At 60.4% G+C, this 115,343-nt stretch carries 100 protein-coding genes and 2 tRNA genes (2 of these 102 running past the window's edge); 66 read left to right on the forward strand and 36 right to left on the reverse strand.

The genetic code is table 11. The features are described 5' to 3' along the window. Positions 1–182, reverse strand: partial view of a DUF2585 domain-containing protein gene (locus tag CLV41_RS09920; protein WP_103222169.1) — the 5' end (the start) only. Its footprint begins 373 nt before the window's first position; 182 of the gene's 555 nt are visible here — the first part of the coding sequence; it begins with the start codon at positions 180–182; its stop codon lies off the left edge, out of view. 183 nt (positions 183–365) lie between these two features. Here CLV41_RS09920 and CLV41_RS09925 point away from each other — a divergent pair, with 183 nt between their 5' ends. Beyond that, positions 366–1,967: a peptide chain release factor 3 gene (locus tag CLV41_RS09925; RefSeq protein ID WP_103222360.1), complete on the forward strand. Its 1,602-nt coding sequence runs from the start codon at positions 366–368 to the stop codon at positions 1,965–1,967. A gap of 124 nt (positions 1,968–2,091) precedes the next feature. Here CLV41_RS09925 and CLV41_RS09930 read toward each other — a convergent pair whose 3' ends face one another. From CLV41_RS09930 to minC, 4 genes are all read right to left on the reverse strand, one after another. Beyond that, positions 2,092–2,424, reverse strand: a complete 333-nt coding sequence (locus CLV41_RS09930) for a hypothetical protein (protein WP_103222170.1) — start codon at positions 2,422–2,424, stop codon at positions 2,092–2,094. Positions 2,425–2,943: 519 nt separating this feature from the next. Then, on the reverse strand, positions 2,944–3,204 hold the full coding sequence (gene minE, locus CLV41_RS09935) for a cell division topological specificity factor MinE (protein ID WP_103222171.1): 261 nt from the start codon (positions 3,202–3,204) through the stop codon (positions 2,944–2,946). After that, entirely contained in the window at positions 3,201–4,022 is an 822-nt protein-coding gene (minD, locus tag CLV41_RS09940; RefSeq protein ID WP_103222172.1) for a septum site-determining protein MinD, read from the reverse strand. Before minD ends, minE begins: the two co-directional genes overlap by 4 nt. 56 nt (positions 4,023–4,078) lie before the next feature. Next, positions 4,079–4,915, reverse strand: a complete 837-nt coding sequence (minC, locus tag CLV41_RS09945; RefSeq protein WP_103222173.1) for a septum site-determining protein MinC — start codon at positions 4,913–4,915, stop codon at positions 4,079–4,081. 346 nt (positions 4,916–5,261) lie between these two features. On the opposite strand from minC, the gene CLV41_RS09950 reads away from it, so the two are divergent. Together CLV41_RS09950 and CLV41_RS09955 are read left to right on the forward strand one after the other, a co-directional pair. Next, positions 5,262–5,594: a hypothetical protein gene (locus CLV41_RS09950; protein ID WP_146048545.1), complete on the forward strand. Its 333-nt coding sequence runs from the start codon at positions 5,262–5,264 to the stop codon at positions 5,592–5,594. Between the two features lie 263 nt (positions 5,595–5,857). Further along, positions 5,858–6,778 (forward strand): DMT family transporter, encoded by a 921-nt coding sequence (locus tag CLV41_RS09955; protein WP_103222175.1) that lies wholly within the window; start codon positions 5,858–5,860, stop codon positions 6,776–6,778. A 27-nt stretch (positions 6,779–6,805) separates the two neighbouring features. Here the strand turns inward: CLV41_RS09955 and CLV41_RS09960 are convergent, their stop codons facing one another. From CLV41_RS09960 to CLV41_RS09975, 4 genes are all read right to left on the reverse strand, one after another. After that, on the reverse strand, positions 6,806–7,951 hold the full coding sequence (locus tag CLV41_RS09960; RefSeq protein WP_103222176.1) for an ABC transporter permease: 1,146 nt from the start codon (positions 7,949–7,951) through the stop codon (positions 6,806–6,808). Then, positions 7,948–8,886: an ABC transporter ATP-binding protein gene (locus tag CLV41_RS09965; protein WP_208987414.1), complete on the reverse strand. Its 939-nt coding sequence runs from the start codon at positions 8,884–8,886 to the stop codon at positions 7,948–7,950. Before CLV41_RS09965 ends, CLV41_RS09960 begins: the two co-directional genes overlap by 4 nt. Next, positions 8,883–9,839, reverse strand: coding sequence for an HlyD family secretion protein (locus tag CLV41_RS09970; protein WP_103222178.1), 957 nt, complete (start codon positions 9,837–9,839; stop codon positions 8,883–8,885). The genes CLV41_RS09965 and CLV41_RS09970 overlap by 4 nt, the downstream gene beginning before the upstream one ends. A 312-nt stretch (positions 9,840–10,151) precedes the next feature. Continuing rightward, positions 10,152–10,856, reverse strand: coding sequence for a ParA family protein (locus CLV41_RS09975; RefSeq protein WP_103222361.1), 705 nt, complete (start codon positions 10,854–10,856; stop codon positions 10,152–10,154). A 426-nt stretch (positions 10,857–11,282) separates the two neighbouring features. Here CLV41_RS09975 and CLV41_RS09980 point away from each other — a divergent pair, with 426 nt between their 5' ends. Then, positions 11,283–12,191 (forward strand): alpha/beta hydrolase, encoded by a 909-nt coding sequence (locus tag CLV41_RS09980; RefSeq protein ID WP_103222179.1) that lies wholly within the window; start codon positions 11,283–11,285, stop codon positions 12,189–12,191. Between the two features lie 107 nt (positions 12,192–12,298). On the opposite strand, the gene CLV41_RS09985 is transcribed toward CLV41_RS09980, so the two are convergent. Next, positions 12,299–13,210, reverse strand: a complete 912-nt coding sequence (locus tag CLV41_RS09985; RefSeq protein ID WP_103222180.1) for a LysR family transcriptional regulator — start codon at positions 13,208–13,210, stop codon at positions 12,299–12,301. A gap of 94 nt (positions 13,211–13,304) precedes the next feature. On the opposite strand from CLV41_RS09985, the gene CLV41_RS09990 reads away from it, so the two are divergent. Further along, on the forward strand, positions 13,305–13,952 hold the full coding sequence (locus tag CLV41_RS09990) for a class I SAM-dependent methyltransferase (protein ID WP_103222181.1): 648 nt from the start codon (positions 13,305–13,307) through the stop codon (positions 13,950–13,952). 151 nt (positions 13,953–14,103) lie between these two features. Continuing rightward, positions 14,104–15,270 carry an MFS transporter gene (locus CLV41_RS09995; RefSeq protein ID WP_208987415.1) on the forward strand — a complete coding sequence of 389 codons (1,167 nt, stop codon included), beginning with the start codon at positions 14,104–14,106 and terminating at the stop codon, positions 15,268–15,270. A gap of 6 nt (positions 15,271–15,276) precedes the next feature. Here CLV41_RS09995 and CLV41_RS10000 read toward each other — a convergent pair whose 3' ends face one another. Further along, positions 15,277–16,221 carry a LysR substrate-binding domain-containing protein gene (locus tag CLV41_RS10000; protein WP_103222183.1) on the reverse strand — a complete coding sequence of 315 codons (945 nt, stop codon included), beginning with the start codon at positions 16,219–16,221 and terminating at the stop codon, positions 15,277–15,279. Positions 16,222–16,502: 281 nt separating this feature from the next. On the opposite strand from CLV41_RS10000, the gene katG reads away from it, so the two are divergent. The 7 genes from katG to CLV41_RS10035 all read left to right on the forward strand — a co-directional run bounded on the left by katG (position 16,503) and on the right by CLV41_RS10035 (position 26,961). Beyond that, a complete protein-coding gene (gene katG, locus CLV41_RS10005; RefSeq protein WP_103222184.1) occupies positions 16,503–18,680 on the forward strand; it encodes a catalase/peroxidase HPI in 2,178 nt (725 codons plus the stop codon). Positions 18,681–19,456: 776 nt separating this feature from the next. Continuing rightward, a complete protein-coding gene (gene fabI, locus CLV41_RS10010; protein WP_103222185.1) occupies positions 19,457–20,221 on the forward strand; it encodes an enoyl-ACP reductase FabI in 765 nt (254 codons plus the stop codon). A 9-nt stretch (positions 20,222–20,230) separates the two neighbouring features. After that, a complete protein-coding gene (locus CLV41_RS10015; RefSeq protein ID WP_103222186.1) occupies positions 20,231–22,903 on the forward strand; it encodes a DUF3141 domain-containing protein in 2,673 nt (890 codons plus the stop codon). A 313-nt stretch (positions 22,904–23,216) separates the two neighbouring features. Continuing rightward, positions 23,217–24,578, forward strand: coding sequence for a DUF2157 domain-containing protein (locus CLV41_RS10020; RefSeq protein ID WP_170107158.1), 1,362 nt, complete (start codon positions 23,217–23,219; stop codon positions 24,576–24,578). Beyond that, positions 24,575–25,153, forward strand: a complete 579-nt coding sequence (locus tag CLV41_RS10025) for a GDYXXLXY domain-containing protein (RefSeq protein ID WP_208987416.1) — start codon at positions 24,575–24,577, stop codon at positions 25,151–25,153. Before CLV41_RS10020 ends, CLV41_RS10025 begins: the two co-directional genes overlap by 4 nt. 58 nt (positions 25,154–25,211) lie before the next feature. Next, positions 25,212–26,255, forward strand: coding sequence for a class I SAM-dependent methyltransferase (locus tag CLV41_RS10030; protein WP_103222187.1), 1,044 nt, complete (start codon positions 25,212–25,214; stop codon positions 26,253–26,255). A gap of 1 nt (position 26,256) precedes the next feature. Further along, positions 26,257–26,961: a pseudouridine synthase gene (locus tag CLV41_RS10035; RefSeq protein ID WP_103222188.1), complete on the forward strand. Its 705-nt coding sequence runs from the start codon at positions 26,257–26,259 to the stop codon at positions 26,959–26,961. Between the two features lie 240 nt (positions 26,962–27,201). Here CLV41_RS10035 and CLV41_RS10040 read toward each other — a convergent pair whose 3' ends face one another. Further along, the gene (locus CLV41_RS10040; RefSeq protein ID WP_208987417.1) at positions 27,202–27,765 is read right to left on the reverse strand and encodes an HdeD family acid-resistance protein; all 564 of its coding nucleotides are present in this window, start codon (positions 27,763–27,765) and stop codon (positions 27,202–27,204) included. Between the two features lie 137 nt (positions 27,766–27,902). Between CLV41_RS10040 and CLV41_RS10045 the strand changes: the two genes are divergently transcribed. From CLV41_RS10045 to CLV41_RS10060, 4 genes are all read left to right on the forward strand, one after another. Continuing rightward, a complete protein-coding gene (locus CLV41_RS10045) occupies positions 27,903–28,322 on the forward strand; it encodes a MarR family winged helix-turn-helix transcriptional regulator (RefSeq protein ID WP_103222189.1) in 420 nt (139 codons plus the stop codon). A 102-nt stretch (positions 28,323–28,424) separates the two neighbouring features. Beyond that, a complete protein-coding gene (gene fabF / locus CLV41_RS10050; RefSeq protein ID WP_103222190.1) occupies positions 28,425–29,687 on the forward strand; it encodes a beta-ketoacyl-ACP synthase II in 1,263 nt (420 codons plus the stop codon). 436 nt (positions 29,688–30,123) lie between these two features. Then, complete coding sequence (locus CLV41_RS10055) at positions 30,124–30,681, forward strand: helix-turn-helix domain-containing protein (RefSeq protein WP_103222365.1); 558 nt, start codon at positions 30,124–30,126, stop codon at positions 30,679–30,681. Then, positions 30,678–31,274: a GNAT family N-acetyltransferase gene (locus CLV41_RS10060; RefSeq protein ID WP_103222191.1), complete on the forward strand. Its 597-nt coding sequence runs from the start codon at positions 30,678–30,680 to the stop codon at positions 31,272–31,274. Before CLV41_RS10055 ends, CLV41_RS10060 begins: the two co-directional genes overlap by 4 nt. A 539-nt stretch (positions 31,275–31,813) precedes the next feature. Here CLV41_RS10060 and CLV41_RS10065 read toward each other — a convergent pair. Both CLV41_RS10065 and CLV41_RS10075 read right to left on the reverse strand, forming a co-directional pair. After that, a complete protein-coding gene (locus tag CLV41_RS10065; protein ID WP_103222192.1) occupies positions 31,814–32,476 on the reverse strand; it encodes an FAD-binding oxidoreductase in 663 nt (220 codons plus the stop codon). A gap of 681 nt (positions 32,477–33,157) precedes the next feature. Beyond that, positions 33,158–34,969, reverse strand: a complete 1,812-nt coding sequence (locus CLV41_RS10075) for an ABC-F family ATP-binding cassette domain-containing protein (RefSeq protein WP_103222194.1) — start codon at positions 34,967–34,969, stop codon at positions 33,158–33,160. Positions 34,970–35,186: 217 nt separating this feature from the next. Between CLV41_RS10075 and CLV41_RS10080 the strand changes: the two genes are divergently transcribed. The 5 genes from CLV41_RS10080 (at position 35,187) to CLV41_RS10100 (ending at position 41,321) form a co-directional block, all read left to right on the forward strand. Beyond that, positions 35,187–35,711 carry a BA14K family protein gene (locus CLV41_RS10080; protein ID WP_208987418.1) on the forward strand — a complete coding sequence of 175 codons (525 nt, stop codon included), beginning with the start codon at positions 35,187–35,189 and terminating at the stop codon, positions 35,709–35,711. 221 nt (positions 35,712–35,932) lie between these two features. Further along, complete coding sequence (locus tag CLV41_RS10085; protein WP_103222195.1) at positions 35,933–37,519, forward strand: peptide ABC transporter substrate-binding protein; 1,587 nt, start codon at positions 35,933–35,935, stop codon at positions 37,517–37,519. Positions 37,520–37,621: 102 nt separating this feature from the next. Beyond that, positions 37,622–38,545, forward strand: coding sequence for an oligopeptide ABC transporter permease OppB (gene oppB, locus CLV41_RS10090; RefSeq protein WP_103222196.1), 924 nt, complete (start codon positions 37,622–37,624; stop codon positions 38,543–38,545). Between the two features lie 21 nt (positions 38,546–38,566). After that, positions 38,567–39,685 carry an ABC transporter permease subunit gene (locus CLV41_RS10095; RefSeq protein ID WP_103222367.1) on the forward strand — a complete coding sequence of 373 codons (1,119 nt, stop codon included), beginning with the start codon at positions 38,567–38,569 and terminating at the stop codon, positions 39,683–39,685. 10 nt (positions 39,686–39,695) lie between these two features. After that, on the forward strand, positions 39,696–41,321 hold the full coding sequence (locus tag CLV41_RS10100) for an ABC transporter ATP-binding protein (RefSeq protein WP_208987419.1): 1,626 nt from the start codon (positions 39,696–39,698) through the stop codon (positions 41,319–41,321). Between the two features lie 32 nt (positions 41,322–41,353). On the opposite strand, the gene CLV41_RS10105 is transcribed toward CLV41_RS10100, so the two are convergent. Both CLV41_RS10105 and CLV41_RS10115 read right to left on the reverse strand, forming a co-directional pair. Next, positions 41,354–42,121: a GntR family transcriptional regulator gene (locus CLV41_RS10105; RefSeq protein WP_146048546.1), complete on the reverse strand. Its 768-nt coding sequence runs from the start codon at positions 42,119–42,121 to the stop codon at positions 41,354–41,356. Positions 42,122–42,706: 585 nt separating this feature from the next. Then, a complete protein-coding gene (locus tag CLV41_RS10115) occupies positions 42,707–43,774 on the reverse strand; it encodes a dipeptidase (RefSeq protein WP_235867103.1) in 1,068 nt (355 codons plus the stop codon). Between the two features lie 311 nt (positions 43,775–44,085). Between CLV41_RS10115 and CLV41_RS10120 the strand changes: the two genes are divergently transcribed. After that, a complete protein-coding gene (locus CLV41_RS10120) occupies positions 44,086–44,817 on the forward strand; it encodes a L,D-transpeptidase (protein ID WP_103222201.1) in 732 nt (243 codons plus the stop codon). A gap of 196 nt (positions 44,818–45,013) precedes the next feature. Here the strand turns inward: CLV41_RS10120 and trhA are convergent, their stop codons facing one another. Together trhA and CLV41_RS10130 are read right to left on the reverse strand one after the other, a co-directional pair. Continuing rightward, positions 45,014–45,661 carry a PAQR family membrane homeostasis protein TrhA gene (gene trhA, locus CLV41_RS10125; protein WP_103222202.1) on the reverse strand — a complete coding sequence of 216 codons (648 nt, stop codon included), beginning with the start codon at positions 45,659–45,661 and terminating at the stop codon, positions 45,014–45,016. 201 nt (positions 45,662–45,862) lie between these two features. Continuing rightward, complete coding sequence (locus CLV41_RS10130; RefSeq protein ID WP_103222203.1) at positions 45,863–46,540, reverse strand: cupin domain-containing protein; 678 nt, start codon at positions 46,538–46,540, stop codon at positions 45,863–45,865. Between the two features lie 276 nt (positions 46,541–46,816). Here CLV41_RS10130 and CLV41_RS10135 point away from each other — a divergent pair, with 276 nt between their 5' ends. Next, entirely contained in the window at positions 46,817–48,292 is a 1,476-nt protein-coding gene (locus CLV41_RS10135; RefSeq protein WP_103222204.1) for an ATP-binding protein, read from the forward strand. A gap of 410 nt (positions 48,293–48,702) precedes the next feature. Here the strand turns inward: CLV41_RS10135 and CLV41_RS10140 are convergent, their stop codons facing one another. Next, positions 48,703–49,008 (reverse strand): hypothetical protein, encoded by a 306-nt coding sequence (locus CLV41_RS10140; protein WP_103222205.1) that lies wholly within the window; start codon positions 49,006–49,008, stop codon positions 48,703–48,705. 269 nt (positions 49,009–49,277) lie between these two features. On the opposite strand from CLV41_RS10140, the gene hmgA reads away from it, so the two are divergent. From hmgA to CLV41_RS10180, 7 genes are all read left to right on the forward strand, one after another. After that, entirely contained in the window at positions 49,278–50,648 is a 1,371-nt protein-coding gene (gene hmgA / locus CLV41_RS10145) for a homogentisate 1,2-dioxygenase (protein WP_103222206.1), read from the forward strand. Positions 50,649–50,703: 55 nt separating this feature from the next. Then, the gene (locus CLV41_RS10150; RefSeq protein ID WP_103222207.1) at positions 50,704–51,732 is read left to right on the forward strand and encodes a fumarylacetoacetate hydrolase family protein; all 1,029 of its coding nucleotides are present in this window, start codon (positions 50,704–50,706) and stop codon (positions 51,730–51,732) included. Between the two features lie 183 nt (positions 51,733–51,915). Beyond that, complete coding sequence (locus CLV41_RS10155) at positions 51,916–52,866, forward strand: MBL fold metallo-hydrolase (protein WP_103222208.1); 951 nt, start codon at positions 51,916–51,918, stop codon at positions 52,864–52,866. 214 nt (positions 52,867–53,080) lie between these two features. Further along, entirely contained in the window at positions 53,081–54,697 is a 1,617-nt protein-coding gene (locus CLV41_RS10165) for an FAD-dependent oxidoreductase (protein ID WP_103222209.1), read from the forward strand. Beyond that, complete coding sequence (locus CLV41_RS10170) at positions 54,697–54,900, forward strand: DUF2783 domain-containing protein (protein ID WP_103222210.1); 204 nt, start codon at positions 54,697–54,699, stop codon at positions 54,898–54,900. Before CLV41_RS10165 ends, CLV41_RS10170 begins: the two co-directional genes overlap by 1 nt. A gap of 159 nt (positions 54,901–55,059) precedes the next feature. Beyond that, complete coding sequence (locus CLV41_RS10175; protein ID WP_103222211.1) at positions 55,060–56,238, forward strand: efflux RND transporter periplasmic adaptor subunit; 1,179 nt, start codon at positions 55,060–55,062, stop codon at positions 56,236–56,238. 17 nt (positions 56,239–56,255) lie between these two features. Then, positions 56,256–59,384, forward strand: coding sequence for an efflux RND transporter permease subunit (locus tag CLV41_RS10180; RefSeq protein WP_103222212.1), 3,129 nt, complete (start codon positions 56,256–56,258; stop codon positions 59,382–59,384). Positions 59,385–59,528: 144 nt separating this feature from the next. On the opposite strand, the gene CLV41_RS10185 is transcribed toward CLV41_RS10180, so the two are convergent. Next, positions 59,529–59,605 (reverse strand) — tRNA-Pro (locus CLV41_RS10185). A 500-nt stretch (positions 59,606–60,105) separates the two neighbouring features. On the opposite strand from CLV41_RS10185, the gene CLV41_RS10190 reads away from it, so the two are divergent. The 5 genes from CLV41_RS10190 to CLV41_RS10210 all read left to right on the forward strand — a co-directional run bounded on the left by CLV41_RS10190 (position 60,106) and on the right by CLV41_RS10210 (position 64,589). After that, positions 60,106–60,180 (forward strand) — tRNA-Gln (locus CLV41_RS10190). Positions 60,181–60,455: 275 nt separating this feature from the next. Then, positions 60,456–61,250, forward strand: coding sequence for a hypothetical protein (locus CLV41_RS10195; protein ID WP_103222213.1), 795 nt, complete (start codon positions 60,456–60,458; stop codon positions 61,248–61,250). A gap of 208 nt (positions 61,251–61,458) precedes the next feature. Further along, positions 61,459–62,583, forward strand: a complete 1,125-nt coding sequence (locus CLV41_RS10200; RefSeq protein WP_103222214.1) for a hypothetical protein — start codon at positions 61,459–61,461, stop codon at positions 62,581–62,583. A 536-nt stretch (positions 62,584–63,119) separates the two neighbouring features. Continuing rightward, the gene (locus tag CLV41_RS10205) at positions 63,120–63,767 is read left to right on the forward strand and encodes a LysE family translocator (protein ID WP_103222215.1); all 648 of its coding nucleotides are present in this window, start codon (positions 63,120–63,122) and stop codon (positions 63,765–63,767) included. A 384-nt stretch (positions 63,768–64,151) separates the two neighbouring features. Next, positions 64,152–64,589: a VOC family protein gene (locus CLV41_RS10210; protein ID WP_103222368.1), complete on the forward strand. Its 438-nt coding sequence runs from the start codon at positions 64,152–64,154 to the stop codon at positions 64,587–64,589. An 871-nt stretch (positions 64,590–65,460) separates the two neighbouring features. On the opposite strand, the gene CLV41_RS10215 is transcribed toward CLV41_RS10210, so the two are convergent. Next, positions 65,461–66,642, reverse strand: a complete 1,182-nt coding sequence (locus tag CLV41_RS10215) for a TCR/Tet family MFS transporter (RefSeq protein ID WP_103222216.1) — start codon at positions 66,640–66,642, stop codon at positions 65,461–65,463. A gap of 842 nt (positions 66,643–67,484) precedes the next feature. On the opposite strand from CLV41_RS10215, the gene CLV41_RS28290 reads away from it, so the two are divergent. From CLV41_RS28290 to CLV41_RS10245, 6 genes are all read left to right on the forward strand, one after another. Then, complete coding sequence (locus tag CLV41_RS28290; RefSeq protein ID WP_268952640.1) at positions 67,485–67,619, forward strand: hypothetical protein; 135 nt, start codon at positions 67,485–67,487, stop codon at positions 67,617–67,619. A gap of 31 nt (positions 67,620–67,650) precedes the next feature. Continuing rightward, positions 67,651–68,577 carry an alpha/beta fold hydrolase gene (locus CLV41_RS10225; protein ID WP_103222218.1) on the forward strand — a complete coding sequence of 309 codons (927 nt, stop codon included), beginning with the start codon at positions 67,651–67,653 and terminating at the stop codon, positions 68,575–68,577. 283 nt (positions 68,578–68,860) lie between these two features. Beyond that, a complete protein-coding gene (locus CLV41_RS10230) occupies positions 68,861–71,587 on the forward strand; it encodes a CHASE domain-containing protein (protein WP_103222219.1) in 2,727 nt (908 codons plus the stop codon). Continuing rightward, complete coding sequence (locus tag CLV41_RS10235; protein WP_103222220.1) at positions 71,580–71,981, forward strand: response regulator; 402 nt, start codon at positions 71,580–71,582, stop codon at positions 71,979–71,981. The genes CLV41_RS10230 and CLV41_RS10235 overlap by 8 nt, the downstream gene beginning before the upstream one ends. Positions 71,982–72,300: 319 nt before the next feature. Next, positions 72,301–72,987, forward strand: a complete 687-nt coding sequence (locus tag CLV41_RS28385; protein WP_103222221.1) for a pentapeptide repeat-containing protein — start codon at positions 72,301–72,303, stop codon at positions 72,985–72,987. Between the two features lie 50 nt (positions 72,988–73,037). Beyond that, positions 73,038–73,676, forward strand: coding sequence for a VOC family protein (locus CLV41_RS10245; RefSeq protein WP_103222222.1), 639 nt, complete (start codon positions 73,038–73,040; stop codon positions 73,674–73,676). 4 nt (positions 73,677–73,680) lie between these two features. Here the strand turns inward: CLV41_RS10245 and CLV41_RS10250 are convergent, their stop codons facing one another. After that, a complete protein-coding gene (locus tag CLV41_RS10250; protein ID WP_103222223.1) occupies positions 73,681–74,703 on the reverse strand; it encodes a permease in 1,023 nt (340 codons plus the stop codon). 90 nt (positions 74,704–74,793) lie between these two features. Between CLV41_RS10250 and CLV41_RS10255 the strand changes: the two genes are divergently transcribed. After that, entirely contained in the window at positions 74,794–75,642 is an 849-nt protein-coding gene (locus CLV41_RS10255) for a LysR family transcriptional regulator (RefSeq protein WP_103222224.1), read from the forward strand. Positions 75,643–75,744: 102 nt separating this feature from the next. Here CLV41_RS10255 and CLV41_RS10260 read toward each other — a convergent pair whose 3' ends face one another. Then, the gene (locus tag CLV41_RS10260) at positions 75,745–76,254 is read right to left on the reverse strand and encodes a PilZ domain-containing protein (protein WP_208987421.1); all 510 of its coding nucleotides are present in this window, start codon (positions 76,252–76,254) and stop codon (positions 75,745–75,747) included. 297 nt (positions 76,255–76,551) lie between these two features. Between CLV41_RS10260 and cysQ the strand changes: the two genes are divergently transcribed. The 4 genes from cysQ (at position 76,552) to CLV41_RS10280 (ending at position 81,554) form a co-directional block, all read left to right on the forward strand. Beyond that, entirely contained in the window at positions 76,552–77,394 is an 843-nt protein-coding gene (gene cysQ, locus CLV41_RS10265; protein WP_103222226.1) for a 3'(2'),5'-bisphosphate nucleotidase CysQ, read from the forward strand. Positions 77,395–77,468: 74 nt separating this feature from the next. After that, the gene (gene cysD, locus CLV41_RS10270) at positions 77,469–78,398 is read left to right on the forward strand and encodes a sulfate adenylyltransferase subunit CysD (RefSeq protein ID WP_103222227.1); all 930 of its coding nucleotides are present in this window, start codon (positions 77,469–77,471) and stop codon (positions 78,396–78,398) included. A gap of 1 nt (position 78,399) precedes the next feature. Then, on the forward strand, positions 78,400–80,334 hold the full coding sequence (cysN, locus tag CLV41_RS10275) for a sulfate adenylyltransferase subunit CysN (protein ID WP_103222228.1): 1,935 nt from the start codon (positions 78,400–78,402) through the stop codon (positions 80,332–80,334). A 206-nt stretch (positions 80,335–80,540) separates the two neighbouring features. Continuing rightward, positions 80,541–81,554 carry an NAD-dependent epimerase/dehydratase family protein gene (locus tag CLV41_RS10280; RefSeq protein WP_103222229.1) on the forward strand — a complete coding sequence of 338 codons (1,014 nt, stop codon included), beginning with the start codon at positions 80,541–80,543 and terminating at the stop codon, positions 81,552–81,554. Positions 81,555–81,619: 65 nt separating this feature from the next. On the opposite strand, the gene CLV41_RS10285 is transcribed toward CLV41_RS10280, so the two are convergent. Together CLV41_RS10285 and CLV41_RS10290 are read right to left on the reverse strand one after the other, a co-directional pair. Continuing rightward, entirely contained in the window at positions 81,620–82,666 is a 1,047-nt protein-coding gene (locus CLV41_RS10285; protein ID WP_103222230.1) for a Fic family protein, read from the reverse strand. Positions 82,667–82,903: 237 nt separating this feature from the next. Next, a complete protein-coding gene (locus CLV41_RS10290) occupies positions 82,904–83,377 on the reverse strand; it encodes a YbaK/EbsC family protein (protein ID WP_103222231.1) in 474 nt (157 codons plus the stop codon). A gap of 248 nt (positions 83,378–83,625) precedes the next feature. Between CLV41_RS10290 and CLV41_RS27740 the strand changes: the two genes are divergently transcribed. Next, complete coding sequence (locus CLV41_RS27740) at positions 83,626–83,802, forward strand: hypothetical protein (RefSeq protein ID WP_170107160.1); 177 nt, start codon at positions 83,626–83,628, stop codon at positions 83,800–83,802. Positions 83,803–83,875: 73 nt separating this feature from the next. Here CLV41_RS27740 and CLV41_RS10295 read toward each other — a convergent pair whose 3' ends face one another. Further along, the gene (locus tag CLV41_RS10295) at positions 83,876–85,036 is read right to left on the reverse strand and encodes an NAD(P)/FAD-dependent oxidoreductase (RefSeq protein ID WP_103222232.1); all 1,161 of its coding nucleotides are present in this window, start codon (positions 85,034–85,036) and stop codon (positions 83,876–83,878) included. Between the two features lie 132 nt (positions 85,037–85,168). Between CLV41_RS10295 and mnmD the strand changes: the two genes are divergently transcribed. Beyond that, positions 85,169–85,891, forward strand: a complete 723-nt coding sequence (gene mnmD / locus CLV41_RS10300) for a tRNA (5-methylaminomethyl-2-thiouridine)(34)-methyltransferase MnmD (RefSeq protein WP_103222233.1) — start codon at positions 85,169–85,171, stop codon at positions 85,889–85,891. A gap of 48 nt (positions 85,892–85,939) precedes the next feature. On the opposite strand, the gene CLV41_RS10305 is transcribed toward mnmD, so the two are convergent. Beyond that, entirely contained in the window at positions 85,940–86,806 is an 867-nt protein-coding gene (locus CLV41_RS10305; protein WP_103222234.1) for a LysR family transcriptional regulator, read from the reverse strand. A gap of 166 nt (positions 86,807–86,972) precedes the next feature. On the opposite strand from CLV41_RS10305, the gene bla reads away from it, so the two are divergent. Continuing rightward, positions 86,973–87,869 carry a class A beta-lactamase gene (gene bla / locus CLV41_RS10310; protein WP_103222235.1) on the forward strand — a complete coding sequence of 299 codons (897 nt, stop codon included), beginning with the start codon at positions 86,973–86,975 and terminating at the stop codon, positions 87,867–87,869. A gap of 68 nt (positions 87,870–87,937) precedes the next feature. Next, on the forward strand, positions 87,938–88,291 hold the full coding sequence (locus CLV41_RS10315) for a hypothetical protein (protein WP_103222236.1): 354 nt from the start codon (positions 87,938–87,940) through the stop codon (positions 88,289–88,291). Positions 88,292–88,376: 85 nt separating this feature from the next. On the opposite strand, the gene CLV41_RS10320 is transcribed toward CLV41_RS10315, so the two are convergent. Continuing rightward, a complete protein-coding gene (locus tag CLV41_RS10320; protein ID WP_103222237.1) occupies positions 88,377–89,330 on the reverse strand; it encodes a 2-hydroxyacid dehydrogenase in 954 nt (317 codons plus the stop codon). Between the two features lie 453 nt (positions 89,331–89,783). On the opposite strand from CLV41_RS10320, the gene CLV41_RS10325 reads away from it, so the two are divergent. From CLV41_RS10325 to CLV41_RS10350, 6 genes are all read left to right on the forward strand, one after another. Further along, positions 89,784–90,941 (forward strand): protein kinase domain-containing protein, encoded by a 1,158-nt coding sequence (locus CLV41_RS10325; RefSeq protein ID WP_103222238.1) that lies wholly within the window; start codon positions 89,784–89,786, stop codon positions 90,939–90,941. Positions 90,942–91,101: 160 nt separating this feature from the next. After that, a complete protein-coding gene (ettA, locus tag CLV41_RS10330; protein ID WP_103222239.1) occupies positions 91,102–92,751 on the forward strand; it encodes an energy-dependent translational throttle protein EttA in 1,650 nt (549 codons plus the stop codon). 360 nt (positions 92,752–93,111) lie between these two features. After that, positions 93,112–95,202 carry an FUSC family protein gene (locus CLV41_RS10335; RefSeq protein ID WP_103222240.1) on the forward strand — a complete coding sequence of 697 codons (2,091 nt, stop codon included), beginning with the start codon at positions 93,112–93,114 and terminating at the stop codon, positions 95,200–95,202. Positions 95,203–95,329: 127 nt separating this feature from the next. Then, on the forward strand, positions 95,330–96,130 hold the full coding sequence (locus CLV41_RS10340; RefSeq protein ID WP_103222241.1) for a hypothetical protein: 801 nt from the start codon (positions 95,330–95,332) through the stop codon (positions 96,128–96,130). A 145-nt stretch (positions 96,131–96,275) separates the two neighbouring features. After that, on the forward strand, positions 96,276–96,899 hold the full coding sequence (locus tag CLV41_RS10345) for an MOSC domain-containing protein (protein WP_103222242.1): 624 nt from the start codon (positions 96,276–96,278) through the stop codon (positions 96,897–96,899). Positions 96,900–97,202: 303 nt separating this feature from the next. After that, positions 97,203–97,595, forward strand: coding sequence for a RidA family protein (locus CLV41_RS10350; RefSeq protein ID WP_103222369.1), 393 nt, complete (start codon positions 97,203–97,205; stop codon positions 97,593–97,595). 10 nt (positions 97,596–97,605) lie between these two features. Here CLV41_RS10350 and CLV41_RS10355 read toward each other — a convergent pair whose 3' ends face one another. Together CLV41_RS10355 and CLV41_RS10360 are read right to left on the reverse strand one after the other, a co-directional pair. Further along, entirely contained in the window at positions 97,606–97,923 is a 318-nt protein-coding gene (locus CLV41_RS10355; RefSeq protein WP_103222243.1) for a DUF2293 domain-containing protein, read from the reverse strand. Positions 97,924–97,945: 22 nt separating this feature from the next. Next, complete coding sequence (locus CLV41_RS10360; protein ID WP_208987422.1) at positions 97,946–99,958, reverse strand: putative bifunctional diguanylate cyclase/phosphodiesterase; 2,013 nt, start codon at positions 99,956–99,958, stop codon at positions 97,946–97,948. Between the two features lie 356 nt (positions 99,959–100,314). Here CLV41_RS10360 and CLV41_RS10365 point away from each other — a divergent pair, with 356 nt between their 5' ends. The 4 genes from CLV41_RS10365 (at position 100,315) to CLV41_RS10380 (ending at position 105,458) form a co-directional block, all read left to right on the forward strand. Next, positions 100,315–100,941 (forward strand): helix-turn-helix transcriptional regulator, encoded by a 627-nt coding sequence (locus CLV41_RS10365; protein WP_103222244.1) that lies wholly within the window; start codon positions 100,315–100,317, stop codon positions 100,939–100,941. A gap of 39 nt (positions 100,942–100,980) precedes the next feature. Beyond that, positions 100,981–102,864: an ABC transporter ATP-binding protein gene (locus CLV41_RS10370; RefSeq protein WP_103222245.1), complete on the forward strand. Its 1,884-nt coding sequence runs from the start codon at positions 100,981–100,983 to the stop codon at positions 102,862–102,864. A 142-nt stretch (positions 102,865–103,006) separates the two neighbouring features. After that, entirely contained in the window at positions 103,007–104,533 is a 1,527-nt protein-coding gene (locus CLV41_RS10375) for a pyruvate kinase (protein WP_103222246.1), read from the forward strand. 79 nt (positions 104,534–104,612) lie between these two features. Continuing rightward, on the forward strand, positions 104,613–105,458 hold the full coding sequence (locus CLV41_RS10380; protein ID WP_103222247.1) for a helix-turn-helix domain-containing protein: 846 nt from the start codon (positions 104,613–104,615) through the stop codon (positions 105,456–105,458). 131 nt (positions 105,459–105,589) lie between these two features. Here CLV41_RS10380 and CLV41_RS10385 read toward each other — a convergent pair whose 3' ends face one another. Next, entirely contained in the window at positions 105,590–107,113 is a 1,524-nt protein-coding gene (locus CLV41_RS10385; protein ID WP_408013743.1) for an FMN-binding glutamate synthase family protein, read from the reverse strand. A 281-nt stretch (positions 107,114–107,394) separates the two neighbouring features. Further along, a complete protein-coding gene (locus CLV41_RS10390; protein WP_103222248.1) occupies positions 107,395–108,681 on the reverse strand; it encodes a glycosyltransferase in 1,287 nt (428 codons plus the stop codon). A 129-nt stretch (positions 108,682–108,810) separates the two neighbouring features. On the opposite strand from CLV41_RS10390, the gene CLV41_RS10395 reads away from it, so the two are divergent. Further along, the gene (locus CLV41_RS10395; protein WP_103222372.1) at positions 108,811–109,245 is read left to right on the forward strand and encodes a secondary thiamine-phosphate synthase enzyme YjbQ; all 435 of its coding nucleotides are present in this window, start codon (positions 108,811–108,813) and stop codon (positions 109,243–109,245) included. Positions 109,246–109,362: 117 nt separating this feature from the next. Here CLV41_RS10395 and CLV41_RS27510 read toward each other — a convergent pair whose 3' ends face one another. The 3 genes from CLV41_RS27510 to CLV41_RS10405 all read right to left on the reverse strand — a co-directional run bounded on the left by CLV41_RS27510 (position 109,363) and on the right by CLV41_RS10405 (position 110,629). Continuing rightward, positions 109,363–109,527: a hypothetical protein gene (locus tag CLV41_RS27510; RefSeq protein ID WP_146048547.1), complete on the reverse strand. Its 165-nt coding sequence runs from the start codon at positions 109,525–109,527 to the stop codon at positions 109,363–109,365. Between the two features lie 61 nt (positions 109,528–109,588). After that, positions 109,589–110,029: a hypothetical protein gene (locus CLV41_RS10400; RefSeq protein WP_103222249.1), complete on the reverse strand. Its 441-nt coding sequence runs from the start codon at positions 110,027–110,029 to the stop codon at positions 109,589–109,591. Positions 110,030–110,374: 345 nt separating this feature from the next. Continuing rightward, entirely contained in the window at positions 110,375–110,629 is a 255-nt protein-coding gene (locus CLV41_RS10405; protein WP_103222250.1) for a YdcH family protein, read from the reverse strand. Positions 110,630–110,932: 303 nt separating this feature from the next. On the opposite strand from CLV41_RS10405, the gene CLV41_RS10410 reads away from it, so the two are divergent. Both CLV41_RS10410 and CLV41_RS10415 read left to right on the forward strand, forming a co-directional pair. Then, the gene (locus CLV41_RS10410) at positions 110,933–111,304 is read left to right on the forward strand and encodes a VOC family protein (protein ID WP_103222251.1); all 372 of its coding nucleotides are present in this window, start codon (positions 110,933–110,935) and stop codon (positions 111,302–111,304) included. Positions 111,305–111,316: 12 nt separating this feature from the next. Continuing rightward, positions 111,317–112,018 (forward strand): helix-turn-helix transcriptional regulator, encoded by a 702-nt coding sequence (locus CLV41_RS10415; RefSeq protein WP_103222252.1) that lies wholly within the window; start codon positions 111,317–111,319, stop codon positions 112,016–112,018. 200 nt (positions 112,019–112,218) lie between these two features. Here the strand turns inward: CLV41_RS10415 and CLV41_RS10420 are convergent, their stop codons facing one another. Beyond that, positions 112,219–112,968 carry a DUF1194 domain-containing protein gene (locus tag CLV41_RS10420; protein ID WP_208987423.1) on the reverse strand — a complete coding sequence of 250 codons (750 nt, stop codon included), beginning with the start codon at positions 112,966–112,968 and terminating at the stop codon, positions 112,219–112,221. Between the two features lie 162 nt (positions 112,969–113,130). On the opposite strand from CLV41_RS10420, the gene CLV41_RS10425 reads away from it, so the two are divergent. Then, entirely contained in the window at positions 113,131–114,669 is a 1,539-nt protein-coding gene (locus tag CLV41_RS10425) for a glycosyl hydrolase (RefSeq protein ID WP_103222254.1), read from the forward strand. Next, positions 114,666–115,343 carry the 5' portion of an HAD-IIB family hydrolase gene (locus tag CLV41_RS10430; protein WP_103222255.1) on the forward strand. The gene runs 72 nt beyond the window's last position, so the window shows 678 of its 750 coding nt (coding positions 1–678); it begins with the start codon at positions 114,666–114,668; its stop codon lies beyond the right edge, outside the window. The genes CLV41_RS10425 and CLV41_RS10430 overlap by 4 nt, the downstream gene beginning before the upstream one ends.

Here is a 115,343-nt window from a genome sequence, read left to right on the forward strand (position 1 = left end):
ATGACATGCGAGAGCGTGTACCAGTCGGCAATATGCTGGGACGAGCCGGCAAGATCGTCCGCCGGGGTCCAGAAAAGCACATAGCCGCATTCGCAGATCGGGATCCGCCCCATTGCCAGCAGTATGGCGGCGGTGGCGGCGATCATCACAAGGCCGATGATCAGGCATTTACGGTGGCTCAAGACAAACTCCTTGCGGCGGAAAGAGACCCCCGGCGATTCAATGCTGGAAATTTCGCCGGATTCTCTCTATGACCTTGCGCCAACGAAACATCAATCCGTCCGGCCATGAAGATTGAAGGTGCGCCCCGGTTTCAACCGTCGCGTTTGCGCAGCTCTGCCGGATCAGCGGACCAGGAGACCTTCATGACCAGCCTCAATGGCGTGGCGCCTTATCAAGCCCGGCGCACCTTCGCGATCATTTCCCACCCCGATGCCGGCAAGACCACGCTGACGGAAAAGCTGCTGCTGTCAGGCGGCGCGATCCGGGCGGCCGGTCAGGTGCGTGCCCGCGGCGAGCGCCGCCGCGCCCGCTCCGACTGGATGAAGATCGAGCAGGAACGCGGCATCTCCGTGTCGTCCTCCGTCATGACCTTCGAGCGCAGGGGCATCGTCTACAATCTGCTCGATACGCCGGGCCACGAGGACTTTTCCGAAGACACCTACCGCACCCTGACCGCCGTCGACGCCGCCATCATGGTGATCGACGCGGCCAAGGGCATCGAGACCCAGACCCGCAAGCTGTTCGAGGTCTGCCGCCTGCGCGACATTCCGCTCATCACCTTCGTCAACAAGATCGACCGCGAAGGCCGCCATGCCCTGGAACTCCTTGACGAGGTGCAGGAGGTCCTGGCGCTGGATGTCAGCCCGCAGACCTGGCCGGTTGGCATGGGATCGGACTTCTTCGGTGTCTATGACTGGCAGAAGAAGAAATTCCACACCTCCGCCGGCGAGCGGGGAGGGGCCTACACCCAGACGAAGGATGTCTCGGGTCTGGACGACGAGATCCTGACCGGCACGGTCTTCGACCGGGTTCTGAACGAACTTGAAGAAAACGTTGAACTCGGTGCGGAAGGTTACGCCGAATTCGACCGGGAAAGCTTCCTGGAAGGCCATCTGACACCGGTCTTTTTCGGCTCTGCGCTGCGCGACTACGGCATTGAGGAACTGCTCGACTTTATCGCCGAATTCGCGCCGCCGCCGCATTCGCAGCCGGCAACCGGCGGCCGCACGATCATGCCGGGCGAGGACAAGGTCACCGGCTTCGTCTTCAAGGTCCAGGCCAACATGGACCCCAAGCACCGCGACCGGATCGCTTTCCTGCGTCTGTGCTCGGGCACCTTCAGACGGGGCATGAAGCTGAAGCACGTGCGCGCCGGCAAGCAGATCGCGGTCACCGCACCGATCTTCTTCTTCGCCGAGGAGCGCGAGATCGCCGATCTCGCCTATCCGGGCGATGTCATCGGCGTGCCCAACCACGGCCAACTCCGCGTCGGCGACACGCTGACGGAGGGCGAGAATATCCACGTCACCGGCCTGCCGGCCTTCGCGCCGGAAATCCTGCGCAGGGTGCGTCTTGCCGACACCATGCGCGTCAAGCAGATGCGTCAGGGGCTTCAGGACCTGGCCGAGGAAGGCCTTGTCCAGATCTTCAAGCCGGATCTGGGCTCGAACTGGATCGTCGGCGTCGTCGGCGCGCTGCAGCTCGATGTGGTGGTTGACCGGCTGAATGCCGAATACGGCACCGAGATCGGCTTTGAAACCGTGCCCTATACCACTGCCCGCTGGATCGAGACCGACAGCCAGACGCTTCAGAAAATGATTGAAGGCCACCGCATGTCGATCGCCAACGACCGCGACGACAAGCCGGTGTTCCTGTTCAAGAACGCCTGGGAAATCGGCCATGTGACCGAGAAATACCCGGATGTGAAATTCCGCGAGACGCGCGAGATCGTCTACGAGGCGTAACCGCGCAACAAAGCGCCGAACAGGGAAGGGCGGAGAACCTGCACGATGCTCTAACGGACCTTGACGTTGATCGGTACCTTTGTGCCGGAGCATCCCGGTTGCGTTTATGCGAACGCCAGAGGCCCTAATGGGAGGGTTGGGTCTGAAGCACTGTTTGATAGGTGTGCTTGCTGCCCGTTGGCCCGATCTGCGCAATGTAGCGGGCACCCCACCCTTGCCCGTAGGGCTTGCCGGTGTCCCAGGACCCGGACTGCTCGGTAGCCCAGGTCTCAGCGACAACGTCGCCGCTCGGAAACTCAAACAGCTGAACCTTGGATTCCTGAGCCCTGAACGGGGCGTTGCTGGACCAACTGATAAGGCAATTCCCGCCGAAGTCGGTCAAGGTCACCGACCATGTCCACTGGCCTGAAGCCGTAATGGACGCTGACGACAGTGTGCCCTTATTTTTTTCTGTCATGAAACGCTCCCCCTGGATAAATATTTTAAATATGTGCAATTTATAACTATGCACCAAATACGTGCATCAACAATGTATGCATGGAGCAATGGTTTTCTGTTTCGATGGAAGCCAGGACAAAGCAATCGTTGACTGTTCCCGGGGTCTCGGCACGGCTTTCCTTCGCGAGGAAGGCAGGCTCTGACATGTCCTTGACGTGTGGCTCCGATCCTTGCAGCGCTGTTTTTCCCCTCGAATGACAGATTGGCCTCTCTCCTGTCCGCCTTTGCCGTGCTTGCGGTCGGTTAAGCAGCGCGGCCTGTCGGCAGCGTGATTTTCGGTCACATTCGGTGACAGGACCGGGCGCAAACCGGCCCTGATGATCTCTGTTCTGCTTATGGGCGCCAGATCACAGGTATTGGAACAAGGGGCGCGGCAATCAGATAATAGATCGGCGCATAGTCGTCTCCGGACCGATCTTCCCGGCATTTATTCGAACGCAGGGCAATCCGGAGGCTTTTGCTTCAGTCCTGCCACTGGCTACGACGCCCGCGCGGCGGGCAATTCGATGTCGATCCCCAGTGTGGTGACATCGCCGGTCCGGTCCATTTCGAGGCGCACGGAATCCGGGTCGATATTGACGCGCTTGGCGACCACGGCGAGAATGTCTTCCCTCAGGCTTGAAATCAGCAACGCGTCGGAACCGTCATCCGCCCGTTCGTGGGCCAGGAGGATCTGCAGCCGGTTTTTGGCAACGGAAGCGCTCTCATCCCTTTTGCCGAAGAAGCTCAGGATATTCATGCGGCTCTCCCCTTGAAGAATTTGCCGAGCAGGCTCCTCTTCTCCTCGGGAATGGTCACCGGGATGTTCTCGCCCAGAAGCCGGCGGGTCGCCTCCGTATAGGCCTTCGCGGCCGGGGAGTTTTCGTCCGACACCGTGACCGGCACGCCGACGTTCGAGGCTTTCAGCACGTCCTTGCTTTCCGGCACGACCCCGATCAGCGGTACGGAGAGAATATCCACCACATCGTCGGTCGCCAGCATGTCGCCGGCCTTCGCCCGTTCGACGTCGTAACGGGTGATCAGCAGATGCTTGGGCATGCGGTTGCCATCTTCCGCGACCTTGGTCTTGGCGTCCAGCAGGCCGATGATCCGGTCGCAGTCGCGTACCGAAGAGACTTCCGGGTTGGAGACGATGATCGCCTCGTCGGCGTAACGCATGGCAAGCGTCGCGCCGCGCTCGATGCCGGCCGGGCTGTCGCAGATCACCCAGTCGAAATACATGCGCAACTCGTTGATGACGCTGGCCACGCCTTCCTCGGTCAGGGCGTCCTTGTCCCTTGTCTGCGACGCGGGCAGCAAGAAGAGATTGTCGAGCTTCTTGTCGCGCACGAGAGCCTGTTTGATGGACGCTTCGCCGCGCACCACATTGACCAGGTCGAAGACGACGCGGCGCTCCGCGCCCATGATCAGGTCGAGATTGCGCAGACCGACGTCGAAATCGACGGCGCAGACCTGATAGCCTTCCTTGGCGAGCGCCGAGGCAATGGCGGCGGTGGAGGTGGTTTTGCCCACGCCGCCCTTGCCTGACGTGACCACGACGACTGTGGCGTTGCTCATGTGTTTGTCCTGTTTTTGTTGTCGGCGCCGGTCCCCTGGGGAAAGCCGGTGCGGTGTTAAATCAGTTCTTCGAAGACCAGCGTCTCGTTCTCGAACCGGATCTGCGCCGGTACGTTGCGAAGTGTTCCGTCAAAATCGTCCGCGACCTTGTAAAGCCCGTTTATGGAAACCAGTTCCGCATCCAGCTTCGAGCAGAAGATGCGGGCGCTGTCCTTGCCCGAGACCCCGGCCAGCGCCCGGCCGCGCAAGGCGCCGTAGATGTGGATGGAACCTCCGGCGATGATCTCCGCACCGGAACTGACGGAGCCGATCACCGTCACATCGCCGTCCGGATGAAGAATGCTCTGCCCCGAACGCACCGGTTCGGTGATGACGATGGACGACCCGTCCGTAAAGCTGGCCGGTCCGGACGGCGTTTCGACGACCGGTTCGCCGCCGTCGCCCTTGGACGTGCCATTGATTTTCGAAGGTTCGGTGGCTTTCGCGGATGCGGATTTAGCCGCCTTTCCGGTGCCCTTCGCCGCTGTCCGGCTGTCCGGGGCGGTTTCTGCAGCGCCGTTGCTTTTCCTGTCCGCTTCGCCCGCAGGCTCGGGAACGTCCACATCAGATGTCAGGCGGCCGCCGGAAAAGCTCGGCGGCATGCCGGGTTTCAGCCGGGTTCCGGCAACCCCGTCGATGCCCATCACCCGGACGGATCTTTGCGTCAGGCCGCCGAGAAGATCTTCAAGCTCGTCGATCGGGATCTTGCTGCCGCGCACGTCCAGAATGATGGGCCGGTCGATGAAAAACCCCGGCGAGCGCGCGATAATGCGATCGATCTCCTTGAACCAGTCCGGGAAGGGCGGTTCAGGTGTCAGAACGATCGCAATGAAGGATTTTCCCTTGAACTTCATTAATGAGGAGGTCCGGCGGCGCACGAAAAGTAGGGTTGATTTGCTCGTCTGAACCTATCATTAACCGAACCGGACAATCGGACCGCCATCCGTTTTCCACCGATATCGATTTTCCTCAGATATTTCAGAGGATTGGTGGAACCAACAGTTCGCTCCAAGTGTTACTCCCGCAGTCACCTGACAGAATTGACGAGTTCATGCGTGAGAATCGCGGGTTCCTGCCTTGCGGGGATCATTTGCCGGTGCAGGAGTTAACTAAATTCTTGTAAAGGGCTGGAATTTTGCCATATTGCAGTGCAATATAGTTTTTTGAATATCAGGGGCGCAACAGCGTCTGGAGAAATTAATGAGTAATTTCAGCGATATAATGAGCTATATCGGTCTCAGTTCCGAAGAAGCCGCAGTGGCTTTGAACGTGTCGGAAGATGAAATTGTTCGCTGGTGCAATACGAGTGAGGCGCCGCCGCTGCACATTTGGCAGGGGCTCGTACGGATGCTCGACGAAATCCGCTTTTCCGCCGAGGAAGCCGCGAAATCCGCGGATCTCGATCACCTGGACGCATCCGATCTCAACCGGGTCATATTGATGGTTCCGGGGCGGACGGCCTCCGAGTTCGCAGGCCCCAAGCGCGCCGCGACCGCCCTGGCCGTGGCGGCACTGGCGCGCGTCTTCGTCTGAATTCCCTGCCCTGAGCCATGCGCCGAGCGATTTGCTGGGTCGGGCCCTCTTTGCTTGGCCTTCTTTGGTCGTCCACCTCTTTGGCCATCCCCTCTTTGGCCATCAATGACTTTCTGATATCAATTTGAAGATGGCCGGATCGAACACGCTGGCGATACGCCTCTGGCGTGACGGCGTGGAGCGTTTCTTTTAATCCGGAACTATTCAAATATCGGCGTTCGGAACCGCGGGCGGTCGACTTCAAACCATAGAAGGCTCATGCGATGAATGCAGCTTTGAAGGGACTGGTTGCCGCGCTCGTGGCTTTCGCCATCTTTTCCAGCCACGACGCTGTCATCAAGTCGCTTGGCGGTTCCTATCCGGTGTTCCAGATCATCTTCTTTTCGATGCTGTTTGCCTTCGTGCCCATGTCGATGCTCATGCTGGCGGACAAGGCGGTCGACAACTTCCGCCCCCGCCATCCCTGGCTCGTTCTGCTGCGCTCCTGCCTGACCATAGTGTCCATGTCCTGCGGTTTCTATGCCTTCACCGCGCTGCCGCTGGCCGAGGTCTATGGACTTCTTTTCACGATGCCTCTCCTGATCACGGCCTTTTCCGTGCCCCTGCTGGGGGAGACCGTGAGGGCGCAGCGGTGGGCTGCGGTTGTTGTCGGTCTGGTCGGCGTGCTGATCGTGCTCAGGCCCGGCATGGTTTCCATGTCGCTTGGGCACCTGGCCGCTCTGACGGCTGCCTGCGCCAATTCCCTGGCGACCATCCTGATCCGCAAGCTCGGGGGGCAGGAACGCTCCGCCGTACTCATCCTGTATCCGATGATATTGTCGATGATCGCGATGTCGCTGACCCTGCCGTTCGTCTATGTCCCGGTCGATCTGCCCGACCTCGGCCTGATGGCGACCATCGGTTTCCTTTCCGTGATCGCCCAGATCTTCATTATCGGCGCCTACCGCGCGGCGCCCGCCGCCGTCGTCGCACCGCTGCAATACAGCCAGATCCTTTGGGCGACTTTGTTCGGAGCGTTGTTTTTCGCCGAAATACCCGACATTTATGTCGCCGTCGGCTCCTCGATAATCATCGCTTCCGGCATCTTCGTCGTCTGGCGGGAAAGCCGGGAGAATGTCTCCATGCAGACACCGGTTCTCAAGACGGCCAACCCGCGCTTCGACACCGGTCCGCAACCGAAATGAGCCTTGCGCCCGCCGGCCGGGGAAGTGTCAGTCCAGCCGCTTCTTGAACCTGAACGCGGCGACGGCCAGGCCGAGCACAAAGAAACCGCACATCCACAGGACGTCGCGGTACATGTCGAGAAGCCCCGCGTCGCGCAGCACGAAGCCGCGCACCATGCGCATGAAATGGGTCGCCGGAAGTGCTTCGGCGATATATTGGGCGATCACCGGCATGCCTTCGTAAGGGAACATGAAGCCGGACAGCAGGATCGACGGCACCAGCAGGAACACCGTCATTTGCGTTGCCTGCAACTGGGTCTGGGCAATGGTCGAGAGCACCAGCCCCAGCGACAGGCTTGCGCCGATGAACAGCAGCGTTCCTGCCAGAAGGTCGAACGGCCTGAAGCCCAGGGGAACATTGAACAAAAGATAGCCGAGCCCCAGAATGATCGCGGTCTGCAGGAGGCCGATGAAGATATAGGGAATGATCTTGCCGATCATCAGTTCCATCGGCCGCACGGGGGTGTTGATCAGCATTTCCATGTTGCCGCGCTCGCGCTCGCGCACGATGGCGGCGGAGGTGAACATGATCATGGTCATGGTTAGAATGATCCCCACCAGCCCGGGCACGATGTTGACGGCCGTCCGCTGCTCCGGATTGAAGAACAGGGCCACCTCGAAGGTCGGTGTCGACCGGTTCGGCGCCTTTCGGAAAAGTTCGGCGAGCGGCATGTTGCGCAGGCCCTTGATCGCCCCGGCAATCATGGTGTCGGAACCGTCGACGATCCATTGCGCCACAGGGCGGCTGGTTTCCTCATCGGTCGAGGGAGGTGTCCCGAAACCCGTCGCGGGAGAGCGCACGATGCGCTGGGAAAGATCGTCGGGCAGGATGAAGGCGGCCCGAACGCGCGCGGACTTGATTGCCGCTTCCGCTTCTTCGACCGAGGTGTAGCGCTCCGTGACCTCGACCACCCGGGTGGCCTCGACCATCTGGATCAGGATCCGGCTGATGGCGGTCTGATCCTGGTCGACGACAGCGATCGGAATGTCGCGGATATTGGTATTGATGGCATAGCCGAACAGGATGAGCTGGATCAGCGGGATCATGATCACCATGCCGAAAGTCATCCGGTCGCGGCGGAGCTGCGCCAGTTCCTTGAAGAAGATCGCGGCAATCCGGGACAGCGGTCTCATTGGCGGCCTTCTCCCGTGGCCGTGACGAAAACGTCTTCCAGGTTGGGCCGGACCCTTTCGATCAGGCTGGCGCCGCCGGTCGCTGCCTTGGCCTTCAGGAAGCCTTCCGGATCGGCGATGTCGTCCTTGACGAGCACCCGCAGACGCGCGCCCAACTGGGCGGCCGCCACGATGCCCTCGGCACCCAGAAGCTCCCGGCGGATATCGCGCAGGTTCGGCCCTTCGATTTCAACCACATTGGCGCCCATGGCGGCCATCAGGTCCTTGGGCGCGCCGTCGGCGCGCTTTTGTCCCGCTTCCATGATCGCGATCCTGTGGCAACGCTCGGCCTCGTCCATGAAATGGGTGGTGACGACAATCGAGGTTCCCCCCTCGACGAGATCGAAAAGCTGTTCCCAGAAATGGCGGCGCGATTCCGGGTCCACTGCCGAGGTCGGCTCATCCAGGAACAGCAACTGCGGTTCGTGCAGGACGGCGGCCGCAAGGGCCAGTCGCTGGCGCTGGCCACCGCTCATCTTGCCGGCGAAACGGTCCTTGAGATCGGTCAGTTCATAGCGCTCCATCACCTCGCCGATCCGCTGTTTCCGCTTCTTGCCGGAAAGCCCGTAGATCGTCGCCATGAAACGGAGGTTTTCCAGCACCGTCAGATCGCCGTAGAGCGAGAAGGTCTGGGTCATGTAGCCGATCTTGTATTTCAGCGTTTCCGCGTCCTTTGGCACGGAGAGGCCGAGAACCTCGACCTTGCCCTCGGTCGGGGTCAAAAGACCGGTCAGCATGCGCATCGCGGTGGTCTTGCCGCTGCCGTTGGGGCCGAGGAAACCGTAGATCATGCCGCGCTCGATGGTCAGGTCGAGACCGTCTACAGCACTGAAGTCCTTGAATTTCTTGACGAGACCTTCAGCCCGGACGACGATTTCCGGCATCTCCGCACTCACGGCAGCAGAACCTGTGCCGGTACGCCGTTCGGCAGATCCGAGGCGCTGTCGGGCAGCAGAACCTCGGCGACATACATCAGCCGGGCGCGTTCGGTCTGGTTGAGCGCGTAGTAGGGCGTGAAGGAAGGCTCGGAACTGATCCAGCGGACGGAGCCTTCGATGGGCTCGTCCAGGCCATCGACACGCACCTGCAGCCTGTCGCCTTCCTTGACCTTCACACGATAGGGCTCGGGCACATAAACGCGCGCATAGGGCGCTGTGCCCGCAAGCAGGACCGCCACCGGGCTGCCCAGGGTCACCCGTTCGCCGAGATTCCACGGCAGATTGTCGAGCATCCCGTCGCGCGATGCGGTGATCGTCAGCTCGGCCAGGATCGTCTCCTGTGTCTGACGACTGGCTTCCGCCGCGGCGAGTTCCGCCCTGGCGATGTCGAGGTCCTCCGGCCGCGTGCCGGCGATCAATTCCTTCAGCTGCTCCTCGGCGCTTTGCAGCGTGGCTTCCGCGGCGTCGCGGGTGGCGCGGGCGCTGTCGAGCTGGGCCTGACTGGTGGTGCCGCGCCCGGTCAGGTCCTTGACCCGGTCGAAGGTGCTTTGCGCGTCAAGCAACCCCGCCCTGGCGCCGGCGACATCCGCCCGGGCCTTGGCGATCACTTCTATGCGGGCGCCGTTCTCCAGCTTTGCAAGATTGGCCTTCGCCTTCTGCACTTCCGCGCGGGCCTGATTGACGATGGCCTGCTGCTCCGCCGGATCGAGCCGGGCCAGAACGGTTCCCTTTTTGACGAAGGTTCCCTGGGCGACGGGCAGGTCGATCAGAACCTGGTTCGCGGTCGCCGTCAGCGCCACCCGGTCCCGCTCCAGCGTGCCCAGCGCGACGTTGCCGTCTTCGCCATTGCACGCCGCCAGCAAGAAGCAGATGGAAACGGCGAGGGCAGGGCGCAAAAGGAGTGACGGCATGAAGACCTCCCTGAGGGCTGGCGCGTTGGCGGGAGCAAAAGAGTCGCACCGACTTTAGCGTGCCTGAGGAGCCTGCACCATGTCTGAAAATGCAAAAGGCGGGGGGAGAAAACAGAGCAGGGTCATGCCAGGGCTTGCCCAGCCATCAACGCCCTGCAACTGACATGCGCGGCATTCGATTTTTCAGGGTAGCCACGCGTGCATTGCAGGGTCACGCCCTGCAATGCTGTAAATGTCTGAAACGTGTCAGATCCGCGATCTCGTGCCGGCTATTCACCGGACGGCGGATAAGAAGAACGGTCTTGAGCGTCCTCAGCTGGCGCGCTTGAAGACGTTGTACCAGCGCTTCTGCGGCACCGCGATTGCCCGCTCCAGCAGCTCGGCGGTGTAAAGCGAGGCGTTTTCCTTCGCCTTGGCGACACCGGACACTTGCGAGGGGTTGAGATTCGACAGGCCGCCGCCGAATTCGAACAGATCGCGGAAAGCCGCGCGTTCGACGATCGGTGTCATCAGCACATCGATATTCTGGGCGCACAGGAAGTCCTGCACGGCTTTCATCGCCCGCGTCGTCACGGCGGCATTGGTGCGGGTAAGAACCACGCAATGCTTGATGTCGTGGCGAACGATTTTTTCCAGTTTCTTGATCAATGAGAGGATCTTGGCACCGCCGCGGGCGTCCATGGACGAGCCCTGGATCGGCACCACCACCAGGTCGGAAACCGAAAGCGCGTTGGCGACGATCAGGTTTTCGGTGCCCTCCAGATCGACGATGACGTAGTCGGAGTGCGTGGCGGCAAAGGTGATCTGCTCGGTGATCGAAGCCGGGGAGATCTGGTTGACCACCGAGATGCCCGGGCATTTCAGGGGCAGCTCGTGCCACCTGGAGATCCATTTCTGCGGATCGGCGTCGAAAATGGTCACGCGCTTTCCCCGGGCCGCGACTTCTGTCGCCAGCAGCAATGCGGCCGTGGTTTTTCCGGCGCCGCCCTTTGCGTTTGCGAAGGAAATGACTGGCATTTTGGTTCTCCTGAACTTGCCGAGCATCGTCTTGCGATCTGATCAGTATCGGACCTGTCTGACTGGCAGTCTTGGAAGTTTATGGTTACCAAATCCTTAAATTGGCATATTGAGGATCGCATATTCAGAAAGTCTTAGGATTTTCGGCAAATACGGCGCAATACCCTGGCGATAAATCGCGAGGTTCGGCGGTTGGCGATTGATCTTGTTCATGTTTATGAAGTCGGGACTTTCGAAGAAATGCCGCCTGAATGGTCTGGAATTGAATCGGCGGGCGTGGCCTCCGGTGCCGGCGCCCGAAGTCTTTGCCGGTAACAGAATGTGCGTGGATTACACCCCGGCTTCCGATTGCATGAACAAGGGACGCCGCGTACCCTAAGGCCGAACAGGATCGATCCCGTGATTTGCTTCGACAAAGGATGTTTCATGTCGCACCGGTTTCCGGTTGCCCGCCCCGTCCGTCTCGCCCGGAACCTTCTGCTGGCAGCCGCGGTCCTGCTTGCCGGAGCCCTTGGGCCAGCCGGGGCCGAAACCCTGAAGCCCTACAAGGACAGGCTGTTCCGCTACAAGAAGGTGACCGAAAGCCTCTATGACGGCGCCTTCATCGTCGTGGAATATTCCAAGCAGCGCGACCTGCGTGACCGGGACGAGGTCGACGAGCGCAAGGTGTTCGGCAACTACGTCTCCTATCATCCCAAGCGCGGCCGGGGCAGCGCCGAGCTGAACGCCAACGGGCGGACGGTAAGCTATATGGGCAGCGGCAAGTGGAAGGGCGGGGCGAATACCATCGTCATCTACGTGCATGGCCAGGGCGGCAACCGCTTCCAGGGCATGAACGATGTCTCCTTCGGCGGAAATTTCAACCGGATCCAGAACCTGATGGCCCGCAACGGCGGCGCCTATCTGACCGTCGACGTCAAGGACTTCGACGGCCGGGGCACGGGCGATGTGGCCGCGCTGATCCAGCACCAGAAACAGCTGTCGCCCCGGGCTAAGGTCGTGGTCGCCTGCGGCTCCATGGGCGGCATCATCTGCTGGAACCTGCTGAAGAACGGCAATACCGCCCGGATGCTGAACGGCGTCCTGCTGCTCGGCTCTCCAAAGGATCCGGGGTTCCTCTCCTCCGGGGCGCTTTCGCGCAACGTGCCGATCTATATGGGCTACGGCACCCTGGACAGCGTCTATAATTGGGAAACCCAGGCGAATTTCTTCAAGCAGATAAAGTCCGCCGCACCGAACTACCCGATCTGGTTCACCCTCTTCGACACCGGCACCCACGGCACCCCCATCCGCATGACCGACTGGCGGCTGGTGCTCAACTGGATGCTGGGGTGAGTTCCTGAGCAGCTTTGCACCACACTGCGCTGTCCCGGCCTTGAGCCGGAACCTGCCTTCGGCTCAAGGCTGTTCGTTGAGGGTCCAGTGATCCGGAGGAGGACGGGTTATCGAGCGCGTCTCTCCGGTCTCACCCGCAACAACCCCTCCGCCAGATGATCGAACACGGTCCTGATCCGCCGGCTGGTGTGCAGTTCCCGGTGGGTTACCAGCCAGATCGGGAAAGTGATCGGGTCGACATCCTCGAAGGCGGGTACGATGCCGGGAAACCGCGCGGCGATCTCGTCGGCCATGATGGACAGACCGAAGCCCTGTCGCACCAATTCCCAGGCGACCACGCCATTGGGGGAACTCAGCCGGATATTGGCCTCGCTGACATCAAGGCCGAAGGCCCGCAGGTAAACAACCAGTTCCTCGTTGTTGTCGAAGCCGATGAAATCCAGTGTCGGGGCGTCGGCTCTGGTGAGCTTCCGGCCGTGGCCTTCCACAAATGAGCGGGCGCCGAAGATACGGGCGGGGGCCTCGCGTATCTTGCGGGCGTAAAGGTCCGGATGGTCCGGTTGAACGTGGCGGACCGCGATGTCCGCCTCGCGCCGGCGCAGATCGCTGAGACTGTTGGTGCACAGGAGCCTGATCTCCACGCCGGGCGCCTTCTGGCGCAGTTCGGCCAGGATATCGGGAAGCACGTGCGCGGCCATGAGATCGGTTGCCGAAATCGTCACCAGCCCCTCGATCTGCTGCGACTGGCCGGAGGCGGATAGCGAAACCCGGCTGGCCGCATCGCCCATGGTGCGCACGTGCTCGACCAGTTCCAGGCCGGCTTCGGTCAGCACAAGCGATTTGGCGACCCGCTCGAACAGCGTCACGCCAAGCGCTTGCTCCAGCGCGGCGACCTGTCGGCTGAGGGTCGGCTGGGTCAGTCCGAGCGCGCGGGCCGCCGCCGACAGCGTTCCCTCTTCAGCGGTCACGAGAAAGGCGCGGGCCTGATTCCAGTCGAAGGTGATACTCTGCCAATTCATGCGTATATGTATATCACTCAGGCAAATTTCCGCAATTTACCTTCGAAAAACGTATCGATATGAAGTGCCATCAGCTTTTGATCTGCAGGACACAATGAACAAAAACGCAAAATTCTGGACCCGGCTATCCCGCAAATATGCCAGCCACCCGATCAAGGATCAGGCGGCCTATGAAAAGACGCTTGCCCGCACCGTCGAACATCTCGGTCCCGAAGATGCGGTTCTGGAACTGGGATGCGGCACGGGAACCACCGCCATGCGTCTGGCCGGCAAGGTCAGATCCTACCTGGCAACCGATTTCGCCGGCGGCATGATCGAGATTGCCGAGGAAAGACTGGCCGATGAACGCCGGCAGGAAACAGCGCATGAAGGTCTGGGGTTTCTCGTGGCCGACGCTTTCGACGCGCGGGTCGCGCCGACAGGCGGGCACGCAGGCTATGATGCCGTGCTGGCCTACAACTTCTTCCATCTCGTCGATGAGCCGGAGGAATTGCTGGCCCGGGTCCGGTCCCTGCTCAAACCCGGCGGGCTTTATATTTCCAAGACCGTTTGCCTGAAGGACCGGGCCTGGCTGTTCGCCCCGCTCATCGGCTTCATGCGGCTGATCGGCAAGGCGCCTTACGTCAACCTGCTGTCGATCCGGTCTCTGGAAGAGACGATCCGGCAGGCCGGGTTCGAAATCATCGAGACGGGCAATTACCCGGAGCCGCGCAGCCGGTTCGTGGTGGCCCGGAAACTGTGATCGGCTGACCGCCGCCGGTTTACGGCGGCGGCCTTGCTTGCGGGCTGGTGCCCAAGCCGATTGAAATGACCTGAATGGGGCGCTTGTTGCATCGCAGGACGGATGCTACGAATGCGGCACCTTCCGCTGTCATGTCTCCGAAAGCCTGTGCATGCTGGTTCGCGACCGCGCGTTTTTCGCGTCCATGTTCCTGACGATCCTGGCGGACCAGATCCTGCTTTTCCTGGTGCCGCTGGTCATCTTCCAGATTACCGGCAACGTCGCCTGGTCCGGGCTGGCGTTCTTTTTCGAGACGCTGCCGCGCTATCTCACCTTTCCCGTCGCCGGCATCCTGTGCGACCGGTTCCCGCCGGTCCAACTGCTGCGCTTCAGCCGTCTTCTGAGAGCCGCCGCCTGCGTCATCGGCATATCCGGGCAGGTGGTGTTCGGCGGGGTCTGGTGGCTGATCGGTCTTTCGGCGGTGGTGGGCATCCTGACGACGCAAGGCATGCTCGCCCTGGAATTGGTGCTGGTGCGGGCCTTTTCCGACCAGCGGTTCGAAAAGGTGGCAAGCTACGGCCAACTGGCCTCGCAGATGGGCGTGATGCTCGCCCCGCTGGTTGCCGCCTATCTGATGATCTTCTGGCCGTGGGAGGCGGTAGTGGTCGTTGCGACGGCGCTCTTCGTTCTCGCCGACGTCGCGTTTATGTTCTGGCCGGGGCAGGCCCGCATGGAAACGCTGCCTCCGGCGCGCAAACAGCGCCATCCCGTAGCGGATCTCAAACACGCGCTGCTGCTTGTCTGGCGTCTGCCGGGCCTGATGCGGGCCATCCTGCAGGCGTCCGGCGTCAACCTGATCATCGGCGCCACGCTGGCCACGGCGGCGGCGATGATGACCGGGTTCTTTGCGCAGAGCGAACAGACCTACGCATGGCTGCAGGTCGGCGGGGCCGTGGCGACGCTCGCGGTCCTGAGCCTGACCGCTCATGTGCATCTCGGTCTCGCGACGCTTGGCCGGACCTCCTATGCCCTGATCTGCTTCGGCGCGGTTCTGACCGGCCTTGGCGCTCATCCGCTCATTTACGCGGCCGGGTTCCTGCTGATTGCCGGCTTTGACAAGATGTTCAACATCTATGTGCGCACGCTGCGCAAGGAAATCATCCCGCCGGAGGACTTCGGCAAGACAACCGGTGTCATCATCTGTCTCAACAATCTCTCCCAGCCGCTGGCCGGACTGGTCGTTGCGATGTTCGCCGCCGGCGATGATGCCAGGGGCGTGCTTTTGGGACTGGCCGCGGTCATGGCGGTTCTGGGCGTTGTCACCTATCGGCGGCGGTAGGTCTTTTCAGGACCGCAGGTTGTCGTTGGTCTCCGTTCCCAGGCGCAGTGGCTCGTTCGCAAGGCTGTCGGCCGCCTCGCGGACAATATCGGCGATTTCCGACAGCTGTCCCGCCAGCGGGCTGGATTTGCGCCAGACCATGCCGACGGTGCGCCGCGGTTCCGGGTCCTCGAAGCGGGAAATGGAAACGGACGCCGAGCGCGTTTCCACCGGCACGGCCATTTCCGGGATCAGGGTGACGCCGATCCCGGCGCTGACCATCTGCACCAGTGTGGACAGCGAACTGGCGTCAAGCACCTCCCGTGGGGGTCCGGAGGAAAGGCTGCAGAACGACAGGGCCTGATCGCGGAAACAATGGCCTTCCTCCAGCAGCAGCAGCCGCATCTCACGCAAGGTCTCGGCGTTGGGCAGCGGCGCGTTCGCTTCCCGGGCCGAGCGGACGAGGACGAACGCTTCCTCGAACAGCGGCGTTTCCTCCAGGGAGGTTTCTGAAACGGGCAGGGCGACGATTGCCGTGTCCAGCCGGCCGTCTCGGAGTTCCTGGATAAGCTTCGGCGTGACCGTTTCGCGTATGTGGATGTCCAGGCCGGGAAAGCGTTCGGTCAACTCGCCGATCACTTTCGGCAGCAGATATGGAGCCACTGTCGGAATGACGCCGATGCGCAGACGGCCGACAAGCCGCTCGCGCGAGGCGCGGGCAAGGTCACCCAGCTCGTCGGCGGCCCGCAGGATGTCGCGGGCCCGCTCCGCGGCGACCTCGCCGAAATGGGTCAGCCGCACCTGCCGGGCGCCGCGTTCGAACAGGGTGGCCCCAAGCGCATCCTCCATCTCCTTGATCTGCATTGAGAGGGCAGGTTGGGAGATCGCACAGGCTTCCGCGGCCCGGCCGAAATGCCTGTGGCGGGCGAGTGCCTCGAAATAGCGCAGTTGTTTGAGGGTGATATTGATCATAAGTATATCTTATCAAAGTGATCAGTAAATTCAACTTCCTCTGATGGTCTGGGTTTGGTAGTCTGAAATCAGAAAAGGCTGAAAGGACGCGGTCACCGGTTCGCCGGTGGCAGAAATTTTGGCTTCTTCCATCCGAAATTCGCCACTCTTTTGACTTTCGTCAGTGCCGAAACCGGCGAAGCGCCTCATTTGAGGTTCGCCGCCATGTTGTCAAACGGCTGAGGTCAGATCAGGGCTGCATAGATTGGTGCCAGGCACCGTAAATTGAATTGGAGAGGAAAATGGACGCTAAAGTGGAAAAGACAGGTGGCTGTCCTGTCATGCACGGCGGTAACACGGCGATGGACAAGTCGGTCACCAAATGGTGGCCGAACGCGCTGAACCTTGACATCCTCCACCAGGGCGGTGCGCGCACCAACCCGATGGATCCTGACTTCGACTATCAGGAAGCCGTCAAGGGGCTGGACCATGAAGCGGTCAAGGCCGACGTCCGTGCCCTGATGACCGAAAGCCAGGACTGGTGGCCGGCCGACTGGGGTCACTACGGCGGTCTCATGATCCGTCTGGCGTGGCATTCCGCCGGGTCGTACCGCATGCAGGACGGCCGCGGTGGCGCGGGCTCAGGCAATATTCGTTTTGCACCGCTGAATTCCTGGCCGGACAATGCCAGCCTCGACAAGGCTCGCCGTCTGCTCTGGCCGGTGAAAAAGAAATACGGCAACGCGCTTTCCTGGGCGGACCTCATCATTCTCGCCGGCAACATGGCTTATGATTCCATGGGGCTCAAGCCCTTCGGCTTCGGCTTCGGCCGCGAGGATATCTGGGGCCCGGAGACCGACGTCTATTGGGGCTCCGAGAAGGAATGGCTCGCCCCGTCCGAAAACCGCTACGGCAACGCAGAAGATGCGGCAAGCCTGGAGAACCCGCTGGCCGCGGTGCACATGGGGCTGATCTACGTCAACCCGGAAGGTGTCGACGGCAAGTCGGACCCGGCCCGGACGGCAAAGCATGTCCGCGAAACCTTCCGTCGCATGGCCATGAACGATGAGGAAACCGCTGCTCTGACATGCGGTGGCCACACGGTTGGCAAATGTCACGGCGGTGGCCAGGGAGCGTTTGAGAACATCGGTGTCGAGCCGGAATCCGGCGGTGTTGAGGGGCAGGGCTTCGGCTGGGCCAACCCGGGTCAGGAAGGCAAGGCAGCGAACGCCTTCACTTCGGGCATCGAGGGGGCCTGGACGCAACATCCCATCCAGTTCGACATGGGCTATTTCGACTATCTGTTCAACTACGACTGGGAGCTGAAGAAGTCTCCGGCCGGTGCCTCTCAGTGGGAACCGGTGAATATGCCGGAAGACAAGAAGCCGGTCGATGCGACCGATCCTTCGGTCCGCCGCAACCCGATCATGACCGATGCCGACATGGGCATGAAGGTGGATCCGGTCTACAACGAGATCTGCCGGAAATTCATGGCCGACGAGGCCTATTTCCGCGATGCGTTCGCCCGCGCATGGTTCAAGCTGACTCACCGCGACATGGGACCGAGGGTCAACTACATCGGCCCGGATGTCCCGGCGGAGGACCTGATCTGGCAGGACCCGATTCCGGCGGGCTCCACGTCTTTTGACGTCGATGCCGTCAAAGCGAAGATCGCCGCAAGCGGTCTCTCCGCTTCGGAAATGATCGCAACGGCCTGGGACAGTGCCCGAACCTTCCGCGGCTCCGACAAGCGCGGTGGCGCCAACGGTGCGCGGATCCGTCTGGCTCCGCAAAAGGACTGGGAAGGCAATGAGCCGGAGCGCCTGGCTAAAGTTCTGGACAAACTCGTGCAGATCGCAGCGGAAACCGGCGCATCCGTTGCCGACGTGATCGTTCTGGCGGGCAATGTCGGTCTGGAACAGGGTATCAAGGCGGCCGGCTTCGACGTGGCTGTTCCCTTCGCTCCGGGGCGCGGCGATGCCACGGTCGAACAGACCGACGCGGAATCCTTTGATGTCATGGAGCCTCTCGCCGACGGCTTCCGCAACTGGCAGAAGGAAAAATACGCTGTCAGCGCCGAAGAGATGATGCTCGACCGGGCACAGCTTCTGGGCCTGACCGCGCGGGAAATGACGGCTCTGGTCGGGGGTCTGCGCGTTCTGGGCACCAACTACGGTGGCAGCAAGCACGGCGTCTTCACGGATCGGGAAGGGGCCCTGACCACGGACTTCTTCGTCAACCTGACCGACATGAAGTACAGCTGGCTTCCTGTCGCGGATGGCATCTATGAAATCCGTGACCGCAAGCTGAACACCCTGGAGTGGACGGCGACAAGCGCGGATCTCGTGTTCGGCTCGAACTCGATCCTGCGGGCCTATGCCGAGGTTTATGCCCAGGACGACAACAAGGAGAAGTTCGTCAAGGACTTCGTCGCCGCCTGGACGAAAGTCATGAACGCGGACCGGTTCGACCTGAACTGACACCGGCCATACCGGTAAAACCCATTACGGCGCTCCGGATCTCCGGAGCGCCGTTTTTTTGACAAACCTTCAATCCGTCTACAAATCTGATCGACGCAAAGGTGTCAAACCCTCGGGATTGCTCAGTCACTGCAGCACTGGTTCCACGGTTGTGCCAAGCGCGCGGTCGAGTCAAAGCCCGCGGTCTTTGGACCAACCCGGCCCGGACTTTCAGGTTTGTGTCTGGCGGACGCCTGCTTTGTCTGACCGCTTGCCCAAAGCCCCGCTATGGACTTCGCACCCCTGCGCGCGGCGCGCCTCCCCAGACATCAAACAGAATGGGCCAATATTGCCGGGACTAAACATCTAGGCACTGTCACGCGGTTCCCGAGGCGGTCATCCCCGGCCCGACCGGGGATCCAATCCACCTTGCTGCTGGGCCGAACGGGGCTTGGTCATCTCGGTAACGCCGTTCCCTTTTCCCACTTCTCTGGAAATGATTGGATCCCCGGTCACGCTGCGTTTGCCGGGGATGACCACGGAGGGGGAGACGCCATCTCGTCTTGAGCTCCGGTTTCACCGTCGCGCTTCGCTTTGCCAAACCATCACTGGCGCGGTGGGTGTTTTTCGCGTCGCAACACAGGTTTGACATCAGGATTATTCCGTATTTCCCAATAAGGTCATTGTTCCGACATAAGGATCATGTTGCACTGCAAACTGGCTTCAGGTTTCGCTTGTAATCGCCTGAGGCAGGGCTGGCCGGAAGGCCTGCCGAGCGGTTTTGGAGCAGAACGCGCATGTTCGATTTGACGGGCCAAAAAGCCCTGGTTGTCGGGATCGCCAACGATCAGTCCGTTGCCTATGGCTGCGCGAGGGCTTTCAGGGCCCAGGGCGCCGATCTCGCCGTGACCTATCTGAACGAAAAGGCGGAACCTCATGTTCGTCCGCTGGCAGAGGCGCTGGGTGCGCAGATCATCGCCCCGCTGGATGTGCGCGATGAAACACAGCTCAACGCGCTTTTCGCTCAAATCGCGGAACAATGGGGCAGGCTGGATACGCTGCTGCATTCCGTGGCCTTCTCCAGGAAGGAAGACCTCCACGGGCGGGTGATCGATTGCTCCGCCGATGGGTTCGGTGAAGCGATGGACATTTCCGTGCATTCCTTTCTGCGTCTGATCCGCAGGGCGGAGCCTCTGATGAGCCGGGGTGGCACCTGTATGACGGTCTCCTTCATGGGGGCGCAGAAGGTGGTCGACAATTACGGCGTGATGGGTCCGGTCAAGGCCGCGCTGGAAGCCGTGACCCGCTACGCCGCAGCGGAACTGGGACCCAGGGGCATTTCCGTTCATGCACTGTCGCCGGGCCCGCTGAAGACACGCGCGGCCTCGGGAATCGCGGCGTTCGACGCGTTGCTCAACGATGCCGCCGAACGCGCTCCGACCCATCAACTCGCAACGATTGACGATGTCGGCGCCTATGCGGCGTTTCTTGCCAGCCGGGAGGCTTTCAACGTTACCGGCGTCGTTCATCCGATCGACGGCGGCTACAGCATTCTTGGATAGGAGGTCCTGATGAAGGACATTTTTGACGCTTTCGAAAAAGGCCACAACGAATTCCTGAATTCGCTCAACGACGCCACCGCCTGGACACCGTCCGAGCGGTTCACTGCCCTGCAGGCCCAGTCCACGGAACTCTCCAATCTTGCCGAACTGATGGGCCGCGGACTCAGCAAAAGTCTGACCAAGATCACCGAAACCCACAAGGAACGCTGGCAGAAAAGCCTGTCGAACTTCAACCAGTCCATGGAAAACATGGGCCGGACCCAGAAAACCGGCGGGCTTTTCAGCGCCTGGGAAGACTACTGGAAGGATGCTTCCCAGCGCATGGTCCTGACAATGGACACCCTGCGCCAGCGCGGCGACAATTTTCTCGAGCATGAGGAAGCAGGCTGTCCGCCGGTTCTCAACTACGACTATGAAGTGGTCCTGGACGGAGCCGATCTGCCGCATCCGAGCTGCTATATGCTGCTGAGGATCGTGCCTCCCAGGGACGCGCACTGCCGGGAGCACAAACCCTGGAAACGACCCTACATCATCATCGATCCGCGCGCGGGCCACGGAGCCGGTATCGGCGGGTTCAAGCCGGACAGCCAGGTTGGAGTCGCTCTCCATGACGGCCATCCGGCCTATTTCGTCGCGTTCAGGCGTATGCCGGAAAAGGGGCAGACGCTGGCCGATGTCACCCGTGCGGAAGCGGCTTTCGTCCGGAAGGTGATGGAACTTCATCCGCAAGCACCGCACCCGGTTGTTACCGGCAACTGCCAGGGCGGCTGGGCGACGCTGCTTCTGGCGGCCACGAACCCGGATCTGACAGGGCCGGTCGTACTGAATGGCGCTCCCGTTTCCACATGGTCCGGGCGGGTGGGGGAGAACCCAATGCGCTATAATGCCGGCGTTCTGGGCGGGACCTGGAACGCGATGTATTATTCCGACCTCGGTCATGGGGTTTTCGACGGGGCGGACCTTGTCCAGAATTTCGAACTGCTCAACCCGTCGCGGAATTATTTCGGCAAGTATTACGACCTCTACGCCAAGGTCGACACCGAGCCGGAGCGCTTCCTGGAATTCGAACGCTGGTGGGGCGGCTATTTCCTCTTGAACGAAGCGGAAATGAGGTGGATCGTCGAGCAGCTCTTCGTCGGCAACCGGCTGTCCAAGAATGAGGCCCAGCTTGAGCCGGGCCGCAATGTCGATATCAAGCAGATCCGCGCGCCGATTATCGTTTTCGCAAGCTGGGGCGACAACATCACCCCGCCTCAGCAGGCGATCAACTGGATCATGGATACCTATACGGACGAGCGGGAAATCGCCATCCGTGGCCAGCGGATCATCTACATGATCCACGACCAGGTCGGACACCTCGGCATTTTCGTTTCCTCGAAGATCGCCAAAAAGGAACATACCGAAGTCACATCGACCCTGAAGACCATCGAGGCGCTGGCTCCCGGCCTCTATGAAATGACCATCGACGATTACGAGGGCGACCTTTTGGAGCGCGAATTCACGGTCAGCTTCCATGAACGCACGATCGACGACCTGAAGCTGATCGACGATGGCCGGGACGATGAAATCCCTTTTGCCGCCGTCGCCCGGGCATCCGAGCAGCAGGCCGAATTCTACGATGTCTGCATGCGTCCGCTCGTTCAGGCAGGTGTTACCGAACAAAGCGCGGATCTGCGCCGCAAGACGCATCCGCTCAGAGTTCAGCGGGCGTCGTTTTCAAGTCTCAATCCCTTCCTGGGCGCGCTGCCCGGTCGGGCGGAACGTGTGCGCGAGGAAAGATCTCCGGCCGCGCCGGACAATCCGTTCGTCGAACTCCAGCATGTCAATGCCGCCCTGATCGAGCAGTCGATGGATCTCTGCCGGGATCTGCGCGACACGATGTACGAGAGCCTTTTCTTCTCGATCTGGGGTTCGCCCTATATGCGCTGGTTCGGCCGCACCAGGCAGCCGGGCCGGACACTGAAACGCAAGGACGAACTGCGCAACCTGCCGCCGGTGCAGGCCGCGCTGATGCATATCGAGGAAGGCGGGTTCTGCGAAGCGGTGATCCGCATGTTGATCCTTCTGGCGGAAAGCCGCGGCAACGTCCGCCGCGACCGGCTAGAACGGTCCGCCCGCGTGCTCACACAGGACGAGCCGTTCAAATCGTTGAAGGCGGAAGAGCGCAGCTTCATGCTGCACGAGCAGACCCTGATTGTGGAATTTGCCCGCGATCAGGCAATCGAAACCCTGCCCAAACTCCTCAAGACCAAAGAAGACCGTGAGCTGGCTTCCAACGTCGTGCGCTACGTGCCGGGGACCATCGACGAGATGGCGCCCCATACGCTGGAAATGCTGCGGACTTTCAATCGTGTTCTGGGCCTTCCGTCGGTATCGGGAGATATTACCGACGATCCGCTCCTGTCAGCCAGTCCGCTTGGTACTGCGCAAACGGTGCGCCTGCCGGAACAGTTCGAGGATACCTATGGCAAGTTTGTGGACGAGGCGGTTGACAAGACAGAGGTAAAAGCGGCTTCCGCCTCTCCTGCGCCCAAAAAAGCCTCCCCCCGCAAATCGCCAGAACGCAAACCGGCAGAACGCAAGGCCCCCGCGCGCAAGGCCGCCAGGCCTGCGGCCACTAAATCCGCAGGCCCTTCCAAGCCGCGCGGTACGGCGAAGACGTCGGAAGAGCCTGCCGAATGAGAAATGCCGAAATAAGGAAAATTGGGGCGTCCGGGCCTCTCGGACGCCCCCAGAGCCCCTCTGGATTTTTTTGGAGTTAGGCTCTGAACTGCAAAGTATTTCGTTTGTCCGGCTCATTTGGAGGAGCGCGGCTTGCGTATCCGCCAGGCCCGTCCAGGATCCGGTAAAATTACCTATGTCAGAATAGCAAGAACGGCGGGCACGGCAAGTCCGTCCCGGTCGGAAACCCGTAAAATCGGTATTGCGCCGCACGCAACATTTGGCCAAAGGTGGAGACCGACCGAAGTGCCAACACGAGGCGGAACCCTTCTGCATGTTTGACTGGGCCTACAAGAAACGTCTGAAAGACGATCTGGAGATTTGGGCCGCGAAAGGCTGGGTAACCTCCGACGGTGCCGCCGCCATTCTCAGGGATCAGGACCTTGACGACGGCCGCTCGCGCCTGCCCATGGCTCTTGCCGGCATCGGCATGGTGTGCGTCGCGCTTGCGGTGTTTGCCTTTGTCGCGGCGAATTGGGAAGCGATCCCGAAATCCGTGAAGCTTGCGGGAATTGCCGTTCTCGTCGCGGGCAGCCACTGGCTGGCGGCCGCGGCAGCCGCGACAGGCCGCAAGGGAATTTCGGACCTGGCAACCGGGTTTGCGACGCTTGTGTTCGTCGGTGGCATGGCGCTGGTCGGCCAGATCTTCCATCTGCCGTCCGATTGGGCAGGCGGGGCTTTTCTGGTCGTTATCGGCGGCCTTGCCGCCGCCGGGCTGACCGGCTCGAAAACTTCGCTTGTGGTGGCTTGCGCCGCGGCCATCACCTGGCAGGTGACCCGGTCGGATATCGGAGCGTCCGACCCGCTTCAGGATCTCATCGGGCTTGTGTTTCTGGTAGCCGTCGCTGCCCATGCGGTAGTTTACCCCGCCCGCCTGTCGCGCTGGGCGGCAATCAGCCTGCTCTGGGTAACCTATGGCCGCTGGTTCGCCGATACGGCGGACTTGCTGGGCGGCGGTGACGATGCCGTATCGGCCATGGCGCTGGCCGGCGCGGGCGGCCTTGCCGCCGTCCTGTTGCAGCTCGACCCGGTCGCGGATCTGTTCGTCAAGTGGTCCAGCGGCAGGCCTTTGCGGCGCCACGGCCACTGGCTGATGACACGTTCGCTGCAGGACGCCGGACTTCTGGTCCTGTGCGCTCTGATCGTGCTCGCCCTGGTGCTCCAGCCCGAATTCCACGGCAACCACTATGCGCGCGGCTTGCTGGCCATGCCGGGCCTGCTGCCTCTGGGGCTGGCGGTTCTCCTGTGCGCCACGGGGCTGCTGCTGTCCTTCAAATCCGCGAAATCCATGGCGCTGTTCGCGGTGACCGGGCTCGTTCTCCTGGCGCTTCTGGCGCCGCTCGCAACGGCCAATATCCCGGTCCGGGCCGCAATGTGCCTGGCGGCGCTGACCGCGCTGTGCGCGCTGGGGACATGGTACAACAACCGTTACTGGATGCTGTGCGCCTATCTGGGCCTGACGGCGGTTGCGCTCTGGCTGTTGCAGGTCACGATCGGATCGTTGCTGGGCCAGTCGCTGTTCTTCCTGGTCGCCGGTATTGTTCTGCTCGCCATGGCGCTCTGGCTTGCCAGGATTTTCCGCAAGAAACAGACCGTTGCCGATAGTCCGGCGGATGCGAAGGAGGCAAGCTCATGACGCAGTCCGCGGATGCAATCCCTTCAGCTATGTCTGCCCGCGTTCGCGCACCCTTTCTGATCTGGGGGCTGCTTGCGCTCATTCAGCTTGCCCTGATTTCCATTCCTCTTGTCGACCGGCTCCAGGTCCAGATGACGGGAGAGGCCGTTCAACTGGAAATCGTTCCTGTCGATCCACGGGACCTCCTGCGCGGCGACTATGTCGTGATCAATCTCGCAATCGCCAATGTTTCAAAGGACATACCGGGAAGCGATACTTTGCGATCCGGCGATGTGGTCTTTGTCGGGCTCTCTGCCGAAGGCGGTGGGCCGGCCGGACCCGTCATCCTTGCAAAGGCGCGGGAAGAGGCGGGACCTCTCGCGATCTCGGGGACAGTCCTCTCCGTGTCCGATGACAGTCTTCGCATCGATTACGGCATCGATGCCTTCTTCCTGCCGGAAGGCGAGGGCCGGATTATCGAACGGCTGGACAGGAAGCGCGTGCTTCTGGAGGTCTCCATCGCCGGAGACGGGCGATCCCTGCCGCTGGCCCTGCTTGTCGACGGAAAAACCTTCCGCTCGGACAGCATATTTTGACGGATGCCTCGTCTGGCGTTATGAGCGCAGCACCTCTTTCCTCCGTCCAGGGTTTGAAATGTCCGATCCAGCGCTCGAAACGCTTTTGCTGCCTTTAGAAACCGAAGCCGTTGAGCTTGCCCCCGGAGCGAAGGTCCTGTTTCTGCGCGCCCGCGCGGGCCGGGAGCTCGCAGCGCTCCAGGACCAGGAGACCCTGTGCGTGCAAAGTTTCGCGCCGGACCGGGATGCCCTGGTGAAAGCGGGTTTCCGTGTGGAAGCTGAAACGGACGAGGACGGCTTCGACGCGGTGCTGCTTTTGCCCGGACGCCAACGCCAGGAGGCGCGGGCGCAACTTGCTAAGGCTGTTTCCAGCGCAAGGGAAGGCGGGCTCGTCATCGCCTGCGCGCCGAATACCGAAGGCGCGAAAACCCTGGAAAGCGATCTGGCCGACCTCATGGGCGGATCGGAAAAGCTTTCCAAGAACAAATGCCGCGTTGTCTGGCATCGTGTCGCGGCGGATGCCCTGAACAGGGAGCTGCTGGAAGACTGGCGGGCGCTCGATGCGCCGCGGCCGGTTCTGGAAGGCAGCTATATCAGCCGTCCCGGCATTTTCGCCTGGGACCGGATCGATCCGGCGTCGAAACTGCTGGCCGGCCTGTTGCCGGAAACGCTGAAAGGGCGCGGCGCCGATCTGGGTACAGGCTTCGGCTATCTGGCCCGCGCCGTTCTCCAAAAGGCGCCGAAATTGACCACCCTGGATCTTTATGAAGCCGAAAAGCGCGCGCTCGATCTGGCGGAACAGAACCTTGCCGCCTTCAAGGGCCAAAAGCCGCTGACCGGCATCTGGTCCGACGTGACCAAAGGCATTGATGGACCCTATGATTTCATCGTCTCCAACCCGCCGTTCCACCAGGCGGGCAGGGCCGAGCGCTCCGATGTAGGCCAGGGTTTCATCCGCGCCGCGGCTGCTGGTCTCAGACCCGGCGGCGATTTCTACATGGTCGCCAACCGGCACCTGCCCTACGAGAAGACGCTCGGTGAAGTCTTCGCCACCGTCATCCAGCTGGCCGACGAAGGCGGCTACAAGGTGATCCGCGCGGTCAAGGCGAAGGGAGGGCGCTGAGATGCGGCTGGTGAAGCTTCTTGCCAATCTCGGTTACGGCAGCCGCAAGGAAGTCCAGACGGCGATCCGTCACGGCTGGGTGACCGACCGGGACGGCAAAGCACTGAAGGCGGACAGCCCGACCGCGCATGAGAATATTCTCTTCGACGACGAGCCGCTCGACCCGGCGCAAGGCGTGGTTGTGCTGATGAACAAGCCGCTCGGCTATACCTGCTCCATCAAGGACAAGGGACGGCTGGTCTATGATCTTCTGCCGGACCGGTTCCGGATGCGCAAGCCGGTGCTGTCGACCATCGGCCGGCTCGACAAGGAAACCTCCGGCGCGCTGCTTTTCACCGATGACGGCACGTTCCTGCACAAGGTGATTTCTCCCAAGGCGGAAGTCCCGAAAGTCTATGAGGTGACGCTGGATCGCCCCATGAAAGGCGACGAAGCCGCGCTGTTTGCCTCGGGCGGGATGATGCTGGAAAGCGAGGTCAAGCCGTTGAAACCGGCGGGGCTCGAGGTTCTGGACGAAACCCATGCCCGCCTGATCCTGCACGAGGGCCGCTATCATCAGGCCCGGCGCATGTTCGCCGCAACCGGCAATCATGTCACCGCATTGACCCGCAGCCGCATCGGCGCGCTCGGCCTCGACGGTCTGGAAGAGGGCGGCTGGAAGGCTCTTTCGGAAGATGAGAAAGCGCTGATTTTCGCCGCCGAATGAGCTTTTTTAAATTTCCCTGAATTCAACTCCGCGCCGCCCCGGCCTTGAGCCGGGGCCTCGGAACAGGTCCCGCTCAAGGCCGGGACGGTCAGGAGTTTGCTGTATTGGGCATTCTTCCTGGCGAAGGGTTACTGTTGACGCCGTGCGTCTCTACCCCGCCTTTTGCGGCTGAGTATGTGGATGCGGCTGACGAATTCGCCGCGGTCCACATATCGGCTGCGCGGTTGGCGAAAATCGACCTCAGGCTTTTGCCGCCCGCGCCGCCAGGGCGATCGCGATATAGCTCCAGCCGTTGACGAGCACGGAGATCCCGGCGATCAGGCCCAGCGCCCAGGCGGCGGAGCCCGGCAGGTCGAGCCAGATCATGACACCGGCGGCCAGCGAGACGATCCCGGCGATCAGCACCCAGACCCAGCCTTCATGGGGCTTCAGCTTGAAGGCGAACAGGATCTGGCTGACACCCTGGGCAATGAAGATCGCCGCGATGACAAGGGTCAGCGCGAAGGTGCCTGCCAGCGGGTTCATGTAGATCACGATACCGCCGATCACCGCGATGATGCCGGTAATCAGGTTCCAGATGAAACTGGAAGTGCCCTTGGTCTTGAAGGCATTGTAGATCTGCACCAGCCCGCCGACGAACAGGACGACGGCGATCAGGATCGTCACGGCGATGGATGTCGCGAGCGGCGCCGCGATCAGGATGAGGCCACCAATGACGAGCGCGATCCCGAGCACCAGAAACCAGCCCCAGTTCTCCTGGATCTTCGCCCTCATATCTTCAATTGCCTGTACCGCATCTGACATATCGATCTCCTCATTTCGGTTGTTTTGCGCAAATGTAACCGAATCGGGGACGACGCTAAATGGACTTGGCAGTTCCTGCAAGGTTCGCTTTCGAAACAGCGGGTTGACATATGGTGTGTATATGCACACAAGAGATCATGGAAAAAGACGACCTGTCGCTCTGTGTGCTGGACAATGCCCGCAAGGCCGCCCGCGCGGTCAGCCGTCACTATGACCGGCTGGCGCGCAGGAGCGGCATAACGGCGGCGCAGTTTTCGGTTCTCTCGGCGATTGCGCGAACGGACCGCAGGACCACCGGTGAACTGGCGGACCGGCTCTCGATGGAGCGGACCACGCTGGTGCGCAATGTCGCGCTTCTGGAGAGGAAAGGCCTCGTGAGGTCGTCGGTCTCCGGGGAGGCCAGAGGCAAGTGCCACCGGTTGACGGAGCGCGGCGCGGCATTGCTGGAAGAAGCCATGCCGCTTTGGAGACAGGCGCAAAACGATGTGAGGGAACATCTTGGCAGTGAGGAATTCATCAAGACGATCAATGCCTTGAAAAGACTTTCACAAATCTGATTGAGGGTTTTCATGCATTGGCTGAGCACCCTGGCAATTCGCCTGAAGAAACATTATCTGCCGGACGAGTGAGGGCCGGACGCTAACTTGATGAGGTTGAAAATGCGGCGTGTAGTAGTGACGGGAATGGGGATCGTTTCACCGGTCGGGACCGGTGTGGACGCCTTCTGGCACAGGGTCACCGAGGGGGCCAACGGCATTCGTGCGATCACCCGTTTCGACGCCGGTGAGCTCGCCTGCCGGATCGCGGGCGAAGTGCCGTCCAGGGCGGAAGACGAACACGGCTTCGATGTCGACGCGGTGATGGACCCGCGCGAACAGCGCCGCTCCGACCGTTTCATTCACCTCGCCATGGGCGCGGCGCAGGAAGCGCTGGAAAACGCCGGCTGGGCCCCGAAAACCGACCGGGAAAAGGAACGCACGGGCACCATCATCGGAACCGGTGTCGGTGGATTTCCGGCCATGACCGCCGGAACGCGCCTTGTGGACGAAAAGGGCCCGCGCCGGGCCTCACCGTTCCTCGTGCCGTCTTTTCTCGCCAATCTGGCAGCCGGCCAGGTCTCTATCCGTCACGGCCTCAAGGGCCCGCTCGGCGCGCCGGTGACCGCCTGCGCCGCCAGCCTGCAGGCCCTTGGCGACGCCGCCCGGATCATCCGCGCGGGCGAAGCCGAAGTCATGGTGGCCGGCGGGGCGGAAGCCTGCATCGACAAGGTTTCCTATGCAGGGTTCTGCGCCGCCAAGGCGATGTCCTCCAAACGCAATGACGATCCGGCCCATGCCTCGCGGCCCTTCGATCAGGACCGCGACGGCTTCATCATGGGCGAGGGCGCCGGAATTCTCGTTCTGGAAGAACTCGAACACGCCAGGGCCCGCGGCGCGACCATTCTGGCGGAGCTGGCCGGCTACGGCACCAGCGCCGACGCCTATCACGTCACCGCCTCGCCTGCGGACGGGGAGGGCGGCCTGCGTGCCATACGCCAGGCACTCGCGACATCCGGCCTCTCTCCGGCCGATATCGGCTATGTCAACGCCCATTCCACCTCGACACCGGTGGGGGACGCCGCCGAAATCGCGGCCCTGACGACGGTGTTCGCGGAGCGCGGCAAGGATCTGGCCGTTTCCTCGTCCAAATCCATGTTCGGCCATCTGCTCGGCGCCGCCGGCGCGGTCGAGGCGATTGCCTGCGTCAAGGCGCTGACAAGCGGCCTGCTGCCGCCCTCGCGCAACCTGGAGAACCCGGACGAGGCAATGGCGCGCTTCGAGATGATCCTCGGCAAGGCCATCGCCCGCGATGTCTCCCACGTCCTCACCAACGGCTTCGGCTTCGGCGGCGTCAACGCCAGCGCGGTGTTCTCGAAGATCTAACGGGGCTGATCTCGTCATCCCTTGTGTCCGGAACAGCCTTGTCGGAATGCTGTTAGGGGCAGAAAAGCAAAGAAAATCTGCCCTTCTCGGCGTTTGATGTTTAAGGCAGAACCTCGTCTTCCACCCCTCTCCCCCCTTGAGGGGGAGATGTCAGCTTTGCTGACAGAGGGGGGTGACGCGGCGCTGCGAATTTCGGAAATGCCGAACTGTTCCGAGACATTTGTACCCCCCTCTGTCTCCTGACGGAGACATCTCCCCCTCAAGGGGGGAGAGGGGGTGCAAGCCGCAGGTTTTCAAACAACAACAATATCCAAACCGGACATCAGTGCGACAAGCCTGTAGCGACGCGGCAGGCGGCTGCGTTTCACATCAAAAACAAATCTTGGCAACATGGCGATTCCCGTATATGAGATAATTCTCTGATATGGGAAATTATATGGCGAACCTGGAACAGGATCTTGCCCGCCGGCTGACGGAGCTGCGCCGGGTGCGGGGCTGGCCGCTGGAAGAGCTGGCGGAGAAAACCGGCATCAGCCGGGCAACGCTGTCGCGGATCGAACGCGGCGACACCAGTCCGACGGCAAACGTGCTCGGCAGGCTCGCCGGCGCCTTCGGCCTGTCCATGGCCGAGCTCTTCGGCGCGGCGTCCGGATCGGCCGAACGTCACATTCCCAAAGCGTCGCAACCTGTCTGGAAAGATCCGGAGAGCGGATTTCAGCGCCGGGCGCTGACGCCGGCCGCCAGCGGTTACAGGGGCTCGGTCATCGAGGGCTGTCTGCCGGTGGGCGCGACGGTCGCCTATGCCGCGCCGCCCATTCCAGATCTTGAACACCACCTCGTGCTTCTTGAAGGCAGTCTGCGCTTCACCCTCGGCCCGGATATCTATGACCTTGCCGCCGGCGACGCACTCCGCTTTCGCCTCAATGCCCCCAACAGCTATCACGCCTCCGGCGATGCGCCGGCGCGCTATATCCTGACGGTGATTACCCCATGAAACCTTCCGCGCCCGCGACCCAGGCCGAATTCCGTCCCGATCCTCCCGTCTGCCTGCTGACTCCCGAAGAGGCCCGCGCCGCGCTGCCGCAGCTCGGAAGCCTCCTGAGGGTCTGTGTGGAGGACGGGGCGGGCATCGGCTTCATCCTTCCCTTGCCGCAGGAAAAGGCCGTGGCCTTCTGGCAAAGCCGCCTGCCGCTTCTGGAAAGCGGCGAGGCTTTTCTGATGGCCGCGAAGGAAGGGGAGGAGATCGCCGGTGTCGTCATGCTGATGCTGGCCGGTCAGGACAACGGCCGCCACCGGGCGGAAGTCGCCAAGCTGATGGTCCATCCCCGCCACCGCAGAAAAGGCCTCGCCCGCAACCTCATGACCGCGATTGACACCCTTGCCCGCGCGCAGGGGCGCTGGCTGCTGGTGCTCGACACGGTCACCGGCGACCGGGCGGAAAAGCTTTACCCCGCTTGCGGCTACCACAAGGTCGGCGTCATCCCCGACTACGCCTTCAACAGCCACGGTCATCTCGACGCGACAACTGTATTCTACAAGGACCTGCGCGGAGAAATCCCCGATACCTCCATGCCGTCCCGGACTTGATCCGGGACCTTTTCCCGAGATTCCATCTCCAAAGGCCCCGGTTCAAGACCGGGGCGGCGCCGTATCTGTAGCGGGCGGACGCCGGCCGCATGACGGACGGGCGGGTTTCTCCGCATATGACTAAGCCATACCCCCGCCGTCGTCATCCCGGTCAAGCACAGCGCGAGCCGGGACCGGTGAGCTACGTGCCCTTGCCGTAGCGGCACTATTCTATCGATGGACCCGGGCTCACCGGTCCCGGATCTTCGCTACGCTGCGTCCGGGACGACGCGCTGGTGGGGCGTCGGCAAACTGCTACCTCGGTTGGAAACCGCCAAACCCGGTTTCGTCATTCCGGACCAGTGAGACGTAAGTCGAGCGCCGATCCGGAATCCAGACATATTCTGCGCCGCAGGCGCACGTTACATCTGACCAGGTCACGATTTGGCGGGTAGTGCTCGCATGCGTCCTCGCTGGCCACTGGATTCCGGATCACGCTTCGCGTCACGCTGCCCGGAATGACTTGAGAGGTTGTCGGCAGTGTGGAGTTTCTTTGGAACTCAATCGCTGAAATCGACCGAGTCCGCCTTAACACCGAGTTCCTCCAGCACCTCTTCCAGAGCCTTCATCATTGGCGGCGGGCCGCACAGGTAGAAGCGCTTGTCGAGGTCCGGCACCAGGTCCTTCAGAAGATCCGCGTCGATCTCGCCATGGTGGGTGCCGGCGGTGTCCTTGTCTGACAGAATATGATCGACCTTCAGGCCGTCCATCGCTTCCAGCTCCTCCTTGTAGATGATGTCGGCGGTGGACTTGTTGGCGAAAATCAGCTGATTGCCGGCCAGCTTGCCCGTCTTGTCGAGGTGGCGGAAGATCGCCATGAAAGGCGTGATGCCCGCGCCGCCGGCGATAAACACACCCGGTTCCTCGTAGCGGAATGTCTCGAAGGGATCGGCGATCAGCACCGTGTCGCCTTCCTTGAGCCTGTGCAGCTTCTCGGTGACGCCGTCACGTTCCGGATAGCCCTTGATGGTGAACTCAAGCGACTTTTCCTCCGGCAGGGAGGTCATCGTGAACGGCCGCGTTTCGTCCCGCCAGCCATCCTCGTCCAGCGCGATTTCCGTCGCATCGCCGACATTGAACGCAAAATCCTCCGGCTCCGCGATCCGGAACCGCTTCACGTCATGGGTCACCTGGTCGATCTTCAAAATGCTTGTCTTGTGCATGGCAGTCTCCTTCGTGTCTCTCAAGGAGAACGCGAGGGCGGGGACGGTGGTTCCGGCTGGACACCTGCTGCGGGCGGGAACAGCGTTCAGAGTGCAAGGCAGCCTCCTGCACCCGACGACCTTAGCCTTCTTGGCACAAGCGCCGCCCCACCCACGGTGTAGTCCCGTCCTCCGAGCCGGTGGGCTTGAGCACGAGTGTGCGGCTTACAGAAGGATCGGCAGCAAGGTCGTGCACGCGCGGATAGGCCAATGGATCCCGGGTCAAGCCCGGGATGACCTGATAGAATGGCTGTGGTTGAACACTGAGTTGGAGCTCGCAGTTGAATCAGAAAGAGAAGCGGAGGGCTCGTGCCCGTCGCTTTTTATCCGCCGATGCGTTTGAGGCCGGCTCCGAGCGTCGCGGGTTCGGAGGATAGCAAAGATTTCCCGCTCATGAGCTCACCTCACCCTCCGAGGTCATCCCGGGCCTGACCCGGGATCCACTCATTATCCAGAGCATCGGTAACGCGAATGCGGGCGGGCGGACCGGGAAGACATAACCGAAAGTTGTTCCAAGGCGGATAGGCCAATGGATCCCGGATCAGGTCCGGGATGACTCCGTTGAGAGGCTTTTTCAGCGGCTCGCGGCAGTGTTGGCAGTTGAATCAGAATGTGAAGAGAGGCGTGCCTGGTGTTTGACTGTCACGCCTCGTTCAGCATTTCCAGCTCCAGCCACTGCTCTTCGGCGGAATCCTTTTCTGTCGTCAAATCAGTGATTTGCTGCGAAAGCCTGGCAAATTTATCAGGGTGCTTCACGTAAAGCTGCGGGTCGTTCATGTCGGCGCGAAGGGCTTCAAGCTTTGCTTCAATTTTTTCGATCTGGCCGGGCAAAGTCTTCAAAAGATGCTGCTGCGTGAAGCTGAGTTTGGATTTCTGCTGTGGTTTTTGCGCCGAAGCACTTGAATTCGCGGGCTTTTCCTTCTTTGCCGGGCCCGCGGCCTTGTCGATCTTGCGGGCGGTGACGCCTTCGCCGCGCTGGGCGAGCATGTCGGTATAGCCGCCGGCGTATTCGCGCCACAGGCCGTCGTCTTCGGAGACGATGACGGATGTCGCCACCCGGTCGAGGAAGTCGCGGTCGTGCGAGACGATCAGCGCGGTGCCGGGATAATCGGCCAGCAGTTCCTGCAGGAGGTCGAGGGTCTCCAGGTCGAGATCGTTGGTCGGTTCGTCGAGCACCATCAGGTTGGAGGTGTTGGCGAGCGCCCGGGCGAGCATGGCGCGGGCGCGCTCGCCACCGGACAGCGCGCTGACCGGGGTGCGCGCCTGTTCCGGCGAAAACAGGAAGTCCTTCATGTAGGACATCACGTGTTTGGTTTCATCGCCGATGACGACGGTGTCGCCGCGCCCACCGGTCAGAACGGAAGCGAGAGTGTCGTTGAGGTCGAGATTCTCGCGCTTCTGGTCGAGCGTGACCATCTCCAGGTTGGTGCCTAGCCGCACGGACCCGGTGTCCGGGGCAAGCTCCCCGGTCAGCATTTTCAACAGCGTGGTCTTGCCCGCGCCGTTCGGGCCGACGAAGCCGACCCGGTCACCGCGCTGGATGCGGGTGGAAAAATCCTTGACGATCTCGCGCGCGCCATAGGTCTTGGAAATTCCCTTGGCCTCGATCACCAGCTTGCCGGAGACTTCGGCCTCCGTGGCGCTGAGTTTGGCGGTGCCTTGCGGGCCGCGATGCTCGCGCTTCTGTTTGCGCAGGTCCGCCAGTTCGCGCACCCGGCGCATGTTGCGTTTGCGGCGCGCGGTCACGCCGTAGGTCATCCAGTGTTCTTCGCGCTTGATCTTCTGGGCGAGCTTCTGCTGGTCGATCTCTTCCTGCTCGAAGACTTCGTCGCGCCAGGTCTCGAAATGGGCGAACCCCTTGTCCATGCGCCGGCACGTTCCCCTGTCGATCCAGACCGTGGCCCGCGACAGGTTTTCCAGGAAACGCCGGTCGTGGGAAATCAGCACCAGGGCGGATTTCATGCTCTTCAGCTCTTCTTCCAGCCATTCGATGGCCGGCAGGTCCAGATGGTTGGTCGGCTCGTCGAGCAGCAGGATATCCGGTTCCGGCGCAAGGCAGCGGGCGAGCGCCGCGCGGCGCGCTTCGCCACCCGACAGTGAATTCGGGTCTTCCTGGCCTGTCAGGCCGAGCACGTCCAGCAGATAGGCGCCCCGGTAGGGGTCGTCGCCTTCCGTCAGGCCCTCGTTGACATAGTCGAGAGTGGTCGCATAGGCGGAAAGGTCCGGATCCTGCGGCAGATAGCGCAGGGTGCGGCCCGGCTGAAGGAAGCGCTCGCCGCTATCCATCTCCACCATGCCGGCGGCGATTTTCAAAAGCGTCGATTTGCCGGAGCCGTTGCGGCCCACCAGGCCCAGGCGATCGCCCTCGGAGACGGAAAGCTCCGCCCCGGTCAGGAGCGGCGTGCCGCCGAAGGTCAGGTGAATGTCGCGCAGGATGAGAAGGGGCGGGGCCATGAGTGCCTTGTTGGTGGCTTGGACAGCGGTTCGGATCGGCGCCCGGTTTACTGGCCGGACCGGAGCCGCGCAAGCGTGTTGGTGAGGAGCGCCTGTTTTTTTGATCGGGGCCGTCGAGATTTTCGCAAATTATTCGGTTATGATCTTGCGACGTGGACAGGGGCCGATCACCACAGCGCAGTCTAAGGGCAAGCCCCGGCTGTCAGGAGGAAGCACCATGCCTGATCAGATGAAACGGATCGAAACGGCCGCAGTCAAGGAACTGCGCCCGGCCGGAGCAGCGACCCTGTTCCGGATATTGAAATCCTTCGCGGCCGTCGCGCTGCTGTGCGCCGTATCGGTCGGCGCCACTGTCCTGACATCTCCGGGGCAGGCCCGCGCCGACGGCATCTACTTCAGCGGCAACGGCTTCAGCGTCGGCATCGGAACCCGAGGGTTTCGCGGGGCCTACTTCAACGGGCCGGTCGGTTTCTACGGCCCGCCCTACCGGCCTTACGGCGCGCCCTATTATTATCACCCCTATGACTCGCGCGCCTATCCCTACCGGTCCCGCGTCTATGTCAATCCACCCCGTCACAGAGGGTATCAGGGAGGGCAGCCCAGGCGTGTTCCCTATTCCAAGACCGGCCTGGCTCCGTTCACACCCGCCTGGACGGCTTATTGCGCGCGCAAGTTCAAATCCTTCAATCCCAACACCGGGACGTATCTGGCCTATAGCGGAAAATATCGATTTTGCCGTTAAAATTGAAATAAAATTCCCTGCAATCTCGGAAAGAAAACGGGATGCAGGGCAAAGTCTGGGAAAATTATTCTCGCAAATCCGAGAAATCGGCAATAACATCGCCTTTTTAAAGACGTGAACGGAATGTGTCGTTGGGGAACGCTTGATTACACGTAAAGAGCGTGAAATCTTCTGACCCGTCGTTTCTGGATGTCAACAATAACCCTCGAGGGGAGAGCGATATGTCCAAATCCATGCGCGTCACCGCGCTTGCGGCCGTTCTGATGGCCGCCACCACGCTTACCGCGACCGCGGAGGTGGTCTACCACCGCGGCAACACCGCCGATCCGGAAACCCTGGACCAGCACAAGACCTCCACGGTCTATGAGGCGCATATCCTGCGTGACCTTTACGAGGGTCTCGTCGCCTATAGCGCCGCCGGCAAGATCGTTCCCGGCGTCGCCAGCGACTGGGCCGTCTCCGACGACGGCAAGGTCTACACCTTCACGTTGCGTGACGATGCCAAATGGTCCAACGGCGACCCGGTGGTCGCGGGCGATTTCGAGTATTCCCTGCATCGCATCATGGCACCGGAAACAGGCGCCAAATACGCCAATGTGCTGTACCCGATCCTCAATGCCGAAGCCGTCAACAAGGGCGAAATGAAGCCGGAAGATCTGGGCGTCAAGGCACTCGACGATCACACTCTGGAAATCACGCTCGCGTCGCCGACACCTTATTTCATCGATCTGCTCGGCCACCAGACCGGCCTGCCGGTGCACCCGGCTTCCGTTGAGAAATTCGGGTCCGACTTCGTCAAGGCGGAAAACATCGTCACAAACGGGCCGTTCACCCTGACCGAGTTCGTGCCGAACGCGCATGTGAAGGCGGTCAAGAACCCCTATTACCACGACGCCGATAATGTGAAGATCGATACGGTCTATTTCCATCCGACCGAGGATCGCGGCGCGGCGCTGCGCCGCTTCCAGGCGGGCGAACTGCACACCAACAACGATGCGCCGACCGAGCAGGTCGCCTTCATGCGTGAAAACCTGGGCGAGCAGTTCCGTGTCGCACCGTATCTGGGCACCTACTACTACGCCTTGAACCATGAAGACGAGGCGCTGAGCAATCCGGACGTCCGTCAGGCCCTGTCCATGTCCATCGACAGGGAATTCCTGGCCGACGAAATCTGGGGCTCGACCATGGTCGCCGGCTATTCCTTCGTGCCGCCGGGGATCGGCAACTACGGCGATCCTGCCTTCGCCGACTACAAGGACATGTCCCAGATCGACCGCGAGGAAAAGGCGCTCGAGCTGCTTGAGAAGGCCGGTTACGGTCCGGACCATCCCTTCAAGCTGACGATCAACTACAACACCTCCGAAAACCACAAGAACACGGCCGTTGCCATTGCCGACATGTGGAAGCCGCTGGGTGTCGATGTCTCGCTGATCAATACCGACACGAAAACGCACTACGCCATGCTGCGCGACCGTCAGGATTTCGATGTCGCCCGTGCAGGCTGGATCGGCGATTATTCCGATCCGCAGAACTTCCTGTTCATGGTCGAAAGCGACAATGACGGCTTCAACTACGCCCGCTACAACAATCCGGAATATGACGCGCTGATGGATGAGGCCGCCGTGACGGTCGATCTGGAAAAACGCGCCGACATCCTGAAGAAGGCCGAAGAGATCTTCATGCGGGACCTGCCCTTCATTCCGATGATGTACTACGGCTCCATGAACCTTGTCTCAGACAAGGTCGCCGGATTTGAGGACAACCTCCTCAACATCCACCCGAGCCGTTGGCTGACTATCTCCGAATGACCTGACACCACCGGACCGGCGGGCTAGGGGCCGTACCCTGGACCTGCCGGTTCTGGCAAGGCGGCGTTGCAAGACCGCCGTTGAACGACAGGGGCAAAGCCTATGCACCGCTATGTGCTCGGTCGATTGCTTGGCGCAATTCCGACCATCTTTCTGATTGTAACCATCTCCTTCTTCCTGATCCGTATCGCCCCGGGCGGTCCCTTCGATCTGGAACGGCCTCTTGAGGCCAAGGTGATGGAGAACCTGAACAAGATCTACCATCTCAATGAACCGCTCTGGAACCAGTACCTGCTCTATCTGAAGAGCGTCGCGCAGCTGGATTTCGGCCCGAGTTTCTATTTCCGCGACTTCACCATCAACGAACTGTTCGCGCAAAGCCTGCCGATCTCGATCCAGCTGGGACTGTCGGCCCTTTGCCTGGCGCTGGTCGCCGGTGGAACGATGGGCGTCTTCGCCGCGCTGCGCCAGAACAAGACGGCCGATTACACGGTCATGGCGGCGGCGACCCTCGGCGTGACCGTTCCGAATTTCGTCGTTGCACCGATCCTCACCCTGATCCTCGGCGTCTGGCTCGGCTGGCTGCCGGTCGGCGGATGGGACGGCGGCAAGTTCGTCAACGTCATCCTGCCTGTCGTCACACTGGCGCTGCCGCAGATCGCCGTGGTCGCGCGTCTGACGCGCGGCTCGATGATCGAGGCTCTGCGCTCCAACCACGTGCGCACCGCCAGGGCCTACGGCCTGACAGGCTTCATGGTCGTTGTGGTGCATGCGCTCAGGGGCGCGATCCTGCCCGTGGTCTCCTATCTTGGCCCCGCGGCCGCGGCTCTCCTGACGGGCTCCGTGGTGATCGAGACCATTTTCGGCATTCCGGGCATCGGCCGCTACTTCGTGCAAGGCGCCCTCAACCGCGACTATACGCTGGTGATGGGGACCGTCGTGGTCGTCGCCTGTTTCGTCATCCTGTTCAACCTCATCGTGGATCTGCTTTATGCGCTGCTCGATCCGCGTGTGCGCTACGATTGAGGAGGAGCCCGACCCGTGACCCTGACCGTGACAAACACTGAAGCGCCTGCAAAGGGACGCTCCCTGTGGGACGATGCCCGCGACAGGCTGCTGGCGAACCGCGCCGCGGTCGCCAGCCTGATCGTGCTGGCATTCATCGCTCTCGTTTCCGTCTTCGGACCGATCCTGTCGCCGCACAACTTCGACACCGTCTACCGCGACTACGTCAAGGTGCCGGCAAGCCTTGAAGCCTATCCGCGCGCCGACCAGGTCGAGCCGGGCTTCCTGTCCGCCGCCCGCCGGGCCCGCGTGAACGTGGAAAGCTATGAGCGCGAGGGCAACAAGGTGATCGCGCAAGTCAGCTCCAGCCGCGAGATCGACCCGCGCTCCGTGCGCTATATCGACCGCAGCGACCTCTTCCGCGATGCCGAACTGACCGGCCTGTCCGCGGACGGCAAATCCGCGACGCTGAGCGCCGGCATCAACTTCATGCATTTTTATTTCGGCACCGACGCCAATGGCCGGGACATGATGACCCGGACTTTCATCGCCGGCCGCGTGTCGCTGACCATCGGGCTGCTGGCGACGGTCGTCGCGATCGCTATCGGCGTGCTCTATGGCGCAACCTCGGGCTACCTCGGCGGCCGGATCGATCAGATGATGATGCGGGTCGTCGATATCCTCTATTCGCTGCCCTTCATTTTCTTCGTGATCATGCTGGTGGTGTTCTTTGGCCGCAACTTCATCCTGATGTTCATTGCGGTCGGCGCGGTGGAGTGGCTCGACATGGCGCGCATCGTGCGCGGCCAGACGCTCTCCATCAAGCGCCAGGAATATGTTCAGGCGGCGGAAGCCATGGGGGTTTCCGACCGTGGCATCGTGCGCCGGCACATCATTCCGAACACCCTCGGTCCTGTGGTGGTCTACATGACCCTGCTGGTGCCGAAGGTCATTCTTCTGGAGAGCTTCCTGTCCTTCCTGGGGCTGGGCATTCAGGAGCCGATGACAAGCTGGGGCGTTCTGATTTCCGAAGGCGCGCGCAACCTGCAAGGCGCCTCCTGGATGCTGATCTTCCCCTCCATCTTCCTGACATCGACACTGTTCGCGCTGAACTTCATCGGCGACGGGCTGCGCGATGCGCTGGATCCAAAAGACCGGTAAGGAGCGGAACATGAGCACGCAAAGCAAAAAACCGGTCCTCGCCATCAGCAATCTGACCGTCGATTTCGAAACCGCGACGGGGACGGTGAACGCGGTCCGGGGCGTCGACATTCACGTGAATGCGGGCGAAACGGTCGCGATTGTCGGTGAAAGCGGTTCCGGCAAGAGCCAGGCCATGATGGCGGCGATGGGGCTGCTGGCTTCCAACGGGCACACCGGCGGCGAAGTCATTTATGAAGACCGCAATATTCTCGGGCTGCCGGTGAGCAAGCTCAATGCGGTGCGCGGCAGGAAGATCACCATGATCTTTCAGGAGCCGATGACCTCTCTCGACCCGCTCTATACGATCGGCCGGCAACTGGCCGAACCGCTCGTGGTGCATGGCGGGCTTTCGTGGAAAGCCGCCCGGGCGAAGGCCCTGGATCTTCTGAAGCTCGTGAACATTCCCGAGCCGGAGCGCAAGATAAAGTCCTATCCCTACGAGATGTCGGGCGGTCAGCGTCAGCGTGTGATGATCGCGATGGCGCTGGCCAACGATCCGGATGTGCTGATCGCCGATGAGCCGACAACGGCGCTTGACGTGACCACGCAGGCCCAGATTCTCGATCTCCTGGCCGATCTTCAAAAGCGGCTCGGCATGTCGGTCATCTTCATCACCCATGACCTTGGCATCGTCCGGCGCATCGCCGACCGGGTCTATGTGATGAAAACCGGGGAGGTGGTCGAAAGCGGCGAGACGGCGGCGATATTCACCAGGCCCGCGCATCCCTATACCAGGATGCTACTGGATGCCGAACCGACGGGCCACAAGCTGCCGGTTCCCGACAGCACGCCCGTTCTTCTGGAAGCGCAGAAGGTCAAGGTGGAATTCGAGTTCGATACCGGGTTCCTGCAGCCGAAGCACATTTTGCGGGCGGTCGACGATATCAGCTTCTCTCTGCGCAAGGGCCAGACACTTGGCATTGTCGGCGAAAGCGGGTCCGGCAAGTCGACGCTCGGCCGGGCGGTTCTCAATCTGCTTCCGGCGGGCGGACGGGTTGTCTTCAAGGGGCGGCAGATTTCAGGCCTGGACCGGGCGGCCATGCGGGTATTGCGCAAGGACATGCAGCTCATCTTCCAGGATCCTTTCGGGTCCCTCAGCCCGCGCATGACCGTCGGACAGGTCATATCGGAAGGGCTGCTGGTTCATGAACCGGCCCTGACGGCCAGGGACCGCGATGCGCGGGCGTGCCAGGCGCTGGAGGAAGTGGCTCTCGACCCGGCGATGCGCAACCGCTATCCGCATGAGTTCTCGGGTGGGCAGCGCCAGCGGATCGCCATCGCCCGCACCATGGTGCTCAAACCGGAGCTGGTTGTGCTGGACGAGCCGACCTCGGCACTGGACCGCACGATCCAGAAACAGGTCGTGGAGCTGCTCAGGGAGTTGCAGAAGGCGTACGGCCTGACTTATCTCTTCATCAGCCATGACCTCGCGGTCGTGCGGGCCATCGCCGATACGGTGATGGTCATGCAGCGCGGCAAGGTCGTTGAAGCGGGCACCGTGGATGCGATTTTCGAGGCGCCGAAAAGCGATTACACCAGGGAGTTGATCGGCGCGGCCATGCTCACGCAGCAGCAGATGATGGAAACCGCCTGACAGAGGCCTGACCCCTTGCAGCGTGAAAGCAATCAGTGCCCGGACAGACCGGTGGTCCGGACGAAAGCGTTGTCATATTCATCCCGCAGAAGAACGAGGTCCGTTCCATAGAAGTGGGGTGCGAGCAGAATGGCGCTCGACAGGATGTGGGCCTTGAGCGCATCGATCGTCTGATGGACATCCTGCGCTTCCAGCGCGTCGAAAATGGCGCGATGTCGCGTTACAGAAGGCTGTTTCCAGGCAGCTTCCGGCCGGGGTGTCGACAGCATGACACGCTGCAGGATCATTGTGGTCCTGACGAGCATGGGTTCCAGGATCGGCATCTGGGCGATCCGGAAAAGCTTAAGATGCAGGCACCGGTCCAGTTCCGCGCCGCCGAAGACGTCCCGGCGGAGCCTGCACTCCTCGAATTGACGGTCGAGATTGCGAAGTTCGGCCACCTGGCCCGGCGTCACACGTTTGACCGCCTCGGCAACGCCTGTGGCTTCAATGTCGATGCGCAGCTTTAAAAGGAGCCGTGCCTCGAGCAGGCTCGGGTCCGTGACATAGGTTCCCTGGTAACCGCGCCGGATGACCAGACCATATTGCTGAAGCTGCATCAGGGCTTCGCGGATCGTGCTCTGGGAGCAGCTATAGTCCTGGGCGAGCGACTGCTCCGTGATCGGACTGTGTGAGGTCATTTCACCGGTCAGGATCTTGCGCTTGAGGTCCTGATAGACTGCGTCCGATTTGCGTGGCCGCTTGGCGTCGGTTTTCAGACCGGTCTGCAAATGCTTGTTCGCAGAGGAATGTATGTTCACGCCTGTGCCCCCGATAACATCATTTTGAGCGGCAAGACCCGACAAATCTGCAGCCGGAGAACCATAGCGCCGGCCGCAGACTGGTATTCGTTATCATCCGTCCTTCCCTCAAGGGGAAGACGCGGTCATTGGGGCGTGCCACTCTAATCCAGTTACTTGCCCTGTCTTTAGTCCCTGTCTGTGTCTTTTCTCCGCCGAAAACGGTTACTCACACGAAAGCACAGTTCAGTGACCAAGCCGGATTCTGATAGTCCGGTGGCTGCTGGAAATTACAATGAATGCATTGTTTCGTGGCGTTCAACCAAAAGCAATTGTTTATTCGAAACTTTTAGTAACAAGTTTGCGAGCGTGGAAACAGATTTGCCGGAAAAGCAACAACGCATGGGCGCCAAGGCCTCAGGTTGGGCCTCAGGTTGGGCCTCAGGTTGGGCCTCAGGTTGGGCCCCAGGTTTGGCCCCAGGTTTGGCCCCAGGTTTGGCCCCAGGTTGGTATGAGCACACGTCCGTGAGGTTCAAAGAGTACGGGACAGGGCGAAAGTCCCGTCGGGGATCTCCGGCGTCGAGCTCGCCCTGCGCGAACAGCCTGTTACGCAACCGCCTTTTCCAGGGCCGCGATCCAGTTTTTGGATGCGATTTTTTCCAGCACCTGGGAACTGAACCCTCTTGCGTCAAGCACTTCCATGAGGCGCGCGAGACCGGTTACGTCGCCAAGGTCGCTGGGCACCATGCTACCGTCGAAATCCGATCCGAGCGCCACGCAATCCTCTCCCATCCGGTCGAGGAGATAAGCGGCGTGATCGGCGAGAACGTCCAGGGACGTGTCGCGTGAGAAACCTCCGTCCGGCCGCAGGAATGCCACATGGAAATTGATGCCGACAAGCCCGCCGCTTTCCTTGATCGCATCAAGCTGCTTGTCCGTCAGGTTGCGGCTGTTGGGGCAGATCGAATGAACGTTGGAATGGCTGGCGACGATCGGGCGCTCGGTGATGCGCGCCACATCCCAGAAGCCCTTTTCATTGAGGTGGGACAGGTCGAGCAATATGCCGAGCCTGTTGCAGGCCCGAACGAGATCCCGTCCGGCTCCGGTCAGGCCCGGGCCGATGTCCGGGGAAGCGGGATGCGCCATCGGAACGCCGTATCCGAACGCATTCTCCCGGCTCCACACAAGACCGAGCGAACGCAGGCCGCGCTTGTGAAGTTCTTCCAGCGCATAGAATTGCGTATCGATGGCCTCCGCGCCTTCAATGTGAAGGCTGACGGCTAGTTTCTCCCGTTCGATGGCCGATCTGTTTTCCTCCGGTGTCCGGCAGATCACGACGGCGCCGTCGGAGTCCGCTGCGATCCGTTCCGCGCGCTCCAGAAGCCTCATGGTGAAGTCGAAGGCCAGTTTCTGCGGAACCGCCTGGAAATTGACCGCATCCTTGGGATTGAAAGGCCGGGAGAAATCCTGCTGCGGATTGGAGGGAACGAACATGGCGAACAGACCGCCGGCGAAGCCGGCCTCCTGTGCCCGCACCAGATCCAGATGGCCCATGTCCGACCGGTCGAAAAAGCTGCGTTCGGTCCCCTTGATGGCCTCGATTTCCAGCTTGAGAAGCGTATCGTTGTGGCCGTCGAACACGGGAAAAGGGGATTTGATCGTCTCGTTTTGCACAAATTTTCCTTGAAATAACTGACTGTCGCCGGACGCGTGCCGTGGCCTGGGGTGTGAACTCATAGATGAAGATGAAATGGCATCGGAAATGGCTTCACACCGTATCGTCAGCGTGCTTGACTAGGCAGAAAGCCCGCTCCGCGCACGCTTCCTAACGGTGTTTCGCCATTTCCGATGCCATTTCATCTTCATCTATGAGTTCACACCCTAATCTAGGTGATCCTGAAAAGAATGTAAGGCACTTCGGCTGAATGTGACTTGCAACTGTTGAAAAGCTGCCGCAAGAAAGAGCCGGAAATTCCGGAGGTTCCATGAAGCGCCAAAAAACGCCGTTCGAACAAGCGCCCGCACAGAAAGGCCGTCATCTGGACCGCCGCATGTTTCTGGCCGGCGGACTGATCCTGGCTGCGGCTCCCCTTGCAGGCTGCCAGACGTATCCGGGGCTGCCGGATCAGGCTGAGCTGCCCGATGAGGAGTTCGACTACGCAGTCGCCTACGCGGCGCTGCCCGACGGCGACTATACCTGGCCGGCGATCAACTACAAAAGCTTCGACCGGCAATACTTGCGGCAGGTGGTCGAGTACAAGACCCGCGAGAGGCCCGGCACGATCATCGTCGATCCCTACAATAATTTTCTTTACTGGACGCTCGGCAACAAGAAGGCCCTGCGCTACGGCATCGGAGTCGGCAAGGCCGGCTTTGCCTGGTCCGGCGATGCGCTGATCCGCGTCAAGCGGGAACATCCGATCTGGCGCCCTCCACGGGAAATGATCGCCCGCAAGCCCTCGCTGGAGCGCTACTGGGAAAAGGGTTATCCGGCGGGCCTGAAAAATCCGCTCGGCGCCCGCGCAATGGATCTGTGGCAGGGAGCGACCGATACGCTCTACCGCATCCATGGCACCAATCAGCCGTCTTCCATCGGCAAGAGCGTTTCTTCCGGCTGTATCCGCATGTGGCAGCAGGATGTGATCGACCTGTTCAGCAGGGTGCCCCTGCGGACAAAGGTTATCGTTCTCGCGAAGGATCCGGACGCCGCCGCTTAAAACGCATGCGTCGCGTTCCATTGCCGTCGACATGCGTTGAGCTGATACATCCCTCGATCGGAACGGTGGTCTCGGTGACGAGACTTTCGGAACGCGAGGATCATGAGCTGGATGAACGCATACGTGCGTTCATCGGCGGGCCGGTTCAACCGGCCGAACGTCGGAAAAACCCGATAACTTCAATAAGCGCAGGCTCTCAGAGCGCCAGCGCGACGTCGTGAAAGACCGCTCCGAAGTGACAGATCGCGGCGGCAAGCACGAACGCGTGCCAGATCGCGTTCTGGAAGGGCAGGCGCTTCCAGGCGTAGAACATGGTGCCGACCGTGTAGAGAAGGCCGCCCGCGAGGATCATGTAAAATCCGAATGTCGAGGCGCGTTCGATCAATGGCTCGATCGCGAACACGACCACCCAGCCGAGCGCCAGATAAATCGGTACGGTCAGACGGTCGAGGCCGGTCAGATGGGCCAGTCTCACGATCGCACCCGTCAGGGCGCCCGTCCAGACGATGGCCAGAATAATTCCTCCCGTCCAGCCGCCGATGATGATGGCCGCGAGCGGCGTGTAGGTGCCGGCGATCATCAGGAAGATGGCGGCGTGGTCAAGACGCCTGAGGAGACCGGTCTTGTGATCTTTCGCAAGCATGTTGTAGAGCGCCGAGCAAATCAGCATCGTCATCAGGCACGCTGCGTAGATCATCACGGTGATCTGTCGCGCAGGGTCGCCGTTTTCGCGCAGGGTCAGCGCAAGGACGAATGTAGCTGTCAGGCCAAGGCCGATCCCGATCACGTGAATTGCGCCGTCGGCGATCAATTCAGCCAGTGTCTGGGGCCTGGGCGTGGACATTAATGTTTCCTCGAGAGCTTGGGGTGCGGACTCATAAATGAGCATGAAATTCGGGGAAATTTAGGCAGGTTGTCACTCGCATGGGGATTGCGGCCTTTTCGTGCCGTGAAATGGCCGAAGGAGCTTCGCCGGATTTCGCCTGGTGCCGCAGCGGCTCCCGGGAACCGGAAAACCAGCGTGGCCCGCATATGTCTGCGAATCTCAATACTGGCGTTCTGCCATCGGATCGCCGAGATGCCCGGACTTTCTCCACACCCGCGCACCCCGTGTCGTCTTGACGGTCTGACGGCTTTCGGGCGGCAGGCGCAGCCAGGTACCTTGATCGTAAAGGCCGTTCTCATCCTCGAAACTGCCTTCGACGACGAAATATTCCGCTCCGCCGGGAAACGTCTGCGTGCCGAGAGCGGTTCCCGGTTCCCACTCGAGCATGACCACCTCCTCCTCCGGGCGAATGAAGAGGGGAAGGATCTGCTCGCCGGCGCGCCCGGTTTGCCACGCGGTGGGGTCGAGCGTATTGACCCGCACGAAAGTATCGTCGTCGGGATGCATCTGGCGCAGCTTGACGAGGATGACGGCCCCCGGTTCGCTGGATGGCACGTGACGGGAGCCGGGCGGATTGCGCACATACATGCCCTTGGGAAAGTCGCCTGTCTCGTCGGAAAAGACCCCGTCGAGAACCAGAAACTCCTCGCCGAGATCATGGTTATGGGCGGAAAAGGCGGAGCCTGGCGCATAGCGGACCAGACTGGTCGCGCGGGCGACCTCTTCGCCGTCCCTTTCCAGCATACGCCGCTCCACGCCCGCCATGGGGGAAGGCACCCAGTCGAGCCCGGTGCTGTCGACGACGGCGCGCTGTGTCAGGTCCGCATGAATTTTCATTCTGTATCTCTCCCTTTGCAGGTCACTTATAAGCCATCTCTAAAGCCCTTTTTTCAGAAATGGTGCTCCGGGCCGGGAAATGAAGTGAAAAGCTCTGAATTTGCCGTGAGAGAAGGGGATGGCTTTGCCGACAGATCGGTGGATTTCCGGGAAAACCCGGATATGCGGTGTCCGCAGCTTTGCATGAGGCGAGGAATCATGCTGACTACCGCACTGCACGAATTCACATGACGGAGTTTTCTCCGCACGGCGCAAGGTCGTGCCAGAAGTGGTTGCATGACGGTACAGATTGACATTGGAGAATTGACAAGCGGCGCGCGGGCCGGGCTCGACCTGGAAGAGCTGCTGGCCACGCGGCTACTGGTTCAGGGCAATTCAGGCTCGGGCAAATCGCACCTGTTGCGGCGTCTTCTGGAGCAGTCCGCCAACTGGGTGCAACAGGCGATCATTGACCCGGAAGGCGATTTCGTCTCGCTGGCCGACAAGTTCGGCCATGTGGTGGTCGATGCCGTCGGCACGGAAAAAGACCTGCAGATGATCGCCGCCAGGGTCCGCCAGCACCGGGTCTCGGTTGTGCTGAATCTGGAAGGGCTCGACGCCGACCGGCAGATGAAAGCCGCCGCCACGTTCCTGGACGGGCTTTTCGATGCCGACCGGGACCTGTGGTATCCGATGGTCGTGGTTGTGGACGAGGCACAGCTTTTTGCCCCCTCCGCTGCCGGCGAAGTGACCGAGGAAGCCCGGAGGCGTTCGCTCGGTGCCATGACCAACCTGATGTGCCGTGGCCGCAAACGCGGTCTTGCCGGCATTATCGCCACGCAGCGTCTGGCGAAACTTGCCAAGAACGTCGCCGCCGAAGCGTCGAACTTCCTGATGGGCCGCACTTTCCTGGATATCGACATGGCCCGCGCGGCGGACCTGCTCGGTATGGAGCGCCGTCAGGCGGAAAGCTTCCGCAATCTGGACCGCGGTCATTTCATTGCTCTTGGACCGGCGCTCTCGCGGCGGCCGGTGCCGGTCAAGATCGGACCCGTCGAGACGACGGGCCGGGGCGGCAGTCCGAAGCTGATGCCCTTGCCGGAGCAGCCGAAGCAGGATGCGATGGATCTGATCTTCACCCCTTCGGCGGACGAGGTGCAACCGGTCCGCCAGCGTTTCGCCGAGCCCGTCATGTCGACGGGCGAGATCCTAGACCAGCTTTCCAGCGCGCAGCGGGCGGGGGAAGAGGCGGAGCCGCAGGCTGAAAGCCTTCTGGATTTCGGCGAGCGGGAAGAAAAGGTCGCCGGCATCATCGCCGAAATCCTCAGCGAGGAGGATGCCGCCTTCCAGCCGATCGCAACGCTCTATCAGGATTTCCAGGTCCGTTGCCGGATCGCCAAGCTGCCCGGCGGTGCGCCCGATCTTCAGGCCTTCCGTGAAAAGCTCTCGGTTGCCCGCGCGGGCGTCGAAAAGGGTGAGATGGATGACAGTGCCTGGGCGCAGGCCGAGCTGATCGCCGCCGAACTGCCGCAGGACATGCGCGGCGTCTACCTGCTGCTTGCCAAGGCGGCTCTCGGCAAGACGGCTTGTCCCGGCAATCTGGAAATCGCCACCGCTTACGGCACACGCTCTCCGGGCCGGGCCCGCTGGCTGCTGAGTCATATGGAAGAGCGCGGCTTTCTCGTCTGCGCCACGGACCTGCGCGGCAACCGCATCGTGACCCTCACGGACCTCGGCTGGCAGACCGCGCCGGGCGATGAGGCGGCGGCATAAAGAGTTTCTCCTTGCCGGTCACCTCGGATAAGAGCAACCGAGCTGCGAACTGATCCGCTGTATGTCCGCGCGTGCCCGGCCATGCCGGAACAGATATACGGCAGGCACACGGGAGCCCGCAAAGATGCTCAACGCACACTCTCGCTCATCCTGAGGAAGCGCGTCAGCGCTGTCTCGAAGGATGGGCCGCTTGCTCCGGAGTAGGCCGCCCATCCTTCGAGACGGACCTGTCGGTCCTCCTCAGGATGAGGTTTTGATGAGATGACGTGGCGGATTGTTTACGAAATGTGCTTACCAGGCGCGCGGGGAATCCATGGAATCCGGATCAGCGTTCGGCTTCGCCTAACTTGTCCGGAAGGACGGTGAGGCCGGCCGGCAATCTCCGAGCCGATTGCAAAGGATGTCTTTGCTTAAATCGCCGGCCGCATCCGCCGAGCGTGCATCACCACGTTCGCCGGCCTGGATGTCAAAAGATAGTCGAGCTGCGACAATTCCAGTGTCAGGCTGTCGATCGTGCGGGTCAGGACGGTTTCAAGATAGCTGCCCGCCGGGGACCGGTCGCGGATGTCGATGGCACGGTCGCGCGCCTTGCGCAGGTATTGCGTCATGGTGCGCACGTCTTCCGGCGTGACATCCGTCTCCCGCGCCTCCGGTGAGGGGGAGGATGAAGACAGCGCAACAGAAGACTGTTCGAGGGTGGGGTCGGCCAGCCGCATCGGAAACCTCAAATGTTCATGTTATGTTCTATTGTTTAGCAGGTCGTTCCGTTTGTGGCAAGCCGGATTCCTCTTTCAGAGAAAACTTGGGCCCAAAAAGACATCAGGTTACTCTCCTAAACAGAAGGTGTAGTAAAAAACATGATATTTATCAATGTATTAGATCAAAGATCCGTCCGCGGCAGGTCGGAACGCAGGAACCGCCTTGACGTTCAAAAGGCAAAAAGTTACATCTGTAACTAATTATTTCTCCGGACCGGGAGGACATCATGGACCAGAGAACGGACAGCAGTCCGGACCAGGCGAAAAGCGGCCGCATCGCGCCGGATCCCGGCTATATGCCGGGCTTCGGCAACGACTTCGAGACCGAGGCCCTGCCGGGCGCGCTTCCCCAGGGCATGAACAGCCCGCAGAAATGCGCCTATGGACTTTATGGCGAACAGCTTTCCGGCACCGCCTTCACCGCGCCTTCCCACCAGAACGAGCGCACCTGGTGTTACCGCATCCGCCCGTCGGTCAGGCACACCAGCCGGTTCAAAAAGATCGAGCTGCCCTTTTGGAAGTCCGCTCCGAACATCTGCGAAGATGTGATTTCGCTCGGCCAGTACCGCTGGGACCCGGTTCCGCATCCGGACAGGGACCTGACCTGGCTCACCGGCATGCACACCATGACGACGGCGGGCGACGTGAATACCCAGGTCGGCATGGCCAGCCATATCTATCTGGTCACCAGGTCCATGGAGGATGAATATTTCTTCTCCGCCGACAGCGAGCTTCTGGTCGTGCCGCAGGAAGGTGTCCTGCGGTTTTGCACCGAACTCGGCGTTATCGAGCTGGAACCCAAGGAAATCGCAATTCTGCCGCGCGGACTGGTCTACAGGGTCGAGGTGGTCGAGGGCCCGGCCCGCGGTTTTGTCTGCGAAAACTACGGCCAGAAATTCGAGCTGCCGGGCAGGGGGCCGATAGGCGCCAACTGCATGGCAAACCGCCGCGACTTCAAGACCCCGGTCGCTCATTTCGAGGACCGCGAGGTGCCGTCCACGCTGACCGTGAAATGGTGCGGCCGGTTCCACGAGACGAAGATCGGCCACTCGCCGCTGGATGTGGTCGCCTGGCACGGCAATTACGCGCCCTGCAAGTATGACCTTCGCACCTACTGCCCGGTCGGCGCGGTCCTGTTCGATCATCCCGATCCGTCGATCTTCACGGTGCTGACCGCCCCCTCCGGCGTTCCGGGAACCGCCAATATCGACTTCGTGCTCTTCCGCGAGCGCTGGATGGTTGCGGAAAATACCTTCCGTCCGCCCTGGTATCACAAGAACATCATGTCGGAACTGATGGGCAACATCTACGGACAGTATGACGCCAAGCCGCAGGGCTTCGTGCCCGGCGGCATGAGCCTGCACAACATGATGCTGCCGCACGGTCCCGACAAGAATGCCTTTGAAGGCGCGTCCAATGCGGACCTGAAGGCGGAAAAGCTCGACAATACGATGTCCTTCATGTTCGAAACCCGGTTTCCGCAGCAACTGACCGAGTTCGCCGCCAAGGAAGCGCCCCTGCAGGACGACTACATTGACTGCTGGAACACGCTGGAGAAAAAATTCGACGGCACCCCGGAGGGAACCTGGGAGAAATGAGGCACAGTGGGCAGGCGGAAGTCGAACGCCGCATGCAAGGGAGCGAAGAGCGATCATGAAACTGGCAACGCTCAAGGACGGCAGCCGTGACGGCAGGCTGGTGGTGGTCAATGACCGGCTGACCTTTTGCACGGATGCGAGCCATATCGCGCCGACATTGCAGACCGCGCTGGACGACTGGGACGAGGTGGCGCCGAAACTGAAACTGCTTTGCGAAAGTCTCTCCCACGAAGCGGTGCCGACAATCCGCTTTCACGAGCACGAGGCTCTCTCTCCACTGCCGCGCGCCTACCAGTGGGCGGACGGCTCGGCCTATGTCAATCACGTTGAACTGGTGCGCAAGGCGCGCGGCGCCAAGATGCCCGAGAGCTTCTGGACCGATCCCTTGATGTATCAGGGCGGGTCCGACACGTTCCTCGCGCCGCGCGACCCGGTCCGGATGCGCAACGAGGCCTGGGGCATCGACATGGAGGGCGAGATCGCCGTCATCACCGGCGACGTGCCGATGGGCACAGGCCCGGCAAAGGCCCGCGAGGCCATCCTGCTTGTCCTGCTGGTCAATGACGTCTCCCTGCGCGGACTGATCCCGGCCGAGCTGTCCAAGGGGTTCGGCTTCTTCCAGTCCAAGCCGTCCTCCGCCTTCTCACCGGTCGCCGTGACGCCGGATGAACTCGGCGATGCCTGGAAGGGTGGCAAGCTGCATCTGCCGCTGCATGTCGACCTCAACGGCGCGCCTTTCGGACGGGCGAATGCCGGCATCGACATGACTTTCGATTTCGGCGAGCTGATCGCCCATGCCGCCAGAACGCGGAGCCTCTCCGCAGGCACCATCATCGGCTCCGGCACGGTTTCCAATAAGCTCGACGGCGGCCCCGGAAAACCGCTGGACCAGGGCGGCGCGGGCTATTCCTGCATTGCCGAGCAGCGGGTCGTGGAAACCCTCCTGGAGGGCGAGGCGAGAACCCCGTTTCTGAAATTCGGCGATACGGTGCGCATCGAGATGCTGGACGGCAACGGCCATTCGATTTTCGGAGCGATCGAGCAGACGGTTGAAAAACTTGAGGCGGTGGACCCCCACCCCTAACCCCTCCCCACAAGGGGGAGGGGGACTGACCTCGTTTCAGGTGAGACCCAGAAAACCAGTATTATATTTTCAAGAAAAAACCTCACTGCCGGCAGGCTCTGCGTGATCCCCCTCCCCCTTGTGAGGAGGGGTTAGGGGTGGGGGTACCACACAGAAGTCTTGTGACAGGCTCTAGGAGAACTGATGACCAAAAAATTCGCATCCGCCGGAGATATGACCGAGAAGGAAATCTCTTTCACGGAAATCGGCCGGGATCTGTGGGCTTTCACCGCCGAGGGCGATCCGAATTCCGGGGTCATCATCGGCGACGACAGCGTGATGATCATCGAGGCGCAGGCAACGCCGCGCCTTGCCAGCAAGGTGATCGAAAAGGTGCGCTCGGTTACCGACAAGCCGATCACCCATCTGGCGCTGACCCACTATCACGCCGTGCGCGTGCTCGGGGCTTCTGCGTACGGCGCGCAAACCGTCATCATGAGTGAAAAGGCCCGTTCCATGGTCGCCGAGCGCGGCCAGGAGGACTGGGACAGCGAGTTCGCCCGCTTCCCGCGCCTCTTTCAGGGGCACGAGAGCATTCCGGGCCTGACCTGGCCGACGACCACCTTCACCGACCGCATGAGCGTCTATCTCGGCAAGCGCCGCATCGACCTGATGTTTCTCGGCCGGGCCCATACCGCCGGCGACATGGTGGTCTACGTTCCCGACGCCAATGTGATGTTCACCGGCGACATCGTCGAATATCACTCGGCCTGCTATTGCGGCGACGGTCACTTCCACGACTGGCCGGGCACCGTGGAGCGCATCCGCAATTTCAATCTCGACGCCATCGCCCCCGGTCGTGGCGATGCGCTCATCGGTCCGGACATGGTCAACGCGGCGCTCGATTCCACCCGGGATTTCGTCCGTTCGACCTATCTGCCGGTCGCCCGTGTCGCCCTGCGCGGCGGCTCCCTGAAGGAAGGTTGGGACGCCTGCCGGGAGGCCTGCGATCCGAAATTCTCCGACTATGCGATCTACGAACACTGCCTGCCGTTCAACGTCGCCCGCGCCTATGACGAAGCGCTCGACATCGACACGCCGCGCATCTGGACGGCGGAACGTGATGCGAACATGTGGGCGGATCTGCAAGGCTAACCGATGAGCATGGTGCCGGGCCACGACCCGCGCGAACGACGGGCTGTGCCCTGCTGCACCAGCTTCGGCCACGGGTCCGTTCACGCGGTCAGGTTCACGCCATGCTTTCGGGCACCAGTGTCGGGCCGCCGCAACTGGACGAGTTCTTTCTGAAATTCGAACGCCATCCGGCGGCCGAAAGATATCTGTGACGCGGGAGCCGGGAGGAGAGCCTGTGACCAAATTGTTTGAAGCGCCGCTGTATCCATACAAGCGCTGCGCCGACCAGGACGCCGGCAAGCCGGCACGTCATCCGGTCATCATCGTCGGCGCGGGGCCGGTCGGTCTGGCCATGGCAATCGATCTTGCCCAGGCGGACATTCCGGTTGTCGTTCTGGACGACAACGACAAGGTGAGCTCCGGCTCGCGCGCGATCTGCTTTTCCAAACGGACGCTGGAAATCCTCGACCGTCTCGGCTGTGCTGACGAGTTGGTCCGCAAGGGCGTCGTCTGGAACGTCGGCAAGGTGTTCTTCGGCGACCGGCAGGTCTACGAGTTCAACCTGCTGCCCGAGGAAGGCCACAAACATCCGGCTTTCATCAATCTGCAGCAGTATTATTGCGAGCTCTACCTGGTCGAGCGCATCCGGGCGCTGCAGGTGGCGGGCAAACCTGTGGAACTGAGGGGCGGCAACAAGGTCGTCGGTCTCGACCGCAAGGTGGACCATACGGCCCTGACCGTGCGCACCGTGGACGGCGACTACGATCTGGAAGCCGACTGGCTGATTGCCTGCGACGGGGCCGGATCGCCCACCCGCAAGATGCTCGGGCTGGAGTTCGAGGGGCGCGTTTTCGAGGACAATTTCCTCATCGCCGATGTGGTCATGAAAGCGGATTTTCCGACCGAACGCTGGTTCTGGTTCGATCCGCCCTTCAATCCGGATCAGTCGGCCCTGTTGCACAAACAGCCGGACGGGGTCTGGCGGATCGATCTTCAACTCGGCTGGCATGTCGACAGGGACGAGGAAAAGAAACCGGAAAATGTCATTCCGCGGCTTAAAGAAATGCTTGGCGAGGGCGTCGAGTTCGACCTGGAATGGGTGTCGGTCTATTCCTTCCAGTGCTGCCGGATGGAGAAATTCCGCCATGGCCGGGTGATCTTCGCCGGCGACAGTGCCCATCAGGTCTCGCCCTTCGGTGCGCGCGGCGCCAATTCCGGCTTTCAGGATATCGACAATCTCGGCTGGAAGCTGAAGCTGGCTCTTTCCGGCAACGCACCGGAAGCATTGATTGAATCATATGATTTCGAACGCGAGACGGCGGCGGACGAGAATATTCTCCAGAGCAGCCGCTCGACGGATTTCATTACACCGAAATCGGAGATCAGCCGGATCTTCCGCGACGCGGTTCTGGATCTCTCCGAGCGTCATGCTTTCGCCCGGCCGATGGTGAACTCCGGCCGTCTTTCCGTACCCTGCACATATGACGGCTCGCCGTTGAACGGCCCTGATGCGCAAGGCCTGCCCGCCCGCACCCGTCCCGGCAGCCCGCCGGTGGATGCCCCGGCCGGCCGGTCGTGGCTGCTGGAGGGAGCCGGTGGCGACTTCACGCTTTTGGGGCTTGGCATCGAGGTGCCCGCGCGATCGGAGCTTCTCGGAGTACCGCTGAAGGGTCTGACTATTCAGCACGAGGACATCGGGCCGGAGCTGAGGGCGCGCTATCTGGGGGAAGCGGAAGAGGCGGTCTACCTGATTCGCCCGGACCAGCATGTCGCGGCCCGCTGGCGGAGCCTCGACTGGACGGCCATAACAGCGGCGCTGTCGATTGCGCTCGGCAAGGGAGGGGAGATCTGATGACGGATATCATCACCAGTCCTAATCTGAAGGAGCCGGACACCTTTTACGCCGATCTTCTGACGGCGCATGAAGGGCTGAGCAAGGCTGAAAGCGATGCCTATAATGCCCGCCTTATCCTGCTGATGGCCAACCAGATCGGCGATCATGCTGTGTTGAGGAAACTGCTGGACGAAGCGCGCATGATGTCCACCGGGGCGTGAAAATCCCCAGCCTTGGACAGGTAAACCGGTTGGTGTTGCCGCGCCTACATTTTGCGACACAATTTCGATTGTTGGAACGGGGGACATGGCGTAGATAATTTTCACGGGGGATATGTAAAAATACACAGCATGGATTGCTGAAGCTGAGGGGATTTGTGAGTGTCGGTTTGGAAACAGTTCTTGCTGACCCTGCTCGTGATCGGCATCGCGGCGGTGATCTGGGTTCGCTACTATCCGGGCGCCGGGGCGCAATTGTCAGCTCTCGGCATTGACTGGCTGTCCTTCGCGGTGGCCGAGGTCGCGCCGGACGGCGACGGGCAGCCAAGACGCGGACGGGGCGCACCGCAGGGCGCGGTCGTCGTCACGCCTGTGGTGGAAGTCACCATCAACGATCGTCTTTCCGCCATCGGCACCAGCATCGCCCTGCAGTCCGTTGCCCTCACACCCTATACCAGCGGCCGGATGACCGAAGTTCTGGTCAAGTCCGGGGCGGCCGTAAAGCCGGGGGACGTGATCGCCCGGCTCGATTCCGATGCCGAAGAAATCGCCGTCGAGCGCGCGGCCAATGCGCTCAAGGACGCGGAAGCGCGGCTCCAGCGCATGCAGGCGCTGCTCAGAACCAACACGGCGACCGCCGTTCAGGTCACCGATGCGGACCTTGAGGTGGAGAACGCGCGGCTGCAGCTTCAGGAAGCCCAACTGGCCCTGTCGCGGCGCTCGGTCGAAACCCCGATCGGCGGGGTCGTCGGCATTCTGCCCATTACCGCAGGCAACTACGTTTCCTCGCAGACCGTTATCGCCACCATCGATGACCGCAGCGAAATCCTGGTCGATTTCTGGGTTCCCGAACGCTACGCCTCCGCGATCCTGGTCGGCTCGCCGCTGACCGCGACCTCCGTGGCGCGCCCGGGTGAAACCTTCTCCGGCGTGATCAGCGCCGTCGACAACCGGATCGACATCGACAGCAGAACGCTCCAGGTGCGGGCGCGCATTCCCAACAGGGCCGACAAGCTGCGGGCAGGCATGTCGTTTCAGGTGGCCATGACATTTCCCGGCGACGAATACCCGGCGGTCGATCCGCTTGCCGTGCAATGGGGATCGGACGGTGCCTTCGTCTGGACAGTGCGCGAGGGCAAGGGTGCGCGCGTGCCCGTCAACATCATCCAGCGCAACACGGACAGCGTGCTGGTCGATGCACCGCTCACGCCCGCCGACGAGGTCGTGACCGAGGGCATTCACCTCGTTCGCCAGGGCGCGGAGCTGGCCATCGCCGGCCGCAAGCAGGCCCCGTCAGCGGATGAGCCTCCCGGACCGGCCTCGACCGAAAGCGGTTCGTAAAGGATTGTGAGAACGCGATGAAGATGGATCGTCTCAAGGACCTCGGTTTCACCGGCCTGTTCGTCCGGCGTCCCGTTCTGGCATTCGTGATCAACATGCTGATCGTGGTGGCCGGTGTCGCCGCGATCTTCGGTGTCGAGGTGCGCGAGCTGCCCGATGTGGACCGGCCGGTCATCACCGTCAGCACCGAATATCCCGCCGCCGCCGCCGAAACCATCGACCGCGAGGTCACGGGTGTCATCGAGGGCGCCGTCGCGCGCGTATCCGGCGTCAAGTCGATCTCTTCCTCGTCGTCCTTCGGCCGCAGCCGCGTGACCGTCGAATTCGCGGACAATGTCGATCTCGACGTCGCCGCCTCCGATATGCGCGATGCGCTGGGCCGCATCGTCAACGACTTGCCGGAAGACGCCGAACCCTCGCGGATCATCAAGGCGGACGCCAACGCGCAGCCGGTGGTGCGGCTCGGCCTGATCTCCGACAGCATGACGGTCGAGGACATGACCGTTCTGGTCGAGGATGAGATCGCCGACACGCTCGCCGCCGTTCCCGGCGTCGCCGATGTCCAGGTCTATGGCGACCGCAGCAAGATCTTCCGCATCGATATCGACCAGGCCAAGATGGCCAGCCTTCACCTGACGATTGCCGATGTGGCCAATGCCCTGTCGTCGATGGCTTTCGACACGCCGGCCGGATCCCTGACCAGCCAGAACCAGGACCTGATCGTGCGCGCCACCGCCGCGATCGATACGCCGGAGGCGTTCGAGAACATCATCGTCAACCGGCGCGCCCGGCTTCGGGATTTCGTCACCGTGACGCTCGGGCCGGATCTCGGCCAGACCCAGCTGCGCGCCAACGGCAAGTCCGGCATCGGCCTCGGTGTCATCCGCTCCGCCCAGTCGAACACGCTGGAGATATCGGAAGGCGTGCGCGCCACCGTGGAGCGCATCCAGGAGAACCTGCCGGCGGGGACTTCAATCGAGGTGACCAGCGACGACGCCACCTTCATCAACGGCGCCATTCACGAGGTCGAGATCGCCCTGGCCATCGCCGTCAGCATTGTCCTGCTGATCATCTATATTTTCCTGTGGGACTGGCGCGCGACGCTCATTCCCGGTGTCTCCCTGCCGGTGGCCCTGATCGGCACGCTGGCGGCAATCTATCTGGCCGGTTTCTCCATCAACATCCTGACCCTGCTGGCGCTGGTGCTGGCCACCGGGCTGGTTGTCGACGACGCTATCGTGGTGCTTGAAAACATCGTACGCCGGCGCAACGAGGGCATCGGCCCGCGCGCGGCCGCCGTTCTTGGAACGGAAGAGGTGTTCTTCGCCGTTCTGGCGACCACCGCCACGCTGATCGCCGTCTTCGTGCCCCTGTCGTTCCTGCCGGGCCAGACCGGCGGCCTGTTCCGCGAATTCGGCTTCGTGCTCGCCATCGCCGTGTTCCTGTCGTCCATCGTCGCCCTGTCGCTGTGTCCGATGCTTGCCTCGCGTATCCTGAAGGCCCATTCCGGTGAGCGGAAGGAAGGTCACAGCGGTCCCGTAGGTGCTTTCGGGCGTTTCCTGGGCGGGCTTTACGGACGCTGTCTGAAAGCCTGCCTCGACGCGCCGCTCGTGGTCGTGGTGGTGTCCGTCCTCTTCGCCGCTTCGGCGGGAGCCCTGTTCGGAACGATCAAGTCGGAACTGACGCCGACCGAGGACCGCTCCATGGCTTTCCTGCGCATTTCGGCCCCGCAAGGGGTCAGTCTCGATTATCTGTCCCTGCAGATGCGGCAGATCGAAAATCTGCTGCAGCCCTATCGCGACAGTGGCGAAATCATCAGCACCTTCTCCATTGCCGGAACAGGCGGTTCCAAGAACAGCGGCTTCATGGTGATGCGGCTGGCGTCCTGGGAGGACCGGACCCGCTCGCAGCAGCAGATCCTGTCGGAAGTCAATGCCCTGGTCCGCGATGTTCCGGGCGTGCGCGCCTTCGCCTTCCAGCCCAACAGCCTCGGCATCCGGGGCGCGGGATCGGGTCTTCAGTTCGCCGTCGCCGGCAGCGACTACGCCCAGCTCGGCGCGGCCGCGGACCGCATCATAGCGGCGATGGAAGAGGACCCGCGCTTCCGTCAGGTGCGCCTGTCGACGGAAGCCACCCAGCCGCAGCTGTCGGTCTCCATCGACCGGGAACGCGCCTCCGATCTCGGCATCGACATCAACGGCCTCGGCTCGGCCATGCAGGCGATGCTCGACGGACGCAAGATCGGCCAGGTGTTCATCAACGATCAGGCCTTCGACGTGAAATTCGTCTCGACGACCAATCCGGTCAACGACCCGACGGATATGGAAAACATCTTCATCAGGACCGGCGACGGCCGCTTCGTTCCGGTCTCCACCATCGCCACGCTGACCGAAAAGGCCGTGCCGCCGTCGCTGGCCCGCGAGCAGCAGCTGCGCTCCGTCGCCATCACCTCCGCCCTTGCGCCCGGGGTCGCCCTTGGCGAGGCCTATGGCGCGGCGCAGCGGATCGCCGACCCGCTTCTGCCGCCCGGCGCCCGCATCATCCCGCTTGCCGAAACCGCGACGCTGGGCGAGCAGTCCTCCAGCATGGCGCGCACCTTCGGTTTCGCCATCGTCATCATCCTGCTGGTTCTGGCCGCCCAGTTCGAAAGCTTCATCAGCGCCATCATCATCATGGCGACCGTGCCGTTGGGTCTTGCCTGCGCGGTGTTCGCCATGCTGCTGACCGGCACGACGCTGAATGTCTATTCGCAGATCGGCCTTGTGCTTCTGGTGGGCATCATGGCCAAGAACGGCATTCTGATCGTCGAATTCGCCAACCAGTTGCGCGACCGCGGCCAGAGCGTGCGCGAGGCGATCGAGAACGCCGCCAACATTCGCCTGCGGCCGGTAATGATGACCATGATCTGCACGATCGTCGGCGGTGTGCCGCTGATCATGGCCAGCGGCGCCGGCGCGGAGGCGCGTATCGCGCTCGGCTATGTCATCGTCGGCGGCCTGGGTCTTGCGACCGCCTCCACCCTGTTCCTGACCCCGGTCGCCTATCTCCTCCTCGGCCGCTTCATCGTCCCCGCCGCCCAGGAGGAGGAACGCCTCCACAAGGAGATCGACGCCGCGAGATCGATCGGCCAGGTGCCGGGCGAGTAAGACGCCCCTTCACGGATTTGTGGGGGGCTGCGCCTCGGAGAGCTCGCGGGCTTCCGGACGGGGCGCGGTCGCCTGACCTGACATCTCGATCCGTCACGGACCCGTGTCATCAGGTGCGAACTCTTCGCTAAATCTTTGAAAAAATGGTCGGAGTGAGAGGATTCGAACCTCCGACCCCCTCGTCCCGAACGAGGTGCGCTACCAGGCTGCGCTACACTCCGACATGATACTGGGCTTCACTAAGCAGGCCCACCGGGAACAGCGGGCAAGGCCACGCTGCGTGGAGGCTCATTTAGCAAAGCTGACCTCTCCCCGCAAGAGCTTTGCTTCGGCGCTGCCGCTTTTTTTGAAAAGCTTGAAAAACCGCAAGGAATTAGGCTGATCCGGCGCGTATTTTTTCATATCGCGAGGCCGGTCGGGCCGCTGGCCGGAAGCTGGCGTCGTTTCCTGTCGACGCGTCTTCCCGCGCGGGCCGCGCGCGGCGCTGTCTCCCGGCGTGGCAGGCCCCCCGGTCCTCTCGTGCTGCCCGTACCGGCTCCCCGAGCGTCCGGCCGGTTCTGTCTCCGGCCCCGTTCTGAAGAGGCGCCCGGTGTAGCGCCTCGCCGCGTCCCGAAAGCCCTGAAAATCCGTCTGGGGAAAACCGTGCCTGGGGGGAGGGGCAACGGCCGCGGGAAGGCTTGCGCTCGCCAGACGACATCGCTATACAGCTTTCCCACGGCGTTGGGGTGTAGCCAAGCGGTAAGGCACCGGTTTTTGGTACCGGCATGCGAAGGTTCGAATCCTTCCACCCCAGCCAGTTTTCCTTTTTCCGATAAAAACGATTGATCCACTTGTAGCGTGCGAAACGCGCATAATATGCAATATGAAACGCCGAGACTGAACGGGACCAGGAAATGTAACCTGAAGTGCGTACAGAAAACTCGAGGATATTCAGTTCGGTATGAAGGCTGTAGCCAGATTCGCGGAGGTGGTTCGATAATCGGAGGCGCTACCGGTCTGGCAATTGGTCTCAGAACAAGACTTTTACGGCGTTCCGAGTGAACGCAGGCAAATCGGGGGGAAATAACTGGGATGGCGGAAATCGAGTTTTCGGAAGCCGAACGTCAGCATGCGCTGGTTCTCATCATACACAACGAAAAACCGCTCGATGCATCCGAGATTGCCAATGTTCTTCGCGATCTCAATACGGACTACAAGCGGCTGACTGGAAGTCGCCTCGTTCTGGCCCGTTTCGAAACCGGCTCGTCCGGCTTCTTGATCTACGACTATCTCATCCTGGCGGGTCGCGCTGCGTCTGCTGTTACCGGTATTGCTACGGCTACCGGTCATATGTCCAAATTTGCTGCGTGGTTGAGATCTCTGTTCAAAGGGACACAGGCGGCTAAGGAAGTTCAGCAAGCGGCGTCTGCAGAAACGCCAATTTCAGCCAAAACGGTTGAGCGTCTGGCCAAGCTTGCGATCAAACACGGTGTTGGATTTGAGTTCAGCCATGATGCCGCTGCGCGGAAAACTGCCTTCCGGGTAACGCCTTCAGAGGCGATCGATGCTCGGAAACGGATGGAGGAAAGACAGCGTTTGCATTCCGGCCAGGAGCGGATTGATTATTTAAGTTCTCCTCATTCTGGCGTTGAAGTTGAAGCCTTTGCCCAAAGAGTGATTTCTGACGCGTCGTCTGGACGTTCCTTCGACCAAATCGAAAACCTGGTTGAGGCATTTGTTGAATTCATGAAGGCGAACGGCAATTCCTACCAACTTCCTCAGCTCGCGATGTCGTTTGCGATGCAAGGCAGATCGGAGATTGCGGACATCGTAAGACGCCACATTAACAACGGACCTGACACTATCAGCCAAAACTGGAAAGACTAGTTGCAGCCTTGCGCGCCGCTTGTAGCGGACCGGGCCGGAGAGCCTAGATTTGCATAATTTGGAATATGAAACGTCGAGATTGAACGGCTGCCGATAATGTAACCTAAAGGGCGTCCAGAAAACTCGGAGAGCTATTCACTCTGCGAGTCGGCTGTGTTGATGAGCCGTAGGCGGAAGATTTTGGCAGTATAATAGGGACGTCTTGGTTATGCCTAAAACAGCTTTCTCATCCCATTTCAGACGAGAACTTGATCCAGAGCAGCTCTTAGTGCTGATAGAGGTTGATTCGATTGATGCCATCTCGTCCGAGCAACGAGATTGGATCCGAAAAGATGTGGTGTGTTCTTCTTGCGGCGCTGCAGGGGCCCAGATTGTAAGAGAAGCCAAATCACGTTCGACTACAAAGGCGCTACGCCAGCCTCATTTCAGGTTCATAAGTCTGACCGGGCAAGACGCTCACCACGCATTCTGCGAATTTAGCAATGAAACGACTATGCGGTCGAACGATAGCTTGATCGATTTTGCGACTGAACGAAGCGCGGAGACACGCTATGTTCGTGCATTAGTCTGCAAGGGTATTGAAATCGGAATATTCGATCAGGGCTCGATCCGCGCCATGCGCCAATGGTTCTTCGAGTTGAAACTCAAAACGCGTATTCGCGTGACCACAACGCCAGACGCTATCGATTGGATGGAGAGTCTGTGGCGACATCCATCATACCATCGTTGGCCGTTCCAGCCGGTCCATGCAGAGATGCCCAATTTCAAATGGAAAGAAGCTGCAAAGTATCAGTTTACAGAAGACCATCTTGATCTGTTGCAGTGGTTACGTGAGAGAAAAAAAAGAGTGGGCTCCCTTGAGAACTCATATGGTCGGGCAAAAAAGCTTTTGGATAAGTATTTCGGGCAAGAGGTATTTGATACATCTGTGCTGCAACCTTACTACGATAAATCCGTGCAGTTGGCCTTCTTCTTTGCTTCAAACTCAGACTTTCCCAAGAAGGTGCGTCCTTGGAAATACCGATTGAGTGGAGTGCCGGTTTCCTTGCTTGCCCTTTGCGCATTGCTGCTCTTCATATCGGACTGGAATATGGACGATGCTGTAGGGCGCTTCGCAAGTATGATCACAGCGCCAAACGCGAACGATGAAACACTAGGAAATGTAATAGGTCTTAACCCATTCCATGACTATGCTGCTTGGGAAACAATTTTTATTGCATCAGAACTTGCTGCTCGTAGCACATCCAACCTCGACTACGCTGCAGTTTTGGATGCAATTGAGTTGCGCCTGCGCAAGGAGCATCGACGCTGGCGTGAAACCATGTCCCAATGACTGGCCCTGGGCACAGAGCATCAGTCTGCGGCTCTTGTCCGTTCCAGGGGCTTGCCAGCCATGCGACTACTCCAAGATCATTGGTGAAATTCGTCCCGGCTCTGAACCGGTCGTTCAACCTAGGTTGAAAGTTGCTACCTTGGCATGAGACGACTTCGAGGCCTATCACCGTTCCACCGCAGACTTCTGCGGATTTTCACAAGGTAGCAACTCGTCGCCAAAATCCAGAAAAAGTTGCTACCTTGAAATTGCGCGGCAACTGATTTCATTGCGCTTTTTCAGATGGCGCAATCCGTCCGCCTTGGGGCGTCAGAGTTTTCCGCCAAGTGAAGTTGCGCACCCGGTTTTGTCCAATCCCGCCTGCACTGGCAGAAAACCGCCAAAAATCACTCGTTCCCACTTAATCCCGGAAAAGCCTTCAGTGCCAAGTGTTCTTGCGCGTTACACAAAGGTCTGGTTTGAGCCCTTCTTGCAAAGTTTCTGCTCTGCAGCCAAAGTCCACTTACCGGAAATCGCCCTGACGCTGAGGTAGCCCAGTGATACTCGATCCCACGTTGACCACTGCTTACATTCTACTTGCAACGGCCCTTGCGATTGCCCCCGGACCTGATGTGCTCTTCGTTGTCGCCAATGGAATGCAACATCGAGTGAAGGGAGCTATCGCGTCAGCTCTTGGAATTGGCGCTGGATCAGTGCTTCACGCATTGGCAGCTGCTTTGGGCATCTCTGCAATTGTCGCAGCGTCACCTACAGCCTTTGAAATACTAAGATATGCAGGGGCAGCGTATCTCGCTTACCTTGGTGTTCAGGCGTTCAAATCGTGGTGGAATCACTCAAACAATCTTGATCCTAATCAAGCTGTTGTAGAAGTTTCTGTTTGGAATGTTTTCCGGCGCGGCTTGGTTACAAACATCCTGAATCCAAAAGTGGTCGTGTTTTACTTGGCACTTTTGCCGCAGTTCATAAATGTTGAGCTTGGCAATATCGGTCTCCAAATTTTCCTTCTGGGGTGTATTCACAACGTCATTGGTATCACGTTCCTTATTTGCATTGGCCTCGCCGCTGGAAAGGCTTCAGGTTGGCTGGCCCGAACGAGTTTCGGAAAGTGGATGGACGGGATCGCAGGGGTATTCTTCCTCGGGCTCGCCGTTCGGCTTTTGGTATCTGGCAAGCCAGAACAGTAGCTTTTAAGACCACCCGACTGAACTTAGCGGACTTTCAACTCAATGGGTCCGACGGCTGCTATGTCCGCATAGCTGCCAGTCCCGAGAAGAAGGTCGACAGTCCGCTTTGGAGCATTTTGACCAGTGACGGCGGTTTTTGGCCATCCGCCATTCGGCATCCGCGCCCTGGAAAGGCCACGAGCCCGGCATGCGGCCGTCAGGGGCGGGATTCGCATAACATGCAACATGAAATGTTCTCAAAAACTCGATCGCTGCCGTTCGTTTCATATGCGGTAGAAGTCCGGTTTGAGCCCTATTGACCGATGCCGCACTTCATATGAAGGTCGGCTTTGCTAGCGGTTGGCCTATGCGCCAACTCCGTCGAACCAGATAAGGGCACCGGTTTTGAAGTTGTTGCATGTAAGTCTGACTGCACGCGATGCAGACGCACTCTCGGCCTTCTACAAAAGGGCTTTTGGGTTCGTTGAAAGAAGACCGCCAAAACGACTGTCTGGGGAAATCGTCTCGCGTGGTAACGGTCTTCCAAACTCCGACATCTATGCAATCTGGTTAAACTTGCCTGACGTTCAGGGGCCGTTTCTGGAGATATTGGCTTACAGCAAGACCTTGGAACGACCTAAGCCTGCGGTCAACGAAACCGGATATGCACATCTCGCGTTCGAGGTAGATGACTTATACGATTCTATCAGCACGGTGGTGCAGTCGGGTGGAAGTCTGCAAGGGGAAGTCACAAACTTCGGCACGCAGGATCAGCCCCACTTGATCGTCTATGTCCGCGATCCGGAAGGCAACATTTTAGAGCTGGAACAACCGGCAGGCTAATAAAAGCGGCCATCCGCCTAAAAACCACGAACGGCAACTTCGTCCGCATAGCTGCCAGTCCCGAGAAGAATGTCGACAGTCCGCTTTGGAGCATCTTGACCGGTGACGGCGGTTGTTGGCCATCCGCCATTCGGCATCCGCGCCCCGGAAAGGCCACGAGCCCGGCATGCGGCCGTCAGGGGCCGGATTCGCATAACGTATGATATGGAAACTCTGGTCGAGGGCAGGGCGGAATTCGGTGGCACTTGACGAACGTTTGAAGCGCTCCGAAACGCCCCTTCAACCGATCTTGAAAGTTGCTACCTTGGCATGAGGTGAATTCGGGACCTGTCACCGTTCCACCGCAGACTTCTGCGGACTTTTACGAGGTAGCAACTCGCCGCCAAATTCCGGAAAAAGTTGCTACCTTGAAATTGCGCGGCAATTGAATTCATTGCGCTTGTTCAGATGGCGCATTTCGCCTTCCCGCAAATCGCCGTATTTTCTGCCAAGTGAAGTTGCGCGATCGTTTTCGCTTGGTTTCGGCCGAAGTGGCAGAAAATCGCCAAAAATCGCTCGATCCCACTTAATCCCGGAAAAGCTCAAACTGCCAACTGAAGTTGCGCGTTACAGCAGGGTTGGTTGCACCCGTTTGATCGAAGTGCGGCACTTGTTGGCTTGGAGCCCATTTTACCAATTGCAGCGATTTGACGAACCGCCGCTTTGCATGAAAGGGTCTCAAATCGAGCAGCTATTCCAGGCAGTTTCGAGTTCATTGCGACATTCAAGGCCACTACGACATTCAAGGATCGTGTGCATGTGGCACGGTCATTTGCCACGCTTTTGGGAAAGAGGAACGATTGGATTACCGAGGGCGCGACCTGCCTTGACGCTAACGCACCTTCCTTTCCGGTTGCAGTAGCAAGACCAGAGGCAGGCTAAGCGCGTAGACGGCAACCACCGTCAGCCAAATCGCGCCCGGCCATTGTGCCTGAACACTGAAATAGGCGCTCGAGAACCCGACCGGGGCCGTGATCGAGGCGAGGCTGACCACAGAGGCCAGAACGCCCTGGAATTGCCCCTGAAGGGCATCCTCCACCTGCCGCGTCGCCAGTGATTGCAGCGCAGGCACACCAATTCCGCCGAGTGCAAAAAGCGGGAGGATCGCAAATATGATCCAGCCCTGATTGGCCAAGGCCATCATGGTCAGTGCAGTGCAGGCACAGGCGATCCCGGCCACAATCGCACCTCGCTCTCCCAGCAGCCTGACCGCCGGGCCGGGAAGGAACGCCTGGGCCAAAGCCTGACAGCCCCCGAATGTGCCCAGCGACAGACCGATCATCAACCCGCCCCACTGGAAGGTATCGCTGCCCCATAGCGCCCAACAAATCGCATAGGCCTCACCTGTTGCACTGAACAGGAAGAAGAGGAGCAAGATTGGCAGGACATGCGTCATCTTGGCAGCCCACCTCAGCGGTCGCAGCGGGTTGAGGGTGGCAAGGCCGACCTTCTCGCCATTGGGTTTGCGCGATTCCGGCAGCATGAAAAATGCCAACGCGAGATTGCCGCCGTTCAGAGCCGCCGCCACGATGAATGGCAGGCGCAGCCAGTGGTCGCCCAACACGCCGCCCAGCACGGGCCCTATGATGAAGCCAGCGCCGAACATTGCACTGAACAGGCCAAAGCGGCGGGCGCGCTGACCCTCGGCTGAAATATCGGTGATATAGGCCATCGCGACCGAAACATTGGCGCCGGTCAGTCCCGCTATGGCGCGGCCCAGAAACAGCAGCCAAAGGCTTGGCGCGAAGGCCAGACACATGTAGTTGATCGCCGCCCCGCCGAGTGAGATCAACAGGACGGGCCGTCGCCCAAGACGGTCGCTTAGCGCGCCCAGTACCGGGGCAAAGACGAATTGCATCCCGGCATAAAGCGCGATCATGGCACCGATATAGGGGGCCACGTTTTCGGATTGTGTGACCTCGCGCAACAGCGAGGGCAAGATTGGGAAAATCAGGCCTATGCCTACAGCATCAAGCATGATCGTGGTGAAAATGATAACGAGCGGTTTGTTCATACGCGTTCCGATCAACGCAAAGCACCTGCGCTGAACCGGCGCACAGGTCTTGCGATCTAGCCCGACTGGTACCGGGTGATTTCAGGGAGACGCTGACCGAGCAACGCTAAAGTATGCGCGCTGGCGTGTATTCGACCTTCTTTCCTGTCCGTCTGAATTCTCGACAGGGAAGCCGTCGCTTTTCGCGATGGATGTGGCTTATGCCAAATACCGCTTTGCAGCAAGGTCAGATTTGGCGAGCAAGCTCATCGTCCGGCATACGAGCTAATGACTGCTTTGTCCGCATACCGGGCGCGCGCCTGAATATTTTTGAATGGCAGCAACCAGGCTAAACGCTTCCGGTTCGAGTGCCCACCTCAAAGGCTCATGTTCTCTTTGCCAGATGAAGTTGCGCGGTCATTCTTTAAACTCTCGGCCTAATTGGCAGGAAACCACCAAAAATTGCGAAAACCCACTTGTTCCCGGAAATACGCTGAGTTCCAAGTGTTCTTGCGCGTTACACAACTGTGAAGCGCTATTGGTCCGACTGCCGACTGATTTTCTGCAGCGATCAAAGCAGGGTTCGGCTCGCGATTTTTGACCGTCCTCCAACGCCGAGTGATTTCCTGAACCGAATGGTCGTGACCAAGCCCGCGCATGAGTTCGGCTATCGATTGCCTATCCCCAGAGCCCCCCGGGACGTAATTGAAATTGCTCGGGCAAGCGTCTTCTTCCTTTTGGCATTGACCTCCGGATCGTTCGTGAAATCCGTCCTGTTGTCACTGGCGAAAAAGGCCACGATTTCTGCCGGACAGAACGGTCACAGGTGAGGAAGCAGCGGGCGGAGCAAGGCTGACGGGAATTTGAAATCGACGGATTTGAATATCCGGCGAACCAGCCGCCGTGATATTCTGTTCCTCTCCGAAGAAGCGGCGTTCGTCGCCGGGCGGACACTGTCCGCCGACGGCGATACGTCAATCGGCAAGGTGCTTTTCTGAAGTTCCCGCAACCAACCCGAAAGTCAGTCCCATGCGGTTGATCCTTTCTGCTGTTCTGTCGTTTCTGGCGCTTTCCGCTGTTTCCAAGCCGGCGCCGGCTGTCACGCCCTATTCCGCCACATTCCATGAGGAAAAGGTGGGAACCAACGGCACGGTTCTTCATGTTCGCGCCGGCGGCACAGGACCCGCTGTCGTGCTGCTGCACGGTTTCGCCGATACCGGCGACATGTGGCAACCGCTTGCCGAGATCCTCGTCAGGGATCACACCGTCATCGTCCCGGATCTTCGGGGCATGGGCCTGTCCGCTCACCCGGAGACCGGCTATGAGAAGATCAATCAGGCGAAGGATATCGCCGGTGTGATGGACCATTTCGGGGCAAGCGATGCCGTCCTCGTCACCCACGACATCGGCAATATGGTCGGTTACGCGCTGGCGGCACAGTATCGTGACCGGATCACCCGTTGGGTGGTCATCGATGCGCCCTTGCCCGGAATCGGCAACTGGAATGCGGTGTTGCTCAATCCGCGGACCTGGCATTTCAACTTTCGGGGACCCGACGTCGAAAGGCTGGTCGCGGGTCGGGAGCGCATCCTCCTCGACCGATTCTACAACGACCTGTCAGCGACACCGTCAGCCATCGATGAGGAGACGCGTGAACATTATGCGGCGCTCTATGCGTTGCCGCACGCAATGCACAACGCCCTTGGCGGACAGTTCGCCGCATTCGCCCAGGATGCCCGGGACAACCAGGCCCTGTTGGCCAAAGACGGAAAGCTTTCCATTCCGGTTCTGGCGATTGGGGGCGATCATTCGTTTGGAGCGGGAATGGCGAGCGAACTCTCGTTTGTCGCCACTTCGGTACAGGGAGCCGTGATCCCCGATGCAGGTCACTGGATCATGGAAGAACAGCCACAGGCCGCGATCGACCTTATCGCACCGTTCATCATGCTGAAGTGACCGGAGGCATCACGTCGTAAAGCCGTGTGTACCCACAATTCGGGATAGAATGTGCCCACCATACAGTTACTGTCAAAGCTGGTTGTGCCAAAGCTCGTTGGAGGTGCGGCACTGCCAGCCAGATAGTATTTATGATGATATATACAGCACTGCCTTAATTGCGGATGTTATTACTAAGGAGATAACATAAATTTCAGCGTATAGATTGTATAAATATTTTGCAGATACGTTTAGAAGGCGAAAAATAAAAATAATGCAGTAAGTGGTAGAAAGAAATCTTCTTATGATTTTAAGTATATTGCGAATTTTCGCAATAGCCATCGTCTATGCTGCGCTTGGAAAGTTTGGGTTGCAGCTTGCCATCCCGCCTGGCTACGCAACCGTGATTTGGCCGCCTTCCGGAATTGCCGTGGCCGTTATATTGGCCTACGGCCACAGGGTATGGCCCGGTATCTTTATTGGATCCTTTCTCACCAATTTCAGCCTGGACACTGAAGCGGGATCTCTTCGCGATGTTTTGCAGACCGCGGCAGTCCCTGCCGGTATTGCCGTAGGGGCGGTTCTTCAAGCGGTGGCAAGTTCCGTCCTCGTGCATAAATTTGCAGGATATCCAAACCGCCTCGAAACGGAAAAACAGGCATTTTCGTTTTTCTTCTGGGCGGGACCTGTCGCATGCCTGATCAATTCGACCATCGGGACGTCGATTCTCTACGCCGCCGGCAAAGTCTCGATCACGGACTATCTGACAAATCTGGGGACCTGGTGGGCAGGCGATACGATCGGCGTGTTTATTTTCGCACCTTTGTCTCTGGTCTGGATCCTGGGCTTTTCGGCAGACTGGAAACCAAGGCGCATGATGGTGACGGTGCCGATCCTGGTATCGTTCATGCTGACTGTCATATTGACTGTGGCCGGAACGAATTTTGATCGTGAGCGCCTGCAGTTGAATTTTGCCCGGCAAGCCGCGTCACTTCCTCCCGCGCTTGAACGCACGCTTGAGCAACATATCAACGTGCTCGATTCCCTTGCCGGCCTGCGCGTTGCGTCGCCAGACCTGGACAGGCAGATTTTCAAGGCGTTTTCCGACCGTTCGTTCAGATCATTCGAAGGCATTCAGGCGCTGTCCTGGAATCCGGTGATCTATCCGCAGGATCTTGCGGAATTCGAGCAGCAGACGCGAGACGAAGGCTTTGAGGAATTTGCCGTCGTCCAGCGGGACGCCACCGGCAAACTGGTGCCCGTTTCCGATCGTCAGGACTACATCGCTGTGCATTTTATCGAGCCGTATGACATCAACAAGGGCGCACACGGGTTCGACGTCGGGTCGAACGCGACCCGCAGACAGGCATTCGAAAAGGCCAGGGACACCGGACAGCCGGTCGCGACCAGCAGAATTACACTCGTGCAGGAAAGGGGCGAACAGTTTGGCGTGCTCGTCTTCATGCCCGTTTACAAGCAGGGAACCGCCCCCGAAACCATTGAGGAACGCAGACAGTATATTGACGGCTATATGGTCGGTGTTCTCAGAGGTGACGACATTGTAAATGCCGCGCTTGATGACATCGCGAGGGAGCAGTTCACTTTCCGTCTGTTTGACGACAGCGCCCGTCCCGACGAACAGTTCCTCTTTCAGAGCCGGCGCGCCGACGACGGTGTCGGAGGTCTCGACGAAACGGGCGTTTTCGGTGGCGCGACACAGTTCACTGTCACAACGCTCATTGACTTTGCCGGCCGCCATTGGCGCTTCGAAATCAACCCGACCCCGGAATTCCTTGCTCAGAATCGCTCGGCGAATTCCTGGATCATCTTGTTGGGCGGCGTTTTGATAACCGGATTTATTGCCTCGTTCTTCCTGCTTGTCAGTGGCAGAAGCGAAATGCTTCGGGCAATGGTCATGGAAAAGACCAGGAGTCTCTCGATCAGCGAGCACAGATTGGCTCAGGCACAACGTATTGCCTCCCTTGGCAATTGGGAACTGGACATTGAAACCGGCGTGTTCTGGTGGTCCGATGAAGTCAATCGCATCCTGAATACGAAGCCCGACAAAGCCTCGAAGACCGTAGACCTGTTCCTTGCCTTCATTCATCCCGACGACCGGTCGCTGATCAGCTCTGAAATGACCAGGCTGCTGAACAATCGAGGCGCCTTGAACATCGACTGCCGCCTCCTGCTGTCCGATGGTGCAGAGAAGGTCGTGCAGCTTCAGGCGGAAGTCGCCTGCGAGGAAGGAGAACGTCCAACCCGCGTTATCGGCACCCTTCAGGACGTTAGTGAGCGCAAGAAACTCGATCGCATGAAGGATGAATTCATTTCAACCGTCAGCCATGAATTGCGCACGCCTCTCACGTCAATTCAGGGGTCTCTGGGTTTGCTTATGGCCAAGGCCGGCGCCAATGTTGACGAGAAAAGCCAAAAGCTTCTTCAGCTTTCCTATGACAATTGTCAGCGCCTGTCTCGTCTCGTCAACGATATACTCGACATCGAAAAGATCGCCGCCGGCAAGATGGAATACCGGCTGGAGACCGTCGAAATTTGCCGTCTTGTCAGCGATGTTGTCGAGAGACAGCAGTCCTTCGCTGAAAAATATGGTGTCGAATTCGAACAGCAATTCGACGTGCCGGAAGTCCATGTGAAACTCGACCAGGACAGGTTCAACCAGGCGCTGGTCAATCTGTTGTCAAACGCGGCCAAGTTTTCCGATGAAGGCGACAAGGTTGAAATCCGCGTGTCCCTGAATTCCGCTGGCGAGGCGTCAATTTCGGTGCGCGATCACGGTCAGGGTATCCCCGAGGCCTTCCGCAGCAAGGTGTTCGAAAAGTTTGCTCAGGCGGATGGGTCCGAAACCCGCATGAAAGGCGGCAGCGGGCTTGGATTGAACATTACCAAGAAAATCATCGAAGCATTTAATGGTACAGTGGAATTCGAGAGCGAAGAAGGCGTGGGGTCGATCTTCACCTTTACTCTGCCTGTCTGCCTGCCTGATGAGAAGGCTAGCGTGAACAATGCCTGAGAAGTTGACAAGGATCTTGTTCGTCGAAGACGACGAGTCGATCGCTCAAGTCGTCATGATGACCCTTGAGGATCTCGGTGGCTTCAACGCTAAACATTGCGACAGCGGCTCAAAAGCGCTTGAGACGGTCATCGAGTTCGCTCCGCAGCTCATTTTGATGGACGTTATGATGCCAAAAATGAGCGGCCCGGAAACCTTGGAACATCTTCGCAAGATGCCCGGAGCGAAGGATATCCCGGTCGTCTTCATGACAGCCAAGGCTCAAATTCATGAGCAAGAGGCCTATATGAAGCTTGGCGCAGCAGGCATCATCGTAAAGCCTTTCGATCCAATGACGCTGTCTGCGGAGATAACCTCACTATGGGACCGGTTTAATACCGACATCGACAGGTAAGACCAATCGTAGTTGACAGGAACCTGTCTGACCGCATTTGCAGACTGTTCTGCCGCCCCGGCAGGCGGGACGTTTCGAATTGGCTCCAGCAAGCGCCACCTGTCCACTTCACATTCCTTGAATGGCGGCTTTTAGACGTCCAATCAAAGTGGCTTTAGTGCCGGCTATGGTTTCAGCCGTGCAAAAGGGAATTTCCCGAACGAGGTTACACACCGCCCGAGTGTGAGTGGCTGCTAAAGTTGTGTCCGATCAGCGGACTTAGTTGTTGTTCAACTTTCGCGCAGCTTGCGTGTTTCGGGCCGCTCTGCGAAGTAGGGGTATGGCATCGGAAAATACCCTCCTGACCGATTTGAAGCCTTCCCGCGCCGATATCGAACGCATCAGCAGGGAAGGACAGGCGGTCACGCTTACAAACTGCGATCTTGAGGATCTGGATCTATCGCGACTGGACCTGTCAGACTGGTGTTTCGATCGCTGCAATCTCAAACACGCCTCGTTCAATGGAGCAAGGCTCGAAGGAGCTTGCTTCAAGGGATGCAGAGCCGCGGCATCCAGCTTCCACGGCGCTGACATGCAGGATGGCACAATCGAGGGCGGAGACTTCAGCAACACCGATTTCCGGGGCGCTACGCTTTCCGCCGTCACGATCCACCGCTGCAAGATGACAGGCGCCAATCTGAGGGAAGCAAAGGCCATCGGCCTTGAACTTGAAGACGTTCTGTTGGTTCTCGCCGTTCTGCCGAAGCTTTCGTTTCGAAAAATGACGCTGAAACGAGTTGATTTTAGCGAAACGGACATGAGGTTCTGCGATTTCCGGGATGCGGTTTTCGAAGACTGCTCTCTGCGGGATGCCCACCTGACGGAATGCCGGTTTGAGAACGCCGATTTGCGCGGTGCTGATTTGGGAGGTGTAAAACTGACTGACGCCCGACGCTTCAAAGGGGCCGTCATATCGAAGAGACAAGCAGCCGACCTGCTTGGTCAACTTGGGCTGCGCGTTTTTTAGGGCGGACGGGATCATATAGTCGCTCCCGCCGGCAATGGAGGTCACTGCTCTTGCTGAAGCTCGACCACATCACGGTCATAGCCCCGACGCTGGTCGAAGGGGTGTCGCATGTTCAAAAGTGCCTCGGCCTCGATGTCCCGTTCGGGACGCGCCATGCGTACATGGGGACGCATAATCATCGGCTTCAGCTCGGAAACTCTGTCTATCTCGAGATCGTGGCGCTTGACCCGGACGGCACAGACCCCGGGCGGGCGCGCTGGTTCGGTCTCGACAATCAGGAAAAGGTCAGGGCCGATTGGACTGAAGGCCGGCGGCTGCGCGGCTGGGTGGCTGCCACCGATGCAATCGACACCGTTGCAGCAAACCGCCGCGCCATTTTCGGCGGCACGGTCCCGCTTCCGCCCGCCGGACCGGAGTTCGCCTTCTCCATTCCCGAGGATGGCTCGCTGCCCCTCGACGGCGCTGCGCCTTCGCTCATCGACCATTGGGGCGACCCCACCTCGATGGCTGAAATCCCCGATATGGGCGCCCGCCTCAGATCGCTCACTCTCGAACATCCAGAGCCTGCCGCCATCGGTGCGCTGTATCGCCAGCTCTCCATCGATCGTCCACCGGAGATCGTCCGCGGCGATAAAGTCCGGTACCGGGCGCGGATCGAGACACCGGCCGGATTGAAAGAACTGACCTGAGCGCTCACGCAAGCCAACCATAGACATAACCTGCCATCAGCGACCCGGAAACCGCGAGGGCGAGATAGAGAAGGAACGGCTTCAGCCTGAGAACCGGAAAGATCGCCATCGCGCCCCAGATGCTGACGACACCACCGGAGACCAGGAAGGCCATGGCCGCCCCGGGCGACATGCCGTGCTCCATCAGGCCGCGTGTCAGCGGCAGGGCGGCGTATCCGTCCAGATAGGCCGGCGCGCCGACGAAAACGGCAAAGGGGATGGCCCACCATACATCGGCGCCCACATAGGCCGCCAGCGCTTCCGGCCGCAGGGCGGCATTCAGCGCGAATTCCGCCGCGAAGGCCGGGATGAGGCAGATCAGGATCAGCCGTGTCGTGGCGGTGAAGGTGCGGCGGAAGATCCCGCGCCGCGCCGCGTCCTTCCAGATCCAGGCATCGAAGGGCAGAGGTGTGCCGCAACCGCATTGCGACAGGTTGCCGGTGATGCCGTTGCTGCGCAGGGCGGCCTTCGCCCAGCCTTTTTTTGCAAAGACCGAAGTGACCATCCCGCCCCAGAGGCCGAGGCCGAAGGCCGCGAGCGTCTTGCCGGCGGCGAAACCGATCCCGAGTGTCGCTGCCGTCGTTGCCAGCATCGCCGGATCGGTGACCGGTGACGACAGCCAGAAGGCCATGACCGGCGCCAGCGGAATGCGGGCGGCCAGCAGGCCGGCCATCATCGGCAGGACCGTGACCCCGCAGACCGGTGTCACAGCGCCGATGGCCGAGGCCGCAAGGATGGCGGTGAAGACCCGTCCCTCGAATGCCCGGGCTATGTGAGCGTCCGCGCCGCTGGCCATCATCCAGGCGGAGAGAAAAATGCCCGCAATGACAAGCGGCGCGACCGACACCAGTCCAAGCGTCACGAACTGGGCCATCTCCCAGGCCTGCCAGGGCCAGATCAGCGTTCCCGCAACCGCCAGGCCCGGCAATCCGAGCAGCGCAACGGTTCGGAATATCGGGCGGGAAACGACTTCCGCACGCTCGGACATGGCAGCCTCCTTGAAACGGTTCTTTGACTGTCGGGGATTGTCTGCCATATGTGAAACGGGTAATTCACAATACAGTCATGAGGATATCCGATGGCGCAGCTCAACAGCGATATACTGCGCACATTTCTCGCGGTGGCCGAAGCCGGCAGCGTCACGCAAGGAGCCGCGCGGATCTTCAGGTCGCAATCGGCCGCCAGCCTGCAGATCGGGAAACTGGAGGCGACGCTCGGCCACCCGGTCTTCGAACGGCACGGGCGCGGCGTTGTTCTGACCGAAGCGGGCGAGCGCCTGCTGCCGGTGGCGCGGGAGGTGACCGGCAAGCTGGACGCGGCCCTGCGCGACCTCACCTCGGACGATCTCGACGGCAGATTGCGCCTCGGCATTCCCGACGACCAGAGCAAGGAAACGCTTTCAAGGATTGTCGGGGAATTCGCGCAATCCCACCCGCTTGTCGATCTCGAAGTCACTTGTGCCATGAGCGCGGGATTTCCCGATGCGCTGGCGTCGGGATCTCTGGATCTGGCCATTTATGAAGTCGCGCATCCGCCGCGTGGGACCGACGTCCTGCGCCGGGAGCGAACCTGCTGGATGGTCTCGCGCCATCACGATCTTCTGGCCCGGGACCCGCTTCCGATCGCGCTGTTCGATCGCGACTGCTGGTGGCGCGACGCGGCTCTGGACGCTTTGCGCGCGGCGGGCCGACCCTTCCGGGTCGTCTATTCCAGCCAGAGCGTCGCCGGCGTCGCCGCGGCTCTCGAAGCCGGCATCGCGGCCGGATTGCTTGGCGAGACGAGCATGAGCGAAAACCTGCGGCAGGTCGATCTGGGTAGCGGCGAGATGCCGGTCTCGAGCCTGGTCCTGGGCCTGCGCCCGGACGCCGCCACTCCGCCGATAGAGGCCATGAGGCACGCAATCCGAAAGGCATTCGGCGCGGAATAAGGGGGAGAGGTGTCGGGCGCTGGGGACGGGCTACCTGCACTGACAGAGCAGGACAAGCCTCTGGAGCCGCAATGGCGAACCGGGAAAAGCGTCAGGTGGCGACTACCGCCGTTTCCCGAAAGTCGGCTTGCCGCCGCCTGCCGGTCCGGTACGTTGCGCCGATCCCCCGGGCTGTTGCGGTTTTTCCGCTGCAAGCTTGCGGGCAAAGAAGTTGTCGAGGCTTTCCGTACGTTCGTTGACCTCGACTTTCAAGGCTTCCTCGGAGGTCTTGAGTACCTGGGCGCGTTGCTTGGAGGTATGGCGTTTTTCGCCGACGAACTGCACGCCGCAGCGCAGGCCGTCTTCCCAGCGGCGCTCGCAGGTGACTTCATAATCCTCCAGTTCGATCTGCAGGTCGAATTCCTTCGGCAGCAGAAAGGCCTGCTCGAATTGCAGCATGGCGCCGCCTTCGGAAATGTTGCGCACCGTGCAGGGAATGGACCGCAGGCCGTTCTGGAAAATCATCTTTCCCTTCTTGAACACACGCGCGCGCCGTTGGCGCGGCAGCAAGTCGCTGGGGTCCTCTTCCGGATGAAAGGACTGCGGTTCTGGCTTGGCGTCCGACATGGTCATCTCACATCTCTTGGTTACGCACGATAGATTTTACCCTCTTTCAGCAATCCTAACAGGAAATGCCTTGCCAATCCGTGAATCTTCGGAGCATTCCGGATCCGGGCCACCCGTAGTTCTCTTGAGTGCCGGAACAAAACCCCCTAAGGCGGTGCTCCGGGAGTGGAAGCTTTTTCTTTTCAGCGGCATTCGTGGAACGCCATTCCTTGAAATGATACAGTTCTTTCTTTCTATTTGCGGACAGGAAAAACAGGCGGAAATTGTGAAAATGTTTCGGAATTTGAACGGGTTGAAGCGTTGATGACAAAAGATCAGATATCCTTCCTGAACCGGCTCGCAATCCGGGCCGGCGAGGAAATCCTGAAAATCTACGCCGAGCCGTTCGACGTCGAGGAAAAGGCCGACGGCTCTCCGGTCACGAAAGCCGACGCCGCAGCGGAGAAAATTATCCTGGCCGGTCTGGCCGAACGCTTTCCGGACGTGCCGGTCGTGGCGGAAGAAGCGGTCGAGGCCGGGCATCTGCCGGCCGTCGGCGACCGCTATTTTCTCGTCGATCCGCTCGACGGCACCAAGGAATTCCTCAAGAAAAACGGCGAATTCACGGTGAATATCGCCCTGATCGATCAGGGCAGGCCGGTTTTCGGTGTCGTTTCGGCGCCGGCGCTCGGCGAGATTTTCTGGGGCGGTGCCCTGGAGGAGGGTGGCGATATGGCCCGGCAGGCTTTCACCGGCCGGATCGAAGGTGGCGATATTGCCGCTGTCCGGCCCATCAAGGTCAGGACGCCGCCTGCGGAAGGCTTGAGTGTGCTCGCCAGCCGGTCGCACATGTCGGACGAGACGGCCGAACTGATCGGGCGGCTCAACGTGGCCGAGCAGTTGTCAGTGGGCTCGTCGCTGAAACTGTGCTGGGTCGCGGCCGGCAGGGCGGATCTCTATCCGCGCCTCGCGCCGACCATGCAATGGGACATCGCCGCCGGAGACGCTGTGGTGCGCGCGGCGGGTGGCGCCGTCGTTCTGGCCGCCACCCATGAGGATTTCGTCTACCGGGTGCCGAAGGGGGCGCGCAAGGACGATCTGCGCAACCCGCATTTCATCGCGGTCGGCGCGCGGGAGCTGCTGCCGGACCTGGCATCGGCCGCCTGAAAAGGCGGCCAACGGACCATTCCGCATACTGACCTGAGTTGAGCCGGACCGCCGGCACGAACGGAAAAGTGAACATGAACATGCAATCTCACGGCGTCACGCCCGAGCGCCTCAGCAATCTGAAGCGCCTTGAAGCGGAAAGCATCCACATTATCCGCGAGGTGGCGGCGGAATTCTCCAATCCGGTGATGTTATATTCCATCGGCAAGGACAGCGGAGTCATGCTGCATCTGGCCATGAAGGCATTCTATCCCTCCAAGCCGCCTTTCCCGCTGCTGCATGTGGACACAACCTGGAAGTTCCGCGAGATGATCCGGTTTCGCGACGATACCGCCAAACGACTCGGCCTGGACCTGATTATTCATACCAACCCGGAAGGGCTGGAAAAGAACATAAGCCCGTTCGACCATGGCTCCTCCGTGCACACCCGCATCATGAAGACCGAGGCGCTGAAGCAGGCGCTGGACAAATACGGCTTCGACGCGGCCTTCGGCGGCGCGCGCCGGGACGAGGAAAAATCCCGCGCCAAGGAGCGTGTCTTTTCCTTCCGCAACGCCAATCACGGCTGGGACCCGAAGAACCAGCGTCCGGAACTGTGGAACCTTTATAACGCCCGGGTCGCAAAGGGCGAGAGCATCCGCGCCTTTCCGCTCTCCAACTGGACCGAGCTGGACATCTGGCAGTACATCCTGACGGAAAACATCCCGATGGTGCCGCTTTATTTCGCCGCTCCCCGTCCCGTGGTGGAGCGCGACGGCATGCTGATCATGGTCGATGACGAGCGCATGAAGCTGCAGGCCGGAGAAACAATCGAGGAAAAGATGGTCCGTTTCCGCACCCTCGGCTGCTATCCGCTGACGGGTGCGATCGAATCCGATGCCGACACTCTGCCCGCCATCGTCCGCGAGATGCTGATCGCCCGCACGTCCGAACGCCAGGGCCGTCTGATCGACAAGGACGAAAGCGCTTCGATGGAAAAGAAAAAGCGGGAAGGATATTTCTAGGATGACCATCGCAGATATTCAGGAAACCGCCGAGGCAGCCGTCAACGATTATATCCTCGCCCAGGAAACCAAGGATCAGCTCCGGTTCCTGACCTGCGGCTCCGTCGACGACGGCAAGTCGACCCTGATCGGCCGCCTGCTTTTTGATACCAAACTGATCTTCGAGGACCAGCTTGCGGCGCTGGAACGCGACTCCAAGAAGCACGGCACGGTCGGCGAGGATATCGATCTGGCGCTTCTGGTCGACGGGCTGGAGGCCGAGCGTGAGCAGGGCATCACAATCGATGTCGCCTATCGTTTCTTTGCCACGGACAAGCGCAAGTTCATCGTCGCCGATACGCCCGGCCACGAGCAGTATACCCGTAACATGGCGACCGGCGCTTCCACCGCCGATCTTGCCGTGCTGCTCGTCGATGCCCGCAACGGCCTCATGGTGCAGACCCGGCGGCATGCCTTCATTGCGTCGCTTCTGGGCATCCGGCATGTGGTTCTGGCGATCAACAAGATCGATCTCGTCGGCTTCTCGCAGGAACGCTTCGAGGAAATCCGCAAGGACTTCGAGAGCTTCGCCAACGGGTTCGATTTCGAAACCCTGGAAGCGATCCCGATGTCCGCGCGCTATGGCGACAACGTCACCGCGAAAAGCGACAAGATGACCTGGTATTCCGGTCCGACGCTGCTGGAGCATCTGGAAACCGTGGAGTTCGGCGAGCACGCGCTCGAGGCCCCGTTCCGCTTCCCGGTCCAGTGGGTCAACCGGCCGAATCTCGATTTCCGCGGCTATTCAGGCACCATCGCCAGCGGCCGGGTGACGCTCGGCGAGGAACTGGTCGTGGCCGGTCCGGCGAAGACCTCCAGGGTCAAGGCTATTATCGGCCCGGATGGCGAGGTGCCTGAAGCACGGGCGGGGGAAGCCGTCACCCTCACGCTGGAAGACGAGATCGACATCTCCCGCGGCGACCTGCTGTCGGCGACGGCGCACCGGCCGGAAGTCGCGGACCAGTTCGCCGCCCATCTCATCTGGATGTCCGACGAGCCGCTGCTGCCGGGCCGCCCGTATATGCTGAAGATCGGCGCCCGAACCGTCACCGCGACGGTTTCGGAGATCAAGCACAAGATCAACGTCAATACCTTCGAACATATGGCCGGCAAGACGCTGGAACTGAACGAGATCGCCTTCTGCAATTTCGCGCTGTCCTCCGCCGTGCCCTTCGACCCCTATGAGGCGAACCGCACGACCGGCGCGTTCATCCTGATCGACCGCATCACCAATGCGACGGTCGGCGCGGGCATGGTCTGGTTCGCTCTGCGCCGGGCGAGCAACATTCACTGGCAGGCGCTGGAAATCGACAAGACGGCCCGTTCGGAAAAACTCGGTCAGAAGCCCGCGGTTCTCTGGTTCACCGGCCTGTCCGGCTCCGGCAAGTCGACCATCGCATCGGTCGTGGAGAAAAAGCTGCATGTCGACGGCCGCCACACCTATACGCTCGATGGTGACAACGTCCGCCACGGCCTCAACAAGGACCTCGGCTTCACCGATGTCGACCGGGTGGAGAATATCCGCCGGGTGGGCGAGGTTGCCCGGCTGTTCACCGATGCCGGTCTGATCACGCTCGTTTCCTTCATTTCCCCCTTCAGGTCCGAACGCCGGCTGGCCCGCGACCTGATGGGCGAGGGCGAGTTCATCGAAGTCTATGTCGATACGCCCATCGAGGACTGCCGCAAGCGCGATCCCAAGGGTCTCTACGCCAAGGCCGACAGGGGCGAGATCAAGAACTTCACCGGTATCGACAGCCCTTACGAAGCTCCGGAAAATCCGGAAATCCACATCAGGAACATCGGCCGCGATCCGGAGGAGGTCGCCGAGGAAATCATCGCCTACCTGCGCGAGCACGGGTTCCTGGCCGGCTTCGCGGAGGATGGAGAAGGCATTTAGGCGGTCTCCGCTGTGTGCCGGCATTTCGACAAGGCATCCGTCTCTCCGCGCGCGAAGAGACGGATGCCGGCTGAGAAGCTTCCCTGCTTTCAGTCAACGGGATGGCTCAGTGGAGCCAAACCGGACTTTGCCGTTGCCCGCGCGCCCGAAGCCTTTTAAGACCTCACCCATAATTTGTTTATTGGTTGAAGGACCTCGTGCAGCGAATGAAAACCGTTTTGGTGACCGGGTCGGCGGGATTTATCGGCTATTTTCTGTGCACGCGCCTGCTTGAGGACGGCTTCCGGGTGATCGGACTCGACGCCATGACGGATTATTACGATGTCCGCCTGAAGGAGCGCCGCCAGCAGATGCTGCTGCAGCACGAGCATTTCAGGGCCGTGAACGACCGGGTCGAGACGGCCGATCTGCTCATGTCGCTGTTCAGCGCGGAAAAACCCGACTTCGTCATCCATCTGGCCGCCCAGGCCGGCGTGCGCTACTCCATCGAGGCGCCGCGTTCCTATCTGGAAAGCAATATTTGCGGCACGTTCGAGCTGCTGGAGGCTGCCCGGGCGTTTCCGCCGGAGCACATGCTGCTTGCCTCGACCTCGTCCGCCTATGGCGCCAATACCGAGATGCCCTACAAGGAGACGGACAAAGCCGACCACCAGATGTCGTTTTATGCCGCGACCAAAAAGGCGACGGAATCGATGGCGCATTCCTATGCCCATCTTTATCACCTGCCGGTGACCATGTTCCGCTTCTTCACCGTTTACGGCCCCTGGGGCCGCCCGGACATGGCGCTTTTCAAGTTCACCAAGGCGATCCTCGAGGGCCGGCCGATCGATGTTTACAATTACGGCGACATGCGGCGCGACTTCACCTATGTGGAAGATCTGGTCCAGGGCATCCGCCTGCTGATGGATGCGGTTCCGGTGCGTCCCGCCGAAGGCGAAGACGTCCCCGAAGGCGACAGCCTGTCGCCGGTCGCTCCCTGGCGGGTGGTCAATATCGGCAATTCCAGCTGCATCCAGCTCACGGAGTTCATCGAGGCGATCGAAGCGGCGACAGGCAGGCGCGCGGAGCGCAACCTGATGCCTATTCAGGCCGGCGATGTGCCGGCAACCTGGGCCGATGCGGACCTGTTGCAGACCCTGACGGGTTACCGGCCGAAGACCACCGTACGGGAAGGCGTCGAGCGCTTCGTGACGTGGTATCGGGAATATTACCGGATCTGACACCCGCTGGAGCCCGCCGACGGGTCTTGTGTATGCTCAGATAATCCTCGAATCCTGATCAGACCTTAAAGTGTGTCAGCGAAGTCGAAATGATCAATGGGGGGAAGGTTCGCCGGTACCGGCGTCGACCGCAGGCCATGAAGGCGTTTTTCCATGGCCATCGCCGGGGCCACGAAAGGTTCCCTGTGGGCAAGCAGGACCCCGGCGTAGAGCACGCGCGCGGTTCGGCCGTTGCCGTCCTTGAACGGATGGGTGGCGATGAAGGCGCCCAGAACGAAACACGCCAGATCGAGGGCCGACGGTCCACGCTGCCCAGAATCGCGTTCCTGGGACAGTTGGGCAGACAGGGTCTGGGCCTTCGGGAAAACGAAATTGTAGAGAAAATACTGGCCCGAAATCGTCCCGGGATAGGCATCGTCCGCTTCCGCCCAGCGGACGGCGGAGTTCGGGCTGGTCTGGTATGACGTCGTTGGCCGACCGATGTTCTCAAAGTCAGCATCGGTGAACGGGGTCGCACGGCGGGGGAGGCGCGGCCGAAGGTATTTCAGCGTTGCCAGCGCCCGGGACGCCATGGAAGGTCTCGGCCCGAAATAGGTTTTCTTGCGCACGTAAGTCACAGTTTCGGCCGAGAACATCTGACGTTTGGCCGCGATTTGCCTGATGGCCGTTTCAATGTCGTGCTCGGTGACCGGGCAACCCAGATGGTCCATGGAACCGGAGGCATGCGCCACCCATTTGGCTGCCTTCGCGGCTTCCTCCATGTTGGTGCCGGCATTGTAGCTCGCCGGGGGCATCTGGTTGTGCGGTTGGGCCAGATCCCGTGCCAGGCAGCCGTTCAGGGCCTTTCCATAGATACCCATGGTCTGGCGGCGGGTTCTGCTCAGCTTGTCCTGTTCCCTCGCCATCCGACGGGACGTCTTCTGCACGATCTCCTGGAGCTTTCGCTGCTTTTCCTCGGCGTTCTCGAACTCCGATGGCAGGTTTGCCATGGTTTTCCAGGCCTCACTCGCGAAGTGGTTCGCATACTTGCCTGTCGTCCTGGCGTAGAGTGCAAAAGATCGATCCGCATTCAGTGCGGCTTTGAATTCACTTTCGGAGATCCTGCGGGTCATGGGGTTGCCACCTCGTGAAAGGTTTCGGGTCAATGGTGAAAGCAAGACGCGACACCGTGAGTGCGTCTGTCCCGACCAGGATGTAGTTGAAGAGGAACCCCTTTGCCTGTGACCGCGAACACAGGGAAAAACGCCCCGGCTTCCGAGCCAAGGTTCTCAGTGGCGTGAAGGCCGTATCGTTCTCAGGTTCGATGCAGGCCCGGTAGGCCACCCGTCCTTCGGCAGCTGCCGGAGGGATCAGGCCGTTGCCGGCGGCTGGCAGACATCGACCCATTCGGCGGCGGTTATGTCCGCCATGCTCTCCGGCGCGATCCTGACGGCGGCATTGGTCGCCCCGGCCGCCGGAATGACGATGTCGAAGTCCCTCAGGGAGACATCGCAATAGACGGGCAGGGGGCGGGCCAGACCGAAGGGACAGACACCTCCGACGGGATGGCCTGTCAGGGCCTCGACCTCTTCCAGTGCAAGCATTTTCACCTTTCCGCCGAAGGCCGCCTTGGCCTTTTTGTTATCCAGCCGGGCGTCGCCTCTGGTGACCAACAGAAAAATCCGGTCCTTGACCTGCAGCGACAGGGTCTTGGCGATCTGGCCGGGCTGAACACCGTGTGCTCGCGCGGCCAGATCGACGGTGGCGCTGCTTTCCCCGGTCACGAGAACTTCGAACTCGGGTGCTGCGCTTGCAAGATGTTCGCGGACGCTTTCAAGGCTCATGCTGGACTGTCTTTCGTGCTTTTTTACTATGGGTGTTCCGGAAAACTGCCATGCTCCGGCAGCCGAGAAAACCTGAATCACTTGTGCATATTATCAATTTCGGCATGATGTGAATTAAGATTGCGTTCATAGTGATCTTAAGCGGGTGTTAACCCTTTGCCTTTTAAACGCTATGGTAGGCGGATCCGGAACTTTCCCCGTATATCCGCGATATCGTCATTTAAGGGATCGTCGAAATGGCAAGGGCCATGACCGCCGCTAATGAAGTCTGCCCGTCCGAGCTGGATGAGGACGAGCGGATCATGCAGACGGTTCATCGGGACGAGACAGTGCATTTCCCATTGATGGTGGTGAAAAATCTTCTCTTCTGGGGATCCATATCGTTGAGCATCTACGCCCTTTACGCGCTCGCCGCCGCTCTTTGAACGCTGGCGCGTTGACCTGATCGCGGGTCACTCCCCCATCAACCTTTGAAAGCTGTCGAACCCGGATCGGGTTCTATCTGTCCGCGTCGAGGCGGCCGGCGCCGAAATGGTTGTCCGGCCGGAAGGTTGCCGGAAGCGGGTGTCCTGGCTCCCGGTCCGTTATGTCCGCGACGAGGCAGTCGGCGACCAGATGGGCAATGCCGAAGGAAATCTTGAACCCGCCCGTCGCCGCATAGATGGCGCCGAAACCCGGCAGCCGGCCGATCAGCGGGTCGCGCTTGTGACAGCGCGGGCGGATACCGGCCCATTGTGAAATCATCGTGCGTCCGGCCAGCTGCGGGCAAAAGGCGGTGGCGCGCCGCAGCAGCTCGGCCGAGCGGTCGGGTGAGGGCGCGTTGTCCGTGAAGTCCCGGTCCGATGTGCTGCCGATGGCGACCGTGCCGTCGTCATGGGGCACCACATACAGTCCGTCACAATAGATGGCCGGTTTGCCGTCAAGATCCGCCCCTTCCAGAAGCAGGGCCTGACCCTTTTCGCCGCGCCCGATCCGTTCGCCGGTCAGCGTTTCGATCAGCTCGAAAGCCTGAAATCCTCCGCTGATAACCAGGCACCCGGCCCCGACAGGCGCACGGTCTCCTGAAAGCCGCACCAGCTTCGAGGTTTCATCGAAACCGGTCACTTCCACCCCTTCCATCAAGGTGCCGTGGCGGCGGACATAGGCGCTGAGGGCGGCAAGGTAGGCCCGCGGGGAGATGCGGGCCGCAAGGGTCTCGTAGACGATGCCGAAGGGGGCGGCCTTCGGCTCCAGCCAGTCCGAACGGCTTCCGGCCGCCTCCACCCGGTAGGAAAAACCGGTCTCATCGGGATGCCAGCGCAATCTGCTCTCTTCGGCCCGTTCCAGATGATGCTCGAGCTTGTCCCGGGTGGTCAGCGGCAGAATGCGGCCGCAGCGGCGGTAACCGCAGGAAAGGCCGGTATCGGCTTCGAGTTGCCTGACATGCGCTGCAAGGCCTGAAAGCGCCTGAAACTGAAACTCCTTTTTAGGGTTCCAGCGCGCCGGCATATGCGGCATCAGCGCGCCGAGAAGCCCGCCGCTCGATCCGGCCCCCACACGGTCGGCTTCCAGCACGGCCACGTTCAGCCCGGCCCTGATCGCCGCATGGGCAATGGACAGGCCGAAAATACCGGCCCCGGCTATGGCGACGTCGAACGGTCCGGCGGAGGTCTGCGCCATGTCCAGGCGGGTCCTTGTCGATTGATTGTTCAGCTTGGCTCTCTTATGAGAACCGGGAAGCCAAGGCAAAGTCTTTCGCAACACAGCCCCGCTGTTTGCCCTTGTATCCGCAAACCAACAGAAACAGGAACGATGACCACCAAGGCGCCCGATCTGGAATGGCTTGAAGGCGATGTGCCCAGGGCGCAAGGCTTTGACGACACCTATTTTTCCAGGGCCGGCGGGCTGGAGGAAACACGTCATGTGTTCCTGAAGGGCAATGATCTTCCCGAACGGTTCCATGGCCGCAAGTTCTTCACGATCGCCGAATTCGGCTTCGGCACCGGACTGAATTTCCTGACCACTCTGACGGCGCTCAGAACCGTGTCCGACGCGCCCGCGCTCACGTTCCTGTCCTTCGAGCTTTATCCGATGACGGACGATCAGCTTCGCCGGGCCCTTGGCGCGTTCCCGGAACTGACAGGACTTGCGCAGGACCTCATTGCCGCATGGAAGCCGGAGCCGGGCTGGAACCGGCTGAGTGTGGACGGTGCACAGTTACTGGTCGGAATTGGCGATGCCCGGACCTTGATCGGAGAGCTTCGAACACAAGGAGAGCAAGGAGGACAGGAGGACATTTTTATCCCGCCTGTCGATGCCTGGTTTCTGGACGGCTTCAGTCCCGCGAAGAACCCCGATCTCTGGGACGCGGATCTCCTGAAGGCCGCGGCCTCCCTGACCGCCGGCGATGGCACCCTGGCAACCTATACGGCCGCCGGCTGGGTGCGGCGCAATCTCCAGACGGCCGGTTTCGCGGTTGAAAAGACGTCCGGGTTTGCCGGCAAGCGGGAAATGGTCATCGGCCGCAAGGTCTAGGCTTTTACCTGCAGAGGCCAGCCACCTGCAATTCAGGCCAGGCAAAAGTCAGGCCACCGCATCGAGAAGCCACGTCCGGAACTTCTGCATCGCGCCGTTTTCGTCCCGCGATTTCAGCCAGGTCAGCCAATAGTTTCCGGTCGTCACACATGTCCTGAACGGCTGAACGATGCGTCCGGAGCGCAGGTCGTGCCGGAACATGTCCACCGGCACCAGCGCGGTTCCCGCGCCCTGGACAGCCGCCTCGACCATGGCGAGAGAACTGTCGAACATCCAGCCGCGCGCCCTGGGCGGCGCCAGTGAGACCGCCTGAAACCACATCGCCCATTCGTCCATGCGGTAGGACCTGAGCAGAGGTTGTTTCAGCAGGTCTTCCGGGCTGCGCAGCCTGCCGGCGGTCCCGGGGCTACAGACGGGCGAAAGCGGTGCGGGCATGAGCCTTTCCGCGTTCGTTCCATGCCAGGCGCCGTCACCGAAACGGATGAAGCAGTCGAGCCCGTCGCTCAGCATGTCCGCGCGGTTGTTGTTGGTTTTCAGGCGCAGGTCGATATGCGGATGGATGCCGGAAAATTCCGGCAGGCGTTGCAACAGCCAGCCGGTCGCGAAGGTGCCGACCACGCCCACGGTCAGCACCTCGCGGAAATTGCCGTCCTCGAACCGGCTGAGGGCCGCGCTCATCCGCCTAAAGACATCGCTCAGGACCGGCAGCAGCGCATGGCCCTCGTCGGTCAGGACAACGCCGCGCGGCAGGCGTTCGAACAGGGAAACGCCGAGCAGGTCCTCCAGCGTCTTGATCTGATGGCTGACCGCCGTCTGGGAGACGCGCAGTTCCAGGCCCGCGCGGGTGAAGCTGTTGAGCCTGGCGGAGGCCTCGAAGGCCCTGAGTGCATTGAGCGGCAACTGGGAGATATCCATGGGACGCCTTGTGAAGACCAAGTTTTTCTCATGACTAACCCGATTATTGATCATTTGCCTAATGAATTCGCGGGCGGCATGGTGAGGTTGCCCCGGCAAGCGCGGCGTCAGGGGGGCGGCGCATAGCAACAGCCGGGACGAGCACAACCACTATCAGGAGAATTCGATGATCCCTTCACTGCGCCACGGAGCGTTGACGCTGGCCTTTGCCTTCCTCCCGGTCCTGTTTCCGGCCTCTGGCCCCGCGAAGGCCGCCGGCTTCGACCCGGCGCCGCTCGCCCGGGCCGTCGAGGATATTTCGAGCCGCCTCCCGGCAAGGGTCGGGGTCGCCGTGATCGATATGGAGACCGGGACCCGCTGGGCCCACAAGGGCGACGAACGGTTTCCCACCAACAGCACCTTCAAGGTGTTTCTGTGCGCCGCGCTTCTCGATGCCGGGGTGCGGGGAACAGCTGATCCCGACAGCCGGGTGACTATCCGCCGGGGCGACATCGTCTCCTATTCTCCGGTGACCGAAAAACGGATCGATGGCGCTCCCGTCACGCTTCGCGAACTGTGCGGGATCACCGTGACCATAAGCGACAACGCCGCCGCCAACCTCGTCATGAAGGAGATCGGCGGACCCCAGGCGCTGACGGCCTATCTGCGTGGCATCGGCGACAGCGTCACGCGCGCCGACCGCTGGGAGCCGGACTCCAACAGCGGCATTCCGGGCGACGACAGGGACACGACAAGCCCGAACGCGGCGGCGGAAACCCTGAAGAAGCTGGTACTGGAAGAGGCGCTGCCGGCGGACGCGCGGCAAACGCTCACGAACTGGCTGACCGGCAACAAGGTCGGCGATGCCACCTTGCGGGCCGGACTGCCGGACAATTGGCGCATCGCGGACAAGACCGGAGCCGGTGCCAACGGGTCGCGCAACAACATCGCCGTCATCTGGCCGGACGGCCGCGCTCCGGTGGTGATCGCGGTCTATATCACCGAAACGTCCGCGTCCTTCGAGGCGCGCAACGGGGCGATCGCCGAAATCGGCGCGGCGCTGGCGGACGGTCTCATAGACTGATCCCGGTTTCCGGGTGGTTCCCTGAACGGCCCGGAAATTCTCAGCTTCGATGCCGAAGGAGGTTTGCCATGTCCATCCGTGAATTAGTCGGGGTTTTCGCGCTGGCCGCTGTTGTGCTCGGATCTGCGATACCGGTCTCCGCCGCACAGGAAACGCGGGACGCGCGGCGCGCGAAAAACTGCGCCTACTACCGTGAAATGATCGCCCATGCGCTTGAAGGCATTGACGGCGAGGCCCTGTCGCCGAGCTTTGTCGAGGAGCATGATGCGTTTGTCGCCGGTGGCTGCCTTGCCACAAGGCCTGCCTGTCCGAAGTCTCCGGCCGATTTCGCCTTTGCCGATCTGCTGACCATGATGACAGTCAGCGCGAATATGGGCAGCACCTTCACGCCGTTCTGGTGTCCGGCGGCGCGTGGCGGCTGAACTTGCCGCATCTGGAAACGCCCCGGAAGGGCGTTCCCCTGGAGTGCCGGCCCGGTCATCGCGTGTTTTCCACGTCCGCTGCGGGTCAGCCCATCTCCGGCACCGGGGTCACCGCCTTGCCGGTCTCGAACCAGGTTTTCAGATTGTCGACCACAAGCTGGCCCATGGCGTTGCGGGTCGCCTGCGAGGCGGAACCGACATGGGGCAGCAGGGTGACCCGGGGAAGCTGCATCAGCTTTTCCGGCACGTTGGGTTCGTCCTCGAAGACATCCAGCCCGGCGCCATGGATCGTGCCTTTTTCAAGCGCGGCGATAAGCGCCGCCTCATCGACGACCGTGCCCCGGCCGATATTGATCAGGATGCCCTCGGGCCCCAGCGCTTCCAGAACCTCGGCGTTGACGGCATGCTTCGTCGCCGCGCCGCCGGGCGCCACCACCATAAGCGTGTCGCAGGCGGCCGCCAGTTCCTTCAACGTCGGGTGATAGGGGTAGTCCACGTCTTCCTGCCGGTTGCGGCCGTAATAGTGGATCTCAAGATCGAACGCCTCGGCGCGCTGGGCAATCGCCTTGCCGATGCGGCCCAATCCGAAAATCCCCAGCCTGCGGCCCTGAAGCGTTGCCTGGGTCAGCGGGTAGGCGCCTTCGCTGACCCACTTGCCGTCGCGCAGCCAGGTTTCGGCCTGGCCCAGCTCCCGGACGGTCATCAGCAGCAGTCCGAGGGCCGTATCGGCCACTTCGCTGGTCAGCACATCCGGCGTGTGGGTCACCACCACCCTGGCGGCGAGACAGTCGCCGGTGTTGATATGATCGTAGCCGACCCCGAAGCTGGAGATGATTTCCGCGTTCGGGACCTTCGCGAGAAACGCCGCATCCAGCTTGCCGCCCATTGCCGCCACACCGCGGATCTTGCCGCCGACCTCTTTCAGGAGCGCCTCCGGATCTTCGGCTTTGAACAGCTTGTGAACGACAAACTCCGCGTCCAGCTTCTCCTGAACGAGCGGCGGCATCGGGCGGGGCATCAGAATATCGACGGGTGTCATGGCGGATCCGGTCTAAACATTTGAACCAATTTGGGCGACATTACGAGGAAGTCGTGCTGGATGAAAGGTTGAAAAAGGGAAGTAGTGTACGGTGAAACTCTGCAGGGCGCTTGAACGAGCGCGGAGTGTCGCGTTAAATTTCGGGGAAGATAGACAGTCAGATGTACGTCTTACTTTTGCCGGTAATTGGCTTATGGAATCGCGCTTTCGCCCATGTTGCGCGTTCTTCTCTATATTGCAGTTAAAAATAAACTTCTTGCATATTTACAGTAGAGTAGGTGCAAAAAATAAAAAAATCTATATATGATGAAATATGAAGTAGAAATTTTATTATAAAAGGAAGAGTTTAACTAGAAAAAGTGTGAGGGGCAGGTGGTTTGTTAAACTGGATGGAGACTACGAGCTATTGATTGTGTAATTTCGTTTTACGTATCGATGTGGAAGTGAGCCAATATGTCTAAAGGGAAATTGCCAAAAATAATCGAATTTAATCGGCCTTCAAAGTACAAGCCGGTCAAGGTTTTAGGCGGTGGGGCTTGCGGCCAAACAGTTCATATCCGTGATGAAGACATGAATATAGATTTAGTTGCAAAGAAATATAAGCCAATCGTTGCTAAATCAGACAACCCTTCTATTTTTTTTGAATTTCTTGCGAGGTTCAGGGATGAGGCAAGGATATTATTTAGAATAAATCACAAGAATATTGTTAGAGTATTTAATTTTTATGATTACGAGGAGTTTGATACCTCATATATTATTATGGAATATATCTCGGGTGCTGATATATTAGATTATCTAAATAAATACCCGATGTTTGTGGAGAAAGTCTTCGAGCAGGTAATTGATGCTTTTGCTCACTTGCAAGAAAACAATGTGCTCCACAGAGATATTCGACCTGCAAATATATTGGTAAACGATAGTGGAATTGTTAAGGTTATAGATTTTGGTTTCGGGAAATTGTTAGAAAATAGTATTTATGAGAAAGATAAGAGTATTTCTTTAAATTGGTGGTGCGTGCCACCTGAAGAAATTAGCGATGGAAAGTACGACGCTCAGACGGAGGTTTACTTTGTTGGAAAGCTTTTCCAAAAAGCAATAGAAGAAAATAACTTGTCCGAATTCGCTTACATGAGAGTTTTGCACAGTATGTGCATGTATGAAAAAGAAAAAAGGCCAAAAGATTTCGCAGTCTTGAGGAGATTAATTCTGGAAGGTAAGTTCGAGGAATTAAAGTTTTCAGACGAAGAAATTGAGATTTATAGGAATTTTTCGAATGAAATGGGGGAAGTAGTTGCAAGTATTTATAGTGGCGCAAAATATAATAACGATATGGAGGATATCGAGGAGAAACTCTCCTCATTGTATCGAAGTGTAATGCTTGAGAGCAATATTCCAGATTGTTCAAATTTAATCCGGATTTTTGTTTTTGGTGGATTTCGCTATTACCAAAGACAATATTTTGATGTGAAAATTCTGAAAGAATTTATTGAACTATTACGAGGTCTCTCTAACGAGAAGAAAAGTATCGTAATGGCGAACCTGTACTCAAGGTTTGATGCTGCAGAGAGAGTAGATCCGGAAATTTCACAAGACGATGAAATACCCTTTTAGCGGAGTAATTTTCCCTCAATTGTCCAAACGTTTTTCCTGTCGTGTTGAGCATACTTTGCCTCAACTTCCCCCATTGCCCCGGGCGTCCATTTCCCCTAAAAGACCGGGCAGAAATCCAATCGATCCCGACAGTTTTTTTCAAGTGGAGAAGCGGAGCCCCATGGCGCGCCAGTTCATCTATCACATGCATGGCCTCTCCAAGGCCTATAACGGCAAGAAGGTCCTCGACAACGTCAACCTCTCCTTCTACCCGGATGCCAAGATCGGTATCCTGGGTCCGAACGGGGCGGGAAAGTCGACGCTTCTGAAGATCATGGCCGGTCTCGACAAGGACTATACCGGTGAGGCCTGGGCCGCCGAAGGCGCCAAGGTCGGCTATCTGTCGCAGGAGCCGAAGCTGGACGAGACCAAGACCGTGATGGAAAATGTCATGGACGGTGTCGCCCACAAGCAGGCCAAGCTCGACCGCTATAACGAGCTGATGATGAACTACTCGGACGAAACCGCGGACGAGGGTGCCCGGCTTCAGGACGAGATCGACGCCCAGGATCTGTGGAACCTGGAAAGCCAGGTGGAAATGGCGATGGAGGCCCTGCGCTGCCCGCCGGGCGATGCCGCTGTCGACAACCTTTCAGGCGGCGAGCGCCGCCGCGTCGCGCTCTGCCAGTTGCTGCTGTCGGAACCGGACCTGCTGCTGCTGGATGAGCCGACCAACCATCTGGACGCGGAAACCGTTCACTGGCTGGAGCGGCATTTGCGGGAATTCAAGGGTTCCGTGCTGATCATCACCCACGATCGCTACTTCCTCGACAACGTCACCGGCTGGATCCTGGAACTCGACCGCGGGTCGGGTATTCCTTACGAGGGCAACTACTCCGCCTATCTGGAGAAGAAGACCAAGCGCATGCAGCAGGAAGGCCGTGAGGACATGGCGCGCTCGCGTGCGATTTCCCGTGAGCGCGAATGGATGGGCATGAGCCCGAAGGGCCGCCAGACCAAGTCGAAAGCCCGTATCCGTGCCTTCGAGGACCTGCTGACCGCTCAGGAAGAGCGCATGCCGTCCATCGAGCAGATCCTGATCCCGGTCGGCGAGCGTCTCGGCGCGAACGTCATCGAGGTCAAGAATGTCTCGAAAGGCTTTGAAGACCGCCTGTTGATCGACAATCTGTCCTTCAAGCTGCCGCGCGGCGGCATTGTCGGTGTCATCGGTCCCAACGGCGCCGGTAAATCCACCCTCTTCAAGATGCTCACCGGTCAGGAAAAGCCTGACAGCGGCGAGGTCATTGTCGGCGACAGCGTCCATATGGGCTATGTCGACCAGTCGCGCGATGCCCTCAACCCGTCGAACAATGTCTGGGAGGAAATCTCCGGCGGCGCAGAGATAATCTATCTCGACGACAAGGAAATCAATTCCCGCGCCTATTGCTCGTCCTTCAACTTCAAGGGACCGGCCCAGCAGGCCAAGGTCGGAAATCTCTCCGGCGGTCAGCGCAACCGGGTGCATCTGGCCAAGGTTCTCAAGCAGGGCGCCAACGTTCTCCTCCTCGATGAGCCGACCAACGATCTCGACACCGAGACTCTGGCCGCCCTCGAGGACGCTCTGGAAAACTACGCCGGCTGCGCTGTGGTCATCTCGCATGACCGCATGTTCCTCGACCGCCTTGCCACCCACATGCTCGCCTTCGAGGGCGACAGCCACGTGGAATGGTTCGAGGGCAACTTCGAGGACTATGAAAAGGACAAGGTCCGCCGCCTCGGCGCTCACGCCGCCGACCCGCGCCGGATCAAGTACAAGCCGCTGACGCGGTAGTCGGCACGACAGGCAATTTCAGGAAAGGCGGTCCCCGGGGCCGCCTTTCCTGCTTTTAGGCGTAATCCCTGCCGTCGTTAACAGGAGCCTGCCTGATAGTGTTATCTCTGTTCACCGGCGCGGTGCGGGGAGGCCTTTGAAGAATTGGTTGCCCGATCGGTGTGCTGACGTCCATCCTTCGGATCGGATCTGTTGTTTTCCTGCGAAATGAGAGGCGATGCGATACGGACATGTCGATGTTGCAGCAAGCCGGCCGGATGGTTTCAAGATCAACAGGTCTCCAAACGGACTTGATTGGAGGTCAAAAAGTTGATCGATTTTAAAGCACCATGGCATCGTGTCTGCGTTCGAGTGAGCGCAGTGTGCTCTGGGCTGCTGCGCTACGATCCCGGCGCCATACGTCTCGCGCGCGGCGTGGACCTGATGCTGACCGTCATTGCCGCAGCAATGTTGGCGGAATGGCTCGGGCAATTTGAAACGTCCGTGCCGGCAATCCCGATGGCTGTCCTTGCCGGGTTCGCGGGCGCATTCGCCATCCTGTTCACGCCTGTTTCGACGCGCAGCCAGGAAGCGGCGGGTATTCTCAGGATGGGCCTGATCATCACCTGCGTGTACGCAATTGGCGCTTTGGCTGGAACCCTGTCCGGAAGTTCGGGGCCCCTTGTTCTGGAAGTCCTTTGGATCGGGGCAATAGCTTTCGGCTTCGCGCTGGACGGGCTGGGAGGGTTCTGGCAACGGGCCGGGCGTGTAATTGCGTTGTCCTGGCTATTCGTATTCATTTTCAACCAGCCTCATTCTCACGGCCTGTGGTTTCCGGTGATGGGAGCCATGGGAACCGCAATCGCGATTTGTATCCGGATCTTTCTGTGGCGGCCTTCCCCTGAGCGGACATACATGCGGATCGAAAAGGCGTTTCGTCAGGCCATGGCCGAGCAGCTCGAAAGGATAATCCTCAGCGGAAGCGTGGAGGCATCGGCAAATGGCAAATCCGCGGCGCAACTCTCCAGCCTCAGAGCCGAGTTGCAGCTCTCGGCCGATTTGATCGGGCAGGGGGCTGCCTTCAAGAGACTGCCGCCGGAATCTGTTGTGATGCTGCAGTTGGCCCTGGAAGTCGTGCGGGATGCGGCCTCGCAACTTACGACGGCCGGCCGCACCTGGCTTCTGCACAATTCCGGTTTCCGCGAAACGGCGCTGCGGCTCCGCGACGATATCGCACATGAGCAAAAATCTGTGCCGGCACCGCTCGATGAGGACTGGATGCAGGATGTTGGAATGCTTTCGCGGGACGACCAGTTTCAGGTCGTCAGAATCGCGCAGGCTTTCAGGAGGCTTTCGCTGCTTTTATCAAAATATGCCGCTCCTGCAGCACGTTCCGCCGGAGCGCCGGACGAGGTGGCGGCGGGTTTCTGGCACAGGCTCTCCTGGCGTCTCGCATTGCAGGCAGCCGTTGCAGCATCGGTCGGCTACGGTGTTGCGGCCTTTTTCGACCTGAACCACGCCTACTGGGTAACGCTTACTGTCATCATCGTCCTGAACAACAGCCTCGGGGCAACCATCCGGAAATCCGTGCAACGGACGCTGGGGACGGCCGGGGGGGTGCTGATCGCACTTGCTATCGATCCTCTGCTTTCCGTCTATCCGGACATCATGCTCACGCTCGCGGTACTATCGATCCCGGCCATCATCTTGTTCTTCGACCGGAACTACGCAATCGCGGCCGGGTTCATCGGTTTCATGGTCGTGATCGGTCTGCAGACCGTGCTGCATCTTCCGGTCATTGAGTTTTGGGCCCGCATTTACGATACGGTAATCGGGGCGGCTGTCGGGCTTGGCGTCTCCTGGCTGTTGTTTCCAAGGCGGACAGGGCAAAGCACCCATGATCTCGCCACAGCCTACCTTTCCTCCTGCGCGCATTTTCTGACGCGTCGGGACGGGACAGAAGGCGAGGAAAGGGCCGCCTATGCCAGCCTGAATGAGACGGCATCCACGCTGGTTTCAACAGCCCGATCCTACCGGTCGGAGCAGGCGCCCTGGTCGTGCTTTTTAAGCTCATCGAACGGTCTTGACGTGATGGTCGTGGTTCTTGCCGACTATATCGTGCTTTACCGCGAGGCGCGGACGACCGTTCTCGCCGAGGCCGGGGAGGGTCCTTTAGATCCGGCAATCGTCTCGCCGCAAACCCTCTCAAATGTCGCCAGAATGGATAAACGCGTTCTGGCCGAATTCAATGCTGTTCTTGAAGGGCGGGAAAAGCAGACCGACCCCGCGCTGGCCGAGGCGTGGATGGCGGCCATGCCCGAGACGGCGACACCCGGATCGCGGATCATGGCTGACTGGGTCGCCATGCTCTATTACGCCCGTAAAGTCGTTCAATGCCTGGACAGCCTGCGCCAGGACGGCATGTGGAACAAGGCGGTCACCCTCACCGGCCGGCCGGATGCGGCGGCTTGACAGGCCTTGCCCGCAGCTAGGTACAAGTCACATTGTGATATTAATCACAATTACAGTGGTGCGCATGTGCAAGGTTTGAAGATCTGCACAAGGGCAAGCTGTCCGGTTGGGGAGAAGGAAATCGACAATGACCAGTTTAAAGTTCTCGCGTGCACTGCTGTTCGCCGCCGGCCTTCTGGCAGTCGCCGCGACCGGCCCGGCCGGGGCGCAGGACCCTCAGCCCGAAAATGCCGATCCGTCGCCGCCGCCCACCTATGACTATGTGCAGCAGGCGGGCGCCATGTCCTTCGACGGCAGCACGCTGACCCTTTCCGACGCCAATACGGGCGTTCTGTTTTTCTCCGACCGCCCCTACCGGCTCGGCGGTCAGGTTTCCAACGCGAACTTTGCTGGATACTGGCAGGCCGACGACGGTTTCAAGGGCGATCCGCCCAATGCGGTTGTCAGCGTTTTGAGCGAAGCGGACAAGGCTCCCGCCCTGGTGGAACTGACCTCCGCCAGTGTCGAGGGGGCTTCGGTCGTCTACGGCGTCAAGGTTTTGCGCGGCGACCTGCCGGAAAGTGCGACTGGCGTCGCGCTGTTCATCGATCATGGCCCGCGCCCGCACCAGCGGGCAACGGGTACGGTCGGTTTCGAGCCTTACGGCCCGTACTGTTATCATTCCCCGCAGGATCCGCGCTGCCAGGCCTGGCATCACCCGTATCACCCGCCGCACCACCCCTATTATCCACCGCATCAGCCCTATCATCCGCCTTACTACCATCCGGACGCGGCCTATGCGGCGGGTGTGGCGACAGGCGCGGCGATGGCCAATGCCTCCAAGCCGCCGGCTTATTATTACTACCCGATCCCGACCGGCCCGCTGCCGGCCAATTGCTGGATCAATTCCCAGCACACCCGGATGGTCTGCTCGGTTCCTCTGCAATGAGGTGACCGGGTAGCCGGGTCCGCATATACCCGCGGATCCGGCTGCCCGATCGATCAACGGAAGCGATCGATGCATCAAGGAGATTTGCTGGTTCGCGCGGGCTCTCCGGCCTAAAGTCCTGCCCGGAAATGGACAGGAGATCTGCATGACGGACCAACTCGCACTCTGGACTGACGACATCAAGGTCACACCGAAATTCAAGGCGTTCGGCAGGGTGGAAAGCACATACCGGACACCGTCACCGGAGGATTTCCAGACCGAGGCCGTCGATTCCCTGGAACTGACCTTTGAAGGAATCCCGGGCGACAGGCATTCCGGGATCACCCGCAAGTCGGGCGGCCGGGAGCCCTGGTATCCGCGCGGAACGCAAATGTGCAACGAAAGGCAGGTTTCCCTGCTTTCGGTCGAGGAACTGGGCCTGATCGCGGATCGCATGGAGCTTGATGACGTCAGGGCGGAGTGGATCGGCGGCAACATTCTGGTCACCGGGATCGCCAATTTCACCCGCGTGCCGCCGCGCACACGCCTTGCCTTCGAAGGCGGCGCCGTCATTCGCGTCGATGGCGAGAACATGCCCTGCCGGTTCGCCGGGGCGGCCATTGCCGCCCGCAATTCCGGACGGGAGGGACTGGATCTCCTGTTTCCGCAAAGGGCCGCCGGATTGCGCGGACTGGTCGGTTTTGTCGAAAAACCGGGTATTGTCAGTGCCGGGCAGGCGGTGACCGCGCATATCCCCGAACAATGGATTTATACCAACCTCAATAAATAGGAACCCATTTGATGGCCATTTTCCTGTCTGCCGGCAAGGCGCGTTGCACAGAACGGCCTGCTTGGCCGTTCAAGCAGCGCAACGCTGTCCGGCGGGCTGGAAAAAGCCACCGAAGGCCGCGACTGGAACCTGTTCCGCCACGTCGCGCGTCTTGGCCGATGTCCCACATCGCCCTGCAACACGCTCCTCGCGGAACAGGCTCCAGTCGCGGTCAAATAGGTTCTTATTTATTGAGGTTGGTATTACCCCCGCGCCTGAGAGGGTACTCTGACCGGCATGTTTGACCTGCCGAAGGAGACCTCCATGCTTCCCATCCACCACATGGTCGACCGGGCGCCCCGGCCTGTCGCCCCGTTCTCGCATGCCGTCGAAGCCGACGGCTGGATGTTCGTCACCGGCCAGATGCCGACCGATCCCAACGCCCCGGATGCGTCCTTGCCGGACGGGATCGCGGCGCAGACGGTCCGGGTGATGGAAAATCTCGAGCTGGTTCTGGCAGGGGTTGACCTCGGCCTGGAGAACGTAACGTTCGTAAGGGTTTATCTGACCGAGTTCAAACGCGACTATCAGACGATGAACGAGGCGTACCAAGCGTTTTTTCCGGAGGGCCGATTGCCCGGCCGCACATGCGTGGGCGTGTCGGGTCTGGCTGTCGATGCACTGGTGGAAATCGACCTGATCGCGCGGCGGCCTTGACGGGAAGGCTCTATTCGACCGGGCTGTCCTCGCTCTGGACTTCCCTGTTGCAGCCCCAGCCGCGAAGAAGATCGTTCATCTCCCCGGCGACGAAATAGCGGGCCGCGTCACGGTCGTAGCCGTCGTCCAGAAGCGCGTCATAGTCGGTATGTTCATGCCGTATGTGGCTTGTCGTTGCCTGCCAAACCGCGATGGAAGGCGGCAGGTGGCGCAGGTGACCGGCCAGCGCGAGAGTGAGGATCGCTTCCGCATCGCTCATCGGCACCCGGGGCAGCAGCGCCCGCAGCACCTTGCGCATCTCCTTCTGCCGCTTTGTCCCGCCTGCCATTTCGATCCAACCTGTCCGCGCTCTAAGCGCTGGAAACCTGCCGTTTTTCGCTGCCGCCGCACCCGGAGAGAGAAAGGCCGGCGACGGTGCCGGTCTTGTGAGCGCCATCATGGACCTCCGCGAAGGGCAGGGCCGGACTGAAGTGATACCCTTGCACCAGACGGCACTGCAGTGACTGAAGCACGTCCAGCTGGCTGGCTTCTTCGACACCTTCCACGACACAAAGCATCCGCATGGACTGGCAGAGATTGACGATGGATCTCACCACGCCTTTCGCGACCGGATCGTCCAGTCCCGAAACGAAGCTGCGGTCGATCTTCACGCAGTCGATCGGCAGCCGGTGAAGATAGCCGAGGCTTGAATAGCCGGTTCCGAAATCGTCGAGCGCCAGTTTGACGCCTGCCTCGCGCAGGGTCTGCAGGCAGGTTTCCGCCGCCTCATAACTGCCGATAACAGCCGTTTCGGTGATCTCGAAAGTGATCAGGCGCGGATCGTACTGGTGCCGTCGGATGACGTCGAGCAGAGAGCCCACCGTTTCGGGAGACGTGATGTCATGCGCCGACAGATTGAACGACAGGCCCAGTTCACCGGGAAGCGACTTGATCTGCCGCACCGCCGTGTCGAACAGCGAGAGGGTCAGGCGGTGGATAAGACCCGTGCGTTCCGCGATGGGAATGAACGTATCGGGACAAATCCAGTTCAGGTCCGGGGTCTGCCAGCGGGCGAGAGCCTCGAACCCGATGACCGTGCGGTCCGGCAGGGAGACGATCGGCTGAAAGTAGACCTGGAACTCCTTCGACAGATCCGCGCTTTGCAACGCGCATTCGATGGCCCGTTCGGAACGGATGCGCGCCTCGTGTTCGCTCGAATAGACAGTCGTTCTGCCGCGTGTCGTGGTCTTGGAATTGTAGAGTGCGTAGTCGGACCGGTCGAAGAGAATATGGGCTGAATTCCCGGCTTCCGGATAGAAGGCGATGCCGCAGGAAGCCCCGACGGACATCCTCAGCTCGCCGACCTTGTACGGCTCGCTGATCCGGGCACACATGGCCTGGCCGGTTTTTTCGGCTTCCGTGAGGTCGCCAAGATAGAGAAACCCGAATTCATCGCCGCCGAGACGGCAGATCTCGACGTCGGACAGTTCCATCGCCTTCAGGCGGTTGCCCACTTCCGACAGGAGAAGGTCTCCTATCTGGTGACCGTAGGTGTCGTTGATCGGCTTGAAGCGGTCCAGATCGACCACCCCGACGGCGAACTGCTTTCCACTCTTCTCGACCGTCTCGATCAGGGTTTCAAGGCGGTTGAAGAAATAGCGGCGGTTCGGCAGCTCGGTCAGGGCGTCGGTCTGGGCGAGGCGTTCGTTTTCGGCATTGAGCCGCGCGGTTTCGAGCTGTTTTGCGGCAAGCTCCGCCTGAGACTGGATGAGTTTGCAGAAGCTTCTGTAACTGCGCAGAAGAACCTGCAGGACGACCACGCAGACCAGGAATATGTTCAGTGCGATGGCGGTATAAACATCCTCACCTTGCCTGATGTAGTAAATGAGGTAGGGCCCTGTCACGATGAACATGACCATCAGCGCCGCTTGCGGCAGGTTCATCAGGCAGAAAATGCAGCCGATCACCGTGATCGCGATAAACAGCGCGACATGGCCGCGTTCAGCCTCGCTGCCGTAGCCGTCCAGGCTGAGCGACCACGCGATATAGATTGCCGCCATGAGACTGCCCGTGAGAACGGTCCGCCGCATTTTGCTGATCGCTTCGTCCGGCCCGAGTTCATATGCGCGCGAAGTGGCCCACATGATGAGCCGGATTGAGGTGAAAACCAGGATGGGAGCAAGGATGCCGACGGTCAGATAAAAGGGGGTGCTGTCGTAATGGGTGTAGGAGACCGCGATGGCGTTGACCATCAGCAGGGCGTAAAGCGACGGGATCTGGGTCTTCAGCTCGCGATACTGAGCCTGGGCAATCTCGGGATGACGCGGGTCGATCATCATCCATCTTGCGAATGCCCTGATTTTGTCCATCAATATCTTCAGCATCGTTTGTTTCTACGTGCAAGAAGGTGAAAGAATAGTTAGGTCGCTTGTCATGAATAAATTCCGGATATTTCGACGTCGCTGAGAATCAATACAATTGGACAGCTTATTAAAATGATCGTGCCGGATAGTGTGCTGACGTCAAGGTAGCATAACATTTCAACTCATGGTTAGTCCGGGTTGTGCTTGTCCGCCTGCGCTTTGACGAAAAGCCGGGAACAACAGAACCCGCTGCGTCAACTCCCTCTTGCCGCACAGCATTTATCTTATACCAACCCTCGTCAATAGGAAGCCGCGGTCAGGGCTAATAAGAAAAGCCAACTATTTTTTTATGATGGAATTAGAGTATATAGAACACCATGGCTGACCGTACCCGAACCAGACTTTTGAATGCGCTGAAACGCTCCGGCCCCCAGACCGCGGCGGATCTCGGGGAAGGGTTGAACGTGACATCCGTAGCTGTCCGGCAGCACCTGGACGGGCTGCTTCAGGAAAAGCTGGTGGCCTTTGACGACGTCAAGGGCTCCGTCGGTCGGCCGAAGCGCGTCTGGGACCTGACGGCCACGGGCCATCAGCAGTTCCCGGACAATCATTCGAACCTTGTTCTGGGACTGCTCAACGGACTTACCGACCTGTTCGGCGCGGACGGCCTTGAAAAGCTGATATCTCACCGGGAAACCCAAAGCCGCCGATCCTATTCGGAGGCCTTGAGCGGTGCCTCGAAACTGTCGGAAAAGGTTGCGGTTCTGGCCGGTTTGCGCAATCTGGAAGGCTACATGGCCGAGGTGGCCGAGGATGAAGACGGCTATCTCCTGATTGAAAACCACTGCTCGATCTGCGCTGCCGCGACCGCCTGCAAGGGGTTCTGCCGGTCCGAACTGAGCCTGTTCAGGGATGTCCTGGGGGCGGATGTGGCCGTGACACGCACGGAACACCAGCTTTCCGGTGACCGCCGCTGCGTCTACAGGATCGAGCCAAGGGTATGATTCAGGTCAGCGGCCCGGACTCAGCGGGGAGTTAGGCGAGTGTCATTTGCAAGGCCGTTTCTGGCCCGGCTGATCGACGGATATTTCCGGCCTTTCGAAGCGCATCTGAAGCCGCTCGATATTCCGGTGACACCTTTGCCGGACAAGAGCCCGGTGCATCTTGTCTGGCACTTCGCCAACATGTTCCGCACACAACTCGTTATCGTCTCGCTGCTTGCCATGATCTCCTCGGGACTGGGTCTGGCGGGGATCTGGACGATCGCTTATGTCGTCGACGGTGTGACCTCAAAAGGTGCGCAGGCTTTCCTCAATGGGCACACCTGGTTCCTGACCGGAATTTTCGTGCTCTTCGTCATCATTGATCCGCTGGCCTTCCTTCTGCGCCAGACCTTTGCCTTCCAGACGGTGCGGATCCTTCTGCCCGCGGCGATGCGCTGGCAGGCCCACAAGGCGGTCGAGGCCCAGGACCTGGCGTTTTTCGAAGACACGTTCGCCGGGCAGGTGGCCTCCCGGATCGCCCAGGTGACCATGTCGGTCCATCGCCAGATGATGCTGGCGATCGAGACCGTCCCTTTTCTGGCCATCCAGTTCGGCGGATCGTTCCTTCTGCTTCTGGCGCTCGCCTGGCCGTTGGCGATCCCGGTCTTTTTCTGGATTGCCGCCAACATCCTGGTGGCCTGGCTGGCCATTCCGACCTATCTGCAACGCTCCGCCAGGGTGGCTGCGGCCAATTCCCGGGCGACCGGCGCGATGACGGATGTCTATTCCAACATCGCCATGGTGAAACTGTTCGCGGCCGAGGATTCCGAGGCCGGCGCCATCCGCAAGGTCATCGGGGAGACCATCGATACCCGCCACAGTGAAAACCGGTCCTACATCCTGACCGACAGCGCCGTCTATGCGCTCAACGTCCTGATGATCCTGGCGGTCGTCGCGATCGGTTTCTGGGGCATGACCGGCGGCTGGGTCACCATTGGCGATTTTGTTGCCGGCCTGACGGTTACCCGCTCCCTGTCGCATGCCTCTTCCAGTTTCATCGGGGTCGGCCAGGCTATCACCAGCACGCTCGGAACGATCCGGGACGCCATGCCGATCATGACCAGCCGGCCGAAGATCACCGACAAACCGGAGGCTTCCGAACTCGATGTGACCGCCGGCGGGATCCGTTTCGAAAATGTCACCTTCGCTTATCAGAAGGACCGGGCGCCGGTTCTGGAGAATTTCAGCCTGACGATCGATCCGGGCGAGCGGGTCGGACTGGTGGGCCTTTCCGGAGCGGGAAAATCGACGGTGATCGCGCTGTTGATGCGCCTGCGCGATGTGTCCGGCGGGCGGATCATGATTGACGGGCAGGATGTGCGCGACGTCACCCAGGCCTCGCTGCGCGGCCGGATCGGGGTGGTCACCCAGGATATTTCCCTTCTCAACCGGTCCATCCGCGACAATATCCGCTACGGCAAGCCGGATGCGGACGATGAGGACATCCGCGCAATCGCCAGGGCCTCCGAAGCGCTGGAGTTCATCGAGGAGCAAAAGGACAGCAAGGGACGCAAGGGCCTTGACGCCCATGTCGGCGACCGGGGTGTGAAACTCTCCGGCGGTCAGCGCCAGCGCATCGCCATCGCCAGGGTTCTGCTGAAAGACGCCCCGGTTCTTATCCTGGACGAGGCCACGTCCGCCCTGGACAGCGAGGCCGAACTCGCCATTCAGGAGAACCTCGCGCGGATGATGGACGGCAGGACCACCCTGGCCGTCGCCCACAGGCTGTCGACCATCGCCGCACTGGACCGGCTGGTGGTGATGGATGGCGGCAGGATTATCGAGGAAGGCAGCCATCAGCAGCTTCTCGCCAGGGGCGGGCTCTACGCAACGCTCTGGGAGCGCCAGTCAGGCGGGTTTCTGGCGCTCAGTGCCGCCGAGTGAGCGGCCGCCGGTTTTCCCGCCCGCAAGTTCGATACCTTGATCCTCGTCATAATCTCGAAAAGAGCCTTCTTCTACAATGCAGCGTCAGTACCGGTCCGTCACCCCGGGCCGGGCTCGTACCGGGTTATCTTGGAGATGCCGCATGGAGCTTCAGTCAAACGGAACCTCAGACGACGACAGCAGCGTCCCGGGCGGACAGACGTCTGTTCCCGCGAAGGAAGAACTGGTCCGGCTGTCCGGTGAGGTTTCGGCCCTGCGCGCGCAGGTACTGAAGGGCGCGGAGGACCTGCTCGCTACCTATGGGGTCACGGAACCCTCTCGTGAAATCCTCAATCTGTCTCATTACGTAAGCCTCCGCCGTCATGACATCCGCCCCCTGCAAAGGCGGCTGATGCGCCATGGCCTCTCCTCCATGGGCCGTCTTGAGAGCCGCGTGCTGCCAACGCTCGATGCCGTCCTCGCGGCCCTGTCGACGATGACGGGGCAGGGCGCAAATCTGACGGTTGCCCCGGAAACGGCATTCTTTTCCGGAGAGCGGCAGCTTGAAGAGGCGTCGGCCGTTTTGTTCGGCCCCAAACCTGATAACCGCCGGGGCCGGATCATGGTCACTTTCCCGAGCGAAGCGGCGGAGCAGCCGGACTTCGTCCGCGATCTGGTGCGCAAGGGCATGAACATCGCCCGTATCAACTGCGCGCACGATAACCCGGACACCTGGCGGAAGATGGCCGCCCTGGTGCGCAAGGCGGCGAAGAAGGAAGGCCGGGAAGTGCGGATCCTGATGGATATCGCCGGACCGAAAATCCGCACCGAAACGGTGCTGCCCGCCAAAAAGGTTCCCAAACTCGATGCGGGTGACCGGTTTCGTCTGGTTGTCGATGGCAAACCAATGGCCCATCCGGACATTGCGGTGACGGCTAGCGTGTCGCTGCCGCAGATGGTCGAGCGCCTGCTGCCGGGCGACCGCGTTCTCTACGACGACAGCAAGCTGGAAGGCGTCGTGGAGGAGGTCTCTGGCGGCGAGGCCGTCATCCGTGTGAAGCGGGCCAAAAGCGGCGGCACGAAAATCCGCCCCGGCAAAGGCGTCAACCTGCCGGATACGGCGCTTGGCGTCTCGCCGCTGACTTCCAAGGACCAGCAGGATCTTGAAACCGTCATCGCCTGCGCGGACATGGTCGGCTATTCCTTCGTCAGCCGGCCGCAGGACATAGACCTGCTGGAAGAGGCGCTGGCCAGGATCGGCGCCGCGGGGCATCCTCTGGGACTTGTCGCCAAGATCGAGCGGCCGGAAGCCGTTGAGAACCTTCCCGCGCTGATCGCGCGCGCCAGCGGCAGGCGGCCTTTGGCGGTAATGATCGCCCGCGGCGATCTTGCCTCGGAGATCGGCTTCGAACGGCTGGCGGAAATGCAGGAGGAAATCCTGTGGATCTGCGAGGCGGCCAGCACGCCGGTAATTTGGGCAACCCAGGTTCTGGAAAGCCTGGTGAAGTTCGGCAGCCCCTCCCGGGGGGACATGACCGACGCCGCGATGGCCGCGCGCGCCGAATGCGTCATGCTGAACAAGGGGCCGGCGGTCGGCGAAGCGGTCGAGCTTCTGGACCGGCTGGTTTCCCGCATGGAAGGACATATGGCCAAGAAAACCCCCACCCTGCGGGCGCTGCATTCCTGGTAGCCGTCACGCATCGTGCCAAGGGCGGGTATAACGCACCCTCCTGTTGATTTTTCGAAATCCTGGAGACAATACTCCCGGCATGGATAAAAGAGACCGTGCCGAACTCTTCCGCGAACGCCTGTCCGACGCCCTGCGCAGCCGGGAGATGAACCGCAGCGATCTGGCGCGCGGGGCGGGACTGGACCGGTCCACGGTCTCGCAACTCCTGTCCGAGGAAGCGCCGCGTCTTCCGAACGGACAGGCTCTGGCGGCAATCGCAACGGCGCTCAGTGTCTCGTCGGACTGGCTGCTGGGGCTCTCGACCCACCGGGGCGCCGCGGCGGAAATTCTCGATCAGGCTGTTCAGGTGGCTGAAACCGACCGCCATCCGGTCGATGAACATCTGCTCGCCTGGTACCGGGATGCGGTGGGTGCGAAGATCCGTCATGTCCCGGCCAATCTTCCCGATGTACTCAAGACCGAAGCCGTTCTTGCCTTTGAATATGCCGGCGAAACGCTGCGCACCGCGGATCAGGCCATTATCGGTACCCGCGACCAGCGGGCGCTCCTGAGCCGCGCCGAATCCGACATGGAGATAGCGCTGCCCAGGGAGTCCCTGGAAGGGTTTGCCGAAGGAGAGGGCATGTGGGCCGGGCTGCCGGCCGCCGCCCGCCGCGAGCAACTGGACGTCATGGGCAGGACATTGGAAGACCTCTACCCCTCCCTGCGCCTGCACCTGTTCGGTGCCAACGACCGATATTCGGCGCCCTTCACGGTTTTCGGCCAGAAATGGGCGGCACTATACCTGGGCCAGCGCTACCTGACATTTTCCAACACCCGCCACGTGCAGCTCTTTTCCGGGCATTTCGACGACCTCGTCCGCCATGCGGTGGTCCGTTCGCACGAAGCCGGAGAGTTCGCGGTCCGCCTGGCGGAAGGGATCTGACAGGGCCAGTCCGCTGATCTAGAGGGGCGCGCGTTTGAGCGGATTCATGGATTTAGGAGGACGCCCGAGGCAGCGTTTGCATTGCAAATGCGTTCGGGCGATTTCCTGAATTCAATTTAACGCGACACGCTTTAATGATGCCCGTGGTGACCGTGCAAGGCCTTGGCCGACGCGACGGAGCGGGCCGGTTCAAAACTCTCCGCGACGGCCATGTCCCAATAGGTCGAATAGCCCGGGATGTTATGCGCCTCGTCGAGCAGGGCGCCTTTTTGCACCCAGGTGAGAGCAACGCTCGCGGGCAGGATTTCGCGCTGACCTTCACGGAGATAGAAATGTTCCGGTTTGAAATCGCGCGGGTGGTCGAGGCCCGCGGCTGCGGTGAATTCGATCAGCGCATCGAGCGTGTTGGTGTGGAAATTCGTCACCCTTTCCGCCTTGTCGGGAACCACAAGAGCCTGCTGGCGCTTCAGATCCTGAGTGGCGACACCGGTCGGGCAGCGGTTGGTGTGGCAGCTCTGGGACTGAATGCAGCCGACGGCAAACATGAATCCGCGCGCTGAATTGACCCAGTCCGCGCCCAGGCAGATGGTTCCGGCGATATCGAAAGCGCTGATCAATTTGCCGCTGGCACCGATCTTGATGTCATCGCGCAGGCCGGCGCCGACCAGACAATTGTGAACGAAGGAAAGTCCCTGACGCAAAGGCGTCCCGAGCCGGTTGGCGAATTCGATGGGGGCGGCGCCGGTCCCGCCTTCGGAGCCGTCGACAACGATGAAGTCCGGCTTGATCCCGGTCTTCAGCATGGCCTTCAGGATCGCCATGAATTCCCAGCGGTGGCCGAGACACAGTTTGAAGCCCACCGGCTTGCCTCCGGACAGTTCCCTCAAGGTCCGGATGAATTCCAGAAGTTCAACCGGCGTGGAAAATGCCGAGTGGTGCGATGGCGAGACACAGTCCTGGCCCATGGGAACGCCCCTGGCATCGGCGATTTCCTGAGTGACCTTTGGACCGGGAAGCACGCCGCCGTGGCCGGGTTTCGCGCCCTGGCTCATCTTGATTTCGATCATCTTGATCTGCGGGTTAGCTGCCTGGCTCTTGAATTTATCCGGATCGAAGGTTCCATCCTTGGCCCGGCAGCCGAAATAGCCGCTTCCCAGTTCCCACACGAGATCGCCGCCGCCTTCCCGGTGATAGCGCGAGACGCTGCCTTCACCGGTGTCGTGAAAGAAATTGCCGGCCTTCGCACCCTTGTTGAGCGCCAGAATAGCGTTACCTGAAAGGGCGCCGAAGCTCATCGCCGAGATATTGAAGAGCGAGGCCGAATAAGGCTGCTTGCATTCCGGTCCGCCGATGGTGACGCGCAGATCCTCGTGGCTGACCGGCTTCGGGCAGACGGAATGGTTCACCCAGGAATAGGTGCTTTCGTAAACGTCCAGCTCCGTTCCGAAGGGAAGCACATCCTCGATGTTCTTCGCCCGGTCGTAGACCATGGACCGGCGCTCGCGCGAAAACGGTTTGCCGTCCTGGTTGCTTTCGAAAAAATATTGCCGGAGTTCCGGGCGGATGGATTCGAAAAGATACCGGAAGTGACCGGTCACCGGATAATTGCGCAGGACCGCGTGCGCGTTCTGGCGCAGGTCAAGAAAACCAGTCACCGCCAGAGCCGCGAAAACCAGAAACGGCCAAAAGAAATGCCCCGAAACGGCAAACATCAAAACGAAACTGATGGCGGCGAAAAGGATGCAAAGAACAAAAACAGTATAGCGGGCAGGGAACACGGGCAGGTGACTCCTTGAAAAGCTTGCTCCGCTAGTTGTGTCAGGCCCGGCAGGAAAAGAAAAGGGCGGTAGGCGGCATTGGAGCTCTGACCCGTTGATAAGACACGGCGGCGTCAATGAAAGGCCGGTCCCGTCTTTCCGCATTCCCCGGGCCGGGTTCAACTCCGCAGGAATGTCTCGATCAGTCGCGCTGCCGTTTCCCTTGCGCCGGGTTCGCTCGACATGAGACCAGCCGCACGCTCCGCTTCTTCCCGGTAACCAGGGTTTTCAAGGTCCCGAAGCGCCTCCGCGAGATTTTCAGGTGTCAGCTTTTTTTGCGGGATCGGCACCGGGCCGGCGCCGATGTCATGCACACGGGCGCCCCAGAAAGGCTGGTCGGCGAAGACAGGGCAGACGAGGGAGGGCTTGCCCCAGCGGACAGCTTCATGGGTGGTGCCGGCCCCGCCGTGATGGATGATGGCGGCGCAGCGCGGGAAGAGCCAGCTGTGCGGTGCCTTGTCGAGAAGGAAAACGCGCTTCGCCAGATCCGCCGGGAGAACGTCTTTCCCAAGACCACCCCAGCCGCTGGCAAGAATAGCCCGATGGCCGCTGATCTGGAGCGCGGAGAACACTGTCTCCGTCAGCGTCTCCGGGTCCTTGCTGGGCATGGATCCGAATCCGAGATAAACCGGCGTGGGGCCGCTCTCCAGAAAGGCGGCGAGATCCGTTGGCGGCTGATAGAACTGGTCCGGTTGGCTGAACCAGTAACCGCATTGCCAGTTTTCGTCTGTCCAGTCGCCCGGGGTCGGCACCAGCGCACGGGAAAAAGCTTGTAGCGAGAGCGCTTTGCCGCCGCCCGGCATATACCCGTCGATCAGCGAGCCAGCCATGGCGATTTCCGTTTCCGCCTCAGCCCGCAACGGTTTCATCGTCGAGGCGAGCCCCGCTCTCATCAGTTGGCGAAGAACCGAGTAGCTCGCGCGGTTGAAGATTTTACCGAAATCCGGCAAGCCGAAGAGAGGTACGGGAAAGTCGCCGGTTGGTGCGGTCACCGGTTGCAGGGCCGTCGGCAGGGCCGGAACATTCAACCGCCGGGCGACGAGGGTCATGACCATGGCTTTCAGGTTGAACAGGATGAGATCCGGCTGTTCCTCAAGGCCGATGGTCCAAAGAGCCCGCGTGAGGTCCTTCTGCAGGTTGATGTTTTTCCGGGCGGCTTTGAGCGCACCCTTCACGGAAAACAGCGCGTCCTTGACGTCGGGCTTCTGAAGAAGCTGCTGATAATTGATCGGGACGGGACGGGCCGTGGCTCCGGCTGCCTCGATCATGTCCTCGAACCCTTCTCCTGTGGACAGCACAACCTGGGCTCCCAGGGACGAAAGTTCCCGGCCGAGGGCGGCATAGGGCTGGACGTCTCCACGCGTGCCGAGCGTTGCGATCAGGATCTTTTTGCGGGAAACAGTCATCGCAAGCCTTCAACATGGGAATGGCGGACAGAGACATCTTTCAAGTGGCGGCTTTCAGCGGCAATTGCAACGGCGATGCGGATCGCCTAAGCCTTGCGGAAGCATTGCCAGACGTTCTTGAAGGTTTTCATGCAGACAACATTCTCGATCCGGACCGGGGGGCAAGGTCTTTATGAATTCACCGGTTCCGCCGCCGGCTGGCTGGACGGGGAGAGCGCCGGTGACGGTCTTCTGACACTCTTCGTCCGGCATACCTCCTGCTCGCTGCTGATCCAGGAAAACGCCGATCCCGATGTGCAGGTGGACCTGAAAGCCTTTTTCAGCCGTCTTGTGCCCCCGGCGGATGATCCGTCCATGTCCTATCTCGTTCACACGTTCGAGGGGCCGGACGATATGCCCGCCCATATCAAGGCGGCGCTCATGCCCGTATCCCTGTCCATTCCGGTTTCGAGCGGGCGGATGGCGTTGGGCACCTGGCAGGGGATATATCTTTTCGAGCACCGCAGCCGTCCTCATGAGCGTCAGGTGGCCGCGCATTTTCGAAGCGACGGCGCGCAAGCCTGATCGAGCGGAATACTGATGCAAAAGGGTTTTTCAGAAAATCTGTGACGATTGTCACTTTTTGAAAGCAGGCAGGTTGAAGCAAGTGCTCTCGAACTCTCCGCCACGTGGAAAATCGGTCTACTCGATCGGTCCGATCAAGACGTCGCAGGCCCCGGTATTTTCCAATCCCTGCGATGTCATGGCAAGCTCTTTGTTGTCCCGGTCCGGCATGGCGACCTGCCGGACCTCGTCGAGCATGAACCTTACTATGGCCTGACCGATGCCCCTTGCCGCGCCGGTGATTAGAACAGTCCTGTATGTTGTGTACCGGCTGTCCCTTGAAAGGGGAGGCGGAGGTCTGTTGTTAGCGCATGGAAATGCAGATCCGGATTACGCCGGCATTGTCCCACAGGGCAATATCCTTGTCGTTGATCCGGAAGGCGTAGACCCCGGCGGGATCGCGGGCGTTGACGGCAAGCGCCGCGAATTCGGCGAAAGGAACGATCCTCCCGGCCTGGTCGCGTACCAGCATTTCACCGAAGGCGTAGGACTGGTCGTATTTGTATCCGAACAGCGGGCCGAGTTTCCGGGCGCCCTGTCCGGAATAGCCGCGCGGGCCGACAGGTGCGGCGTGACCGCCGATCACGCTCCAACTTCCCGAATAGCCGATCTTGCCAATCTTGCCGGCTGGTAGGGACATCTGCTGCCATCCCTTTTTTGCCTGAACATCGATGCAGTGATCCGCGGCTAGGGCCGCGGACGGGAAAATCAGGAGCAGGAACAGCGCGAAACGGGCAGGTACCATGGGTCGGGTCCGAAGTGGTGCTTTTCGGCACTAAGACGCCAGTGCTGCCACCTCGTCAAGGGTTCCCGGGGGGGACGACAGGCCGCGCCTCAAGTCTTGCCTTGCAAGTCTGGGTCCGAGGACCCACATCCTCAGGTGAACGATGAGGGTCGTTCCTCCCCAGACTGGCGCCCGGCTTTTTGTAAGCTGCGGCGCCTTCTTTTTGCGGATATGCTTTTCGTCCCGGCGCCCCGCAGGATTGTACACAGACGGGGCGGCCGGGAAGCCTTGTCGCTTGAGACAGGGTGGCCCGCGCCGCCGGACGGGGGCGGCGCGGGCTCTAACACCGGCCCGAAAAGGAGGGGCTCAGGACGCGGTGTTAGCCGCTGCCGCCAGAAGGGCGGCAATCTGATCTTTCAGGAGCAGGCGTTTTTTCTTCAACTCCTCCAGAGCCTCGTCGGAGGCAGGCTCCACATCCGTTTCGATGCGATGCACTTCCCGGTTCACGGTGTGATATTCGTCCGCAAGCCGTGCGAAATGGGCATCGTTGGTTTTAAGAGCATGCAGCGTATCGGCCGCATCGGGGAATTCTTCATGCAGTTCGTGGGGAACGTGGCTCATTATTGCCTCCTTATGAGACCCCCAAATTGCCGTTTGCAGTGGCAAACCACCTTGAGACAGATCAATCGGAGGACAATCGCAGCCCCGATTTTTCAAAGACATGGAAACACAAGGCACGCGGGCGTCCGCTTTGGCGCCGGATCTGCTCTCCTGCCATATGACGGGATGCCTGACCGGAGCGAAGTCAGGACGGGCCGCCTTTCCAGTGCTTTAATTCGCACGGGAGCGTCACTATCCTGACAGGAGGCTGTCAGGAGGGCCTTGATATGGTGATGTCCGTTGCAGCACCAAAGGAGACTTTCCATGACTTTCATTCCCGATCACTTCACCGTCTGGATGGAGATCCCGGTCACGGATCTGGACAAGGCGGTCACGTTCTATAACGAGGTTTTTCAAACCGAACTGGTACGCGTCGCCGATATGGGGCCGAACGAATTTGCGATGTTCCCCGTCAAGGACGGTGGCCGGGCAGGGCATCTTTATCCCGGTAAACCGCCGGCAAGGGGCAGCGGAGCAACCATCCATCTTGCCTGTCCGGACAGCCTGGAGGAGACGATGGAACGCTTCGCCACGGCGGGCGGCGAGGTCATTTCCGATCCCGTCGCCATTCCGGCGGGACGTTTCGCCTACGGGATCGATCCCGACGGCAACTCCATCGGCATGTTAGCGCAATAAGGAGCCCGCACCATGAGACGCGCCGACCGCCTCTTCCAGATCGTGCAATATCTGCGCGGCGGCCGACTTGTGCGGGCGCGTCAGCTCTCGCAATGGCTGGAAGTGTCCGAGCGGACCGTCTATCGCGACATCGCCGACCTGCAGGCCTCCGGCGTTCCCATCGAAGGGGCCGCCGGGGTCGGCTACATCATGCGCGACGGCTATGACCTGCCGCCTCTCATGTTCACTAGGGACGAAGTCGTCGCCCTGCTGGCCGGTGCGCGTCTGATCCGGGCCTGGGGCGGGGCCGCGATGGCCCGGGCCGCCGAGGAGGCGATGATCAAGATCGACGCGGTATTGCCGGAAAGAATGCGCGTGCGTCACAACGAGGTGGAGATCCACGCGGTCGCATCGGAAATGACCCACCAGGTCCGGGCGTATATCGATTTCCTCGAAGCGGCGGCGGATGCCCGCAAGCGTCTGTCCATCGCCTATTGCGATGGCAAGGGCGATGCATCCAGCCGGGTGGTTCGTCCGCTGGGCCTGTGGTTCTGGGGCAAGGTCTGGACGCTGGTCGCCTGGTGCGAGCTCCGGCAGGATTTCCGCATGTTCCGCCTGGACCGTATTTCGGAAATCCGCGAGACGGGGGACAGATTTTCCAGAGAACCGGGCAAGACGCTGAAGGATTTTTACTGCCTGATGGAACTGGAAGGACACAAGGGCCCGGGAAACTGATCTCTCCAGATTGATTATAGCATGTCGCGTTTGAGCGGGTTCATGGATTCAGGAAGACGCCCGAGGCAGCGTTTGCATTGCAAATGCGTTTGAGCGGGTTCATGGATTCAGGAAGACGCCCGAGGCAGCGTTTGCATTGCAAATGCGTTCGGGCGATTTCCTGAATTCAATTTAACGCGACACGCTTTTATTGCGGGAGGTCAGCGCAGGGCGGCATATCCGCTGCCGAAAATCTCGCGCAGCAGCTTGCGTTTCATCGCGCGGGCATAGTCTTCATAGTCATCCGCCACTTCGATGAACGCGCCGGGACCTCTGAGAACACTGTTCCGGTAATAGCTGACCGGGGCCGTGTCCTGACCGGCGATGACGAGGCCGTTGACGGTGATGTCTTTGAAATCGAAGGCGCGATAGGCGCTCTCCGGGCCGAAGCCTTCGTTGTTGATGCCGTCGCCGGCGATATCGATCACCTTGCGGGAGCACGGTTCCGGTGCTTTTTGCATCGAAACGGAGGCGTATCCAAGGGCATATCCGATGGCGGTGGGAAATTCTGTGAAGCCTCTGGGAGACCGGCGCAGGGTGGCCGCGGCCCTTTTGGCGCTTTGCGTGTCGGCAAGGTTCTGCCAGGTGAGCTGAAGCAATTGCTGATACCTGCCGCTCCATTCGAAACTCGTCACCCAGATCCCGCCGACGGCTTCTATCGCTTCCACAACCTCCGGGTCCTCGAGGGCATCCGCCAAGCCATTGAGCTGAAGGTCATGTTCGCGCGCATCGACACTCGCCGATCCGTCCATGGCGAGCACCAGCGACAGGGAACAGGAAAAGGCGTGTTGTGCCGTCATTGGCATGGTCAGGCATAAAAAGGCGCCCAGGCAAACGGTGATAGCCCGCCCGAGGGAGAGCGGCGACACGATCGGGCGTGGCGGGTTCGGCATCCGAATGCGGCGATGCATGTATCAATCCTGGGCTTTTGTGGCATTCTAGAGCACTTTCCGCCCATATTGAAGCACAGCGGGAAAGAGATAGCTGACATAAAGGCGACGTTAAATGCTGCAATGCAAATTTATCGGCCACAGGACTTGAACGAACGCAAGCAACTGGGGCAGGGTTAGCACATGTACGCATCCCATGGATTTCTTAGATCTGACATCGGCGACGTCGATGTCGTTTTCCATGATGGACTATTTCATCTCTTTCACCTGGTTCTGCCCAATCACGATTTCATAGCCCATGCCGTCAGTCCGGACGGCATGACCTGGCGCCGCGTCAAGAACGCGCTTTTTGTCGGTGAGCCCGGCGCGTGGGACGACGACATGCTGTGGACCATGCATGTGACGGCCGATCCCGATCGCCCGGGGGAATGGCGCATGTTCTATACCGGCCTGGCGCGGTCCGAATACGGCCGGGTCCAGCGTGTCGGTCTTGCGCGTTCAAAGGATCTTTACCGGTGGGAGCGCTGTAACGGAGGGATCTATCCCCTTGAAATCCCAGCGCCTTATTATGAAAGTTCCATCGACGAAGGCCGCCGTTGGGTGAGCTTCCGCGATCCGTTTTTCTATCATGACGCAGAAACCGGCGAGCGGATGCTGTTGAGCTCGGCCCGGGTGAAGGAAGGGCCGGTTATCCGCCGGGGCTGCGTCGGCCTCGCACGCGAGACCGCTCCCGACAGGTTCAGCTTCGAGGCGCCGTTGCACCGTCCGGGCCTTTACGACGATGTAGAGGTGCCAAATCTCTTCAAGCTCGACGGCCGCTATTACCTCCTCGGGTCGATCCGCGAGGATACCAAGATCCACTACTGGTACGCGAATTCCGTTATGGGTCCATACGAGAATTTCTTCGACAACGTGGTCCTGCCTTCGGGCAATTATGCCGGACGGATCTGCCGGGCCGACGGCGATCTGCTTCTCTTCAACTTCTTTTCCAAGACGGAGAATGTCCACGGGCGCGAAACCGTCAAGAAACTGCTGCCGCCGCCAAAGCGGCTGGTGAGCGACGAGGCAGGCCGGCTGAAGGTCAAGTCCTATTCGGGCTTCGACGATCTGGTGACGCATCGCGAAAGCGTGACGGCCTCCTATCAGTGCAAATATCTTTACGGAAATCCCCACGCATCTGCGATCGACCGTTCGGACGGCCTGCATCTGTCCTGCAAGAGCGGCTATGAAGCGTTCCTCCTGCCCGGAAAACACGAGGATTTCCGGCTGCGGGCACAGTTGATGCTGGAAGGGTCGGGCAAGACCGGACTGGTTCTGCGCACGAACGAAGAAGGGGACGGCTATTATCTGTCGCTCGATCTGGTCAACGGTATGGCGCAGATGCGGGCCTGGGGCGCCAACCCGACACCGGAATTCGAACATGCCTTCCGCTTTGACCCGCTTCAGGACGGCCACTTCCGCGGTAGCGGTCAGGGGCCGTGGCAGATCGAAGTCGTCGCCCATGGCATGTATATCGAGTTTTCCATCGACGGCTATGTGGTGCTCAGCCTCGTCGACGACAGTTTTGCGGAGGGCGGCATCGGATTTTACACCGAAAGCGCCGCCGTCTGCCTGAAGGACCTCGAAATCGGAACCTTGCGGCGCCCGGTGACTGAGGACACCGCCGCGCAGGTCTACACCACGACGTATGTCGCCCCGGAAGAGGAGGCGGAGGGACTTTGAGCGGGGAAACAGGCAGTCCCGAGCCCTGGCTTCTGGTCAGCGACATCGACGATACGCTGACCGGAAACCGCGAAGATCTGAATCGGCTCTGGCAATCGCTCAAATTACGGCACAAAGGAGCGAAGCTGGCGCTGAACTCAAGCCGTCCGGCGGTCAGCGTCGACCGGACGCTGGCGGAGTATTTCCCGGCGGATTTCGCACCCGATGCGATTATCACCGGTTTGGGAACCGAAATCCGCCTGGGCCGTTACTGGTTGGAGAGCTGGCGGAAACAATTCCTCGACTGGCCGGACAAGGATATCCGCAAGCTGGTCGCGGAACTTGGATATGCGCCGCATGCCGACGTTTTCCAGACCGAGGGCAAAGCCAGCTTCTCTGTCCCGGGCAAGGCGGAGGTGGAACGGATATTGGAACGGCTGGAAAAGGAAGGCATCCAGCATAAATATATTTATTCAGGCGCGAGCGATCTCGACATCCTCGCGCCCGGTGCCGGTAAGGACGCGGCCATGCGCCACCTTGCCGGTCATCTCGGGATCCCGATGGAAAACACGGTAGCGGCGGGGGACTCGGGCAACGACCTGGCCCTCTTCGAAGCCGCCGGGAAGGCGATTGCCGTCGGCAACGCGCGCGAGGAACTCCTTGCGGCGATGCCGAAGGAGAAGACCTACCACGCG

The sequence above is a fragment of the Roseibium marinum genome (genome assembly GCF_002906165.1).
GTDB classification, from domain to species: domain Bacteria; phylum Pseudomonadota; class Alphaproteobacteria; order Rhizobiales; family Stappiaceae; genus Roseibium; species Roseibium marinum.

What these genes read in the sequence shown, in the direction of transcription:
- CLV41_RS10215 (WP_103222216.1), bottom strand. Translation starts at nt 66,642, where the DNA reads ATGAACAAACCGCTCGTTATCATTTTCACCACGATCATGCTTGATGCT.
- CLV41_RS10065 (WP_103222192.1), bottom strand. Translation starts at nt 32,476, where the DNA reads ATGCACAAGACAAGCATTTTGAAGATCGACCAGGTGACCCATGACGTG.
- CLV41_RS10120 (WP_103222201.1), top strand. Translation starts at nt 44,086, where the DNA reads ATGAAGCGCCAAAAAACGCCGTTCGAACAAGCGCCCGCACAGAAAGGC.
- CLV41_RS09960 (WP_103222176.1), bottom strand. Translation starts at nt 7,951, where the DNA reads ATGAGACCGCTGTCCCGGATTGCCGCGATCTTCTTCAAGGAACTGGCG.
- CLV41_RS09930 (WP_103222170.1), bottom strand. Translation starts at nt 2,424, where the DNA reads ATGACAGAAAAAAATAAGGGCACACTGTCGTCAGCGTCCATTACGGCT.
- CLV41_RS10260 (WP_208987421.1), bottom strand. Translation starts at nt 76,254, where the DNA reads ATGACCATGTCGGACGCCAAGCCAGAACCGCAGTCCTTTCATCCGGAA.
- CLV41_RS10410 (WP_103222251.1), top strand. Translation starts at nt 110,933, where the DNA reads ATGACTTTCATTCCCGATCACTTCACCGTCTGGATGGAGATCCCGGTC.
- CLV41_RS10340 (WP_103222241.1), top strand. Translation starts at nt 95,330, where the DNA reads ATGACCAGTTTAAAGTTCTCGCGTGCACTGCTGTTCGCCGCCGGCCTT.
- CLV41_RS10180 (WP_103222212.1), top strand. Translation starts at nt 56,256, where the DNA reads ATGAAGATGGATCGTCTCAAGGACCTCGGTTTCACCGGCCTGTTCGTC.
- CLV41_RS09980 (WP_103222179.1), top strand. Translation starts at nt 11,283, where the DNA reads ATGTCGCACCGGTTTCCGGTTGCCCGCCCCGTCCGTCTCGCCCGGAAC.
- CLV41_RS10130 (WP_103222203.1), bottom strand. Translation starts at nt 46,540, where the DNA reads ATGAAAATTCATGCGGACCTGACACAGCGCGCCGTCGTCGACAGCACC.
- CLV41_RS10025 (WP_208987416.1), top strand. Translation starts at nt 24,575, where the DNA reads ATGACGCAGTCCGCGGATGCAATCCCTTCAGCTATGTCTGCCCGCGTT.
- fabF (WP_103222190.1), top strand. Translation starts at nt 28,425, where the DNA reads ATGCGGCGTGTAGTAGTGACGGGAATGGGGATCGTTTCACCGGTCGGG.
- cysQ (WP_103222226.1), top strand. Translation starts at nt 76,552, where the DNA reads ATGACAAAAGATCAGATATCCTTCCTGAACCGGCTCGCAATCCGGGCC.
- minE (WP_103222171.1), bottom strand. Translation starts at nt 3,204, where the DNA reads ATGAATATCCTGAGCTTCTTCGGCAAAAGGGATGAGAGCGCTTCCGTT.
- CLV41_RS10395 (WP_103222372.1), top strand. Translation starts at nt 108,811, where the DNA reads ATGCAGACAACATTCTCGATCCGGACCGGGGGGCAAGGTCTTTATGAA.
- CLV41_RS10170 (WP_103222210.1), top strand. Translation starts at nt 54,697, where the DNA reads ATGACGGATATCATCACCAGTCCTAATCTGAAGGAGCCGGACACCTTT.
- CLV41_RS10195 (WP_103222213.1), top strand. Translation starts at nt 60,456, where the DNA reads ATGGCGGAAATCGAGTTTTCGGAAGCCGAACGTCAGCATGCGCTGGTT.
- CLV41_RS10045 (WP_103222189.1), top strand. Translation starts at nt 27,903, where the DNA reads ATGGAAAAAGACGACCTGTCGCTCTGTGTGCTGGACAATGCCCGCAAG.
- CLV41_RS10360 (WP_208987422.1), bottom strand. Translation starts at nt 99,958, where the DNA reads ATGCTGAAGATATTGATGGACAAAATCAGGGCATTCGCAAGATGGATG.
- CLV41_RS10225 (WP_103222218.1), top strand. Translation starts at nt 67,651, where the DNA reads ATGCGGTTGATCCTTTCTGCTGTTCTGTCGTTTCTGGCGCTTTCCGCT.
- cysD (WP_103222227.1), top strand. Translation starts at nt 77,469, where the DNA reads ATGAACATGCAATCTCACGGCGTCACGCCCGAGCGCCTCAGCAATCTG.
- CLV41_RS10035 (WP_103222188.1), top strand. Translation starts at nt 26,257, where the DNA reads ATGCGGCTGGTGAAGCTTCTTGCCAATCTCGGTTACGGCAGCCGCAAG.
- CLV41_RS10420 (WP_208987423.1), bottom strand. Translation starts at nt 112,968, where the DNA reads ATGCATCGCCGCATTCGGATGCCGAACCCGCCACGCCCGATCGTGTCG.
- cysN (WP_103222228.1), top strand. Translation starts at nt 78,400, where the DNA reads ATGACCATCGCAGATATTCAGGAAACCGCCGAGGCAGCCGTCAACGAT.
- CLV41_RS09995 (WP_208987415.1), top strand. Translation starts at nt 14,104, where the DNA reads ATGCTGGTTCGCGACCGCGCGTTTTTCGCGTCCATGTTCCTGACGATC.
- minC (WP_103222173.1), bottom strand. Translation starts at nt 4,915, where the DNA reads ATGAAGTTCAAGGGAAAATCCTTCATTGCGATCGTTCTGACACCTGAA.
- CLV41_RS10075 (WP_103222194.1), bottom strand. Translation starts at nt 34,969, where the DNA reads ATGGCCCCGCCCCTTCTCATCCTGCGCGACATTCACCTGACCTTCGGC.
- CLV41_RS09985 (WP_103222180.1), bottom strand. Translation starts at nt 13,210, where the DNA reads ATGAATTGGCAGAGTATCACCTTCGACTGGAATCAGGCCCGCGCCTTT.
- minD (WP_103222172.1), bottom strand. Translation starts at nt 4,022, where the DNA reads ATGAGCAACGCCACAGTCGTCGTGGTCACGTCAGGCAAGGGCGGCGTG.
- CLV41_RS10235 (WP_103222220.1), top strand. Translation starts at nt 71,580, where the DNA reads ATGCCTGAGAAGTTGACAAGGATCTTGTTCGTCGAAGACGACGAGTCG.
- CLV41_RS10200 (WP_103222214.1), top strand. Translation starts at nt 61,459, where the DNA reads ATGCCTAAAACAGCTTTCTCATCCCATTTCAGACGAGAACTTGATCCA.
- ettA (WP_103222239.1), top strand. Translation starts at nt 91,102, where the DNA reads ATGGCGCGCCAGTTCATCTATCACATGCATGGCCTCTCCAAGGCCTAT.
- CLV41_RS10375 (WP_103222246.1), top strand. Translation starts at nt 103,007, where the DNA reads ATGGAGCTTCAGTCAAACGGAACCTCAGACGACGACAGCAGCGTCCCG.
- CLV41_RS10295 (WP_103222232.1), bottom strand. Translation starts at nt 85,036, where the DNA reads ATGGCGCAGACCTCCGCCGGACCGTTCGACGTCGCCATAGCCGGGGCC.
- CLV41_RS09925 (WP_103222360.1), top strand. Translation starts at nt 366, where the DNA reads ATGACCAGCCTCAATGGCGTGGCGCCTTATCAAGCCCGGCGCACCTTC.
- CLV41_RS10355 (WP_103222243.1), bottom strand. Translation starts at nt 97,923, where the DNA reads ATGGCAGGCGGGACAAAGCGGCAGAAGGAGATGCGCAAGGTGCTGCGG.
- CLV41_RS10100 (WP_208987419.1), top strand. Translation starts at nt 39,696, where the DNA reads ATGAGCACGCAAAGCAAAAAACCGGTCCTCGCCATCAGCAATCTGACC.
- CLV41_RS10350 (WP_103222369.1), top strand. Translation starts at nt 97,203, where the DNA reads ATGCTTCCCATCCACCACATGGTCGACCGGGCGCCCCGGCCTGTCGCC.
- CLV41_RS10400 (WP_103222249.1), bottom strand. Translation starts at nt 110,029, where the DNA reads ATGGTACCTGCCCGTTTCGCGCTGTTCCTGCTCCTGATTTTCCCGTCC.
- CLV41_RS09950 (WP_146048545.1), top strand. Translation starts at nt 5,262, where the DNA reads ATGAGTAATTTCAGCGATATAATGAGCTATATCGGTCTCAGTTCCGAA.
- CLV41_RS10320 (WP_103222237.1), bottom strand. Translation starts at nt 89,330, where the DNA reads ATGACACCCGTCGATATTCTGATGCCCCGCCCGATGCCGCCGCTCGTT.
- CLV41_RS10055 (WP_103222365.1), top strand. Translation starts at nt 30,124, where the DNA reads ATGGCGAACCTGGAACAGGATCTTGCCCGCCGGCTGACGGAGCTGCGC.
- trhA (WP_103222202.1), bottom strand. Translation starts at nt 45,661, where the DNA reads ATGTCCACGCCCAGGCCCCAGACACTGGCTGAATTGATCGCCGACGGC.
- CLV41_RS10230 (WP_103222219.1), top strand. Translation starts at nt 68,861, where the DNA reads ATGATTTTAAGTATATTGCGAATTTTCGCAATAGCCATCGTCTATGCT.
- CLV41_RS10325 (WP_103222238.1), top strand. Translation starts at nt 89,784, where the DNA reads ATGTCTAAAGGGAAATTGCCAAAAATAATCGAATTTAATCGGCCTTCA.
- CLV41_RS10255 (WP_103222224.1), top strand. Translation starts at nt 74,794, where the DNA reads ATGGCGCAGCTCAACAGCGATATACTGCGCACATTTCTCGCGGTGGCC.
- CLV41_RS10365 (WP_103222244.1), top strand. Translation starts at nt 100,315, where the DNA reads ATGGCTGACCGTACCCGAACCAGACTTTTGAATGCGCTGAAACGCTCC.
- CLV41_RS10080 (WP_208987418.1), top strand. Translation starts at nt 35,187, where the DNA reads ATGCCTGATCAGATGAAACGGATCGAAACGGCCGCAGTCAAGGAACTG.
- CLV41_RS10020 (WP_170107158.1), top strand. Translation starts at nt 23,217, where the DNA reads ATGTTTGACTGGGCCTACAAGAAACGTCTGAAAGACGATCTGGAGATT.
- CLV41_RS10280 (WP_103222229.1), top strand. Translation starts at nt 80,541, where the DNA reads ATGAAAACCGTTTTGGTGACCGGGTCGGCGGGATTTATCGGCTATTTT.
- CLV41_RS10380 (WP_103222247.1), top strand. Translation starts at nt 104,613, where the DNA reads ATGGATAAAAGAGACCGTGCCGAACTCTTCCGCGAACGCCTGTCCGAC.
- katG (WP_103222184.1), top strand. Translation starts at nt 16,503, where the DNA reads ATGGACGCTAAAGTGGAAAAGACAGGTGGCTGTCCTGTCATGCACGGC.
- CLV41_RS10000 (WP_103222183.1), bottom strand. Translation starts at nt 16,221, where the DNA reads ATGATCAATATCACCCTCAAACAACTGCGCTATTTCGAGGCACTCGCC.
- CLV41_RS10285 (WP_103222230.1), bottom strand. Translation starts at nt 82,666, where the DNA reads ATGACCCGCAGGATCTCCGAAAGTGAATTCAAAGCCGCACTGAATGCG.
- fabI (WP_103222185.1), top strand. Translation starts at nt 19,457, where the DNA reads ATGTTCGATTTGACGGGCCAAAAAGCCCTGGTTGTCGGGATCGCCAAC.
- CLV41_RS10040 (WP_208987417.1), bottom strand. Translation starts at nt 27,765, where the DNA reads ATGTCAGATGCGGTACAGGCAATTGAAGATATGAGGGCGAAGATCCAG.
- CLV41_RS10135 (WP_103222204.1), top strand. Translation starts at nt 46,817, where the DNA reads ATGACGGTACAGATTGACATTGGAGAATTGACAAGCGGCGCGCGGGCC.
- bla (WP_103222235.1), top strand. Translation starts at nt 86,973, where the DNA reads ATGATCCCTTCACTGCGCCACGGAGCGTTGACGCTGGCCTTTGCCTTC.
- CLV41_RS10015 (WP_103222186.1), top strand. Translation starts at nt 20,231, where the DNA reads ATGAAGGACATTTTTGACGCTTTCGAAAAAGGCCACAACGAATTCCTG.
- hmgA (WP_103222206.1), top strand. Translation starts at nt 49,278, where the DNA reads ATGGACCAGAGAACGGACAGCAGTCCGGACCAGGCGAAAAGCGGCCGC.
- CLV41_RS09975 (WP_103222361.1), bottom strand. Translation starts at nt 10,856, where the DNA reads ATGCCAGTCATTTCCTTCGCAAACGCAAAGGGCGGCGCCGGAAAAACC.
- CLV41_RS10405 (WP_103222250.1), bottom strand. Translation starts at nt 110,629, where the DNA reads ATGAGCCACGTTCCCCACGAACTGCATGAAGAATTCCCCGATGCGGCC.
- CLV41_RS10030 (WP_103222187.1), top strand. Translation starts at nt 25,212, where the DNA reads ATGTCCGATCCAGCGCTCGAAACGCTTTTGCTGCCTTTAGAAACCGAA.
- mnmD (WP_103222233.1), top strand. Translation starts at nt 85,169, where the DNA reads ATGACCACCAAGGCGCCCGATCTGGAATGGCTTGAAGGCGATGTGCCC.
- CLV41_RS10425 (WP_103222254.1), top strand. Translation starts at nt 113,131, where the DNA reads ATGTACGCATCCCATGGATTTCTTAGATCTGACATCGGCGACGTCGAT.
- CLV41_RS10250 (WP_103222223.1), bottom strand. Translation starts at nt 74,703, where the DNA reads ATGTCCGAGCGTGCGGAAGTCGTTTCCCGCCCGATATTCCGAACCGTT.
- CLV41_RS10155 (WP_103222208.1), top strand. Translation starts at nt 51,916, where the DNA reads ATGACCAAAAAATTCGCATCCGCCGGAGATATGACCGAGAAGGAAATC.
- CLV41_RS10315 (WP_103222236.1), top strand. Translation starts at nt 87,938, where the DNA reads ATGTCCATCCGTGAATTAGTCGGGGTTTTCGCGCTGGCCGCTGTTGTG.
- CLV41_RS10305 (WP_103222234.1), bottom strand. Translation starts at nt 86,806, where the DNA reads ATGGATATCTCCCAGTTGCCGCTCAATGCACTCAGGGCCTTCGAGGCC.
- CLV41_RS09970 (WP_103222178.1), bottom strand. Translation starts at nt 9,839, where the DNA reads ATGCCGTCACTCCTTTTGCGCCCTGCCCTCGCCGTTTCCATCTGCTTC.
- CLV41_RS27740 (WP_170107160.1), top strand. Translation starts at nt 83,626, where the DNA reads ATGACCGCCGCTAATGAAGTCTGCCCGTCCGAGCTGGATGAGGACGAG.
- CLV41_RS28385 (WP_103222221.1), top strand. Translation starts at nt 72,301, where the DNA reads ATGGCATCGGAAAATACCCTCCTGACCGATTTGAAGCCTTCCCGCGCC.
- CLV41_RS10345 (WP_103222242.1), top strand. Translation starts at nt 96,276, where the DNA reads ATGACGGACCAACTCGCACTCTGGACTGACGACATCAAGGTCACACCG.
- CLV41_RS10290 (WP_103222231.1), bottom strand. Translation starts at nt 83,377, where the DNA reads ATGAGCCTTGAAAGCGTCCGCGAACATCTTGCAAGCGCAGCACCCGAG.
- CLV41_RS09955 (WP_103222175.1), top strand. Translation starts at nt 5,858, where the DNA reads ATGAATGCAGCTTTGAAGGGACTGGTTGCCGCGCTCGTGGCTTTCGCC.
- CLV41_RS10140 (WP_103222205.1), bottom strand. Translation starts at nt 49,008, where the DNA reads ATGCGGCTGGCCGACCCCACCCTCGAACAGTCTTCTGTTGCGCTGTCT.
- CLV41_RS09990 (WP_103222181.1), top strand. Translation starts at nt 13,305, where the DNA reads ATGAACAAAAACGCAAAATTCTGGACCCGGCTATCCCGCAAATATGCC.
- CLV41_RS10060 (WP_103222191.1), top strand. Translation starts at nt 30,678, where the DNA reads ATGAAACCTTCCGCGCCCGCGACCCAGGCCGAATTCCGTCCCGATCCT.
- CLV41_RS10150 (WP_103222207.1), top strand. Translation starts at nt 50,704, where the DNA reads ATGAAACTGGCAACGCTCAAGGACGGCAGCCGTGACGGCAGGCTGGTG.
- CLV41_RS10390 (WP_103222248.1), bottom strand. Translation starts at nt 108,681, where the DNA reads ATGACTGTTTCCCGCAAAAAGATCCTGATCGCAACGCTCGGCACGCGT.
- oppB (WP_103222196.1), top strand. Translation starts at nt 37,622, where the DNA reads ATGCACCGCTATGTGCTCGGTCGATTGCTTGGCGCAATTCCGACCATC.
- CLV41_RS10085 (WP_103222195.1), top strand. Translation starts at nt 35,933, where the DNA reads ATGTCCAAATCCATGCGCGTCACCGCGCTTGCGGCCGTTCTGATGGCC.
- CLV41_RS10415 (WP_103222252.1), top strand. Translation starts at nt 111,317, where the DNA reads ATGAGACGCGCCGACCGCCTCTTCCAGATCGTGCAATATCTGCGCGGC.